A 109,751-nucleotide genomic window follows, 5' to 3' on the forward strand; every position below is an offset into this window, starting at 1 on the left:
ACGCCGATCCAGGCGGCGGCGTGCGCGGCGCTGAACGGGCCGCAGGACATCGTCGAGCAGAACCGCAAACTCTATCATCGCCGCCGTGATGTGCTGGTCGAGAGTTTCGGCCGCGCGGGGTGGGACATTCCCAAACCCGCCGCCTCCATGTTCGCCTGGGCGCCCTTGCCGCCGGCGCTGAAGCATCTGGGCAGTCTGGAGTTTTCCAAGCAGTTGCTGACCCACGCCAAGGTCGCGGTCGCGGCGGGCGTCGGCTATGGCGAGAACGGCGAGGGCTTCGTGCGTATCGCCATGGTCGAGAACGAGCAGCGCATCCGCCAGGCCGCGCGCAACATCAAATCCTATCTGAAATCGCAGGGCGTCAATGTGCCGCCCAGCCGGGAAGACTGACTATGCCGTCTGGACTGATCGCGCTGCTGGACGACGTCGCCGGCATCGCAAAGCTGGCGGCCGCGTCGCTGGATGACGTGGGCGCGGCGGCCGGCAAGGCCTCGACCAAAGCCGCCGGCGTGGTGGTGGACGATGCGGCGGTGACGCCGCGCTATGTCATGGGCCTGTCGCCCAGCCGCGAGCTCCCGATCATCGGCAAGATCGCCCTGGGGTCGTTCCGCAACAAGCTGATCTTCATCCTGCCGGCGGCCCTGTTGCTGAGCGCCTTCGCGCCCTGGGCCATCACGCCGATCCTGATGTGCGGCGGGACATACCTGTGTTTCGAGGGGGCGGAGAAGCTGCTGGAGGCCCTGGGCCACGGCGGGCACGAGGACGCGGCGCCGATCATCGGCGATGCGGCGGCGCTGGAGAAGACCACGGTGGCGGGGGCGGTGCGGACAGACCTGATCCTGTCGGGCGAGATCATGGCCATCGCCCTGGCCGATGTGGCGTCGCAGCCCATCCTGACCCAGGCGGCCGTGCTGGCGGTGGTCGGGATCGCCATGACGGTGGTCGTTTATGGCGCGGTCGGTTTGATCGTGAAGATGGACGACATCGGCCTGCATCTGGCCCAGCGGCCGAACGGCGGCGTGCGCGCCCTGGGTCGTGGCCTGGTCAAGGGCATGCCGGTGGTGATGAGCGCCCTGTCCGTGATCGGCACGGCGGCCATGCTGTGGGTCGGCGGCGGCATTCTGCTGCACGGTTCCCATACGCTGGGGCTGCACTGGCCGGCCGAGCCGCTGGAGCATCTGGCGCAAGGCGTCGGCGCGGTGTTCGGACCCTTGGGCGGCGTCATGGGCTGGCTGACGACGGCGGTGGCCTCGGCCGTGATCGGGCTGATCGTCGGCGGGGTGGTGGTGCTGGTCCTGCATCAGGTCGCGCGCCTGCGCTCCAAGGAATCGCACTAGGAGCGAGCCAGGCTGTCACGCGGGCGCCATCCGCGACAGCTAGAGGCCGCACGGCTGTTGTTGGAGTTGTTCATGTCCCTGTCGCGTCACGCCGCCGCCGCGTGTCTGGGCGCCTTGTCGATCGCGGGCGCCGCCTGTGCGGGCGCGCCGGTCGCCCAGCCGGCGGTTCAGGGGGCCGCGCCTCAGGCATCGGCTGCGGCCCTGACGCCCAAACTGATCGTGACCATCGTAGTCGATCAGTTCAGCGCCAACCTCTTCAACCAGTATCGCAGCCGCTATACCAGCGGCCTGCGCCGGCTGGCCGACCAGGGACTGGTGTCGATCAACGGCTATCAGACCCACGGTCTGACCGAGACCTGCCCCGGCCACTCCACGGTTCTGACCGGCATGCATCCTGCTGAGACCGGCATCCCCGCCAACGACTGGATCGACGGCAAGACCGGCAAGGAGGTCTATTGCCTGGCCGCGCCGCAGAACCATCTGGCGCACGGGCGTGACGACACCGACAATGGGCCGGTGGGACCGGATCAGCTGCGCGCGACGACGCTGGGCGACTGGCTGAAGGCCATCAGTCCCGACAGCAAGGTCATGGCGGTGTCGGGCAAGGATCGCGGGGCGATCAATCTGGCCGGTCATCAGGGGCAGGCCTTTTGGTTCACTGACGGGTTTGGACTGACCACATATGTCGAGCCGGGTCAGACGGCCGAGGCGAAGCTGGTGCCGATCGCGGCGTTCAACCGCGATTTCAACGCCTGGACGGCGGCGACGCCGACAGCCTGGGACTATCAGAACGCGGACTGCCGGGCGCTGGTGGGGGAGTGGACCATTCGCGGCCAGACGTTCCATTCGGTGCTGCCGCCGGCGGGGCTGAAGTTCGACACCTCGCCGCTACTGGACGAGCAGACGCTGAAGGCGGCGGCATATCTGCTGGACAGCCAGAAGCTGGGGCAGGGCACGTCAACCGACATGCTGGGCGTCAGCCTGTCGGCCACCGACCGGATTGGCCATATGTACGGCACTCAAGGGCCGGAGATGTGCGAGCAAATGCACCGGCTGGATACGGCGCTGGGCGCATTCCTGGACAAGCTGGCCCAGATTCCGGGCGGCGCGCTGGTCGTGCTGACGGCCGACCACGGCGGTTCGGACTTCGTCGAGAGGCTGCATGAGCATGGCTATCCGCAGGCGCACCGCGCCGACACCGATGCGATCAAGGGCGTCAACGCCGCGCTGAAGGCGCGCTTCAATCTGGATGCCGATCCGCTGCAGTCCGGCGGAAGCGGCTGGATGGTCGCCGATGCGGATCACAGGTCGCTGCCCGATCCGTTGCGGACACAGGTGGCGGAGGCGGCGGTCGAGATGCTGCGCGCCCTGCCGGACGTGGCTTTCGCCGAGACGCGCGACCGGCTGCTGGCAGAGCCTCTGCCGGACAGCCGTCAGCCGGAGATGATGACGGTGCGCGAGCGGATGCGGTTGTCGACCGTCGCGGAGCGATCGCCCGATATCCAGTTCGCCTGGACCCAGAACACCACCTCGGGCGGCCGCGTCGGCTCGACCCTGGCCGGACACGGCACGCCGTGGGAATATGACCGGCGCGTGCCGATCATCTTCTGGTGGCCAGGCGCAAAAGCCGAGGAGCGGTTCCTGCCGATCCGGACCGTCGATATCGCCCCGACCCTCGCCCATGTGATCGGCGTCGCCGCGCCGCAGGTGGAGGGCCGGTGCATCGATCTGAACGGGTTTGCCGTGGCGGCTTGCGGGGCGGCGGCCAGATAAACTCCTGTTTCCGGCCGTCAACTCGTGTTTCCTGAGGGGAAGGCGGCCTTACGCAGCGCGGGTTTCGTTGGCAGAAGAGGGCGAAATCGCCCAGGCGGCCCCGTTTTGCCGTCCGAGAGAGCCAACAGGAAACGTCATGAACCGAGCCCGTCGCGCGCGCATCGTCGCCACCCTGGGACCCGCCAGCCGTGCGCCCAGCACCGTCAAGGCGCTGGCCCAGGCGGGGGTGGACGTCTTCCGCCTGAACTTCAGCCACGGTTCGCATGAGGATCACGCCGCCGCGTTGAAGGCGGTGCGCGGCGCCGAAATGGCCCTGCAGCGTCCGCTGGGCGTGTTGGCCGACCTTCAAGGGCCCAAGCTGCGTTTGGGCCGGTTTAAGGACGTCGAGATCTCGGTCAAGCCGGGCCACACCATGCGTTTCGATCTGGACCCGACGCCCGGCGACGAGACGCGGGTGCAGATGCCGCATCCCGAAATCTTCAAGGCGCTGCGCAAAGGCATGCTGTTGCTTCTGGACGACGGCCGGGTGCGGCTGCGTGTGGGCGAGCGAACTGACGAGTGGGCCGATGTGACGGTTGAGAGCGGCTCGAAGCTGTCGGACCGCAAGGGCGTGGCGGTGCCGGAGGCGGTGATCCCGGTCTCGGCCCTGACGCCGAAAGATCGTGAAGACTTGGCCTTCGCCCTGCGGATGGGCGTGGACTGGGTGGCGCTCAGCTTCGTGCAGAAGCCCGAGGACATGGCCGAGCTGAAGCGGATCGTGAATGGTCAGGCGGCCTGCCTCGCCAAGATCGAGAAGCCGGCGGCGCTGGCCGATCTGGAAGCCATCCTGGACTATTGCGACGGGGTGATGGTGGCGCGCGGCGATCTGGGCGTCGAGCTGGATCCCGAGGATGTGCCTGTGGCGCAAAAGCAGATCGTGCGCGCGGCCCGCAATCGCGGGGTGCCGGTGATCGTGGCGACCCAGATGCTGGAATCCATGACCAGCGCCCCGGCCCCGACCCGCGCCGAGGCGACTGATGTGGCCAATGCGGTCTATGAGGGTGCGGACGCCCTGATGCTGTCGGCCGAAACGGCGTCGGGCGACTATCCGCTGGAATCCGTGGGTATCATGAGCCGGATCATCGAGCGGGTCGAACGCGATCCGATGTGGCCCAGCCTGATGGGCGCCGAGCACGCCGGCATGGACGAGCATGATGTGGACGCCCTGGTCGGGGCGGCGCGCATGGCGGCGAATGCGCCCTCGACCGGCTGTCTGGTGGTGTTCACGACCTTGGGCGGCACGGCGCGGCGGATGGCGCGCGAACGGCCGCTGAAGCCGATCCTGGTGCTGACGCCTAATCCCAACACCGCGCGCCGGCTGGCCCTGGTCTGGGGGCTGGAGCCGCGTCTGGGCGAGCAGCCGGACTCGCTGGAGGCCGTGACGGACGACGCCGTCAACAGCGCGGTCAAATATGGTCTGGCCGAGCCGGGCCAGCGCATCCTGATCCTGGCGGGCACGCCGTTCGGGGCGCCGGGCGCGGCCAATCTGCTGCGACTGGCCCACGCGCCAGCGGCGACGTCGAAGGGCCGCAAGAAGAGCTAGAGAGCGATCTCGCGCCCCTCGGCCGCGCTGCGCAGTCCGGCGTCGATAATCCGCATGACGACCAGGGCCTGATCCGCCGTCACCGGCGGCGGGCCTTCCCCGCGAATGGCGTCGCGCATGGCGGCGTAGAAGGCGGGATAGTCGCCGCGCTCCGGCGTCGGAGTGGTGCGGACGGTCTCGCCCTCGATCTGTTTCGTCAGGACGCCGGGCGACGGGTCCAGGCCCCAGTCGGCGTCGCCGGGACGCAGTCCCGCCTTGGACTGGCCCTCCTGGGCGTCGAGGCCGTGCTTGATGAAGCTGCCGCCCGTGCCGTGGACGACGTAGCGCAGGCTGGATTCGGCCGCGAGGTGGCTCATGTTCAGGATGACCCGCAGCCGGTCGTAGCGCAGCAGGACGTGGGCGTAGTCGATGGCGGTCGCGCCCTGGCGCTGGGCCTGCAGATCGGCGTAGACGCCCAGCGGCGGGCCGAACAGCTGCACCGCCTGATCGATCAGGTGCGGCCCCAGATCGGCCCAGACGCCGCCGTCCCGCTTGTCCTTCCAGCGGTCGGTCACGGTCGGGCGGAAACGGTCGTAGTGGCTTTCGAACACGGCGATCTCGCCCAGCTCGCCCTCGGCGATCAGGCGGCGCAGGGTCAGGAAGTCGGCGTCCCAACGACGGTTCTGGAAGACGCTGAACACGCCGCGCGATGCGGCCGCGACGGCGGCGACCGCCTCGGCATCGGCGAGCGTCACCGCAAAGGGCTTGTCCACCACCACCGACTTGCCGGCCTTCAGCGCCGCGATCGACTGTTCGGCGTGCAGGGCGTCGGGGGTGGCGACGACGATCAGACGGATGTCGTCGCGGGCGAGCGCCGCGTTCAGGTCGGGCAGGACCTCGACATCGGGCAGGTCGGCGTGAACCGCGTCAGGGCGCGATGAGACCACCGCCGCCAGGCTCAAGCCCGGCGTGGCCTCGATCAACGGCGCGTGGAAGGTCTGGCCCGCCAGGCCGTAGCCGACGACGGCGACGCCGATGGGAGGATGTGAGGTCATGTCAATGCGGCCAGCGTTCCGTGAGGACCTCCGCCTTACCATCTCTGACGCGGACTTCCATGGCGGGCTCGGCCGGCTGGCCGACGGCGAACAGTTCGTAGATCACGCTGCCGTCCATCTGACGGCTTTCGATGATGCGTTCGGGGGCGAAGGCGCCGGTCGCGGCGCGGGCGGTGGCCTGGACGGCCTGGGGCATGTCGGCGAAGGCGACGTCGCGTTGGATTTCCACAACCTCGAACCGGTCGCCGGTCTGCTGGATGTCCAGTTCGACCTCGGACCCGTCCGGCCGGGCGCCTTCGACGTCGTAATAGACGCGGCCCTCGCGTTCCTTTCGTTCGACCTCGGCGACGGTCATGCCCGACACGGTCTGCTGGACAAGCGCCGTCAGGGCGGGGGGCAGGTCGGCAGGCGACACGTCGGAGATCTGGGTTTCAGGGCCGGGCGGCAGGGCCGTCGGCGCGGCGTCGGCCTTGTCTTCTTGCGGGGGTGAACAGGCGCCCAGCACGGCGGCTGCGGCGATGGCGAAAAGAGCGTGCTTCATCGGTCGTTCCTCCCGCGCCTTGCGCGCTTGTGCGATCAGGAAGAGGAGGCTGGTAACCGGTGTCAAGTCCTGCGCGTCCGTGGCGACGGCTTGTCGCGGCGCGAGGCCTGAGGGCTCTACGGTCGGTCGAAGCGCGGTCCATCCAGCACATAGGGCACCACGCCGCGCTCGTTCTCGGGCACGTGCAGGGCGCGATCCAAGGGCGGGAAGGCGCGCTGGGTGCAGTCGGTGCGCTCGCAGATGCGGCAGCTGACGCCGATCCGGGCGGCGGGGCCGTTCAGGTCCAGACCGGCGGCATAGACCAGGGACCCGGCGTGCTCGACCTCGCACCCCAGGGACAGGGCGTAGCGGCGGTCGTTGGCGAGGTAGGAGCCGCTGGGCTTGGACACGCTGCGGGCGATGGAGATGTAGCGCGAGCCGTCGGGCATTTCGGCCAGTTGCACCCCGATCCGGTCGGGCGTGGCGAAGGCTTCGTGCACGTTCCACAGGGGGCAGGCGCCGCCGAAGCGGGCGAACTGGAAGCGGGTGGCGCTGTGGCGTTTGGTGATGTTGCCGGCCATGTCGACTCGGGCGAAATAGAAGGGCACGCCGCGCCAGCCGGGCCGTTGCAGGGTCGAGAGCCGGTGGCAGACCTGTTCGAAACTGACCTGGAACCGGGTGCGCAGGCGGTCGATGTCGTGCTTCTCGGCCCGCGCCGCCTCCAGGAAGGCGCGGTAGGGCAACAGCAGCGCGCCCGCCGCATAGTTGGCCAGGCCGACACGGGCCACGTCGCGCGCGGCCTGGGTGCGGAAGGCCGCCTGGTCCAGCTCGGTCTCGATCAGGTCGCGGAAGGACAGCAGGGCCAACTGGTGCGCCAGCTGGAACGACCGGGTCGCCCCCGGCTGCCAGGCGTCCAGGCTCAGGATCCGGCTGGCGGGATCATAGCGGCGCAGGGCCTCTTGCCCCGCGACATAGACCGTCCGCACGCCGTGCCGGTCGGCCAGCAGGGTCTCCAGCGCCCGTTCGATCGGGCCGTCCTGCGGGATGTCGGCGGCCAGGGCCTCGGCCGCCGTGTCCAGACTGTCGACGTAGTTGTCGCGGTAATGGAAGAAGTCGCGGACCTCCTCATAGGGCAGCAGTGCGACGCGGGCGCCCAGCTCGTCGCGGCCCAGGGTGTCGTCCAGCGCCTTCACCCGCTCGTCCAGCTGGCGGAAGGCCTGGTGCAGGGCCAGGAACTGATGGGCCAGGCGCGGGGTGTTGGCGACAACCTGTTTCAGCTCGGCCGCCGTCGGGGGTTCGGCCCCGCCGCTGACCGGACCGGCGATGTCGGTGGTGGCCTCGCGCAGGTCGGCGATCAGGCGGGCGTCGCCCTCCAGATCGAACAGGCTGGCGTCGATATGGAAGGCGCGGGTCAGGGCGATCAGGACGCGCGCCGTCGCCGGCCGCTGATTGGTCTCGATCTGCGACAGATAGGAGGGCGACAGGCCCAGACGTTCGGCGCAGGCCTCCAGCGTCCAGCCGCGCGCCTCGCGCAGCTTGCGCAGTTTGGCGCCCAGGAAAAGCTTCTCAGCCATTCGCAAGTTTGCAGTTCATCGTCGCCGCCTTTGCAAGTCCGCGCAGTTCCGCACCTTTTGCAAAGTTGCGTTTGCCATTTTGCGATGAAGGCGCCACGCCTTGCCGTTCGAACAAGAGGCCGAAACCGATCATGACTCAAGCCATCCTTGAAGAACTGGAGCGCCGCCGCGCCGCCGCCAAACTGGGCGGTGGGGAAAAGCGTATCGCCGCCCAGCACGCCAAGGGCAAGCTGACGGCGCGCGAACGCATCGACGTGCTGTTGGACGAGGGCTCCTTCGAGGAGACCGACATGTTCGTGGAGCACCGCAGCCACGACTTCGGCATGCAGGACCAGCGCATCCCCGGCGACGGGGTGGTGACCGGGCGCGGCACCATCGGCGGACGGCTGGTCTATGTCTTCTCCAAGGACTTCACGGTCTTCGGCGGCAGCCTGTCGGGCGCCCATGCGGCCAAGATCGTCAAGTTGCAGAAGATGGCCCTGACGACCGGCGCGCCGATCATCGGCCTGTTCGACGCCGGCGGCGCGCGGATTCAGGAAGGCGTGGAAAGTCTGGCGGGTTACGCCGACATCTTCCTGCAGAATACGCTCGCCAGCGGCGTCATTCCCCAGATCAGCGTGATCATGGGGCCGTGCGCGGGCGGCGATGTCTATTCACCGGCCATCACCGACTTCATCTTCATGGTGAAGGACACGTCCTACATGTATGTGACCGGCCCCGATGTGGTGAAGACTGTCACCAACGAGGTGGTCAGCCACGAGGATCTGGGCGGCGCCCGCGTCCACGCCGGCAAGTCCGGCGTGGCGGACGGGGCGTTCGAGAACGATCTGGAGGCTTTATCGGAGGTGCGCCGCCTGATCGGCTTCCTGCCGCTGTCGAACCGCGAAAAGCCGCCGGTGCGCGAGAGCTATGATGAGCCCGAGCGGGACGAGCCGAGCCTGGACACCCTGATCCCGGCCAATCCGAACCAGCCCTATGACATGAAGGAGCTGATCCTGAAGGTGGTCGATGAGGCCGACTTCTTCGAGATCGGGGCCGACTTCGCCAGGAACATCATCTGCGGCTTCGGCCGGCTGGACGGCCAGACGGTCGGGATCGTCGCCAACCAGCCCCAGGTGCTGGCGGGCGTGCTGGACATCGATTCAAGCCGCAAGGCCGCGCGGTTCGTGCGCTTCTGCGACGCCTTCGACATTCCGCTGGTGACGCTGGTGGACGTGCCGGGCTTCATGCCGGGGACCAAGCAGGAGTACGGCGCCCTGATCAAACACGGGGCCAAGCTGCTGTTCGCCTATGCCGAGGCGACGGTGCCGAAACTGACCCTGATCACGCGCAAGGCCTATGGCGGCGCCTATGACGTGATGAGCTCCAAACACCTGCGCGGCGACGTCAACTACGCCTGGCCCACCGCCGAGATCGCGGTCATGGGCGCCAAGGGCGCGGTCGAGATCATCTTCCGCAAGGAGGCCGGCGATCCCGAGGCCCTGGCCGCGCGCGAGGCGGAGTACAAGGACCGGTTCGCCAATCCGTTCGTGGCGGCGGGCCTGGGCTATATCGACGACGTCATCATGCCGCACGGGACGCGGCGGCGGCTGGTGAAGGCCCTGCGGACGCTGAAGAACAAGGTCCAGGAGAACCCCTGGAAGAAGCACGACAATATTCCGCTGTGATGGGGACCGTCTCAAATACTGCGCTGTCCAAAGAGGAGTGGAAAACTCGATTGGCGCAGCGGCAGTCACCGAAATCCCTAACCAAGTTGGTGGGCGATCTCAGTGAGGCCATGGGCGATTACTTTGTAACCGACAATACTATGACGTGGGCACGAGAAGCTCATGTCTCCGCCCGGTTCGCCTCTGCTATCGGCGCTACCTCGTATGGATTGATGATCGTCCTGACCTGGGGGTCCAAATGTCGGACTCCGTGGATAGGTTTTACGAAGTCACGGAGGTGATCGAACCTGGACGACGTCGTAACGACGAATATCGGGAAGATCGCGTTCGCAAAAGCGCCGGTGAAGAAGTTCTGCGCACCTACCAACCTGACAACGTCTCATCGACGCGCTCTGCACTCCACCATGCTGCAGACAAGAAGGCCAAAAAGATTGGAAATTACGGAACCAACGGGTGCGGGCTAGTCATCTATCTAAATACCGATTTGATGGTTTTCGACGAGGTGGCGGACGAACTCGAAGCAAACCTTCTCGGTGATACCGAAGTTGCTGGCAGCGTCTTCAACGACGTTTGGGTTCTATGGTCCGACCGCCTTTATCATGTTTGGAGCGGCGGAAACGCTGTTCCGCTTTCGCCCAAACTGGGCGTTTGACGCCCGTAGGAAGCCCCATGTTCTCCAAAATTCTCATCGCCAACCGTGGCGAGATCGCGGTTCGGATCATCAAGACCTGCCGCCGCATGGGCATCAAAACCGTGCAGGTCTATTCGGAGGCTGACGCCGGGTCGTTGGCGGTCGAGATGGCCGACGAGGCGGTGCTGATCGGGCCGGCGCCGGCGGCGCAGTCCTATCTGCTGGCGGACAAGATCGTCGAGGCGGTGCGCCAGACGGGGGCGCAGGCCGTGCATCCGGGCTTTGGGTTCCTGAGCGAGAACGCCGGGTTTGCGCGGCGGCTGAGGGACGAGGGGATCGCCTTCATCGGGCCAAACCCCGAGGCCATCGAGGCCATGGGCGACAAGATCAGCTCCAAGAAGCTGGCGGCCGAGGCGGGGGTTTCGACCGTGCCGGGCCATATGGGGCTGATCGAGACGCCGGACGAGGCGGTGAAGATCGCCAACGAGATCGGCTATCCGATCATGATCAAAGCCTCGGCCGGCGGCGGCGGCAAGGGCATCCGCGTGGCCCACTCGGACGCCGACATGGCCGAGGGGTTCGCGGCGGTGAAGGCAGAGGCGCTGAACGCGTTCGGCGACGACCGGGTCTTCCTGGAGAAGTTCATCGTCGATCCGCGCCACATCGAGATTCAGGTGCTGGGCGACAAGCACGGCCATGTGGTCCATCTGTTCGAGCGCGAATGCTCGATCCAGCGCCGCAACCAGAAGGTCATAGAGGAGGCGCCGAGCCCCTTGCTGGACGAGGCCACCCGCGCCGCCATGGGGGCGCAGGCCGTCGCCCTGGCCCAGGCCGTCAACTATGACTCGGCCGGTACGGTCGAGTTCGTCGCGGGGCAAGACAAGAGCTTCTACTTCCTGGAGATGAACACCCGGCTGCAGGTCGAGCATCCGGTGACGGAGCTGATCACGGGCGTCGATCTGGTCGAGCAGATGATCCGTTCGGCCTGGGGCGAGGAACTGGCCTTCGAACAGAAGGACCTGAAGATCGACGGCTGGGCGATCGAGAGCCGGATCTACGCCGAGGATCCGTATCGGGGCTTCCTGCCGTCCATCGGCCGGCTGGTTCGCTATGAGCAGCCGGAGGAAGGCGATCAGAGGGACTATACGGTCAGGAACGATTCCGGCGTCCGCGAGGGCGACGAGATCAGCATGTTCTACGACCCCATGATCGCCAAACTGTGCGCCTGGGGCGAGACGCGCGAGGCGGCGGTCGAGGGCATGGCCCGCGCGCTGGAGGACACCCACCTGTCGGGCCTGGGGCATAATGTGCCCTTCCTGGCGGCGGTGATGGACCAGGACCGGTTCAAGTCGGGCAATCTGTCGACCAGCTATATCAAGGACGAATTCCCGGACGGCTTTAACGGCCTGCGCCCGACGGTGGAGCAGGAACACATCCTGATCGCCTCGGCCCTGGCCATGCACGAGGTCATCGCCGAACAGGACGGCGACCCGTCGGACCGCACCGACTGGATCGTGATGATCGACAAGACGCCGCACGGCGTCGGCCTGTCCTATGACGAGGACGAGGAGATGATCCTGACCCTGACGGGCGGGGGCGACATCCGACTGTCGGACATCGACTGGCGGCCCGGCCTGGCCCAGTTCAAGGCCGATCTGGATGGCGAGCCCTTCACCGCCGAGGTCAAGCGCGTCGCCGACGGCTTCGACATCCGCCACCGCGCGGCCAAAGCGCGGGTTCGGGTGCTGCGGCCCCATGTCGCCGAACTGTATGCGCGCCTGCCGGAGAAGGTTGCGGCGGACACCTCCAAGATGGTGCTGTCGCCGATGCCGGGTCTGGTGGTCTCGATCCCGGTGGTCGTGGGCCAGGAGGTCAAGACCGGCGAGACGGTGGCCATCATCGAGGCCATGAAGATGCAGAACATTCTGAAGGCCGAACGCGACGGGGTGGTGAAGGCCGTCGGTGCCAAGGACGGCGATCCCGTCGCGGCGGACGACGTGCTGGTGGAGTTCGGTTGATGACGGGCTTTCCCGCGCCCACGCCGCTGGAATGGCGCGAGGCGGCCCAGAAGGCGCTGAAGGATCGACCGATCGAGTCGCTGATGCATCTCGATGCCGATCAACTTGTGACGCGGCCGTTGTATGCGGGCGCGACGGGCGTGCAGCCGATCTTCGCCCCGCGTCCGTCCGACTCCGAAGGCCGGGCCTGGGATCTGCGGACGCTGGTGGAGGGCGACGATGCCGAAGCGGTCAACGCCGCCGTCCTGACCGATCTGGAGAACGGCGCGGCGTCGGTGGTGCTGAAGGGGCGGGTTCTGGCGGATTCCGCCCCGCTCAGCCGGGCGCTGGAAGGCGTGGCGCTGGAGCTGGCGCCGGTCGCGCTGGATGCAGGGATCGACGGGCCGGATGCGGCCAATGCGCTGGCGGTCGTCGCCAAGGGCTCGCCGCGCGCCCAACTGCGGTTTCATATGGACCCGGTGTCAGCCTTCGCCGAGGCGGGCGGCGCGCGGCGTTCGGTGGAAGAGCATCTGAGCCTGGCGGCCAATACGGCGGCGCGCCATGCGGGGGCCTATCCCGAAGCGACCTTTTTCATGGCCAGCGGCCGGGTCGCACACGAGGCGGGCGGTTCGGCGGCGCAGGAGCTGGCCTTTGCGGCGTCCAGCGTCGTGGCCCATGCGAAGGCGGCGGTGGAGGCCGGGATGTCGGTCGAGGCGGCTTTGCGCGGCACGGTCGTCGGTCTGTCGGTCGATGCGGAATATTTCGACAGCCTGGCCAAGGTTCGGGCCATGCGGCTGATCTGGGCCAGCCTGACGAAGGCGTCCGACGTGGATGTTCCGGCGGTTATCGAAGCGCGCTCGTCGCGGCGGATGCTGTCGGCGCGCGATCCCTGGCCCAATCTGCTGCGGCTGACGGCGGCCGGCTTCGCCGGCGCGGTCGGGGGGGCGGACGTGGTGGTGCTGGACGGCTTCACCCGCGCCTCCGGAACGTCGGACGCCTTCGCCCGGCGTCAGGCGAGGAACACCCAACTGGTGCTGATGGAAGAGGCCAATCTGGGCCGGGTCGACGATCCGGCCGCAGGCTCCTGGTATCTGGACGCCCGCACGCGCGATCTGGCCGAGGCCGGCTGGGCCGAGTTCCAGATGATCGAGGCCGAGGGTGGTTTGGTCGAGGCCCTGAAGGGCTCGGTCATCCAGCCGCGTATCGCCCGCGCCCGCGCGGTCCGCGAGGCCGCGCTGACGAACGGCGCGGCGCAGATCATCGGCGTGACCAAATATGTGGACGCGGACGTGCGGCCAGCGCCGGTCGAGGCGGGCGATGAGGCGGCCGTGGCGGTCGAACGAGCCTGCGAGCCACTAAGGCCGATCCGGTTTGCCGCAGCCTTCGAGGAGGCGGCTCAATGAATTTCCCCGACTTCAGCAAGATCGCCCTGAACCTCGATGCGACGGGGCAGGGGCCGACGCGCGATCCTTGGCTGACGCCCGAGGGGCTGACGGTCAAGACCGCCTATGGTTCCGACAGCACGGACGCGCTGGATCATCCGCATGGCCTGCCGGGGTTCGCGCCGTTCGTGCGCGGTCCGTATCCGACCATGTATGCGGGCAATCCGTGGACCATCCGGCAATACGCCGGCTTCTCGACCGCCGAGGAGTCCAACGCCTTCTACCGCCGCAATCTGGCGGCCGGTCAAAAGGGGCTGAGCATCGCCTTCGACCTGGCGACGCACCGGGGCTATGACAGCGACCACCCGCGGGTGAAGGGCGACGTCGGCATGGCGGGCGTGGCCATCGACAGCATCTATGACATGCGGACCCTGTTCGACGGGATCCCGCTGGACCAGATGTCGGTCTCGATGACGATGAACGGGGCGGTGCTGCCGATCCTGGCCCTCTATGTCGTCGCGGCGGAAGAACAGGGCGTGCCGCACGCCAAGCTGACCGGGACCATTCAGAACGACATTCTGAAGGAGTTCATGGTCCGCAACACCTACATCTATCCGCCCGAGCCCTCGATGCGGATCATCGCGGACATCTTCGCCTGGACGGCGCAGGAGACGCCGAAGTTCAACTCGATCTCGATCAGCGGCTATCACATGCAGGAGGCGGGAGCCTCGGCGGATATCGAGCTGGCCTATACGCTGGCGGACGGGATCGAATATCTGCGGGCGGGCGTCGCGGCGGGCATGCCGATCGACCGGTTCGCGCCGCGCCTGAGCTTCTTCTGGGCCATCGGCATGAACTACTTCATGGAGGTGGCCAAGATGCGGGCCGGCCGCCTGCTGTGGGCCGAGGCGGTGCGCAAGGAAGGCGGGGTCGATCCCAAGTCGCTGTCCTTACGCGCCCACTGCCAGACATCGGGCTGGTCGCTGGCGGCGCAGGACGTGTTCAACAATGTGCCGCGCACCATGGTCGAGGCCATGGCGGCGGCGGGCGGCCAGACGCAGAGCCTGCACACCAACGCCTTGGACGAGGCCCTTGCGCTTCCAACCGATTTCTCGGCCCGGATCGCGCGCAACACCCAGATCCTGCTGCAGCAGGAGACGGGGCTGACGCGGGTCATCGACCCCTGGGGCGGCAGTTTCTATGTCGAACGGCTGACCCACGAACTGGCCGAACGGGCGCGCGCCCATATGGCCGAGGTCGAGGCCCTGGGCGGCATGGCCAAGGCGATCGAAGCCGGCATCCCCAAGCTGCGGATCGAAGAGTCCGCCGCCAAGACCCAGGCCCGGATCGACACTGGCCAGCAAACGGTGGTCGGGGTGAACAAATATCTGAACCCTGTCGTCGACGACATTCCGATGCTGAAAGTCGACAATGCGGCGGTGCTGGCGGCCCAGATTGACAAATTGAAGCGCCTGCGCGCCGAGCGAGATCAGGCGGCGACCGATGCGGCGCTGAACGCCCTGACCGAGGGCGCGCGCGGGAATGCCAACCTGCTGGAACTGGCGGTTCAGGCGGCCCGCGCCAAGGCGACGGTGGGCGAAATCTCCGACGCGCTGGAGGCCGCCTTCGGCCGCCACGTGGCGACGGTCCAGACCGTGTCGGGCGTATACGCCAAGGAGGCGGGGACCGACGCCCGCTTCGCCCGCGCCCGCGAGATGGTTGCGACCTTCGTCGAAAACGACGGCGGCCCACCGCGCATTCTGATCGCGAAGCTGGGCCAGGACGGGCACGACCGGGGCCAGAAGGTCGTCGCGACCGGATACGGCGATCTGGGCTTCGACGTCACAGCCGGCAGCCTGTTCCAGACGCCGTCCGAGGCCGCTCAGGAAGCGGTCGAGAAGGGCGTTCACGCGGTCGGCGCATCATCGCTGGCGGCAGGGCACCTGACCCTGGTGCCGGAGCTGAAGGCCGAGTTGGAGAAACTGGGCCGGCCCGACATCATGATCGTGGTCGGGGGGGTGATCCCGCCGTCCGACGTCCAACCCCTGCTGGATATGGGCGCGGCCGCCGTCTATCCGCCCGGTTCGGCCATCGCTGATACGGCGGTCGACCTGATCGAGAAGCTCAACCAGCGTCTGGGTTACGCCCAGCCCGCTCCTGACAAGGACAAGTCATGATCGGCGCCCTGAACCACGTCGGCGTCGCCACGCCGTCCATCGCCGACTCGATCAAACTGTATCGCGACATCCTGGGCGCGACGAAGATCGGCGAGCCGTTCGACCTGCCGGCGCAGGGGGTGAAGGTGTGTTTTGTGGATACGCCGACGGCTCAGATCGAGCTGATCGAACCCTATGACGAGACCAGCCCCATCGTCGGCTTCCTGGCCAAGAATCCAAAGGGTGGACAGCATCACGTCTGTTTCGAGGTCGCCGACATTCACGCCGCCGTCGCCGAGATGCGCGCCAAGGGGGTGACGATCCTGGGGACTGGCGAGCCGCGTATCGGGGCGCATGGGACGCCGGTCGTCTTTCTGCATCCGCGCGACATGGGCGGCGTGTTGATCGAGCTGATGGAGACGCCAAAAGCGGGGCATTAAGCGGAGCCTTTGGTCAGGTTGGGCCGTTGAAGCCGAAACCAGAGGACATGACATGATGTCGCACCGCCTGACCGCATTTGTCGCCATCGCGGCTCTGACCGCCGCCGCAGCCTGCTCTCGCACCGAGCCGGAACAGCCCGCCGCGCCGGTCGAGCCGGCGGCCGCCCCTGCATCAGATGCGCCCTCGGTCGGCTATGCCTGCGAAAGCGGTGCGACGCTTCAGGTCCAGTATGTCGACAGCGACAATGCCAAGCTGACCCATCAGAATCAAACCTATGCGATGCGTTCGGTGCAGGCCGCCAGCGGCGCGCGCTATGTCGGCGGCGGCGTGGAATGGTGGACGGCGACCCGCGATGGGCAGGAGAGCGGCACGCTGAGCCGACTGGGTCCGGACGGCACAACCGGTGTCGCGGTGCTGGAGCGTTGCTCGCGGCCGATCCCCGGGGCTGACGTGACGCCTGGACCGTTGCCGACGCCAAGTCAGACGCCGACCGAGGCGGCCGGCGGGGTCTTGCCCGCTGCGCTGCCCTGCAAGGGGCCGCAACTGACGCTGGCGGCGGGCGATGGCGATGCGGGCGCGGGAAATCGGGTCAGCAACTTCAGTCTGCAGAATATCGGAACCCAGGCCTGCAGCCTGACCGGCTATCCGACAGTGACCTTGCAGGACGCGCGGGGACGCACCCTGTCGTCCATTCGCGCCGAACAGAGCCCTGGAAGTTATTTCCGCCAAGGCCAGGCTCCGACGCCGGTCCAACTGGCGCCCCGGGCCAAGGCCTATTTCGAAATGGCCTGGAGCGTCGTGCCCAATGAAGCCATGCAAAAGACGTGTCCCGACGCGGCGACGATAAAGGTCACGGCGCCCAGCGATACGGCCGCCGTCAGCCTACCGTTCTCGTTCAGCCCCTGCGGCGGTCGCATCCGCGTCAGTCCGATCCGGGCCGAGGCCAACCCGGCGCCGGCGACCTGAGGCGGGTGGAAACTGATTGAAAATCGGCGTAGGTCGCGGCCCATGACCCAGAGCTTCTACGACCGCGTCGCCGGCGAACTGTCCGAGATCGACGCCCAGGGCCTCACCAAGCCCGAACGCATCATCGCCTCGCGCCAAGGGCCTGTGATCCAGGTCGCCGGACGCGACGTGCTGAACTTCTGCGCCAACAACTACCTCGGTCTGGCCGGCGACGAACGCGTCACCCAGGCCGGGATCGCGGCGCAGCAGAAGTGGGGCGCGGGCACCGCCTCGGTCCGCTTCATCTGCGGCACCCTGGAGATCCACAAGGAGCTTGAGGCCGCCATCGCAGGCTATCTCGGCTTCGAGGACGCCATCCTGTTCGCCGCCGCCTTCGACGCCAACGGCGGCCTGTTCGAACCCCTGCTGGGCGAGAACGACGCCATCGTCTCCGACAGCCTTAACCATGCGTCAATCATTGACGGCGTGCGGCTGTGCAAGGCCAAACGCTATCGGTTCGCCAACTCCGACATGGACGAGTTGGAAAGCCGGCTGAAGGAAGCCCGAGCCGCCGGCGCCCGCGACATCATCATCGCCACCGACGGCGCCTTCTCGATGGACGGCTATATCGCCAAACTGGATCAGATCCGAGCGCTGGCCGACAAATACGACGCCCTGATCATGGTGGACGACTGCCACGCGACGGGCTTCCTGGGTCCGCAGGGCAAGGGCTCCTTCGCCCACCACGGGGTCGAAGTCGATTTCGTCACCGGCACCTTCGGCAAGGCCCTGGGCGGCGCCATGGGCGGCTTCATCTGCGCGAAGAAGTCTGTGGTCGAACTGCTGAAACAGCGGGCGCGGCCCTATCTGTTCTCCAACGCCCTGGCGCCGGCGGTCTGTGGATCCAGCCTGGAAGCCATCCGCATCGCGCAAGGTGCCGAGGGCGATGCGTTGCGCACCCGCCTGTCGGCCAACGCCCATCGCTATCGCGGGGCCATGTCGGACGCAGGCTTCACCCTGCTGGACGGCGAGCATCCGATCATCCCGGTCATGCTGGGCGACGCCAAGCTGGCGCAGGATTTCGCGGCGCGGGCGCTGGAGCTGGGCGTCTATGTGATCGGGTTCAGCTTCCCGGTGGTTCCGCGCGGCCAGGCTCGCATCCGCACACAGATGTCGGCGGCGCATAGCTTCGATCAGATCGACCGGACGGTTGAAGTGTTCACCCAGGCGGGACGGGAACTGGGCGTCATTTAGCCCTTCTCGCGCGCCATCAACGAAGACCAGGCGGCGAGTAGGCGTGGGGCCTCAGCCGCGGGTTTCGGGATGAACCCGGAGCCGTGATTTCAGGGAGTTGAGACTATGACCGACACGATGAAGGCCCTGGCCAAAACCGCGCCCGGCGTCGGCCTGGAACTGATCGACGCGCCGATCCCCGAGGCGGGACCGGAGGATGTGCTGATCCGTGTGCATCGCACGGCGGTCTGCGGCACCGACATCCACATCTGGAACTGGGACGAGTGGTCCCAGAAGAACGTGCCGACGCCGATGATCACCGGCCACGAATTCGCCGGCGAGATCGTCGCCATCGGCAAGGATGTCGACCGCCCGCTGAAGATCGGTCAACGCGTCTCGGCCGAGGGCCACGTCATCGACCTGAACTCCGAAGCGGCCCGCGCCGGACATTTCCACCTGGACCCCAAGACGCGCGGCATTGGCGTGAACCGCCAGGGCGCCTTCGCCGAGTTCGTCGTGGCGCCGGCCTTCAACGTGATCGAACTGCCGGATGACGTCCCCTATGAGATCGGCTCGATCCTGGATCCGTTCGGGAATGCGGTTCACACGGCGCAGCAGTTCGACCTGCTGGGCGAGGATGTGCTGGTCACCGGCGCAGGACCCATCGGCATGATGGCCGCGGCCGTGGCGCGTCACGCGGGCGCGCGAACTGTGGTCCTGACCGACATCAACGACTTCCGGTTGGAGCTGGCGCAGAAGGTGGCGCCGGGCGTGCGAACCTTGAACACGACCAAGGAAGACATTCACGACGTCATGAAGGAGTTAGGCCTGAAGGTCGGCTTCGACGTCGCGCTGGAGATGTCGGGTTCGCCCATCGCCTTCAAACAGTGCGTCGACACCCTGATCATGGGCGGCGGCATGGCGCTGCTGGGCATTCCCGGCAAGCCGATGGAGACGGACTGGGGCGCGATCATTCTGAAGGCCCTGACCATCAAGGGCGTCTATGGCCGCGAGATGTTCACCACCTGGCGCAAGATGCTGGGCCTGCTGAAAGCCGGCCTGGACCTCAGCCCGCTGATCACTCACCGCCTCGGCTACGCCGACTACCGCGAAGGCTTCGAAGCCATGAAGTCGGGCCAGTCAGGCAAGGTCGTGCTGGACTGGGACAAGGTCGCCTAAGAGACGAGGACCGCTGATCAGACAGCCAGCAGCTGTTTGATCAGCGCCTTTTCGAACCCTTTGGTCTCCGACCCCGGCAAGGCCTTGCCGATTTCGCCGCTTTCGAACAGGGCGAAGACCTTGGGGTGGACATAAGACGCGCGGCAGACGGTGGGGGTGTTGCCCAAGAGGCCTGAGACCGCCTTGACGCAGACGGTGATCTTTCGCTTGGCGTCGGTGGGCGAGGTCGGGGCCTCGGTGTCGCGCAGCGCCCGCGCCGCCGACACTGTGCCGGCCCAGGTGCGGAAGTCCTTGGCCGAGAACTGCTCGCCCATCGCCTCTCGGATGTAGGCGTTCACGTCGTCGGAATCGACCGGGCACAGCGTCCCGTCGGCCGCGCGGTATTTGAACAGTTGCTGGCCGGGCAGGCCTTCCAGCTGCCGCACGACCTTGGCCAGGCGCCGGTCTTTGACGCTGACGCTGTGGTCCTTGCCGCTCTTGCCGCGAAACTCGAACGTCAGGGCCGCGCCGTCCACATCGATGTGGCGCTTGTGCAGGGTCGTCAGGCCGTAGCTGCGGTTCTGTTTGGCGTAGATGGAGTTGCCGACCCGGATCAGGGTGATCTCCAGCAGGCGCACGGCGGTGGCCAGCACCTTGTCGCGACAGACGCCGCGAAGAGTCAGGTCGTGTTCGACCTTCTCGCGCAGTTTCGGCAGGTTGCGCGAGAAGGCCGGCAGCTTGTCGAACTTGTTCTCGGAGCGGGCCGTGCTCCAGTCGTTGTGATAGCGATATTGTTTGCGGCCCTTCACGTCCCGGCCGGTGGCCTGGATATGGCCGTTGGCCTTGGGACAGATCCAGACGTCGGTCCAGGCGGGCGGAATGGCCAGGGCGCGGATGCGGGCCAGGGTCTTGGCGTCCGTCACGGTCTTGCCCTTGGCGTCGCGATACGACCAGCCCTTGCCGGCGCGGCGGCGCGTCAGGCCCGCGAACTCGTCGCTGCAATAGCTGAGGCCTTCGGGGACTTCGGCGGCGATGTCGAAGGCGTGCGATCCGTCGGCCATCAGCCGTTCGCCTTTTCAAGGCGGTCATGCAGCCGTTTGATCCAGCGCTCGGCCGGATCGCCGCCCCACAGCAGCCAGGCGATATAGCCGGCCGAAGGATCGGTGCGGCTGCCCCAACCCTTGCCGTCCTTGTCGACGGTGTGGCGGGCGAAATAGCTGTAGATGTCCTTGATGTCCTTGTCCGAGACGGGCTTCTGATCCGCCAACTGGTGGGCGCGGCGTACGCCGACCTCGGTGCCGCCCCGGTCGTGCTTGTCGCGCAGGTCGAGACCCCGCTTGGCCTGGGTCGCGACGCCCTTGGGCGGCTTGCGTTGCGCGTCGGTGAGGGTGGTTTTGGCGGCCATCGCATCTTTCCGTACAAGGACTTAGGCCGAACGCCGTGTCTGGCGCGCGAGTTCCGCTTGACCGCGCGGGCCGGGCGCGGGACGAGGCGGCATGAACTATCGCCACAGCTTTCACGCCGGAAACTTCGCCGACCTGGTCAAGCACGCCCTGGTGCTGTGGCTGGTGAAGGCGCGGCAGGCGTCGGGGCCGCTGACGGTGTTCGACACCCATGCGGGGGCGGGGCTGTATGATCTGACGGGGGATGGCGCGCGGTCGAAGGAGGCCGAGGCCGGCGTGGCGCGGCTGATGTCCGCCGACGGGCGGACGCCGCTGATGGATGCGTTGGCGGCCGAGGTCGCGGCGCTGAATCCTGAGGGCGGGTCGCGGTTCTATCCGGGGTCGCCGTTGCTGATCGCGGACGCGCTGACGCCTGGCGGTCGGTATGTCGGGTTCGAGCTGAACCCGCCGGTGCGGGCCATGCTGGCCGAGGCGCTGACGGGGCGCGCGAACGCCGAGGCGCGCGAGGGCGACGGCTATGCGGCGGTGGCGGCGGAGGCGGCGAAGGTAAGCGGGCCGCTGGTGCTGATCGACCCGCCTTTCGAAAAGCCCGACGACTATATCCGCTCGGCCGAGACCGCGATTTCGGTGGTGAAGCGCGATCCGACGGCGACGGTGGCCATCTGGACGCCGCTGAAGGATCTGGAGACCTTCGACGGCTTCATCCGGCGGCTGCAGGGCAAGGCGGGGCCGACCCTGGTCGCCGAGGCGCGGCTGAGGCCGCTGACCAATCCGATGAAGATGAACGGCTGCGCCATGGTGGTGGTCAATCCGCCGGCGGGCGCGGAAGCGGCCGCGACCGAGATCTGCGGCTGGATCGCGGGGGCGCTCGGCGAAGCGGGCGGACGGGCCGAGGTCTGGACCTTCTGACCGCAGTCACTAGGTTGATCGCATGACGCGCATCGCCATTCTGGAAACCGGACACCCGCCGGAGCATCTGAAGGACGATTTCGACGACTATCCAGCGCGGTTTCGGGCCCTGCTGGGCGAGGGCGTGCCGACGACGCGGTTCGACGTGCAGTCGGGGCAACTGCCCGAGGATCCGTCGGTCTTCCAGGGGGCCATCGTCACGGGGTCGGCGGCGGGGGTCTATGACGACCTGCCGTGGATCCCGCAGCTGATCGATTGGCTGAGGGCGGCGCGAGGGCGGACGCGGCTGGTCGGCATTTGTTTTGGGCATCAGGCGCTGGCCCATGCGTTCGGCGGGGTGGTCGAGAAATCGCCCAAGGGCTGGGGCGTGGGGCTGCACCGCTATGACGTGCGCGAGGATGCGCCGTGGATGCATCCGCGTGCGCGGACGATCGCCATTCCCGTGTCGCACCAGGATCAGGTCGTCGCGGTTTCGGATGATGCGCGGGTGATCGCGTCCAGCGGCTTCACGCCCTACGCCGGCCTGGCCTGGGGCGACGATGCGATCTCGTTTCAGTGCCACCCGGAGTTTCAGCCTGACTATGCGGCGGCCCTGATCGAGGGACGGCGCGGGGCGCGCATCCCGCATGATGTGGCGGATCAGGCGATCGACAGTCTGAAGCGGCCCAACGACCGGGCCGTGCTGACCGCCTGGATCCGCGCCTTCCTGCTGCTTACCCCGCCGCCGGTCGAGGATGACGGCAGCGGGATCTAGAGACCCAGCAGCCGTATCAGCGCCAGCGCCAGCACGACCAGGGCGCCTAGCGAGAGGATGACGGCGGCGACGACGCGGCCGCCGGCGCGGGCGACAGCGCGAATGTCGGTCTGCAGGCCCAGAGCGGCCATTGCGACGATGGTCAGCAGGCCTGAGGCGGCGGCCATGGGGGCGAGGGCGATCTGCGGGATCAGATCAAACGAGCGCAGGGCGATCATTACGAGGAAGCCGACGATGAACCACGGCAGCAGGCGGTGCAGGCCAGGCTTGGCCGCCGTCGGCGCGCGGTCGCGGAAGATCAGCGAAAGCGCGAGGATGACCGGCCCCAGCATCAGCACCCGCACCAGCTTGACCACCGTGCCGGTCTGGGTGGCGACTGCGCCGAACGGTGCGGCGGCGGCCAGGACCTGCGGCACGGCATAGACGGTCAGGCCGGCCAGGGCGCCGTATTGCAGACCGTTCAAATGGATCAGCCCGCCCAGCAAGGGCAGCGCCAGGACAACGATCACGCCCAGCACGGCGGTGAAGGCGATGGAGGCGGCGACCTCTTCTCCATCCGCGTCAATAACGGGCGCAACGGCGGCGATGGCGGAGTTGCCGCAAATGGCGTTCCCGCAGGCGACCAACAGGGCCATGCGCGGGTTCAGGCCCAAGGCGCGACCGACGCCGAAACCGACGATGATGGCGAGCGCGACCAGGGCGAAGATGCCCAGGACGAAGCCGGCCCCCAACGACGACAGGGTGGCGGCGCTGACCGAGGCGCCGAGCAACACCACCGCGACCTCAAGCAGCATCTTGGCCGAGAAGTCGATCCCGGCCTTGAACCGCGCATCGGGCGTCCAGGCGGTGCGAACGGCGGCGCCCAGCAGGATGGCTAGCACCAGCGGCTCCAGCCAGACATGGCCGATCACGTCGCGCTCGATGCTGGTCAGACCGATGGCGGCCAGAGTCACCAGCAGGCACAGCATGACGCCCGGCCGGATCGTGCGCCCGAACGCCGTCACCGACGCCAAAGTGGGCGCGTGGAAGGGGGCGGGCAGGGCGGCGGACTTCATCGTCAAGCCTGATGCGCCTGCCCTCGACGGCGGTCCAACGTATAGTTATGGTCGTTTCAATCCGATTTGGAGATCAATCGTGACCTTGGAACGCCTGCGCATCTTCGTCGCCGTGGCTGAGCGTGACCACGTGACGGCGGCGGCAAGAGCGCTGAACCTGACACAGTCGGCGGTGTCGAATGCTCTGGCAGCTCTGGAAGCCGAGCATGACGTGCGGCTGTTCGATCGGGTTGGTCGGGGCGTGGTGCTGAACGAGACCGGCCGCGCCTTCCTGCCCGAGGCCAAGGCAGTGCTGGCGCGAGCGGCGGCGGCCGAGGCGGCGCTGGCGGACATGAGCGCTCTGCGGCGCGGGCGTCTGGCGGTGTTCGCGAGCCAGACCATCGCCAGCTACTGGCTGCCGCGCCGGCTGGTGGATTTCCACACGGCCTATCCCGGCGTCGAACTCGCCGTCGAGATCGGAAACACGCGCGAGGCGGCGCAGGCCGTGTTGAGCGGCGCTGCCGAGATCGGCCTGGTCGAGGGGGCCGTGGACGAGCCGGCCCTGTCGCAGGTTCAGGTGGGGTCGGATCGGCTGGCCGTGCTGGTGACGCCGGACCATCCATGGGCGACGCGACGTCGGCTGGAGGCGAAGGATCTGGCGGGCCAGCCGTGGGTGTTGCGCGAAGTCGGATCCGGCACACGATCGACGCTGGAGGCAGCGGTGCGGGACATGGGGGTCGATCCCGCGACCCTGTCGGTATCGATGACCCTGCCGTCGAACGAAGCCGTACTGGCGGCGGCCGAGGCGGGGGCGGGAGCCACGGCCCTGTCGGAAAGCGTGGCCTATGCGTCGGTGGCGGCCGGGCGGCTGGTGACGGCGCCCTTCACCCTGCCCGAGCGGCCATTCCGCCTGTTACGACACCGCGAACGGTATCGCAGCCGGGCCGGCGACGTGTTTGTCGAGGCGATGGGCTAGGGCCACTTCACCACCGGCGGCATGGACGACAGGATCGAGTCGACGTTGCCGCCCATCTTCAGTCCGAACATGGTGCCGCGGTCGTAGAGCAGGTTGAACTCGACATAGCGGCCCCGGCGGATCAGCTGTTCCTCGCTCTCCTCGGCCGTCCAGGGCTCGGCCATGCGGCCGGCGACGATGCGGGGATAGACGTCCAGGAAGGCCAGGCCGATGTCGCGGGTGAAGGCGAAGTCTCGGTCATAGTCGCCGCTGTCGTGATGATCGTAGAAGACGCCGCCGGTGCCGCGCGGCTCCTTGCGGTGGGGCAGATAGAAATACTCGTCGCACCAGGCCTTGTATTTGGCGTGCCAGGTCGGGTCATGGGCGTCGCAGGCGGCCTGCATGGCCGCGTGGAAGGCGACGGTGTCGGGGTGATCCTGACGACGATCCGCCATCAGCACGGGCGTCAGGTCGCCGCCGCCGCCGAACCAGCTCTTGGTCGTGGCGATGAAGCGGGTGTTCATATGCACCGCCGGCACGCGCGGGCTGACCGGGTGGCAGATCAGGCTGATCCCCGTGGCGAAGAATCGGGGATCGACGTCGGCGCCGGGCACATTCTTGGCGTAGTCCGCGGGAAAGGCGCCATGCACCGTCGAGACGTGGACGCCGACCTTTTCGAACAGGCGGCCGTGCATCATGCCCATGACGCCGCCGCCGCCCTCGGGCCGTTCCCATGGGGTGCGGACGAAGCGACCGGGCTCGCCGGGGAACAGGTCGGCGGGGGCGGCATCCTCCAGCGCTTCGAAGGCGGCATGGATGCGGTCGCGCAGATGTTCGAACCAGGCGCGGGTCTCGACCTTCTTCAGGTCGAGCGGATCGGAGAAGACGGCGTCGCTCATGGCGCGCTTGAACCACGTCGCGGCGTCGGCGTCATCCGGACAGGTTGTCATAGAAGGAATCGCAGGCGCTAATGGCCGCCTGCCGTTTTCAGGAAGCCCGCCCATGATCCGTCGTTTTCTCTTCGTCACTGTCGCCGCCCTTGCCTTGGCGGGAGCGGCCCAGGCTCAGGATGCAGACGAGGCGCGGGTGCTGGGCATCCTGAAGACGACGCCGCTGATCGACGGGCACAACGACCTGCCATGGGCGCTGCGACAGCAATATGGAAACGATGTCTACGCCGTTGATCTGACCAAGAATCTGGCGGCGTCCACCAAGCTGCACACCGACATCGCAAGATTGCGGGCCGGCGGCGTCGGCGGTCAGTTCTGGTCGGTCTATGTGCCTGCCAGCCTGACGCCGCGCGAGGCGGTCGAAGAGACCTTCGAACAGATCGACACGGCCAAGCGGATCATCGCCGCCCATCCCGAGACCTTTGGCGTGGCCGAGACCGCCGACGAGGTGGACGCCGTGTTCGCGTCTGGTCGGATCGCCAGCCTGATCGGGATGGAGGGCGGTTATTCGATCAACGATTCGCTGGCCCTGTTGCGCGAATTCTATCGGGCCGGCGCCCGCTACATGACCCTGACCCACTCAAAGACCACGACCTGGGCAGACAGCGCGACGGACGCGCCGAAGTGGGGCGGCTTGAGCCCGTTCGGCGAGGAGGTGGTCAAGGAGATGAACCGGCTGGGCATGATGGTGGACCTGAGCCACGTGTCCGAGGAGACGATGTTGGACTCCATGCGGGTCTCGGATGCGCCGGTGATCTTTTCACATTCGTCGGCGCGGGCGGTGACGGATCATCCCCGCAATGTGCCGGATCGGGTGCTGCGGATAATGCCCCAGGACGGCGGGATCGTGATGATCAATCTTGCGCCGGGCTTCGTGTCCGAGGCGGTGCGGGCGTGGAACGGCGCCAAGGCCGGCGAGGAGGCCCGGCTCAAGACCCTGAACCCCGGCGATCCCGGCGCGGTGGAGGCCGGGCTGACGGCCTGGACAACCGCCAATCCGACGCCTCAGGCGACCCTGGCCGACGTCGTGGCGCATATCCAGCATGTGCGCGAGGTGGCGGGCATCGACCATGTGGGGCTGGGCGCCGACTTCGACGGCATCGGCAGCCTGCCCGAAGGCATGGGCGGGGTGGACGCCTATCCGCGCATTCTCGCAGCCCTGATGCAGGCCGGCTGGACCGAGGCGGACATCCGCAAGATCGCCGGCGAGAACCTGCTGCGGGTCATGCGGTCGGTCGAGGCCGTCGCGGCGTCAAAGTCCGGCGAACGCCCGTCGATGGCGCGGCTGGAGTCTTAAGCGGGAGCCATGTGCGCCTGCATGACGCGGGCGAGGTCGCGTTCGATATCGTCGGCGCTATGTTGGGGCGTCACTTCGAGATAGGCGACGCCAGCGCGTTGGAGCGCAGCCTTCTTTACGGCGTCCCGGGCGTAGGCCGTGCCCTGATAGTGACCCTCGCCTCGCTATTCGATGGCCGCCAAGGGCCAGCCGCTGTTGGATATGACTAAGATATCGACGCGCTTGCTGTTGATGGCGCGAAAGGCGTCGTCGTCAGGTGATCGCAGAATTTCGCCAAGGCAAACCTGCGCCATCACTCGCCCCTTGATGTCGAGCCGCTTCATGGCCCGTTCGGCGGCATAGAAGACCGAGGCCTCTGCGCGGGACATCAGAGGTCGAGCCTGGAAAGCAGCGCCCATCACCGTGTCGAGTTGGCTCGTCGCGACTTGCGGCCGCATGGCGATTTTGACGCCAGGCCTGAATTTGGCGATGGCTGAACGACGTGCTGCACGTCGCTTGCCTCGCTTGCGACTGAGTTCCCAGCCGCCGACGATCACGAGAAAGACGATGATCGCCACCAGGGTCGGAGCCGTGTCCATCATGATCTGCATCCTCGTCTAATCTTCGAGATGTCTGCCTATCAATGCAGGATTGTGGGGGCCTTAGCAGACGAGGTAAACGCCGCTCACCCGATCCCGCCCGTCTGGCGCAGGCCTTCCCACAGGGCGATGCCGGCGGTGACGGACAGGTTCAGCGAGCGGGCCTGGGGGCGCAGCGGCACGACGACACGGGCGTCGGCGGCGGCGTGGACATAGTCGGGGGCGCCCGCGCTCTCCTTGCCGAACAGAAGCACGTCGTCGGGCTGGAAGACGAAGTCGGGCAGGGGCGTGGCGCCCTTGGTCGTAAGCAGCACCAGCCGCCCGGCCGGACGATCCGCCTGGAAGGCCTCCCAGTCGGCGTAGCGGGTCATGTGCGACAGGGGGCCGTAGTCGAGGGCCGCGCGCTTCATGGCGCGGTCGTCGAAACGGAAGCCCGTCGGCTCGATCACATGCAGATCGACGCCGAAACAGGCTGACAATCGGATGCAGGCTCCGACGTTCTGAGGAATGTCCGGTTGAAAAAGGGCGAGACGCATTCTAAGGCCTGACATACGCGCGGCGAGGGGGTTTGTCGCGGTCTGTTTGCGAGCGTTTCGCAAGAAACGTCAGCAGCTTGCGTCCAAACCGGCGCAAGTCACGGGCCGTCGGGGATTCCCGGCGTCTTTTGTTGGTTCGTGCCGTGGCTGGGGACGCCCTTGGGGGTCTTCTGCGGCGTTCGAGAGGTGGAAACGTGGCCGAATCGGTCGTGCATACGGAAGACGGTCACAGCCCTGAGGGCGGTGATCCCAATCGTCGGGACTTTATCTATATCGCGGCGGGCGCCGCAGCGGTCGGTGCGGGCGCCATGATCGCCTGGCCGCTGATCAACCAGATGAATCCGGCGGCCGATACGCTGGCGCTGGCGTCGATCGAGTTCGACCTGACCAAGGTTCAGGAAGGCCAGCAGGTCGTCATCAAATGGCAGGGCAAGCCGGTGTTCGTGCGTTACCGCACCCCGGCAGAGCTGCAGAAGGTGATCGCGGACGATAACGCCCCGGACCTGAAGCAGCCCCAGACCGACGCCGAGCGCACCAAGCCGGGTCACGAGAAATATCTGGTCGTCATCGGTTCGTGCACGCACCTGGGTTGCGTGCCGACCTTCGGCGCGGGCGATTACGGCGGCTGGTTCTGCCCCTGCCACGGCTCGCACTACGACGCCTCCGGCCGCATTCGTAAGGGGCCGGCGCCTCTGAACCTGGTGGTGCCGGAATACGATTATCTGTCCGACACCCGCGTCAAGATCGGCTGAGGACCAAGGGGGAATCATGAGCGATCACGAGAGCACCTACGTCCCGAAGACGGGCGTCGAGAAGTGGCTGGACACCCGGCTGCCGATCATCCGTTTCGGCGCGGACTACATGTCCCTGCCGACGCCGCGGAACCTGAACTACTGGTGGACCTTCGGCGGCATCCTGGCCCTGTGCCTGATGACGCAGATCGTCACCGGCATCGTCCTGGCCATGCACTATACGCCTAACGTCGATCTGGCCTTCGCCTCGGTCGAGCGCATCATGCGCGACGTCAACGGCGGTTGGCTCATCCGCTACGTCCACGCCAACGGCGCGTCGATGTTCTTCATCGCCGTCTACCTGCACATGCTGCGCGGCCTTTACTACGGCTCGTACAAGGCGCCGCGCGAGATGATCTGGATCATCGGCTGCGTGATCTTCTTCCTGATGATCGCCACCGCCTTCCTGGGCTACGTCCTGCCGTGGGGCCAGATGTCGTTCTGGGGCGCTGAGGTCATCACCAACCTGATCGGCGCCATTCCGGTGCTGGGTGAGCCGATCCTGATCTGGCTGCGCGGCGGCCCGGCGATCGACAATGCGACGCTGAACCGCTTCTTCTCGCTGCACTATCTGCTGCCGTTCGCCATCCTGGGCTGCGTCGTGCTGCACCTTTGGGCGCTGCACTCGGCCGGTCAGAACAACCCGGTCGGCATCCTGATCCCGAAGGATCGGGAGAAGAAGGACACGCTGCCCTTCCACCCGTATTTCACGGTCAAGGACGGCTTTGCGATCATCCTGTTCCTGATCCTGTTCGCCATTTTCGTCTTCTATCAGCCGAACGCGCTGGGCCACGCCGACAACTATATCCCGGCCAACCCGCTGCAGACGCCGGCGCACATCGTACCCGAGTGGTACATGCTGCCCTTCTACGCGATCCTGCGCGCCATCCCGGACAAGTTCGGCGGCGTGGTAGCGATGTTCAGCGCCATCGGCGTGCTGTTCGTCTTGCCCTGGCTGGATACGTCCAAGGTGCGCTCGATGCGCTATCGCCCGACGATGCGGACCTTCTTCATCATCTTCCTGGTGGTGGGCGTGGGCCTGGGCTGGTGCGGTGGTCAGCTGCCTGACGCGCCGGTGATCGGGTCGTTCAAGACCTTCACCCTGATCGACGGCGACCTGAACTCCTACCTTTGGCTGACGCGGGTCTTCACCCTCTATTACTTCGTCTTCTTCCTGATCATCATGCCGTTGGTCGGGTTGAAGGAGCAGCCGCTGCCGATCCCGGCGACGATCTCCGAGCCGGTCCTGACCGGCGCCGGCGCCGTCGAGCACAAGGTCTGAAAATCATGACGATTGGAATGAAGACCGTGTCGTTCAAGACGATCATCACCTCGGCCGCGATTGCGCTGGGTCTGTTGAGCGCCGCCGCTCCCGCTATGGCGGCGGGCGCTGCGGCCCATCCGCGCTCGGGCGGGTTCAGCTTCGAAGGGCCGTTCGGCACCTATGACCAGGGCCAGCTGCAACGCGGCTATAAGGTCTATCACGAGGTCTGCGCCGCCTGTCACAGCATGAACCTGATGCACTATCGGAACCTGGGCGACCGTCATGGGCCGTTCTGGAATCCGAAGTACCCGAACCCGAACGACAATCCCGTCGTGAAGGCTCTGGCCAAGGAAAATCAGGTCGGCGACATCGACAGCGAGACCGGCGAGGCGATCCAGCGTGACGCCACGCCCGCCGACAAGTTCCGCGCCCCCTATCCGAACGCTACGGCGGCGGCGGCGGGCAACGGTGGCGCTGCGCCGCCGGACCTATCGGTCATGGCCAAGGCCCGTCACGACGGCGCCAACTACATCTATTCTCTGCTGTCGGGCTACAAGGCCGCGCCGGCCGGCCTGCAGATCCGCGAGGGTCAGCATTACAACCCCTATATGGCCGGCGACCTGACGCCGTTCTGGACAGGCGACCACAAGGACGTTCCGCCCGGCGGCTTCATCGCCATGCCGCCGCCGCTTCAAAACGGTCAGGTGACCTATGACGACGGCTCGCCCCAGACGGTCGATCAATACGCCAAGGACGTCGCGGCCTTCATCGCCTGGACGTCCGAGCCGAAGATGGTCGAGCGCAAGCAGGCCGGTCTGGGCGTGATGATTTATCTGCTGCTTTTCGCCGGCATCACCTATGTCGCCTACCGCCGCATCTGGAAGGGCGTCGCCCACTAAGGGCATCGCCGCCGGATCGAAATCGTAAGCCCGCCAAGGTTCGCCTCGGCGGGCTTTTTCGTTTGCGGATCATGTTTGGTACGGCCCGAAGCCGTTGTGTGCACTGTCTGAAGTTGATTTTCATCGCCTTGAGGTGGCGCGTGTTTGCAACCTGTGTCTAAATCGCTGACGAACTTCGTGAGGTGACAATCCTTACAATTGCTCTCGGCTTGGCGATGACAGTTTCCGGCGCGCAGCAAACCGCCACACCGACGTCCTCGAATTCGCAGGTCATCTACGCAGTCGGCGGCCTCGCGCGTTTCGAAGACAACGACAGTCGCCTGATTGTCGAAAACGAGCGGCGTGATCAAATCCAGCGTTGGCGGCAGGTGGTCATCAACCAGCGCTTCGAGCTGGCTGACAAACTCGACCGTTTGATCGCCAGCGGCGATTGCGAAGCTGCGAGGAATCTGGCCGTCCGTGGTCGTTATGCCGATATTCGCGAGGCCGTGACAAAAACCTGCGACGCTCGTGAGAGCCCCGTTGCACGCTAACGGAAGGCTCGTTTGTGTCGACAGCTGGATGATCGCCCCCTAGGGTCGCGTATCGTTTTCGGCTGTGGGGCCTTCAGTTCATGCGTCTTGTCTCTTCTTTCGCCGCCGTTCTGTTGGCGAGCGCCGCTTTATCCGCCTGCGCGACGGCGTCCAATCCCGCTGCGGTCCACACCATGCCAACCTTCGATTCGGCGCGCATCTCGCAGGATATCAAGACGCTATCGGACGACAGCTTCGAGGGCAGGGGCATCGCCACCCCGGCCGAGGAAAAGGTCATCCGCTATCTGAGCGAAGGCTACGCCGCCGCCGGGTTCGAGCCGGGCGGGCCGAACGGCCAGTGGACGCAGGACGTGATCCTGAACCGCTTCACCCAGTCCAATGTGCGGGCCTCGCTGAAGCTGGCTGACTGGATCCTGCCGATGACGCAAGGGCGCGAGGTCGCCATCTCGACCCGCCGCCCGGCTGAACACGTCAGCCTGAAGGACGCCCCGCTGGTCTTCGTCGGCTATGGCATCAATGCGCCCGAGCGGCAGTGGAACGACTTCAAGGGCCAGGACCTGCGAGGCAAGATCCTGGTCGTGCTGGTCAATGACGCCGACTTCGAAGAGCCAGCGCTGAACACCTTCGGCGGTAAGGCCATGACCTATTACGGCCGCTGGACCTACAAATACGAAGAGGCGGCCAAACAGGGCGCGGCGGGCGTGCTGATCGTGCACGAGACGGCGCCGGCGTCTTACGGCTGGCAGACGGTCGCCAACTCCTGGGGCGTGTCGCAGTTCGACATCCTGCGCCAGAATGCGGCGGCCGAGCGCGTGCCGATGGAGGGCTGGATCCAGCGTGACGTGGCGGTCGATCTGTTCCGCCGCGCGGGTCTGGATTTCGAAGCGCTGAAGGTCCAGGCGCGCAGCCGTGACTTCCAGCCCGTCGCCTTGCCCGGCGCATCCTTCTCGACGGAGTTCGACGTGGCCACCAATCAGGTCACCAGCCACAACGTCATCGCCCGCCTGCCGGGCGCGACCCATCCGGACGAGACGATCCTCTATACCGCCCACTGGGATCATATCGGCATGGGCGAGCCGGATGCGACCGGCGACCGCATCTTCAACGGGGCGGTGGACAACGCCTCGGGCACGGCGGGTCTGCTGGAGCTGGCGCGCATGTTCGGCGGCGCGCCGCGCACCGAACGCTCGATCGTGATGATCAGCTTCACCGGCGAGGAAAGCGGCCTGCTGGGTTCGGAATACTATGCGGTGAACCCGGTCTATCCGCTGGCCAAGACGGTGGGCGGGTTCAACATGGACTCGATGAACGTCTATGGCCGCGTCACGGGCCTGGGCGTCACCGGATATGGTCAGTCGGACTTCGACGAACGTCTAGCGGCGGCGGTCCAGCCGCAAGGGCGATCGCTGGTCCCGGATTACGAGAATGCGGCCGGCACCTATTACCGTTCGGACCACTTCCCGCTGGCCAAGCGTGGCGTGCCGATGGCCTACGCCGGCAGCCGAGGCGAATTCCGCGACGAACCGATCGCCGCGCGCGAGGCGGCGCGGTCGGAATACGGCGCCAAACGCTATCACCAGGCGGCCGATGAATGGTCGCCCGATTGGGACTACAGCGGCATGATCGAGGATCTGACCGTTTTCTATGATGTCGGTCGCGCCCTGGCGAATGGTCGCGACTGGCCGCAGTGGAAGTCGGGTTCGGAGTTCGCGCCGGTGCGCGCGACGACGGCGTCCGAACGCCGCTAGTCTTCTTACAAATAGAGATGGGGCGGGGAGGAATCTCCGCCCCTTTGCCATTCCGCCTATAGAGTAAGTTCAATGATCCATCGCCGTTCACCCCTGGTCGCCCTTGCGGCCCTCGCGCTCGCCGCCTGCGCGACGACGCCGGTCGCATCGCCGGGGCCCAAGCTGGACTCCTTCGCCGTCGCCTCGGCTGCGACGCCTCAGTTCAGCGCCCAGCGTCTGTCGGACCACATCAAATATCTGGCTTCGGACGAGTTGGAGGGACGGTTCCCCGGCCTGGTCGGCGAGGGTCTGACCCTGGCCTATCTGCAGGCGCAGTATGAGGCGATGGGGCTGGAGCCGGGCGGGCGCGACGGATCATGGTTGCAGCCCGTCGATCTGGTGCGCTTCACGCCCGAGCGGGCGCCGACGGCGTCCTGGACCGGGGCGGACGGCGTATCGCATCCGCTGGTCTCGGGGACGGACATGACCCTGCGGGCCGGGTCGGCGGAAGCGGTCGTGACGGCCGAGGCGCCGCTGGTCTTCGCCGGTTACGGCATTTCGGGGCCGACCTGGGACGACTATGGCAATGCGGACCTGACCGGCAAGGTCGTGGTCATTCTGCGCGGCCAGCCGACGGTGATGGGCGAGGATCCCAACTTCTACGGCTCGACCACGCACAAGACCCAAGAGGCGCTGAAGCGGGGAGCCGTGGGCGTCATCACGCTTCAGGACCAGGACAACCGCTGGCGCCGCGCCGTGGGCGGAGCGACCCGTCCGCAGATGACGGTCAAGGGCGCGCAGGACCCGCGGTTCAGCGGATCCATCAACATGGCCACGGCGACAGCGATCGGCGGCGCGCCCCTGGAAGCCGCCGTCGAGCGGGCGAAGACGACCGCCTTGGGGCGCGTTCTGGATCTGGGCGCGCGCCTAAGCGTCGATATCGCGGAGACCACCGAGGTCATCCACTCCAACAACCTGCTGGCCAAGATCCCCGGCACCGAGCGGCCTGACGAATACGTCTTCTATTCCGCCCACTGGGATCACGTCGGCAAGGCCCGGACGCCCAATGCCGAGGGCGACGACATCTTCAACGGCGCCTGGGACAATGCGTCGGGGACGGCCGGTCTGATCGAGATGGCGCGGTCGTTCAAGGCTGGACCGGCGCCGAAGCGCACCGTGGTCTTCCTGCACGTCACGGCCGAGGAGCAGGGGCTGCTGGGGTCGGAGGCCTACGCGGCCGATCCGGTCTATCCGCTGGCCAAGACGGCGGCCGACATCAACATCGACATGCTGCCCTTTACGCCCGCGACGCGCGACGTGGCGGTGTTCGGCGTCGGCAAGTCCGAGCTGGAGGATATCCTGGGCCGGTTCGCCGCCGTGCAGGGGCGGGTGGTGACGGGCGACGGCTATCCAGAGGAAGGCTTCTACTACCGCTCCGACCACTTCAACTTCGCGGCCGGCGGGGTGCCGGCCCTGATGCCGTGGACGGGCCGCGATTTCGTCGAGGGCGGGATCGAGGCGGGCAAGCCCTATTACGAGGGCGCGATGGCCAAATATTATCACAAGCTGACCGACGAATGGCGGGCCGACTATGACTTTACGGCCGCCTTACAGAACCTGGACCTGCTGTATCGGCTGGGTCTGACGGTGGCCGACAGCGAAAGCTGGCCTGCGTGGAAGCCGACGGCCGAGTTCAACGCCATCCGCGACCGTACGGCGGACCAGAGGCGCTAAGCCTCAGGCGGCGCCGAACGGATAGGGGCTGACGGACTTGGACCAGTCATCGACCGCCAGCGGGCGGTCGATGGGAGCGGCGGCGCGTTCGGCGCAGGGGTGACGGTGACACAGGCGGCAGGCCGGGCCGATGGGCGTGACGTCGGGGTTCTGCAGGTCGACGCCGTGGGCGTAGGCTAAGCGATGCGCATGACGCAGTTCGCAGCCCAGGCCGACGGCCAGGTCGTGCCGCTCGCCATAGCCGTCGTGGCCTTGCCGCTCGACCGTGCGGGCGAAGGTGAACCAGCGGCCGCCATCTGGAGTCTCGATGATCTGGGTGACGATGCGGCCGGGCGTGCGGAAGGCCGAATGCAGCCGCCAGCGCGGGCAGGCACCGCCGAAACGTGAGAAGGGAAAGGCGCCCGCCGCATAGCGTTTGGAGATGTTGCCCGCCTGATCGACACGCATCAGGAAAAAGGGAACGCCGCGCGCCGTGGGGCGCGACAGAGTGGTCAGGCGGTGCGCGGCCTGTTCATAGCTGACGCCGAACCGGGCCTGGACCCGGGCCAGGTCATAGCGGGTTTCCTCCGCCGCCCGCTGGAAGGCGGCGTAGGGCATAAGAGTTGCGGCGGCGAGGGTGTTGGTCAGGGCGACCTTCAGCAGGGATCGCGTGGGCCCGTCCGGGGCGTTCGCGGCCTCGGCCAGCGCGTTGAGCGCCGGCCCTTGCTCGGCCAAGGCCAGTTGATAGGCGATGGCGAAGGCGCGCGAGGACGGCCCCAGGGTTTCCGATAGCAGCAGACGGCGGCGGTGCAGGTCGTAGCGACGGGTCCATTCCACCATGACCTCGGCCGGCAGGGTGCGGACGCCTAGATCGTGCTTGGCCGCCAGCCGATGACGGGCGGCGGGTTCGAAGCCGTCGGCGTGGGCAGGCGCCTCGGCGGACAGGGCGTCGGACAGGGCCTCCCCCATCTGGTCCAGTTCGGAGAAATGGTTGCCGCGCGACTGGATGTATTCGCGCACCCATTCGGCCGGGCTGGTCTCGATCAGGCTCTCGCCCGTCTCGGCGGCGGCGCGGGCGCGCGTGCGACCGTCGTCGAAGGCCTGATAGAGGCGCAGCAGGGCGTCGGCGACGCCGGGCGCCTCTTCCAGCAGTTGCACCAGTTCATGGCGGGGCGCGGACAAACCCTTGAACAGGGGATCGGTCAGGATTTCCGTGAGACGCGCCTCGTCCGCCGCGCCACCCTGGTTCAGCGCGCGCAGATCGACGTCATAGGTGTCCGCCAGTCGCAGCAGGAGCTGGGCCGAGACCGGGCGCTGGTTACGCTCTATGTGATTGAGATAGCTTGGAGAAACGTCCAGATCGGCGGCCATGGCGGTCTGGGTCAGGCCCAGATCGCGCCGCAGTCGCTTGAGCCGGGCGCCCAGAAACAGCTTGCGGTCAGCGGCGGCGTTCATCGCTGCATGATGTCACAACACGACTAACCAAGCAAAGTCATATTGTGACAAGATGACTTCGTTGATGGGGTTCGGTCTGTATCAGTTTTGACCGTTGCGTGTTCTTGTCTCCGAGACGGCGGCTGCGGCCGCGCCCTTCAGAGACCGAGTTCGACCATGACCACTTTCGCCGATCTGGTGCCTTCGCCCGCCGGCCGTTTCGACGGCATCGAGCGCCCCTACACGCCTGAAGACGTCCTGCGCCTGCGCGGCTCGGTGCCGATCACCCATACGCTGGCCGAGCGCGGGGCCAACAGCCTATGGCAGTTGCTGCATGATGAACCCTTCATCAATGCGCTGGGCGCCGTCACCGGAAACCAGGCCATGCAGATGGTCCGCGCGGGTCTGAAGGCTATCTATCTGTCGGGCTGGCAAGTTGCGGCCGACGCCAATACGGCCGGCGCCATGTACCCGGACCAGTCGCTGTACCCGGCCAATGCCGCGCCGGAACTGTGCCGCCGCATCAACCGCACCCTGCAACGCGCCGATCAGATCGAGCATGCCGAGGGCGGCGCCAAGCGTGACTGGTTCGTTCCCATCGTCGCCGACGCGGAAGCCGGTTTCGGCGGGCCGCTGAACAGCTTCGAGATCATGAAGGCCTTCATCGAGGCGGGCGCGGCCGGCGTCCACTTCGAGGACCAGCTGGCGTCCGAGAAGAAATGCGGGCATCTGGGCGGCAAGGTTCTGATCCCGACCCAGGCGCATGAGAGAAATCTGGTCGCGGCGCGTCTGGCTGCCGACGTCATGGGCACACCGACCATCACGGTCGCGCGCACGGACGCGGAAAGCGCCCAGCTGATCACCTCCGACATCGACGAGCGGGACCAGCCCTTCATCGATCGCGACAACCGCACGCCTGAGGGCTTTTTCCGCCTGAAGGAGGGCACGGGTCTGGACCACTGCATCGCGCGCGGTCTGTCCTACGCCAATATCGCCGACCTGCTGTGGTGGGAAACGAGCCATCCGGATCTGGACGACGCCAAGAAGTTCGCGGAAGCCATCCAGAAGGCCCATCCGGGCAAGCTGATGGCCTACAACTGCTCCCCGTCCTTCAACTGGAAGGCCAAGCTTGACGACGCCACTATCGCAAAGTTCCAGCGCGAGTTGGGCGCCATGGGCTACAAGTTCCAGTTCGTGACCCTGGCCGGCTTCCACAGCCTGAACAACTCGATGTTCGAGCTGGCGGACGGTTATCGCGATCGCGGCATGGCGGCCTATTCCGAGCTGCAACAGCGCGAGTTCGCCAACGAGGCGATCGGCTACACCGCTACGCGTCACCAGCGCGAAGTCGGCACCGGCTATTTCGACCAGGTCGCCACGGTCATCTCCAACGGCACGTCCTCGACGACGGCGCTGAAGGACTCGACCGAGACCGCCCAGTTCACCCACGCGGCTTAAACCGGAAAGGAACCCGCAAATGGAACCGCTGACCCGAACCGAAGCCATCATCGACTTCTGCTTGGCGCCCCTGGCGCTCGACACCGGCACGGAGGCCGAACGTGAAGTGCGTCGGCGTATGACTCACGTCCTGCGGACTTATCAGGCCAAGACCGCGACGCCCGTCGCCGTGGACTTCTCGTCCATGCCGTCACAAGTCATCAACGAAGCGGCGCACGGTTACGAATAGGCCGATCGCCCAAGAAAAAGGCCCGCTCCGATCACTCGGAGCGGGCCTTGCTCTGTTTGAGGTGTCGCTTAGCGCGACGGCGTCGTGTTCAGCGATTGGGTGGTCGCAACCGCCGGGGTCGGCACGGGCGTCGCTTGCGGGACGGTGACCGAGATGGGCGTACGCGCCGGCGCAGCGCCGGTTTCCTGCGGATCGCCGACGACGATGGTGGTGATCTGCGTCGCCTCGGTGGTGCAGGTCGCCAGGTCGCGGGTGATGTGACGGCCCAGGCAGAAGATGTCTTCGTAGCTGGGGCGCGAGGCGGCCAGGCACTGGAACAGCATCAGCTTGGACATATCCATGCAGAACTCGCTGTTCGGCTCGTGCGTCAGAGCCTCGGTGTTGACCCGCGCCTCGTCGCCGCCTGCGCCCAAAGCGCCCAGAGCCGCGATGGCCAGAGAGCGTACGACGGCGGGGGTGTAGGGCGGGCCCTTGCGCGAAGGCTCCAGTCCCAAGCCCGTGCCGCTGTTGGCGGCGGCGAAGAGGCGGCTCGATTCCTCCGGCGACGGCAGCATCTTGACGGCAGACAGAGTCTTTGCGCTTTCCAGTCGCACTTCGCGGTTCGGAATGGGCGTGATGGCCCAGCGGCGCCGGGGATCGCTGCGGCCCTGGATGGTGTAGGCGTCCTGCTCGATCGCCTCGGCGATGGCGCGCATGGCGATGGCGTCCTTGCCGACCGTCGCCGAGATCAGGCCGGCGGCGGCGTCGGCGCCGGGCAGGGTGGCGGCGTAGGCCGGATCGGCGACGATCTGAGCGACCATGCGCTGACGCTGCGCCGGATCGATCGCATACTGCTGCACGCCGGCAACAAACTCGGGCGACTGCAGGGCGATGATGGCGCCGTAAGCGATCAGGCCGCGCGACAGCTGGTCGGCGTCATAGGCCGAACCCTTGCGCAGGGCGGCCTGAATCGATTCCGCGTCGGGGAAGCCGCCCGGCTGGATCGTCTGGGCTTCGCGCAGGAAGGCGACGTAGATGGCGGCGGCGTCCGCCACGCCCTGATTCAGGGACACGGGGGGCGGCTTGCGGGCGGCCAGTTCCGCCGCCAGACGCTGGGCTTCCAGCTCGGCCTTCGAGGGTCCGCTCTCGCAACTGGCGAGCAGGATGGCGGCGGCGAGGGCGGCGGCCGACAGACCGCGGCTCAGTAGGGCCGTTTTCATGGAGACTTCCTCAGGCGAATACGCGCGCAAAAAGCGCCAATACTGTTGGCGCTTATAAGGCGGGCCTTATGGTTATCCGAAGGTTAAAGCGCGGTTTCTAACGACCTACTGATATCGCACTATTTTTTCCGGCGAGCGTCCGACTTCCGGGTTAATCGTCGCCACAAGTCGGACGCGATCACAGCGGATTGCACCCCGTGAAAACAGCTGATCGGACAGCAGAACGCCCCGGCGTCATTATCCGCCGGGGCGTTCGTCGCATCACAGCGGGCGCGGCGGGAACAAGACCGCGCGCCGCTGGGCGAACCGGATTAGCTGAAGGCGGCGGCCGCGACGGTGACGTTGCCGGACTTCGGCGCGGCCGTGACGGTCAGGACGCGGAAGGCGGTCCCGCCGGCGGCGACCAGGTGGATCACGTCTCCGGCGAACAGATAGCCGCGCACGTCATTGAAATAGCCGGCGGCGACGGCGGTCGCGACGCTGTCGGCCCCGGCGTCATAGTGCCAGATCTGGCGGCTGGCGGCCGCGCCGGTGACGGAGTTGAGGTTGCTGACCTTCGACAGCTGGTTCTTGTTCAGGGCCATGGGGCGCTCTCCTGCGGAACGACCGCCACCATGGCGATCTGATCATCAGGCTACGGCCGGCACGATAGCGGCAACGCGGGCAAATGTTCCCCTTGCGTTCACGTTCACCCGGGCGCACACCGCGCGCCGGTCGGTGGCGCGGCCGAGGCGAAGACATGAGCAGGGACAACTGGACGCCGGAGCGTCTGACGCCGCGCGATGTCGTGGTGGATCCGCAGATCGTCGTCAGCGCCAACTGCTCGGGATGTCGCTATATCGTCGAGGTGAACGTGTGGCGGATTGGCGCGCGGCTGGCGGACGAGCCTTTGCAGACCATGCGCTTTCGGTGTCGTCGCTGCGGCGCCTACGCCGCCTCGATCGAGGTCAGCCGCCGGAATATGAGCCAGGGCGAAAAGCTGCTGACCATCCCGCTCAAGCCCCGATGCTGGGACGAGGGCCACGACGCCAAGCAGCACGCCGCTTTGGCGCGGCTCAAAGGACGCGCCGGAAAGCAGTCCTTGAATACCGACTGATTCGGTCCCCATGCTTGCAACTCAAAGGAGACGGCAATGCGTATCAAGGTTCTGATCCCGAACGATGACGGCAGCGATGGCGGGTCCTGGACGCTTCAGGATGTCGATAAGGCTCCGATGATCGGCGACGTCCTGCTTTATGAGGGAGGGTTTGCCCGACTGATCACCTTCGTCGTCGAGGGCGGCAATGATCCTGACGGTGCGGACTTCGTCTGTCGGGCGGCGCCTGGGACGGGGACCGTGATCAAAGGCCGAAACGTCACCTTCTGATGTTCGGTGCGCCCTGCATCGGCATGGCCGTTGCGGTCACGCTGCGGCCGATTTGGTCCGGCTTCGACGCGGCCAGCATCATAGCTCTCGCAAGCGTCGTCGTGGCTGTATGCTCGTTGGCCGTCGCGGTCTGGGCCGGGCACGAACAACGAACTGCGTCACGGACGATGATCCTCGATGCACGACTGGAAGCCTATCTAGGACGCTACAGCGCTCTGGAAGCTCGGCTGCGCGGCGGCATTAATCAGAGCCGAGACAACTACAATAGGCTATCACTTCATAAACGCACGCAGCTGCAGTTGGTTTTCGCTAGTCTTATCTCGGTGCTCGACAGCTTGGATCAACTTCGAGAACATGATCGTTTCCAGACGTGGCAGGGCTATCTGAAATATTTTCCTGGACCACTGCTCGACGATCGATTTGATCAACTCTGCTATGCACAGAGGATCAGAACGCGAGTAGCTATTAAAGCCGCAATAGCGGCGGCGATCGTCAAGGATGAGAATGCTATCAGTGTTAGGAACACGCCTCGCCCGTGTGGAACAGGATTAGGCGGCTGAGTTGGTCGAACAGGTCGCCCCGGCTCTTGGCCAGGCGGCGGATGCCGGCGCGCCAATCGGCCGGGATCATGGCGCCGCCGTCGGTCGGCAAGCCCGGCGTGGCGACGGGACAGCGCAGCAGCTCGGCCGGCGGCGTCTCGCGCACTGTGCGCACCACGACCTCGGGTGGCGGCGCGACGGCTGGCGGCTTAGCGCAAGCCAGCAAGGTCGTTGACAGCAGCAGCCCAGTCGCCGCCAACACGATCATCTTTGACTGCCGCATCGGCCGCCTCCATTCGGGTGAGGGCGTCGGTCGCCCGTTTGGCATAGACGGCCGCCAGGGCCGCATCCGCCGCTTGCTTGCCTTCGCGGCGTTCGAGGTCGGCCAACATGGCGTCCAGCGAACCGGACTGAACCTTGTCCTGATAGTCGACCAACTCGGCGACACGCTTGTTGCACAGGCGGCCCCAATCCTTCTGGCGCGAGCCTTCGGGCTGGAACGGCACATTGACCGTGGCGCAGATCTCGCGCGCCTGAGATAGCAGCAGGGCGCGGTCGGCCTTGGCCTTCTCCAACCAGAAGTAGACAGTCGCCGCCCCGATCAGCAGGACCAGCAGCGTCAGGAACCGACGGTTGGCGCGAAAAAGGGCTATGGCTGTCAGCATCAGGGAAACCGCTTCCGATCCAGCTCGAAGTGCGGGCCGTCCTTCAGCGTCTTCCAGTCGCCGCCCCACACGATGGGCGAACCCCGCTCCAGAGCGGCTTGCTTGAAGGCGGCGGCGATCCGGCCATAGAGCGGCCAGTCCCAGCGCACCGAGCCGCCGACCAGCGCCACAACGTCCACGGCGTGGCCGGTCAGGTGACGGCTGTTCATCGTCTGCGTCGCCTTGGCGGCGAACAGCTCCTTTTGCCGGGTCACGCTGCGCAGACCTTCGGTAATCTTGAAGTCCACGGGCGTCAGCTCGATGGCGCGCTCGATGATGGCGACCAGCTCGGGATGCACACCAACCAGGCGCGCACGGCTGGCCTTTGACAGGTTGAACGCCATGTCAGCCTTCTCCTTCAGTATTTGGGGGAACCGGCGCGGCGCCGCGACGCGGAACCCAGCTGCCGAGATTGGTGAAGGCCGCCTTCAGCCCGCCGGCCGCCCCGGCGATGAAGGCCTCGCGCAGGGGCTTGTAGGCCTTGAAGGCCAGCGTCCCGACGACGAAGCCGACGGCGTTGATCAGGGGCAGGGGCCAGTGGAAGACATGGCCGGCGGCCGGGACCAGGAAGGCGGCGAAGGTCACGCCCACGGTCCATTGCGCCAGGCGGTCGCGCCAGCCCAGGCCGGGTTCCCACATCTGGCCGATGGCCGCGCCAACGGCCCCCGGCACGAACGGCTCAAGCCAGTGACGCAGGCCGTCCAGAAGCTCGATCAGGGCAGGCTTCCAGTGCATCAGGCGGTCTCGTAATCGAAGTGGATGCACAGGGCAGCGTTGCTCGCCCAAGCGGTCGTCCCGTCTGCGAACTGCACCGTCATGGATGTGCCGCCCGCCGGAATGACCCCCGTCAGCGCCTTGTCGGTGACGCCGTTTTCCAGACCCGAGACGGCGAACCTCTGGCCCGCCGCCGTATAGGGCAGGGCGATGATGATAGGGCCGCTCGCGGATCCGATGTTGCTGATGTTGACCACCACGTCGCCGCGCGCGCGTCGCCCGTCGCGGATCACCCGTCCGGTCACGACGCCCAAGGCCCCGAATGCGCCGCTCGCCGGCGACGGCGTGGGCGAGAACGAGACCGCCGCCGCCTTCGGATATTGGCTGGACAGCTCTTTCGTCATGCCGGGCGGCAGGCGGCCTTCCGAACATTCCCAGACGATGTCGTTGGCGCCGCCGGTGAACCCGGTCGCGCTCGACAGATCGGTGCCCGCGCGGACGATGCCGCTGGACCCATAGATACGGGCGGCGCCGGTCAGGGCGTTTCCGACCACTTCGATGTCGAACCGATTGGCGTTCTCGATGTCGAGCGGCTTGACCACATTGGTGATCTGGCCCGTCCCCAGTTTGCACCGGGTGCGGAAATGGGTGTTATTGCCGCGCGACCGGATCGCCGCGCCGCCGTGGCCGCCCTCCCAATAGCTGCCGTTGTCGTCGATGAAGGCCAGGGCGTGCGCCGTGCCGTCCATATCAAGGCCGACGCCGCTAGGCCCCATCTGCAAGGCCTCGCAGCGATCCAGCTTCAGCCACAGGGTGTCGCGCACGCGCACGCCATAATGCGCGCCCGTGAAGCCCGGCCGCATGCCGATCAACGACACGTCCTGGATGTGCATCCCTTCGGCGTGGGCGACGCCCGTCGACGCGTCGCTGCTGATGTCGATGCCGCCGCCGAAGCCGTTGGCGACGACGTGCTGGATCCAGCAATCGACCCCGCCCGAGAGGACCTGCAGGACATAGTCGCAGTTCAGGCTGAAGACGTTGCGGATCTTGACGCCATAGGCCTCTTCGATGGCCAGCAGCTGGCGCACGCCCACGCCGAACAGCCCGTCGATGGCGATGGGCAGCTCGCTGATGACGGTCTGCGACGTTCGCATGGCGAAGCCGTCGTCCAGCAGGCCGTTCGGATCGGTGATGAAGAAGTTCGAGACCTTCAGCAGCGACGACTTGAGGTCGAACAAGGCGCCGCCTTCCGCCAGAGGCGAGGCCGGCTGGAACCCCGCGCTCTCGCCCTGGGCCATGATCTCGACCGGCACGGCCCCGTCGATCATGTCGTTGATCGCCACCGGATCGATCCGATACGGCCCATCGCGCCAGGCCGGAACCAGCACCTTGCCGCCCGCCGCGCCAAAGTCCGCGATGGCCTCGCCGAAAGCGTCGGTGTCACGCGTCACGTCATCGCCGCGCGCGCCGTAGTCGGACAACAGCACCGTGTCGATGCCCCGGTCGCGCAGGTCGCGCTCAAACGCGCCCAGGCGGCGACGAAACTTCACATTCCCGGACTGGTCTGCGCCGATGTTGGAGCGCAGCGCGGCGAGGCGCGCGGGGTCCGCATTGCCGCCGTCCAGGCTCAGCTTGTCCAGCGCCTGGAAATCCTGCGGTCGCGTGACGACCCTCGGTCCGTCCGGGCCGATGGTCAGGAACCGCTCGCCCAACTCGGGCGCCCAGGGGATTTCCGCGTCAGCCGCGCCTATGCCGAGAGGTAGGCTTAGTGACCGTTTCGCGTCGCGCGCGCGTTCCTGCAGCTGAGCTTGAAGAGCGACGGCGTCGTCTTCCAGCGTTGCGCTGCGAATGGCGCCGTTGGGCGTGTGCTGGCGCGGACGTTCGGGCCGAAGGTCGGAATAGACCCAGTATTCATCGCCGGCCCGCGCAGCCACCGCCAGCCGACAGGTGAAACCCACGGCGCTGGCGTCCACAGGCGATACGTCAGGGCTGACCAGTAAGGTCGCCACGCCGTTGCGCAGGCGGCGAACGCGAACCGCACCCGCGTCGATCAGCGGAAAGTCCGCCGGGAAATCGGTCTGCCCTGCGACGGCGATGAAGGGACCGGCGATGCGGTCGTTTTCGGGCAATGCGGCCATGACCCGACTTTGCCGCCGGGGCAGGGACCGCAACGCGGTTCGACGCTACTCCTGCCGCCCGCCCATATTGGATAGATCCGGCGCACGGTCCGGGGCGTTTGACCCTTGCGGCCACCACTGGCCCTGGCCGGTCTCCTTCTCCATCCGCCGCGCCCGGCGCTGGAAGGCTTCTTCAGCCTCGGGATCCAGCGCCCGCTGCAGATTGTCGGCGACCAGGCGGCTGAACGCCGCTCGGCTCCACCACAGGCTGGACAGGGGGTTGTAGTTGGCGATGGCCTTGGCGCCCTCACGGCCCGCATTGGTCCCGGCCGCCGCCTCGCCCAGATCTTCGCCGTCCAGCAGGCTGTTGGTCAGCTCCAGAGCATTCCCGCCGGTAAGACCCCAGGCGTCGCTGGCCAACTGGCCCACAGGCCCGAACGCCGCCACCGGCGCCGTCTTTCCGTTCCGCGCCTGGGCGGCATAGAAGAAATCGCCCGCCATCCCCAGGCCGCCGCCCTGCGCCAGGGCCGCGCCCCAGAACTTGGGATCGTCCATCGGGCGGGGATCGTTGCCCTTGGCCATCTCCCGCAGCTGGATGTTGATCGCCCCGCCCACGGTCATGAAGGCCACGGCGCCGGCCGCCATGCCCGCCAGGTTGGCGAAGGCGTTGCCGCCCATCGCCCGCGCCTGCAGGGCCATCTCCTGCGCATACAGGCTGGTCAGGGTGGCGGTGAACCCCTTGAACATCGACGTGGACCGCTGCAGCTCGCCCCAGAAACTGCCCGGCCGCGCCGTGATCCACATGGCCCGCGTCTCCAGCGTCGTCTCGGGCGACACCAGCCGGGTCTCCATGTCGATGGCTTCCGCCAGACGCAGCCCCAGCTCGGGCTGGGCGATGTCCTCGGGCTTCAGGAAGGTGGCGCCCGGTCGCGGTTCGAACACCGGCGCCGCACGCATGATCGTCCAGTCCGCCTCGGTGAAGCCGCGCGCGTCCAGCCAGCGCGCCAGCGTCTGGTCGCGCTTGTCGCCCTTGGCCAGATCCGCCAGCGATCGATCCTTGGCGTCATGCAGCGCCCCCATCAGCTCAAACCGGAACGACCGCTTGCGCGCCGCCACCAGGCCGGTCAGCCCCTGCAGGCGGATCGTCGCCGCCGGCAGACGCCGGGCGAAGGCGTTCAGCTTGCCTTCCGCCTTGGCCCCCACGGTCATTAGACGCAGATTGTCGTGGCTCCCGCGAACGAAGCCGTCCGTGGCCTGTTCGATGATGAAGCCGGTCCGCCGGGCGATGGCCCGCTCGGCAGGGTCCGCCAGCAGACGCACCAGCTCGCCCATGTCGCCGTTCCGTGACAGGCCGGTGAAGCCGCGCGCCATCCGCCCGAACACGACGCCCGAACCGATCTCGCCCAGGACCGCGCTCCCCAGCATGGTGCCGGTCAAGGTGCTGCGGATCCCGCCGCCGACGTTGGACAGGCCAGGGTTGACCGGCATGTTCAGATCGCCCGTGAAATGGGCCATCATCCGCTCGGCCTCGCCCACCATCCCCTCGGCGCGCGCCTTGGCGCCCTCGACGCCGTTCAGCTCCTCCAGCGCCGCCTCGCGACGGGCGAAGGCTGCCAGCCATTCGAACTGGTGTCGCGGGTTCGGCCCCAGGATCTGCATCTGGGCCACGTCGCGGGCCATGTCGTCCAGATGCCCCATCATGGCCTGGAAGGCGTCGCCCTCGCCAAACTTGCGCTGATAGGTCATCCAGGCGTCGGCCGATTGGAAGGTCAGGAACCGCTGTTCGGCCCGCTGCGCCGCCAGCGCGCCCTTGCCGATCCGCTCGCCGGGCGCGCCCTTGTTGGCCCCGCCGCTGCCGATGGTTTCCCACACCTCGCCAAGAACCGCCGCCAACCGCTTGTCGGTGAACGGTTGTTTGGTGACGCTGTCGATCATCTTGGTGCGGTCCAGCAGGGGCGTGATCGCCGCGACCCACTGATCCTTGCCCGCCCGCCGCACCGCGAGCGGATCGTGCATCTGCGGCAGGCCCCAGCCGTCCAGCTTGCCGATGGCGCCGCCGGCGGCGTTGAACATGTGGCGCGCAGTCTCGGCCGTGCCGTCCCACGCCTGCGCCAGGGCCTTGGCGGCCTGGTCGCCGGTGTCCTCGCCGAACGCCTCGCGCACGACGTTGTCCATGTGCGCGCGACCGGGCGCGTCGAAGCCCGTCTTGGTTTCGAACTTTTCGATCAGGTCGGCCATCATGGCGTCGAACTTGCCGCGCACCGCCCGATACCGCCCCTCCACGCTGGCGCCCGGCGCGCCCGACAGGCCCGGCCGGTTTTCCACCAGCCGTTTCAGCGCCATGGCCGCGACCGCCCCCTTGGAATAGGGCTTGCCCTTCTCCGGCGGCGTTCCGCCCTGAACCCAGCCACCCCTCGGCGGCTTGCCGGATCCGTCGCCGCCGCCCAACGCGACGACGCCGGTATAGCCGCGCCGTTCCTTCAGCCCCGCCATCGTCTCCAGCGCCGCGCGCCGCGTCCGCACTGACAGCTGGCGACGCCGGCGCGCCTCGATGGCCTCGGCCTCCAGCTTGCGCATGGCGGCCTCGCCCGCCGCCCGGTCCGCATCCACCGGCCCCAGCGTCTCCGACGCGACCGAATAGGCGTCTTCATAGGTCGCCGTGGCCAGGTCGGCCGTCTCCTTGTCGATCTCGCCGTTGGCCAGCGCCTCGACGATACAGCCCCGAAACTCGGCCATCAGCTTCCTCCCGGCGCACAGCGCCGCAACACATCGGCCGCCTGCTGGGCGCGCGGCGGTTCATCCAGATCGTCGAATAGGCCGGCGGGGCGAGCTTCGGCCTGCATCCGTCCGAGGTCCTCTTGCAAGTCCACAAGCTGGCGCTCCGCACTAGCGAGGGTGGCTTCTCGCTTGGCCAACTGAGCGGCGGTTGCGTCAATCTGCGCCTGGGCTTCGGAAGAGATACCTGCGCGCGCAGGTGTGACTTCTCGCAGCTCGATCTGCTCATGAGGCCGGAGGTAGATTTTCACCTCGTGCGCGGCGCGATTGGTCTTCAGGCCACCGATGTGCCGCATGCCACCGAAGCCGGCCGCCTGGATCAGATCGGTGAATGCCGAAAACAGCTCTTGGACGTCGTCCTTGCTGAAGTCGAACTCCTGCCCCGAAGCTCTGTATTCGTCCATGACTTGGCGCAGGTTGGCGCGGCCGCCGTGTTCAGCAACGGCTTCGCTCAACGCGAACTGGTCATAGTCATGGCTCGCGTCGGTGATCCCGAGGAATTCTCTCCACTCGGCCTCTGTTCGATCTTCCTCCATGTCGAAAAAGCGCACGGGTTCACGCTCGCGGACTTCATAGACCTTGGCCGTCGCGCGCTTGCGGCCATAGCCGGAGGCGATGTCAGTGGCGTCCGTCGTGTAGAACGTCTCCCAACCGCCATAGATGTTGTCGGGATTGTAGTAGCCTTCGCTAAGGTCGCCGATTTCGCTGCGAGCGCCATGGAACTGCACCCCTTGGCCGCGCGTGTCAGCGAGCGGCCGGCTAGCGTCAGCCTGAGCCTTTAGGTCTTCAAGCGCGGCGCGGTCCGCCTCGACAGCAGCTCTTTCACCTTCGACGAAGGCTCTGGCCTCGGCTTCGGTGCGGGCGGCGAAATCCAGTCGGTCTTCGGTGGGCGGGCCATCGGCTTCGATCCTAGCATCTTCCGGCTTTGGTTCCAGTTGGCCGCGCTGGCCAGACCCAGCCATGTCGTCGAACAGGCCCGCGCTCTCCAGCGCCTGTTCCGCCGGCGGGCTGGGGTTCAGCACCTCGGCGCGCTCGACGTCCAGGCGCTCGCCCGCCGCCACGGCCGCGCGGATGCGCTGCACCAGGCCCTTGGCGGCCGCGCCCGGCGTCGTCTCGCCCTTGGTCACGGCGGCGGCCGCCTGGGCGAAGGCCTCGCCCATCTCGCCGGAACGCAGCGCCAGGCGCGACACCAGCTCCGACGCCGCCCGATCCACCGCCAGCCGCCGCTCGTTGTCCGACCGCGCCAGGATGTTGCCCCCGGCCTCGATGGCCTCGGCGTTTCGCACCAGGGCGGCGTTCAGCTTCTCGTCCCGACGCAGGGCGCCCATCACCGCCTCGCGGATCCGGCCGCGCGCGATCACCGTGCTTTCGCGCGGCAGGCCGCCGAACAGATCCATCTGCCGCCCTTCGGACTTGATGAAGTCGTCGAGCAGCCCTTCCTGCACCAGCGCCCGCGCGCCCTCGACCGACTTCGGCTCGCCGCGCCGGATCAGTTCGACCAGGTCGCCGTGCAGCTCCGGCCGGTCCCCCGCCTGTTCGCCGATCACGGCGGCGTAGCGTTCGGGGATCACCTTGTTCACCACGGCCCGGAAACCGTCGTCCGACAGGCTGGCCAGCTGGCGCGCCTGGTGGATGAAGTCGCCGGTGATCGGCAGGCTGCGATCCCGCATCGCGCCGGGCGCCTCGCGGAACAGCTTGGCCGCGTCCATGATCGCGCCCGAGCCTTCGCGGATGTTCTTCAGCGCCGCGACCACGCGCACCTCGCGGTCGGTCCAGCCGTCGCGCGCCCGGAACAGATAGCCGTCCAGCTGCGCGTCTTCCCAGCCCTGTTCCGCCAGCCGACGCGCCAGCCCCCGGCGCTGGTGGCCGTCCGCGACGATCATACGGCCGTCCAGATCCTCGAACAGGATCGCCTTGCCCGACGCCGTCGCGTCCCAGCGCTCGACGCCCTTCAGCCGATTGGTCACCCCGTCGGCGTCACCCTCGGCCTTGTATTGGAACCGGGCGGCGTCCGCCTCGACGGTCATCGGATCGAACCGTCCGGCATAAATGGTCCGGCCCTGATATTCGGCGGCCTCCAGCACGCCCGCCGGGGCAGGCGGCGAACCACGTTGCGAAACGGCAACGGATGGCAACACCTGACCACCAGACTGATTTGCAAACAGATCCTCCAGCCCCTGCTCCGGCTGCACGCGGGGCAGGGGACCGCCTGTCGCCAGGGCCGCGCGCGCGGCGTCGAAGTCGTCGGCCGCCGGGCCGATGGCCGCCTCGTCGTCCAGCAGACGGTCCAGCGCGTTCCCCAGCCCGCGCGCCTCTGGATCCGCTGCGCCAGAGGGCAGGCGCGCCCGGAGCTGGCGCACGCCCGCCTTGCCGAGATCGCCCAGCACCTCGAAGCCCGCCCCGGCGGTCGCCGCGAACGTCACGTCCATGGCCGCCTCGCGCGCCGTATAGTCCGGCCCGCCGAAGCGTTCGGCGTCGATGGCCCGGCCGGGGGCCTGCGTCAGCTCCACGCCCGCGTTCGCCGCCCCCTGCATGGCCATGCGGGTCAGCAGGGGCCGACCGGCCCCGGCGCCGCCCGTGGCGACCGTGGCCACGACGTTCACAGGATCGCCGAACGCCGCGACCGTCCCGCCGGCGAACCCGCCGATCATGCCGCCGGCGCCCAGCTCGCCCGCCGCCTGCGCGCGCTGGCGCACCTGGCGCAGCTCAGCGTCCTTCGTCTTCCACAGCGCCTCGCGCGTCGGCACGGCCGACAGGGCGGGGTATTGCGCCCGCAAGGCGTCAATTCGCGCCTCGTAGTCATCGATCGATGGGTCGCCCAGCAACAGCCGATAGGGCGCGTCCAGCGTATTCGACACGACCCGCGAGACAGTGTTCAGCAGGCCGTCGCCTTCGTCCCCGACCTCCAGCCCGGTCAGCTCGGCCGACGGCCGCAGGCGCTGCCCTGTCAGCCGCTCGATCTCGCGGTGACGCCGCCACAGGTCGCCGGTCCATTCGGCCTCGCGCCAGCCGCCCGTGCTGTTGCGCCATTGGTCCTCGGCCGAGGCTTTGAAGCTGCGGCCGGCCGCATCCCAGAACGGGACCGGCGCGGCGATGGCCGGGGCGACATCGTCGGTCTGACGCGGCTGGTCGCGCCGCACGCTGCGAAAACGAATGCTCATCGGCGCGGCCGGATCAGGTCGGGCATGGCGCGACGCAGGGCCGCGTGGCGCTCGTCCGTGTCGATGTCGAACTCCCACGGCCGGCCCTGCCGGTTCGGCACGGGCCGCCCGGTGCGCGGGTTGATCAGCCGATACTGGCCGTCCGGCTGGGCCTGCAGTTGCATCCGCGCCAGGCCGCTGACCGGGATCGGCTGGCCGTTGTCGAACACCGGCCCCCAGTTGCCCGCCACGGCCGCCCGCGACACCCACGTCAGCACCTCGTCCATGGCGTCCTGGCGCACCCATGACGGCAACAAGGTCTGCGCCCCGTTCACATCGGCCGCGCCGCCGTAGAACTTGCCGTTGTAGGGGTTCCGCCCCAGCGCGCTCTGGACATAGTGTTCCGCCGGACGCTGCTGGCCGCGCGCCGCATCCGCCGTCGCTGCCGCCCGCGCCGTCGCCAGCACCGGCCCCGCCAGGTCCGGCATGGTGCGATAGGCGCTGGCCACCGTGCGCTGCACGTCCTCCAGCCCTTCGCCGCTCTCGAACTTGGGCGGCGCCGCGCCTTCGGCCATCAGCCGTCGGCCTTCGGTCGCCTGGGCCGCGAAGGCCCGCGCGCCGGCATCCAGCGCCAGGGACGCCATGTGCAAATCCGCCGACGCCTGGCCGGGATTGCGGCCGACTTCACCCAAAACTTGCCGGGCATCATCCTCGCCCAGCTCGCTGACCAGATTTTTCGTGAACGTCATCACCGACGCCGGGTCCGACATCAGGCGCGCCTTGATCGTGTCTTCCTGCGCCTCGGAGAGAATACGTGGCGCGATCTGGAACTGGCGCGCCATTTCACGTCCGGCGGCGGCTTGCGCGCGGATGCCAGCGCCCCATCCGGGCGCACCTTCGAACATGGCGCTGGGATCGACTTCGCTGACAGGCGGAAGGCCAACCCTGGAGCCTTTCTGCACGGCGAACCCGATGGGGTCGGATCTGAAGCCATCCAGAGAGCGCACTGCCGTGCGGTGGCGCTGAAGCGCGCCCCTGACCTTGCCCTGACGGTTGCTCCAACCCCGCAGATCGTCACCGTATCGGCCAGGGTTACGGCGCGCGAGGTTCTCGAAGTGCTCGCGCTCCAGCCGAAGGAACCGCTCCGGATCGCCGCCAGCCTTCGCCAGGAACTCCCGCGCCTTGCCGACACCGCTAACGACCGCTGCCGCGCCGGCGACAATCTGCATCTCCGCGCTCAGAGGGCCTAGCGGGTCGAGATATTCCCGTTTGTAGATTGCGTAGGCTTCAGCTCGGTCGATACGACCATCGAGCCATGCGGCCGGATGGCTTTTCTCGGTGATCCCCCACTGCGCACGGCCCCTGCCGTTGTCGTCGGCGACGAACCCCGAACCTTCCAAATCATCCATGATGAAGTCGATGACATCGAAGGCCGCGCCGCCAACCACACCCGAACCACTCTCGGCGGCCCTCCTCAACTCGGCAGGCGTCACGTCGAAACCATGAGCCAGGCCAAACTCGGCCTCCGCGATCAAACCCAGATCACCGGATGCCAAAGCCTGCGCTCGCACTTCGGCAGGGTCAATTTCGCCACCATATTCAGCGGCCTTAAAGAGCTGGCGAGTGCGCTGGGCGGCTGCGTCGCGAGCTGCATTTTCTCCCGACACGGCGCTGGCCACATCGGCGTCCAGCCGATTGGTCAGCCGATCCATGTCCTGCGCCGACAACCCGGCAAAGGCCTTGTCACCCGCCGCCCAGCGCTCGCGCACCTGACCGGCGAAGGCCTGTTTGGACGCGGCATCCGGGGCGCGTTCCATCGCGCGGGCGATCCAGCTTGTGCGCGCATTGGCTTGGGCGGCGTCGAACAGCCGCCCCATCTCTTCCGGCGACACGGCGTTGGCCCGCGTCGGATCGGCGGCGAACTCGACGCCGTTCAGGGTGAAGGCCTCGCGCGGGCCGAACCGTGACAGGCTGGACGCGAACTCCGTCAGGCTGGCGCCCACCAGGGCTGATCCCTGATCGTCGAACCCGGCGCTGGCGATGCTCTGCCCCAGCAGCGTTTCGCTGGACGACAGGGCCGTGACGAAGGCCCCGCGCGCCGTCTGCACGCGGCGCCGTTCCTCGCCCTCGCGCACGTCGCGCAGGGCCGCCCCGTCCGTCAGGGTGCGGAACCGATCAAAGGCGACGTCCAGCTGCGCATCGCCGGTCGGGGCGAAGGCCGCACGCGCCGCTGTGACGGCCTCGGCGAACCCGGCGACATTGTCGGGGTGGTCGATCTTGGCCTTGCTGACGGCGTCCAGATAGGCGGTCTGCCGCTCCGCGCCCCGCTTCTCCCGCACCACGGCGTTATACGCCTGATCGTCGATCCCCTGGCCGGGACGGATCCGCGCCTCGATCCCGCTTTCGTTCTCGGCATTGATGGCGCGCGCGGCGTCGCTCTCGCCCTCGCGGGTCCACGCCCGCTCGGCCATGCCTTTCAGAGTGCGGCCGAACCCCTCGGCCGCCGCGCCCACGGCCCCGGCGACGCCGGCGGCCGGCGCGCCGATGTCGGCGCCGATCAGATTGTCGCTGGTCCGGCGTCCGAAATCGCCGGTCGGAAACGGACCCGCCATCAGCCGAACGCCGCCTGACCCAGATCGAGGCCCAGCTTCAGCACCGATCCGAAGCGGGCGTTCTTGGCGGCCTCACGCAGGCCCAGCGCCCGCGCCTGACGCAGGCGCGCATTCGCCTCCGCGCTGTTGCGGATGATGCCGCGCTCGCGGTCGGCATCGTCGCGGGCGGCGTTTCGCGCCGCGATCACGCTGCCGGATCCGGCGTCGATCCCCATGGCGCTCGCCGCGACCAGCTGCTGGCCGACCAGCTTGTTGTATTCGTCGTCGATGGCCGTGACGCGCTCGCTGGCCTGGATGAACTCCTGGCGCCCGGCCATCTGTTCGTCGCGGGCCGATTGATCCAGCGACGCCGCCTGCTGGCGCGCGCCCGCGAACTCCATGATCGACCCCAGCGCCGACAGGCCTCGGCTGGCCCCGCCCAGCGTCTTGCCGCTGAAGGCCGTCGAACTCGACTTGCCCGCCGAGGCCGACGCGGCCTTGCCCGCGAACGCCATAACCGCCTTCATTCTCGCCTCCATCAGCTCTGGACGGTGACGACGACCTCCCGGATCTCCAGCGGCCCCGGCCGTTCCTGAACCCAGTCAATCTGGGCGTCATTCTGAAAGCCGGGGACGGGGTAGAGGCGCGTCCATCCCTCGAACGCATCCTCGCCCGGACCATGGTCCAGCAACGCGGGCGTCTCGCCGCCGCGACGCTTCAACGCCAGCGGCCACATCCGCTTGCCCGTCATCCCGGTTTTCAGATTGGCCGTCGGCCCCAGGCGCATGGCGATTTCGCCGGACCGCGCGTGCATCGACGCCCCGCCGCGCGGATCCTGCTGCAGAACCAGGGGCAGGCATCGCCCGCGCGGGACGAACAGCAATCCGGCCTCGGCGCTGCGCTGCGCTGGATAGGGCAGGGCGATCCGGCCGCCGGTCACGACCACGTCGCCGGCGTCGGCCCCGTCCACATAGGCCACGACCGTTCGCCCCTCCAGATGCCCCAGGCCGGTGATCTCTTCGCACGGCCGGTCCACTCGCACCGCTGCGTCCAGCAAGCAGGCTTCATCCAGCACCTCCAGACGGTGCCGCACGCCGCCGCCGGAGGTGCGACGCGTGCAGACATACAGATCGCCCGCCAGCTCGCCACCGGCCTCGGTGAACGCGCCGTCGGTCGTCCATTCGTTGAACCCCAGCACGTCCTGCTTCATGCGGGCCACCATGGCCGCCGCCGTCCCGTCCGCCTTCACCCACAGCGCCAAGTGCGGCTCGGTCGCGGATCGGCCCTTCTTCATGCCCCCCGCCACCACGCCCTTGACCAGGTGCGAGGCGTAGTCCGACAGCGGATCGTCCTCATAACCCGGCTCGGCCGTGTCCGTGCTCAGGATCGCGCGGCTGATCGTATCGCCGCCCGCCTGGACGAACAGCGCCAGCCCGTCCATTTCCAAAATCGGTGTGCCGGGCGCGGCGCCCGAACAGCCGGTGCGCGGAAACGCCGGCGGGGGCGTGATCGGGCTGGACGCGCAGAAGAAGTGGGCCGACCGCCCGAACGCCTGCAGGTGACGCCCGGCGAAGAGTGCCAGGATGGGGGTCGATTGATCGGTCGCCAGATCGACACTGATCCCCTTGTCCGCCTCGCCGCCCTCGATGTTCAGGTCGAAGAAGAACCCCGACCGGCTGGCCATGATGGTCTGCGGCCGAGAGCGCGGAGCCGCCAGCCACAGACGACTATCGAAGAACACACCGGCCGCCGGCCAGCCGCGCGTCGCGCTGATCACCGGCTCGCCGCCCGGTTTGCCTTGTGTCACCGTCGCCGTGCGCACAATGCCTTTGGTCGAAATCAGCACGGCCGCCACCAGCTCGCCCACGTCGTCGGCGCGGTTGACGCCCTGATAGGCGATCCGCAGCGTCTTGTCGGCCGGGCTGGAAACCGTCACGCCATTGGCCCCGACGTTCGACAGGGCGTTCATCGCCGCCTGCACCGAGGCCGCCAGCGTCGCCATGTTCGAACTGTAGGCGATGCTGTTCGTCGTCTTCGCCTCCAGCGTCAGGTTGAATGTCTCGCCCGGCTCCATGTCGGTGAAGGACAGCTGCTGCACCTCGTTGACGCCGCCCGCGCGCGTGCCGTCGTAGTCAAACAGCGGCACATTCTCGAACGCCTGCGGACGGCTGTCCCACTCGCTGTGCGCGCCCTGGCGAGCGATGCGATAGGGCGGCACATCGACATGGAAGGCCAGCAGTGTGTCCAGCATCTGGGCGCGTTTGACGTCCAGCAGCTGCTGGGCCGTATAGGGCGACCGCACCGACGCCACCCGTTCGCCTCGGCGATAGACCTCCACATTGCCTTCTGTGGCGATCAGACCGTATCGCTGTTCGGCCGTATCGAAATCAAAGCTCCAGCGCTTATGCGGCGACAGCTCGGCCGTCTCGCGCCGCGCCTCGATCTTGGTCAGGCGCACGACGCCGGTCTCGAAATCGTCAGCGCCCAGCTTCACGATCCGCCATTTCTGGGCGGTGATCGGTCGGCCGGGCGGCATGGCCAGCCGCCGGGTGCGCAGGATCGAACCGACATCGCACCGGGCGACAGTGACCCACCCGCCGCCACTGGCCTGATATTGCAGGGCCAGCGCCTGGGAGGCCGTGACCGGAATGCTCATGGGACGACCTCTTCATAGCGCTCGATAGGTTTCCATGGGTATTGCGGCGGGACCGGGTCGGGCAGGGGCGGAAGCTCGCCACCGCCGCCGCCGCCGCCGCTGGACGTCGTCACGACGAAATCGACCAGGTCGAACATGGAGATCGTGGTCGGCGCGCCGAGGTCGATCTCCAGCACCACATAGCCGTCCGTCGCCCCGACCGGCGTCGTCGTCTCCAGACCAACGCCGCCCAGCACATCGGCGACCGTCCCGCCGTTGGGGGCCGTCAGCATCGCCGCCGTGATCGGCACGGCCTCCAGCCGATTGCGGATCAGATCGATGTGGCGGAACCCTCCACGACGCCGCAGCGGCCCCTCGGCCGTCGTCATCATGTTGACGCACAGCGCCACCGACGAGGCATAGGCCTTCAGGTCGCGGCGGCCGATGGCCTTCGGCGACAGGGCGCCGCCGTTGAAGTTGGACTGTCTCAGGACTTCCTGCGGCATCTCAGCCCCCGTTCGACAGGCTGAAGCCGGTGAACCCGAAGCGACCGAACCCCCAGCCGCCGCGCGCCTCGACCAACGGCCCGGCATCCACACCGCCGACCAGCTGGCGCTGCGGCGCCATGCGGGCGTCCTCGTTGCGCGCCTGCGCGTAAAGCCCGCCTTCGCCCTGCTCGCCGGGCGTTCCCCACGCTTCCTGGCGCAGCTCGCGACCCTTGGTGGTCAGCTGGCAGAAATCGGCCACATCCGCCGCAAAGGCGGTGATCACCAGCTGACGGAACCAGCTCGGCCAGTCCGCCTCGGTCACGGTGCGGGTGTATTCGCCGAACAGCGGCGACTGATCCGACCAGAAGGCCCCGCCGCTATCCAGCACATAGGGCGCCGTCCGCGCGCGCTGCGGATCCGCCGCGTCCCGCCAGGCGTGGACCGCCCCCGCCAGATCGGCCGGACGGGCGTATTTGTAGGCGCACGGCTTGGGATCGCCCTCCGGCACAGCCACCTGGGCGAACAGGGCGACCTGGTTGGCGAAGGTCCAGCGATACTTCCCCAGCACGAAGGCCCTCTTGTGCGGATAGTTGTCCTGGCAGAACGCCCCCAGAGGGCTGTCCTCTCCCAGGGCGTCGATCCGGTCGCCCGCCACGCGGTCGATGGCCAGATTGCAAATCGTCAGGTCGGTGAAGCTCATGGCGCGCCCGAAAGAAAAGGCCCGCGCCCGTAAGGACGCGGGCCACAGTTGGCTCAGGGAGAAACGAAAGGTCAGGCGACCGTGCGCATCGGGGTGGGTTCGCGGAACAGGTTGAAGTTCTTCTTCGTCTTGATCCGCTTGATGCCGCGCGCATTCCGGGCGGCGGCGCCCACCTGCAGCCAGTAACCGATGATGTCGGTCAGGGCGGGGCCGTCGCGCTCGTCGATCTTGGTCAGCTTGTCGTTGTAACCGCTGACCAGGGCCGACTTGGCATAGACCATGATGTCGACGCCCGCGCCGTCGGCCGATTGCGCCAGCCGCTCCGAGCGCTTCCAGTTCAGGTCGTTCCACGGCATGTTGCCGCGCACGTCGTTGCTGGCCATGTAGGGATCCAGCGACATCTGCACCTTGTTGCGGAACGGCAGAACGATGGTCACCTCCTCGCCCTCGAACGCCTCGTCCTCGCCAAGCGCCGCGATGGCCTCGGCGACCAGATCGAGGTCGGCCGGCGTGTCGTAATCACCGAACGTCTCGACGGCTTCGAAGCCGGCCGCGCCGATCTCCTTAACGCCCGTGGTGGCGGCCGTATTGAGCGCGCGGATGATGCAGTCGTCCTCGGCGCGGGCGATGGCCGATGCGGCCTGCTTGCCGTATTCGGTCGCCGTGGCGATGGTATATTTGTGGGCGTTGGGATCCCACAGGCCGAAGGCGATGAACTTGGGCGAGGCCTGCACCTCGATGAAGTCCTGCGCCACGTTGGCCAGCGCCAGGCGGGCGAACTGCGGGCTGTCATAGGCCTCGGCGACGCCCATGCGCGGGAAATAGATCTTGTCGCCAATGAACGAACCTCCACCAGCGACCGTGTCGCCGAGGCGCGACGTGTTCTGCTGATACTGATTGTGGACGGTGTTCTCGAACTTGGGAGTGAACCACTCCTTGACGTTCTGGGTCATCGCTCTCTCCGAAAATATCCGGCGAGGGCCGCCGGGCTGCTGTGACGATCATCACGCTAAGCCCGGCGGTTTGGTCGCAACGCGGTTACGCCTTGCCCCCGAAAGCGGCCGCCCATTTCAGGTCGGCGTCTCGGGTGAAACGGCGATCCTTGCCGTATTTCGGATCCTCGGCCAGGCGCTTGGCCTCTTCCTTGGCCGCGTCGGCAGGATCGCCGCCGCCAGGCGCAGCGGGTTGGTTGGTCGGGGTGGTCATCATCTTCCTCATGTATTCGACCATCCGAATGCCGGCGGCCGTGGGCGTTAGGGACATCAACTCCCCGAACATTTCATCGTCGAAGCCGTCGCCGCGCGCCTTCAGCGCCTCGGCGAACACCTCGACCTCGCGGCGGCGACCAGCGGCGTTCTCGCCCAGCTTGGCCGCCTCGGCCGCCGGATCCAGACCGGCGTCGAACAGGCCGGCCTTGGCCATCTCGGCGGCCGCCTCCAGCGCATCGTCCATCCAGCCCTGGGGCTTGCCCTTCTCGGCCGCGTATTTGGCCAGGCCCGCCACCAGGGGATCATCCTCGCCCAGCCCGAGAGCTTCGCGCGAGGCGTCGTCCAGGTTCACCTGATAGGCGTCGGGCTTTTCGTGGACGGTCGCGCGCGCGGCCGCCGCGACCTCTTCCGGCGTCGGCTCGGGCTTTTCCGGTTCAGGGGCGGGCGGATCGGCGGGCTTATCGTCCGGCGATGAGACCGGCGGCGTCCCATTCTCCGGCGTCGGAGAACCGTTCGTCGGCGGCGTCGCCGGTTCCGGCGCGGGGGGCGCTCCAGCCGGCGGCGTCGGGGTCGGCGGGGTGATCGGATCGGTCATCGGTCTTGTTCCTCAGATTGGCTTCGTGAAGGTCGAGATAGCGGACCAGGCCCGCGAAAATGCTGTCCTGCCCCTGTCGCAGCTGGGCGTAGGCCTGGCTCGGACCGGCGGGCAGGGAGTGATCGACGGGCGGCCGCAGCACCGTCATGCGGGCGAACACCATCAACCGACGCCGCCCGGCCTCGCCGGTGAAGGCTTCCGCCAGCAGGCGGGCATCCTCGGCCATGACGCTGTCCGTCAGCCGCGCCTCGTCCGAAACGTAGGACCCGCCACGCACCCAGGCGCAGACCTCGTCCAGCAGATCCGTCATGCGACCAGGCTCAACTGCGGCTGACCGCCCTGCGGCGCTTCCGGCGCGGGCATCCCGGCGCCCTGCGCGGCCGCCTCGCCCATGGCGCCCAGCAGCTTGTCGCGGTCTGCGGCCTCGCGGTTGACCCACGACGGCACGGCCATCATGGGCGCCAGCCGGTGCAGATCCTCGACCTTGGCGATGGCCGTCAGCAGCTCCTGGCCGCCGATGGACTTCAGCAGCTCCAGATAGCGCACCGTGCTTTCGACATCGGTCAGGGTCTGCGAGCGGGCCAGCGGGCCGGTGATCTTCACCTGCAGCACTAGCTGGTCGATCTTCAGCGCCTCGAAGTCCATGCCGGGGATCTTCTTCTTGTCGCAGATGTCCAGCACCCGGCTGACGATGTTCGGCACGTATTCGTAGTTCAGGCTCCCGAAGGCCGACCCGGTATCGAATGCGAAATCGCGCATTCGTTCGACGATCTCGGTCGGCGACCGCACGGCGGCGCTCTCGGGGGGCAACTGGCGAGACAGGGTGTGCTGGGCGATGGACTGGCGCACATCCTGAAGCGCCAGTTGCGCCAGATCCACGCGGCCGTTCATCTCCAGCGGCTGGATCGACGACCCCATGGGTCCGCCGGTCCGCGCCACCCGGATCAGGGCGTGCGGCGCGATCCGCAGGGTGTCGGGGTTCACGACGCCGTCGTGGGACACCATCAAGGGCGGCGCCAGGGCATAGGCGGCCGCCTTCAGGATCATCTCGACCGCCTTGTTGGCCGTCATGATGTCCGGCAGGGTCAGCATCAGCGGACCGATCCCCCACGGGCTGTCGGGCGTCGTCCACCAGCGGAAGACGTTCCACGGGTTGGTCCGGTTGATCCCTTCCCAAACCGTCTCGCCGGGCTGGGCCTGCTCGCAGCAGACGACGACATAGCGCCAGGCGCGGACGTCGTGGTCGTAATAGCTGGCCTGCAGCAGCTGCACGGCGTCGCGCGACCCCGCCAGGATCTTGGTCCGCACAGCCTCGGGCCATTTGGCGTCAGGCCATAGCCGCGCCAGTTGCCAGGCGGGATAGGCCCGGCGCCAATAGACGTTGTCGATCCGGCCGCTGGGGCCTTCCTCGATCCCCAACTGCCAGGGCGGGACCGCGCTCCAGCGCATGATCTCGTTGTCGTCGCCCTCCAGCCCCAGCAGGGCGCCGGTGCCGACGCCCAGATCCGCGTAGCTTTCCTTGGACGCCTTGTGGAAACCGCTCGCGTCCAGCACCCGCTGGGACACGGTCGTGGCGAAGTCCAGCTTGCGGTTGACCGCCTCGCGCTGATCCTCGGCGACCAGAGGCCCGGCCTCCAGCTGATACCAGCGCTGCGACGGCGGCGTCACGTCAGCCTGGACCCGGCCGGGGAACTTGTGCGCCCCGTGCAGGCCCGAGGCGTCGAACAGCCCTTCGAAAATAGAACCCGACTTGGCGCGGGGGTGCCGCCACGGCATGGCGTATTGCAGCGTCCGCTCGATATAGGGCTGCATCGACTTGCGGGTGTTTTCCGCCGCCGTCGCCCGCTCGTTGATGTCCTTGACCGACCAGGCCATCAGCCGCCCAGCGTCGGCGCGAGGCCGCCTTCGTTGCCCTGCCACGTCAGCTGGCGACGACCGGCGCCGCGCATCAGACGACCCGATGCGGCCCGCTCGGCGCGCACCTTCTGGGCCTCTTCCTCGGCCGTCCGCGCCTGCAGCGCCTGGGTCTTCTCCGCATTGATCTGCGCCCACTTCTGGTCGCGCGTGCGTCCGCCGAAGAACGACTTAACCCTGCCGGCCATGCGGTGAACCTCCAAAGCGACGCGTGAAGACATCGACGGGGCCGCCGGGCGTCGCTTCCTCGCCGGTCCGTTCGAAGCCCAACCATGTCGCCATGCGCGCCCCCGCAACGCGGTCCCGGCGCGGCGAGGTGAACCGGACGAAGGCGCGCACCTCGACCGGCGCCACGGCGGCCGCCATCGCCACCATGGCGTCCTCGACCTGATCCAGGGCCGTTCGGAACCGACGCCGAAACGCCGGACCGACCGCCAGCCACGCCTCGACATGATCGGCCTCGGGCCACAGCCCCGCGACGCAGACCAGCAGCCCGTCCGCGTCGCGGAAGGTCAGCGCCGGCCCCTCCGACACCTGGCGCGCCATCTGCCCGAACCGCAGCCGCGTGAACCGCGCCTTGCCGCGCATGTCGTCCAGGGCCTCCAGCAGATCGAACGCCGAAGCCTCGATCACCGTCAGCTGTCCCACGGCGACCAATCCGACGAATAAGACGCCCCGCGCCCGCCCGTCTGCGGCATCAGCACTCCGCCCGGCGAGGCCGCCCACCCGTCGCCCGGCCCGCCGCCATAGGTGGACTTCGGCCGGTGCTGATCGAACGCTTGGCCCGCGACGACGCCTGCACGCCCTTGATCGCCCAGCATGGCGTATTGCAGGGCTTCCTTGGCGTGGGACGAGTTCGACTTCTGGACCCGCAGGCGCTTGGCCGGGGCCTTGGGATCGCGGGGTTCCCAGCGATAGTCGCCCGCGAAGCCGCGACGCAGCCAGCGGCAGGACGGATTGATCACCAGATCCGGCTTCCCGTCATGCACGTTCAGCCGGTTCATCACCGTGCGGACGGCCTCGTGCCGGATCCCCAGCTCATTCGACGGCGCGGGCTGGACGGGGATCTTCAGCTGGCTGCAGACCATTTCGATGTCGGCGTATTCGCCCATCTCGCGGTCGGCGCCATAGAAGGCCGCCGGGTCGCCCCAGGCGATGCTGATCCGGTTGCGACTGAACCGGGGATGCAGGGCGTCCCCCAGCGCCTGGGAGAACCGCTTCGGCCCTACGCCATGCAGGATGCGGCGGCCGCGCGGATCCATCGGATCGGTCAGCACCACCTCGGCATAGACGACGCGCCGCCCCGACCGCGTCCGACCGCAGATCACGGCCGCCGGCGTCCCGCCGCCATCGATCCCCAGGAACAGCTCGTCGCCCGGCTCCGGCTCCAGCTCGACCGGCGAGAACAGCCGATCCAGATCCACCTCGCCGAACACGGGATCGCCCGCGACCGACGCGCCCCACTGATTGCGGATCATCCGCCGGATATACCACTCAGGCTGGCCTCGGGCGGCGACCTCGTAATAGTCGTCGTCCAGGTTCGCCAAGTTCTCGGCGTCTGGATTGGTGATGTAGGGCGGCCCGCCCGGCAGGATGCCCGGCGGCTGGTCGAAGAAGCCGACGCCGTTTTCTTCGTGAGTGCCGGCCTGATCGACGCACAGATCGTAGAGGGGATGATCGCTGTCGGGCTTGTTGAACGTCACCCAGACGCCGCGCGAGACACGAGTATCTTTCCGGCCTGCGCGCTTCACACGCCCCGCCAGGTAGCTGATCGCTTCGAACGGCGTCGTGTCCGCCTCGTCGATATAGGCGCCGTTCAGCTCCCAGCCGCGACACGTCGCCTCGACGGTGTGTGTCCCCAGCGCTCGCCATTCGACCCGCAGGCGGCAGAGGCCGCCCCCGGGCGTGCCATCCACGAAGGGGGCGGGGAACTCCAGCTCATGCACCGCCGGCCGGTCATCCGACCCGGTGTAGTGACCAAAGGTCTTCGGCACCCAGTCGAGCCAGGTCTTCATCGTCGTAGCGTAGAGGTTGCGGTAGTTGTCCCGCAGCACGCCGACGACCGCCGTCCGGACCCCTTGGCTGTCCGGCTTCTGCGTCATGGCCGTGAAGAACGGCTCGGCGACGCCCGCACCCACCGTCTTGCCAGACCCGATTGGGCCTGCCATCAAGCGGGTGAAGCGACGGCTCTCGTGGAACGCCTTCAGCTTCGGCCCGCCGGGAATGAACGTCCTGGCGTCGAACACCCTACACACTCTCCAGACCCGCACCCGGACCCGGATGCTTGAGTGAAGGTTCGGCGACCCGCCAAAACGGCAACGCCGAATAGTGCGGGAACGCACGGCCATAAGGGGTTGCCGACGCGGCTTGGGGGGAGGCCCCCCGCCTGGGCGGCCCGTCCGATAACGTCCAGTTACCCAAAAAGGTGTTGAGGATCAGTCCTCTAGGTCGTCGTCCGACTTCTCACGTCCGACTTGACCCAGCCTGACCGCCATCCCGCCGCCCACGGAAATCTCCGGAGCCTCCCCGCGCGCGGGACTGGAGACCCCTGTTTGCGGCCCGTTCAGCGTGACGCCGCCGAAGTTGAGGGTGAGCGCCGCGCCGCCCTCGACCTGCACCGCCTGGGGCAGTTTCTGGGCGACGTAGGGCGCGACGGCTTCGGCCATGCGGAGCTGCAGCTTGACAATGTCCAGCAGCGTGTCGCTGTCCGGCTGGGCGATCCCGATAGCCTTGGCGAAGTCGGCCGGCGACATGGAGTAGGCCTCCATCATCACTGACAGCGGGTGGCGGTGCTGGGTCAGCAGCCAGGCGGTCACGGCCTCGGTGCGCCGGTTCTTCGATCCCTTGGGCCGCCCAGGCTTGCGCGCCGATGGCAGGGCGGCCGCCAGCGGCGACGGCGCGGTCAGATTGCCCGTCTCGCACGGCTCCAACTCTTCGAACAGACCGGCCTGGACGACTTCGGCCATGTCGGCCTCGCCCTGCACCGCCTGATCTAGAGCCGCTGAAACGCCGCCGGACATATCACCCTCGTTGTTTATTGGCGCTCAGCATCGACCAGGGCGACCGGTCGCAACGCCCCAACCTGTTACCTCTGTTACGGCGTCGCGGCCGATCCCGGTAACAGCGCAAAACCAAGCCACGCCTGCCTTAGAGGGAAATGTTACCCCTGTTACCGATGTTACAGCCTATTCAGCATCGCGCGGGCGCGCGCGCACGAGCGACACGTTGCAACGCGCACGAGCGCGCGTGTGTAGAGGCTGGGGCCGGTAACATCGGTAACTTGGGTAACACCGGCGCAAGCTGCTGAAATCGTTCAGCTAATCTGTTACCGCTCGACATCGTAACACCGGTAACACCGGTAACAACGAAGCGGCTGGGCCGTCGTGACGCCATCCTTCCCCCGGACCCGCTGGATAATCAACCCTCGCGCCCGGATAAATCTTGCGGAGAAAATCGTCAGGCTTCGTCGGCGTCACCGTGATCAATCCACATAAGGGGTCCGGGTGGTGGTGGTGGTGGAGAGAATAGGGGCGAACAGTGGCCAATCCTGGCCTGTCGCGGCCGCCTGCGCCCGCCCACGGGTCCGGGGCCAAAGGTCAGTGATCAGGGGTCGGGCGCGCACCACTCGTCTGCGGCTCGCTGCGCCCGACACTCTGGAAGAGGATTAGGGGCGTCGCCTGGTCGGCGACGCAGCAAGGCCCCGGCGCTGCGCGCGCCAGGGCCTTGTCATTTCATGCCTCGCCCGCCTTCGGCGCGCTCAGGGGTGCGGGGTCAGGCGGCGCGCCTTACGTCGGTCACCGCCTCGCCGTCGCCCGGCCGGTCGATGATGCGATCCAGCGCCAGCAGCGAGCATTTGGACAGGCGGCCGTCCACGCGCTGCGGTCCGTAATCGGCGACATCGGGCGGCGCGAACTGCAGGGCGGTCGCCCAGCCGCCGGAAACGGCCCCGACGCCCATCGACCACAGCGACCGCTCGAACAGCTTGGCCACCTCGATATGGTTCGACGGCACGGCCAGGCACAGCTTGCCCGCCAGGACGCCCGTCGTCGGCCGACACAAACCCAGCCCCGCCGTGGACAACCGATCCCGCGCCGCCATCGGCGTGATCTCGTCGTGTTCATCCTTCGGCCGCTCGTCCAGCACGGCCGTCAGGAACTCTCCGACCGATCGATAGCGATATTGCCGCCAGGCGTCGGGCTGGCTCTGCAGCAGCCGGTCGATGCACTTCTCCCAGTTGGCCCGGTCATCCTGCGTCTCGGCCATCGTCGCGCGCGGCAGGTGCTTGGCCAGCGGATCGATGTCCTTGGCCAGCGGCACGCCGTCGTTCAGCACCAGGTGCGCGGCCGCCAGCAGCGTGCCGAAGGTGTCGGCCGCCCGGCTGTCATGCCCGTGCGTCAGCAGCACCCCGCGCCAGGCCGTCAGCACGTCCGGCCAGTTGGCCCACTGATCCACGATCCGCCGCAACAGATGCCGCCCCAGCTCGTCGCCCAGCGCCTCCGACAGCTCTGGCGCCTTGGCCTTGGCGTCGGTCAGCTTCTGCAGCATCGGCATGGCCAGGCGGCTCAGCTCGGCGGGCTTCATGGGTGGGGGGTTGATACCGGTGAACCCGAACGTCCCGCGCGCCTGATAGTTGGTCGGAACCCCGTCGGCCCCGCCGCGCACCACGTTCTTGCCGTCCGAGGCATAGCGCGCCAGGCGCATGACCGAGGCCGCCCGCGCATCCGACGCGCTCTCGCCCTCCTGTTCGAACTCGTCCGCCCAAACGCCGATGGCCGCCAGCCCCAGCGATTGATAGATCCCCGGCCCCGACGGGTCCGCCAGGTCCATCAGCCGGTCGCCCAGCACCGCCTTGATCAGCGCCAGCAGCGACGACTTGCCCGACGCCTTGTCCCCGATGGGATAGATGGCAGGCCGCCACTTCAGCGCCGCCCCCATGAACACGCACACGACGTAACCCAGCACCAGATAGGGGTCGAGGTCCGCCCGCTTCCAGTTCCACGTCCGCATGGCCGACAACAGCCACCGCGCCGGGATCTTGGACGGATCCTCGCCCTCCAGCTGGCCGGCGTCGAAGAACAGGGCCGCCAGATCGTCGCTGAACGTCTCCGACGCCGCCGGCGGCGACAGATCTACGTCCCGTGCATAGACGTGGCCCTCATATTCGCCCAGCTCATGCTCTTCGCCGCCGATCCACAGCCGCGATCCCAGGTGCAGGACGAACACCCCTTTCTCGGTGCGCCACGCGCCTCGGCCGCGCACCTTGCGCATCGGGTCGAACATGCCGGTCCCGCCGACGATCCGCCCGCACGCCCCGATCAGGTGGCGTCGCACGTCCTCGTATTTGATCCGCAGCTCGCCGTTCGACGACTGCTTGCCGTAGAAGCTCCAGAGATAGCCCAGGGCCGACCCGAACAGATTGTCGATCTCCCCCTGCTGCGACAGCTTGGTGGCGCTCAGCTCCACGAACTCGTCGTTGGGATCCATGAAATACAGGACCGACTTCTTCTTCCCCAGCGGCCGCACCGGCATGAACGGCGGCAGGCCCAGATCGTCGGGCGCCCAGGTGAACCCCTGCATCACGCGCGCGGCTTCCTCGGCCGCCTTGGCCTTGGCTCCGCGATCCTTCGGAATTGTGACGTCCAGAAGCGCCCGCCGCGCGGCCGCATAGGCCTCGTCGGCCCCCATGGGCGGGATGGATCCGTGCGTGAACGCCTGATCCTCGGCCGCTTCGCCGGCGGCCGCCGCGTCCTCGTCTTCCTCCACGGGTTCGGGATCCATCACCGGCTTGGCCGGCTCCACTCCGTCAAGGCGCGCCATGGCCCGTTCGTGTTTCTTGGCGGCGTCCTGCCGCGCGGCCTGACGGGCCGCCTTCCTGGCTTCGGGCGTCATACGCGGTCACTCACGAAAGGATGGTCTGGCCCATAGGCCGATAGGATCTCGCGACGCTCGATGCCGGCCGCCACGCCGCGCTCAATGGCGCACACCTCGGCGACGGACTTCCCCAGCATCAGGTTGGATCGGGCGCGGCGAGAACCGAGATTGCACAGCGCATAGTTCAGCGTGTGCCGCACCGGCGGCGGCAGGGCGTCAAACTCGTCCCAAAGGAACAGATTGCGGCCGCGTCGGCGGTTGGTGCCAGGGTTCAGGCGGGCGGTCATTTTGCGGGCAGAGCTTCCGAGAGAGCAGCCTTAATTCGGTCCGCCAGCACTTCCCACGCCGCGACACCCTTAGCGCGACGCGTGACCTTCGCCTCGTCGAGTTCGATCTCTAGATCGATGTCGTCGAACGCCCGCAACAACGCCTCGCCGGCATCGCGCCAACGCGCATTCGCGCCTAGAACGGCACACAGGGCATTGATGATTGCGGCCGCCAGCATCCCCGGCCGGTTGTTCTCGGTCTCGGTGACGCACATCAGGGCCGTGACCAACGTGTCGCGACCATACGCACGGAACCCAGCCGCGATGGCCCCGAGCGCCAATGTCTGGCCCGGCTTCATCCGAACGACCGACACCGGATAACGCAGGATCTCGACCGAGGCCGCCTCGCAGGCCTCGCGGATGGCCTTGGCGTCCTCGTCTCCGGCCATCAAGGCGGCATGCTGAACCGCCAGGGCGTGGATCCGCGTGACCTGACCGTTGATCGCTTTGAACGCCGCCGCTTGTTCGAGCGCGTCTGCAATAATCACTTGTGCCGGGACGGTGTCGAAACCTCGCAGCGCCGCCGCAGTCGCCCGGTGCTGGCCATCGATGACGGCGAACTTCCCGCCGGCGACAGGCGCGACGATCAACGGCGCAAACTTGGACCATTGGAAGCTGGACGCGATGGCCCTGACGTTTTTGGCCCCAGCGCCATAGATCGGGCGCTGATACCGATCATCGACGACCAGGTCATCGATCTTCAGCCATTGCAGCATGGGCGCGGCTCCACACGACGGCGTCTCAGCCGGCGCGGAGAAGCCCTCGGTGGAAATCGAACGGTAGTCGCTCATGAACGCACTCCCCTGATCATGTCGTTGAAGTCCTTGAACCCGCGCTCGGGCCAGCTTTCGAAGAAGGGCAGGGACCGCGCCTCGGCCTTGGCCTGCAGCTCGGCGACCTTTTTGGTCACGCCCGCCATCACCTTGCGGTTCGGATCCCGGTCGCGGATCGCCACCACGGCCCGCGCGCTGGGCGGCGGTTCGATGTGGGCGAAGTTGGCGCTGGCCCCGACGGCCGACACCCGCCATTCGGGCGTCAACAGCGCGACGGTGAAGGCGTCCTCGACCCCTTCGGCGAAGGCGTTCTCGTCAGTCAGGCCCTTCTTGACCGCCTCGCGCGGCGACAGGCCGGTTTCCCCGCGGCTGATCGGGATGAACGCGCCGTGCCAGCCCTTCGGCCAGATCTTCTTCGTCGCCATCGCCGGGTCCGGGACGCGCAGCTTCGACGACCCGTCCGGCTCCAGAAAGATGCGATGCACCGCCCCGAACGACCCGTCCTCGAACAGCATCGCTGAAATCAGGCACGGCACGGTCCGGTCCGTCTCGACGTGCCGCATCCCCGGATGCGACCGCACCGCCCACGGAATCCGCGCCAGCTGATCCAGCGCGATCCCCCGCGCCTCGGTCAGGTATCGCCACCCCGCCGTCCCCGGCTCCAGCGGCTGGGCGCCCAGGAACATCGCCTGACACCGGCGCCGATCCTTGTCCCTGTTGGCCAGGGCCATCCCCTCGGCCCGCTCGGTCGCGATCTCCATCGCTTCCTTGGCCTGACGCAGCTTCTTGGCGTGCGCCGGGTCCATGTGCCGGTGATCGCCGATCCCCAGGAACCGCTTGGCCCAGATCAGCGCCTCGCGCTGGCTGACCCGGTCCACCCGGCCGAAATGGATATAGGCCACCAGGTCCAGCGCGTCGCCGAACTCGCCCGTGGCGTATTCGTCCCACTTGCCCTGGCGCGCCCCCGACAGGTTGATGACGAAGGATCCGGGGTTCTTGTCGTTGCGCGTCGGATTGCGCGGCACCAGCGCGCCCTGGACCACATGGCCCCTCAAACCCAGCGAGGCGCACAGGCTCTGGATCTGACTGGCCAGCAGGGCGCTGATCTCGCGCACGCTGATTTCGGGCGGCCGCCCCTGAATGTTCGGGGCGTTCACCAGATCCGCCCTTCCGTGTCGAGCCTGTCCAACAGGGACACGCTGCTGTCCGAAAACAGTGGTGCGTCGAGCGAACGCTCGCGCGCCGGGGGCATCAACCGATTGCGCGTTGCTCGGGCGATCTTGTAGGCGGCGCTGACATCATCGCAGACGCCCTCCAATATCAGCACGATGACGTCGCTAATCAGATCCTCTCTTTCGTGGCTTTCCAACCAGCGAGGCACAGCATCAAAAGCTTTGCGGTAGAGAGCATTGGAGAACGGCCGCGTGATGGGCGGCGCTGACGTTGGGGCGCGCCCGAACGAATGACCAATGCGGGATCGCCGCGTTCCTATCGCCGAAGCCGATCGATGTGGAAGTAAATCCACCGCTTCGAGGAAAGTCTTAGAGCTTTTAAGTCTGGCGTCTTCAGCAGGCGTCCATGGCTCGCCGAGGCGACACCTTTTTCTCACGGCGGCGTCATACTCCCCCTTCGAAAGCCAGCCAGACGCTTGCAACAGCCACACCATCGTGGCTGTTCGCCGTTTGCCGCCCGGACCGACCAGCGACCACTGCACAGTGCCATCTTTCCGCAGCAGGCAGGATCTGGGCTTGCCTGAAAGTGAGGAGAGAACTGCGCCACTTTTAGACACAAGGACCCACCAGCCCGGAACCGGTTTAAGGGCCTCGCAGTATGCCATTGGATCAAAGCCGCTCATGCTTCACCCGCCAGCTGACCGACAAATCGCCGCTCGGCGTCCCACAGGGCCGGATCGGCTTCCTTGATCCGCCGGGCGCGACCGCGCTCCATCACCTTGCCGGCCTCGGCCTCTTCGACATCGTCGCCGTCGCGCGCCCGCAGGTAGCGTTCGGCCGCATTGTCCACGGCCTGGCGCGTCACCCCCATCAGGCCCGCCACCGTCTCGCTGTTGACCCGGCCGACATTGACGGCCAGCGCCATGGCCCATGACCGGGCGCTCTGTTCCGGGGTCGGGGATCCGCCGGCCCCGCCGCGCGCCGCGCCGATGATGGCTCCAACGGTCAGGCCTCGTTCGGACGCCACGAACCGCATCGCGGCCGTGATCAGCCCCAGGTCCAGCAGATCCATCGTCCGGCCGTCCGGCGCGGCATGATCGCGCGCCGACTTCACCTTGGCCGTCGCGCCATCGAACCCGGACTTGATTGCGAACCGCGCCCGCGCCCGGTCCATCCACTCGCGCTCACGCTCGGCCTTGATCCAGCCCGCCAGATCCGGCCGGATCTCTTCGGCCGGCACGCCGGACGCCAGCGCCGCCTTGAACACCAGCTCGCGCGGAACCTTGCGCCACCGCGATACGCACGACGCCGGCCGGCCCACGCCGCGCGCCAGGGGACGAACCCCCCGCGCGCCGTCGATGGCCAGCACCAGCCCGGCCTCGCGGCCCTTCGATCCTTCAGTCGCCCCCCGCATGGTGTCAGACGCCCCCGATGTCGCGGCGCTGCATCCACGGATGCTCGGGCAGATCCAGCGCGGCCTGGATCGGTGGCGGCGCGACGGCCGAAACCGGCTCGCTGGGCGGCGAGACATGGCCGAACAACCGCCGGATCATCATCCCCAGCTTGACCAGGGCGTCGCCCGCCAGCTGCTGATCCACCCCGCCGGGGCTGGTCGCAAAGGCCACGCACCCCCAGCGGAACGATAGGCACAGGCTCATGGCCGCCGGCTCGGTCGAGGGCGGCGTGGCGCTGACCATCCGACCGGCCGCCAGTTTCAGCGTCTCGCGGCGCTTCGTCGTCGGATCCGCCACGGCCGCCATCGCCGCATTGGCCAGCCCCAGCCAGCGCTCCCGGTTCATGTCCACGACGCGGCTCATGCTGCGGCTCTCACGCGGGTCCGCTGCTGCGGCCGTTCCACCAGCATTCGCACGGCGACCAGATCGACGCCGAGGCGGCGCATCTGACTGTCCCAGACGTTCGAAGAGCGCGATCCGACCAGCAGATGGCGCGGATTGCAGCAGGCGTGATTATGGCACAGGTGCCGGATCACCGGCCCCCGGTTGCCGACGCCCCAATAGCCTGTGTGTAGATAGTAGGCGACGCGGTGCGCCCCGGTCGCGACCGAGAAGCCCGCGCGACGCACACGCGTCATTCCATACCCTTGCGGGCTCAGGCCGCCGATCCAGAGCCAGCAGGCCCAAGGTCCGCCCGATCTATCGACGAGGTCGTGGAAGTCTGGCGATGGCGTCACGGCCTGTGGCTGGCGTTGGCGGAGCCGTACATGCAGGAGCCGTGCTGCGATTAGGTCGTCAGCCATTTGAACACGAGCATCTAGGGGCAAGGGCTTCATCCGCCGACCCCGATCAAATCGGACGCGGAAAGCTCAACCTTCATCTCGGACGCCAACGAAAGCACAGTCGGCAAATGCCGCGACGGGATGCGTCCGCCCCCGCTCGTCTCCCACTTCCAGACAGCGTTCGTGGTCAGGTCGCAGGCATAGGCGATCCTCTTTGCGGACAGGAGGCGCATGGCGCGCCCGGCGGGTGTTTCGATTTTCAGTGTGGCCATATTGTGGAAAATCCATATGGACGTTATTTCCACGTCTATGCCTCAAGTGCTTCGGCAAGTTCGTCAACGACGTGGAGTGGAATTCTTTTCCACAATCCACAGCATGGAACTGTCAGACATACCCGACCGCCTTCGCCTGCTGCGTCGCAGCCAGGCTGACCTTGCACGCAAGCTCGACCTCGACCCCTCGTCGCTGACCAAGACGATCAAGGGGACGCGCCGGGTGCAGCCCGCCGAGGTCATCGAGATCGAGAAGTATTTCGGCGAGAAGCTGTCGATCAGTGTCACCGAGGCCGCGCCGCAGGCTCCTAGACGCCGGGCGACCCCGACGAAGATCCCGGTTTATGGCTACGCTGCAGCTGGGGACGGCGAGCGGATCGCCTATGCAGACAGTCAGGTGATCGATTACCTTGATCCGCCGCCGTTCTGGCGCGGCGGCGACGACCTGGCCTACGTTCGCCTAGTCGGCGAGAGCATGGAGCCGCGATACTTCTCAGGCGAGATCGTGCCTGTGCGGCTCAACCTCCCGCCCGCGAAAGGGCAGGACTGCCTGATTGAATTCGACGACAACACCGCCATGGTGAAGACCTATCAGGGTCAGCGGGACGGCCGCGTGTTCGCCGAGCAATACAACGAGCGCAAGGGTCTAGACTTCGCTGCGACGAGCGTTCGGGCGCTCCATACCATCTGGAAGCCGGGGATGATCTAGCAGTATCCGCTAGACAGACAGACCTGCGCATTAGGCCACAGCGTCCACCACGCCGCCGCCGTCAAAACGATAAGCGCCAGCACGACGGCGGTGTTGATCGGCCTGAGTATGCGCGATGGCGAAGCGTCATCGTCGCCCTCCAGTCGCGCAGCGACAACTTTGCCAACGACGCGGGCCACGACAAAGCCCAGGAAGCCGGCGCCCGCGACCATCAAGACGATGGATAGAAAACTTGGGTTTCGCCCAGGCCAGTCCAGATGACCAGCAGCCCAAATCGGCCACGCAGCTAAGGCTGCCAGACAGGCCAGACCAACGACCCATAAGCGCTCGCCAAGCGATGCGGTCAGGCCGAAACGCCTAGAAGCGAAGGTGAGCGGCAGCGCCTCAATGAACAGATAAGCTGCGCCGAGCGCGCCGCTGAAAATGCCCCAAGGCAGATAAACCTCCATACGTCACCTCCACGCTCAGCTTAGTGGGCGGGACGTGCACAGGGCCACAGATTTAACGTCCACGATCTATGGATGTTGACATGGACGCAAAATCATCCATCCATATCTTCCACACTTTCACGTGGGAGGGCCGGATGGCCGACGTTCATACCCTCGACTTCACCAGCGCTAGGTCGCAATCGCCGCGACGGCCGAACAGCGACGACGACGCCCGCGCGGTCCGCATTGATCTCACCGAGACCGACATGGACGCCTGGCGCAACGTCGTCGTCTTCGGATCGGGCGCCCGATACGCCTACACGCCGGATCCCGAAGTCACGCCGCCGGTTGAGCCGATGGCCGCCCTGCCGGCCGACGCCCCGTCGCCCATCGTCTGGCATCGCCAGCCGGATCGGATCGTTCAGACCGTCCGCCTGTGCCTGATCGCCGCCGCCGTCGTGCTGGCCTTCGCCCAGATCGACGCCTGGATGTCGGCGTGAGCCTGGTCGTCGCCACCCGCCACGGCCGCCTGTCGGCCGAGGAAATCTCCGGCGCCTGCCGCGACGCGGGCCTGCCGGGCTGGCGCGCCGTGATCCGCAAGGCCGAGACGGGCGACTACGTCTGCGCCCTGCGCACCCCCGACTACTGCGTCGTGCGCCAGACCGGCCGGATCGTCATCCGCTACGGCCGCGACTCCCCCGATGCCTTCGCCCGCGCGGTCACGGCCGCCCAGCGCACCCTTCCACCCACCCGTCACTAATCGGAGATCCCACGTGACCGCCAAGTCCAAACGCACCCACCCGCTCGACCGCGACGGCGACGGCGATCCGGGCGGCTCGCTGCCCGGCAACCAGACCGCGCCCATGGCCTGGACCCGCGACGACCAACGCCTGATCGCCAAGCTGCAGCTGGCGCAGGTGACGCTGGATCCGGCCTTTACCGATGCGGGCCTTGCCGATGAAGTCGCGGGCTGGAGCGACGAGACAGCCCAGCAGGTCGAGGCCTTCGCTGACGCCATGACGGCTGACGGCCGCTATCAGGACGAAGCCGGGGACGAGCGGAACGCTGACGGTTCTCCCATCGAACTGCCGCCCATCCTCTCTCGCGCGCTGATCGGCGAGACGGATCAGACCGCTGGCGACACCTTCGACGCCGAACAGGTCGCGGCCGCCAAAACGGCCGGGGAGGGCGCCGTGATAGCCGAAGAGGGCGAAACCGTCGCGGATCCCACCACGGCGACGGCCCCTCTGGATGACGGCCTGGTCAACATCCCGACCGACACGGCCCCGGTCGCCGTGCGCCTGCATGAGCTGCGGATCCTCGTCACGGCCCGCCGTCTCTACAAGTCGCCCGAGGGTTACAGCTCCAACTACGGCCCGCCCTACATCGACCAGGCCACCGTCGACGCCTGGATCGCGGCCGGCCTGGCCGAAGATGTCCCGACCGCCGGCAACATGGGCGGCGTCCGCGTCACCTCCGAAGGCCGCTCAGCCCTGTACCGCGCCCCGACCGACGAGGCCGCGTGATGATCGCCGCCCTGATCATCGGCGCCTATGCCTGCGCGGCCGCCATCGACCTCGCCACGTCGATCAGGGCGGCCGAACCGGCCGACCTCGGCCCTGCCTATGTCTGCATCGCCCTGTCGAACGCCATCTGCTGGCCGCTCGGCATCATCGGCGACGTGCTGCAGGCCAGGGTGGATCGCCGCTAATGGCCGCCGCCCGCATGTCCGTGGTCGAGATCTCGGTGACGGTCGAGATCGACGGCCGCAACTTCACGACCCAGATCGCTGGGTCCTATGACGCCCTGCGATCGGTCGAGGCCGCGCGCGGCGTCGGCCGCCAGATCGGCGAGCAGCTGGGCGAATGCCTGGCCCTGCGGATCCAGCACGGCGGCCCCATTTCGCGAGCCGCCGCATGATCGCCCCCGACGCCCTCGATCTGCACGGCGTCGCTGTGCTGCTGGGCGTCTCCTACAGCCAGCTGCAGCGCACCTGGCGCACCATCGACGGCTTCCCGCCACCCTATCTGGGCGGCGGGAAGGGCGAGCGCCCCCGCTGGGCGCGCCAGGCCGTCATCGACTTCATGCATGGCCGCCGCTGGGCCGCGACCGAGGCCCCGCCCGTCGCCCTGTCGGCCGCCAAGGCCCCCGCGAACGACCCCGTGCGTCGGCCGGCCCCCGACACCGTCGCGGCCCTGCTCTTTGCAGCAGGGGGCTAGGTATGGATGACGACGCTCAACGGTGGCTGGCTAAGGTCGGCATGCCACTCGGTCGCTTGGCCGGGGTAAAGCTTGCCCGCCGACCCGACGGGAGCGCCTCGCCGAAGACGGTATTCGGCGGCCGTGACGCAGCGCTGCAAATCGCCAGGGATCGAATAGGTGATAATCGCAAAAATCCGCCACCCTTTGTCCGGCATAGGGGTGTTGGATCCAAGAACCATCGGTTGCTCGTCGAAGCCCTGATTGCCAGGGAACAACGCCGAGGCGTCCGCGCGGAGGCTTTCACTCAGCTGAGCAGCATCGCTAAGGTTGGTCCGCTCGTCGATCACATGATGCACGCGGGTCAGGACACGCAAGGCAGGCGTCTTCCCAATATTTCGCCAGTTCCACCGAAAGGTGAACTCCAAGACGCCATCTTGGAGAAGCACCGTCATGCTGTCCAAGTGGTGTTCAATCCACGCCCGCTCACTGATCAGCGACATACGGGCTGCGACAGCAGCCGCGTCAGCCCCTTTTGCAGCCGCCTTCACCGCGTCTCGGTTGCTCCGCAGCTGCAGGTAGATAAAAATCAGGCCGATGGCATTTACAGCTATCGCCAGCCAAGCCGCCCAGGCACTTGCTTGGGCGTGTCCGGCCGCCGCCTGGGTCGCCCGGAGCGTATCGACTGCAATCTGATCCATTCAGCTCTTTCCGGCGCAACTGCTAATCGGTAACGAATTCTCGCCATGACCCGCAAGCCCGCCGCCCCGTCCAACCTCCGAAACGGCCTGAAATGGCGTGACGGCCGACCGCGCTGGGAACCGTCGCCCGCCAACCGCGCCTGCGGCTTCGCCGGCATGGATCTGCGCGACCATGCCGGGGGCTGGATGGATCGCGGCGCGGCGACGACGGCCGCCGATGCGCGCACCCTGTGGGCGCGCCTGGTGCGCGAAGCCATGCGCGACGACGGGGAGGGGTCAAAGGCCCGTTCCATGCTGGCCGCCGCCCTCGAACGCCTGCCGCCGGTCCCGGTCGAGGTCGAGGCCCGCCACCGCCGCGCCCTGGTCGCGGATCTGATCGAGCGCGCCCGCGCCGTCATCGAAAGCCGCGAGCCGGATCTGTTGCCCGAGGGGGCCGCGCCGCGCACCGGCGCCGCCATGGTCGAGGGTTTCTTCGCCGACGCCCAGGCGCTGAAACGCATCTCCACCGCCAGCCAGCGCGCCTATCGCGTCCACTCCCGCAAGTTCATTCAGCGGTTCGGGACGCGCCGTGTGGACACCATCACCCTGCCGCAGATGCGCGCCTGGTATCTGGATCTGCAGTCCGAGGTTTCCACCGCCACCGCCAACGCGGCCGTCGGCGCGGCCGGGGCCTTCTTCCGATGGGCCATGTGGCAGGATCCGCAATGGATCGTGGCCAGCCCGGCTGTCGGGGTCGGCCGCCAAAAATCGGCCGGTCGCCGCGTCTTCTGGACGGTCGAGGAAGAACGCGACTTCGTCGCCTGGTGCGACGCCAACGGCTTCGTCGATGTGGCCGACGCCGCCACCGCCTGCCTCTGGACCGGCTCGCGCCAGGTCGATGTCGCCAAGGCGGCCGTCCACGAGCTGGAAGGGCCCACCTGGCGCTATGTCCCGCAGAAGACCGAGCGCAAGGGTCAGGAGGCCCTGGCGGGCATTCTGGAGCCTTTGGCTGTGCGGGTCGCCCGTCGCCGGGCCGAGGCCGACGCCGCGCCGCTGCGTCACCTGAACGCCACGCCCTATCTGTGGGACTATCGGATGAACCGCCGGCACACATCCGACACCATCGGAACACGCTTCCGCGAGGCGCGCCGCGCCGCCGTCGCCGCCGGGGCCATGCCGCGATCTTTCCTGGACAAGACGCTGCAGGACACCCGCGACACTTGCGTCACCCGTTTGGCGGCCGCCGACGTGTCCCTGGACCGCATCGCGTCATGGGGCGGCTGGGCCGTCGATACGGCCAAGAACATCCTGCGCGAACATTATCTCAGCCTGATGGACGCCAGCGCCCTGGACAGCGCCTCCAAGCTGCACGCCTGGGCTAGATCCCAGGGCGTCGCCCTCACCGCCGCCTAGAACATCCGTGAACGCAAGTCGGACGTCCGACTTGCGTCAAAGTCGGAAACACGCCGAAAAGTCGGACGCCACCCAGGCGGCGCGGGCATCAGCGGCCCTTCGATTAACCGACCCCGCTATCCGAAGGTTAATCGAACAGTTTCGATACCGATTCTTCGTTCGCGATCCGTCGGATAGCCTCTCCGACCAGCGGGGCCACGGAAACCGCTCGAATTTTCGGGCAGTTCAAAACTTCGTGGGGTTGCTCGATGGAGTTGGTGATCACCAGCTCCTTCAGCGGGCCGTCGGTGATGCGCTGGACGGCGGGGCCGGACAGAACGCCGTGGCTGATGTAGGCCGAAACCTCGGTCGCGCCCTGGTCGATCAGGGCCTTGGCGGCGTTGACCAGGGTGCCGCCCGAATCGACGATGTCGTCGAACAGGATGCAGCGGCGGCCCTCAACGTCGCCGATGATGTTCATGACCTCGCTCTCGCCGGCCTTGGGCCGGCGCTTGTCGACGATGGCGAGATCGGCGTCCAGGCGGCTGGCCAGCGCGCGGGCGCGCACCACGCCGCCGACGTCGGGCGAGACGATCATCAGGTCGTCACCGCGAGCGTAGTTTTCCTTGATGTCCTGCGCCAGTACGGGGGTCGCGACCAGGTTATCGGTCGGAATGTCGAAGAAGCCTTGGATCTGACCGGCGTGCAGATCCATCGTCAGGACGCGGTCGGCGCCGGCGCGGGTGATCAGATTGGCCACCAGTTTGGCCGAGATCGGCGTGCGGCCGCCGGTCTTACGATCCTGACGCGCATAACCGAAATAGGGAATGACCGCCGTGATCCGTTTCGCCGATGCCCGCACCAGGGCGTCGGTGATGATCAGCAGCTCCATCAGGTTGTCGTTGGCCGGATAGGAGGTCGACTGCAGGATGAAGACGTCCTCGCCGCGGACGTTTTCCTCGATGATGGCGAAGACCTCGTTGTCGGCGAACCGCTTGACCTGGGCCTTGGTCAGGGGCGCATCCAGGTGGTCGGCGATCGCCTGGGACAGTGCGCGGTTGGAGTTGCCTGAGAGCAGCTTCATCGGCCGGTCATCCTTTCGCCGTCATCCGCCCCCCATGAACGGCGGTCGGTTGGCGCGCTCTTTACCAGTGGAGCCGGGCAGGGCAAGTCGTATGCTGAGTTTTCCTCGGCATGGCGCGGCTCGGTTGCGGGTGCTAGAGGTCGCCGCGTTGGTTTCCGGGGAACGGCTTCAGAGCCGTCCTTCACACGTCATGGGGTCGTCCTTGTCCGCTTCTAAGTTCCGTTCCGGCATAGTGCTGATGGCCGCGGCGCTCGCCGCAGTGACGATTTCAGGCTGCTCGGGCACCAAGCGTCCCAAGCTGGCCTATGAGGAACGTCCGGTCGAGGCGCTCTACAACACCGGCTATGATCGGCTGCAGCAGCGCCGCTGGTCCGACGCTGTGGACTATTTCCAGGAAGTCGAGCGCCAGCACCCCTATTCGGACTGGGCGCGTCGTTCGATCCTGATGCAGATCTACGCCTACTATCAGAACAACGCCTATGCCGACGCCATCGCGGCGGCCGACCGGTTCATCCAGCTGTTCCCCGGCAATCCGTCGGCGTCCTACGCCTTCTACATGAAGGCGGTCTGCAATTTCGAGCAGATCACCGACGTCGGTCGTGACCAGGGTTACGCCACCGCCGCCCTGGCCGGGCTGAAGGATGTCTCGCGCCGCTATCCGGGCACGCCTTATGCGTCCGACGCCGCCGTCAAGATCGACATGGTCAATGACCAGCTGGCCGGCAAGGAAATGAACATCGGCCGCTACTATCAGCGCGCCAACCAGCCGCTGGCAGCCCTGAACCGTTACAAGGCCGTGATCGCCAACCCGGACTTCCAGCGCACCTCGCACACGCCCGAAGCCCTGTATCGCCTGGTCGAGGTCAATCTTCAGCTGGGTCTGAAGGAAGAGGCGACGCGTAACGGAGCCGTGCTGGGCTACAACTATCCGGGCAGCCCCTGGTATGCCGAGGCCTATGCGCTGCTGACCGAAAACGGCCAGACGCCGGACAAGGCGCCCGAGGGCAAGCGCGAGAGCTGGCTTCAGCGGATCATTCCGGGCTGATCACGCGACGGCTTGTGCAATCCGGCGGGGATCGGGATTCTGTCGGTCATGATTCGTTCCGCCGGCGCCTGATGCGATGCTGACCGCCCTTTCCATTCGTGACGTCGTCCTGGTGGACGTGCTCGATCTCGAGGTCGAGAATGGCCTGACCGTGCTGACCGGCGAAACCGGAGCCGGCAAGTCGATCATCCTGGACGCGCTTGGCCTGGCGCTTGGAGGGCGCGGCGACGCGGGTCTGGTGCGCAATGGCGCGAAACAGGCCGTGGCCACCGCCGTCTTCTCCGCCCCCGACGATCCCGATCTGCTGGCCCTGATCGCCGACAAGGGATTCGATGTGCAGCCGGGGGAGGATTTGATCCTTCGCCGCGTCTTGGGCGCCGACGGTCGCAGCCGCGCCTATGTCAACGATCAGCCGGCAGGCGTGACGGCCGTGCGCGAGATCGGAGCGGCTCTGGTCGAGGTGCACGGCCAGCATGAGACGGTGGGCCTGCTGGATTGGCGAACGCACCGCGCGTCGCTGGACGCTTATGGCGGACTGCAGCCTCAGTTGTCGGCGGTCGCGTCGGCCTCCGCCAAGCTGAAGGCCGCCGAGGCGAAATCGGCCGAGCTGAAGGCGCAGGCGGCGGACGCCGTTGCGCGGCGCGAAGAGATCAGCCTGAACCTCTCTGAACTGGATGCGCTGGATCCGCGCGCCGATGAAGAGACGGAACTGGCAGGCGAACGCGCCCTGCTGGGCGCAGCCGAAAAGGCCATCGCCGATCTGGGCGACGCGCGCACCCAGCTTGGCGGCGACAAGCTGAGCCAGAAGCTGGGCGCGGCGCTAAGGGCCGTCGAACATGCGCGTCAGCGAGCCGGGCAGGCGGGCGCCGAGGGCGATCATCCGGTCATCGTCAAACTGTCGGCCGCCGTGGAGGCGATCGACCGCACCATGGTCGAGGCGGCGGAAGCCCTCGCCGCCGTGGACGCCGCCGCCGACGCCTTCGATTATGAGCCCGGCCGTCTGGACAAGGCCGAAGAGCGTCTGTTCGCGCTGCGCGCCGCCGCCCGCAAGCTGCACACCACCGTCGACGCCCTGCCGGCCCTGCGCATTCGCCTGCGCGAGCAGCTTCGACTGATCGAGGATGGCGAGGAGGCGCTGACAAACGCCGGGCGCGAGGCGGCCGAGGCGGCGGAAGCCTATGATCTGGCGGCCACCTTCCTAACCTCAGCGCGGGAAGCCGCCGCCGAGCGTCTGACCGCCGCCGTCATGGGAGAACTGGGTCCGCTGAAGCTCGAGCGCGCGCGGTTCCGCGTGGCTCTGGAGCCGATCGAGGGCCGACGCGGGCCGGACGGCGTCGAGACGGTGCGCTTCCAGATCGCCACCAACGCCGGAACCGACTTCGGCCCGCTGGACGCCATCGCTTCAGGCGGCGAACTGGCGCGTTTCGCCTTGGCGATGAAGGCCGCCCTGGCGAGCCGCGAGGACATGCGCCAGCCCGTGATGATCTTCGACGAGGTCGATCAGGGCGTCGGCGGCGCAGTGGCGGAGGCCGTCGGCTCGCGCCTGAAACGCTTGTCGAACGGGGCCCAGGTCCTGGTCGTGACCCACAGTCCGCAAGTCGCCGCGCGCGGCCATGCCCACTGGAAGGTGATGAAGGCCGACCGCGACGGCCTGACCACCACCACCGTCGTCGCCCTGGACGATCAACGTCGCCAGGAGGAGATCGCCCGCATGCTGTCCGGCGCCGAGATCACCGACGAAGCCCGCGCAGCCGCGCGGGCATTGATCGGCTGACTGAACTTTTAGGCGCCCAGGATCCAGCCTTCTTCCTGCTCGACCTGGGCGATCAGCTCGGGCGAGGCGTCCTTGGGCGGGGCGAAGGCCTTGGCCAGGTCGCCGGCCTCGTCCATGCGGGCGAGGGCCTCGGCGGTGGAGCGGACCTGGGCCTGGTCCTTGAACTCGCCGGGCTGAGGCTTGGTTTCGTGCATCGACGGCCAGACCTCGACCACCAGGGCCGACAAGGGTGCCACGTCCTCGGGCGTCAGCGCGCGCCAGCCGGTGCCGAAGGGCCAGACGGCGCCTGACGGGCCGAGGCTTTCCAGCAGTCGCCGCACAGCTGGGATGCCGACCAGGGTCTGGCCGCCTACGGCGCCGGCGCCGTGCATCTGCCACACGCTCTTGGGCTGAAGCCGGCCCTTGCGAGCCGCGTTTTCGGTGGCGCGGAACTCGGGGATGTCGGCGCCCGAGCCTGCGGGCGGTTTGGTCGTGGTCAGCCAGCGCTGGGCCTGTTTGGCCGGCGCACCCCACAGTGGCCAGGCCTCGTCGGTCATCAACCGGTTCATCTTGGCCGCGACCTGATAGCGGTTGTTGGTGTTGTCGGCCTTGTCCACGATGTTGGAGGCGATGAACTTCCACATGGCTTGCCACGGGGTTCCGTCCAGCTTCACCCGCGCGGCCGTGCCGACGGGATAGCCGAAGTTGAAGTCCAGCCCGACCAGCACCCGGTCGCCGCGCTTTCTGTGGTCCGCCAGGATCGAGGCCAGCAGGGCTTCGCCCTCTGCGCGCGTCGCGACATTGTGCGTCTCGGTATAGAGGCGAAAACGCACGTCGCGTTTGGCCACGCCGATCCACAGCGAGGTGTCGCCGAGCTTCTTGGTTTCGGCGGCGGTCCAGTCAGCGACGATATAGGCGTCGAAAAGGCGGGCCAAGGCGGCCTCCTGATAAAGGCGTGTCAGTTAGGAGTGAGCCGGGCTTCTAACGCCGCATCGCGGCGACTGAAAGGCCCATGCGGCGCCTCAGCCCTTCAGCAGGGCCTCCAGATGCGACAGCCAGCGGCGACCGAGACGAAGGGCCTCGCCCGGCGAGCCGGTCTGGACGGGCAGGGCGGCATCCCAAAGGGCCAGCTCGAACTCAGGGTGTCGGGCGTCGGCGAACATCAGCCGCAGCACCACCTGCTCGGCGTCGGGGGCCAGCACGTCCAGGGACTTGCGCGCCTCGCCTCGGCGGATGCGGGCGACGACGTGGCCGTCGACGATGATCTCGCCCCCCTCCACCTCATCGAAGGCATAGACCAGGCCGTGGGCGCCGTTGGCCCACAGCACGACGACCTGTTCGACGTCGAAGTTCAGGGCGCAGGCGCGACCTTCGCCCGGCGAGAGGGCCTCGACCTCTGGCGCGGCGCCCAAGGTCTTGAGCATGGCGCGGTGCAGGCGGCGTGGCGGCTCCATCCACCACGACAGCGCGAGGGCCAAGGTCGTCAGCAGGGCCGCCGCGAGGGCGATCAGCAGCACCACCCGCAAGACGTCGGCCATCGGCGTCAGGCCTCTAGATCAATGTCGACAACCACGGGAACGTGGTCGCTGGGTTTTTCCATGTCCCGCGCGTCGCGGTGGGTCTCGATCCCCCTGAACCGGTCGGCGGCCTGGGGCGACAGAAGCGCGAAGTCGATGCGGATGCCATGGTCCCGCTGCCAGGCGCCGGCCTGATAGTCCCAGAAGGTGTAGGTGCCAGCCGGTTCGCCGCCGATCTCGTGCGCATCGGCCAGGCCCAGGTTCTTGAGCGCGCGGAAAGCCTGGCGGCTCTGGGGCTGGAACAGGGCGTCGTCGGTCCAGGCGGTCGGGTTCTTGGCGTCCTCCGCTTCGGGAATGACGTTGTAGTCGCCGCACAGGGCCAGCGGCTCCTCGAACGCCAACAGGTCTTGGGCATGGCGGTTCAACCGATCGAACCAGGCCAGTTTGTAGTCGAACTTCTCGGTTCCGATCGGATTGCCGTTCGGCAGATAGAGGGCGCCGACGCGAATGGGCCGGGGCGCCTCGACCAGGGCCTCGATATAGCGCGCCTGCTCGTCAGTCTCGTCGCCGGGCAGGCCGCGTCGGATGTCGGACAGCGGATATTTCGACAGCAGGGCGACGCCGTTGTAGCTCTTCTGCCCGTGGGTCTCGACATTGTAGCCCAGGCTCTCGAACGCCTCGCGCGGGAACTTCTCGTCCACGCATTTGATCTCCTGGAAACAGGCGACGTCGGGGGCGGCCTGCTCCAGCCACGCCAGCACGGTGGGCAGGCGGGCGTTGACGGAGTTTACGTTCCAGGTGGCGATGCGCATGACGGCGACGCTAGGCTGCGTCTCGGTTTTGGAAAAGAGGGCGCAAAAGAAAAGGGCCGCCGGATCGCTCCGACGGCCCTTCGATCAGTCTTTTGGCTGGCTTAGAGGCGACCGCCGGCGGGCGCCGCAGCAGCGGCAGGCGCTGTTGTCAGCTTGCAGCCCCCGCCGATCCGCTGGGCGGTGGCGCAAGGGTAGATTTGCTGAACCGCGTTTTCGGCATTCACGCGCGCGATGACGCCATCGGCCCCTTCACACTTGGCTTCATAGAACATGCCGTTTGCGTTCTGCCCCATCAGACGGGCTTCGACGACGTTGCAGGATGCGGCTTCCGAGCCAGCGAGGAGCGTTTTCATGAAGGTGGCGTTTTCGGCCGTGGTCGTGAATTCGCAGGCGCCGTTCTCGGCCAGGACTTGAAGGCACGGCGTCTTGCTCCAAACGCCGGCGTCTTGCCTGATCCAGAAGCCCGGACCGTCGGAGCACCCGATTTCGTAGACGACAACACCGCCGTTTGACTGTCCCAGCACCTTTGTCTGATCGACCGCACAAGGAACGCCGGCCTGTTGGGCGTATTCGCGCAGGAACTTGTCGGTGTCGGTGTTGGCGGCGATCGTGCATTGCAAGCCGACATCGGCGGCGGGATCGCGTTCACGTACCACGCGCGCCGAATAGGCGAGTGCGATGCAGCTGGTCGCGGACGGCGGCGTCTTGGATTCAAGGATGAACCCAGGACCCGTAGCGCAGGCGACTTCATACACTGACGTCTTGTCGGCGGTTTGGCCAAGCAGTTTGGCTTCGCTGACCTGACAGTTGGTGCTGGCCAGGGTGGCTTGTTGCTGCGCGGCCGCCAGAATCTCTTCCGCCGTGGGCGGTGCGGGCTGACGCTCGCGTCGCGGTTGGTTGTTGCTTGGGCGTTGAACACGCGACGGTGTCACTCGTTCGCTGGGGGCTTCGATCCCATTTCGAGATCCTGCAGGCCCATACCCCGATGAGGGCGTCGTTTGAGCAAAGGCAGATACGGAAATCGCGCTGAAAACGAGCGCTGTCGCTGCGGCGAATATTCGAGCTTTCATATCGACACCCAGATTTGTCACTACCGACTACGTGACGGCGTATTCACACGCGGTCAAGGCGAGTGTGGACGACGACCGAGGACACGGGCTAAGTATCTGCGCGTTTCGATTGGAGACTGACTTGGCTGATGGGACGGCACCGACGACGGCCGTGAAGGATGGGCGGGGGCTGACCTATCCGTTCGACGCCGTGCCCAGCGCGGGCGAGGCGACCGAGGTCGCGTCCGGCGTGCTGTGGCTGCGGTTCGCCCTGCCGTTTCAGCTGGACCATGTGAATGTCTATGCGATCCGGGACGGCGACGGCTGGGTCGTCGTCGATACGGGTTTGAAGACATCGGCGACCATCAGCGCATGGGAGACGGTGCTGCATGGCGCGTTGGGCGGTCGTCCGGTGACGCGGCTGATCTGCACCCATATGCATCCCGATCATATCGGCTTGGCGGGCTGGCTTTGTGAGCGGTCGGGCGCGCCGCTGCTGATGTCGCGACTGGAGTATGTGACCGCGCGGATGCTGATAGCGGAGGAGGCGGGCGACGCGCCTGCGGACGGCGAACGCTACTACCGCGCCGCAGGCTGGAGCGATGAGCAGATCGCGCGCTGGCGGGCCGACTACGGCGGGTTCGGCAAGGGCATGGAAACGATGCCGCGCAGCTATCTGCGACTGTCCGACGGCGACAGCCTTCAGATCGACGGCGACGACTGGAGTGTGGTCGTCGGGTCGGGCCATAGCCCGGAGCACGTCTGCCTGTGGCGGCGGTCGGACGACGTCTTCATCGCCGGGGATCAGATCCTGCCGCGCATTTCGTCCAATGTTTCGGTCTGGCCGACGGAGCCCCAAGCCGATCCGCTGGGCGACTGGATGGACTCGCTGGACAGGCTGAGGGCGCTGTTGCCGGAGGGCGCATTCGTCCTGCCGGCGCATGGCGAGCCTTTCTACGGCGTCCACGCACGGCTCGACGCGCTGAAGCGGGGGCACGAGGTCGCGCTGAAACGGCTTGAGCGGACGTTGCGTCAACCGTCTAGGGTGATCGACGGCTTCTCCGCCGTCTTCGGTCGAGTGGTCGGGGACAGGGTGCTGGGTATGGCCACAGGCGAGGCTCAGGCGCACCTGAACTATCTGGAAAGACGCGGCCGCGCGGCGCGGACGCGAGACGAGTGCGGCGTCGACTGGTGGAGCGCCGTCGCACAGGATGAGGAAACGACGTGAGCGAACATATCCGAAGCGAAATGGTCGACGGCGTCCTGACCGTCACCCTGGACCGGGCCGACAAGAAGAACGCCATCACCCAGGCCATGTATTCGGCCCTGGCCGAGGCGACGGAGCGGGCGCGCACCGACGATGCGGTGCGGGTGCTGCTGCTGCGCGCGGAGGGCGACAGCTTCTCGGCCGGCAATGACATCCAAGACTTCATCGCACTGGGCTCGCAAGGGGCGGGGCCGGGCGACATGCCTGTGTTTCGTTTCCTGAAGGCGCTGGCGGACCTGGACAAGCCAGCTGTGGCGGCGGTGAAGGGGCGGGCGGTCGGGATCGGTCTGACCATGCTGCTGCACTGCGATCTGGTGGTGGTCGCCGAGGACGCGTTGCTGTCGGTGCCCTTCGTCAATCTGGCCCTGGCGCCGGAGGCGGCGTCCAGCCTGCTGTTGCCGGCCGTGATCGGTCATCAGCGGGCCTTCGAACTGTTTGCGCTGGGCGAGCCGCTGGATGGCCGGACGGCCTTGGCCTGGGGGATCGCCAATCGCGCGGTCCCGGCCGATCAGGTCGAGGCGACGGCGGCGGAGCTGGCGGCCAAGGTGGCGGCCCGTGCGCCCAACTCCATCCGCAAGACCAAACGGCTGATGCGTGACGCCGAAGGCATTTGGGCGCTGATGCAGCGCGAGGGCGAAGCCTTCGGTTCGCAGATGAAGAGCCCCGAAGCGATGGAGGCCTTCATGGCGTTTACGCAGAAGCGGGCGCCGGACTTTTCGAAGGCGGGTTAAGCGGTCGTCACAAGGCCTTGCCTTGATTTGGCGCAGCTTTGCTTCTAGGTGCGCGCGCCGATGACGCACGCCCTTTCCATATCTCCGGCCGTAAGCCGTATCGAAGGCGAGACCCCGGCCGACGCCGACGGCGTGGAGGCTCTGGTTATGGCCGCCTTCGGGCCGGGACGGTTCGCCAAGACCGCCGAGCGCCTGCGTGAAGGTTCGCAGCCAAGTGCGGGCTTTGTCGTGAAGCGCGACGGGGAAGTGGTGGGCTCGGTACGACTGTGGCCGGTCGTGGTTGGAGACACCTCGGCGCTGTTTTTGGGACCGATCGCCGTGCACGCCGGCCGCCGAAGCGACGGTCTGGGCGCCGAACTGGTTCAGGCGTGCGTGGATCAGGCACGGGCGCTGGACGTTGGCGGCGTGCTGTTGGTTGGGGATGCGGCCTATTTCGAGCGGTTCGGATTCGCCCCTGCGCCTGAGGCGATCCTGCCCGGACCTGTGGATCGTCGCCGTGTTCTGTGGCTGGCGACCGGGGTGGATCAGGTTTCGGGTTCGGTTCGCATCGGCTGACCCTTTCCCGCACGGTTCGCGGGGCCTAAGTCAGATGGATGGATAATCCCAGGTCAGGACTGAACGCCGTCGCCGAGGCGGCCAAACAGGCGCCCGGCAAGGGGCTGCCGCCGGTCCATCTGTGGCATCCCGAGCATTGCGGCGACATCGATATCGTTATCCGGGCGGACGGCGTCTGGATGCACGAAGGCTCGCCGATTGGCCGCAACGAATTGGTGCGGCTGTTCTCAACCGTGCTGAGGAAGGACTCGGACGGCTATCACCTGGTCACGCCGGTCGAAAAGCTGAAGATCAGCGTCGAGGATTTGCCGTTCCGGGCTGTCGCGATGCGGCGGGAGGGCGGCGACGCCCTGATTTTCACCACCGATGTCGGTGATGAGGTGAGGGCCAGCGAAGCCGATCCTATCGTCGTTGAAACCGATGCGACGACGGGCGAGCCGGCGCCGCGCATCCATGTGCGCCGCGATCTGTGGGCGCGCATCGCGCGGTCGGTCTTCTATGAAATGGTCGAAATGGCTCAAGAGGTCGACGGACGCCTGGTCGTTCGGTCGGGCGGCCAGGTCTTCTCGCTGGGCGCGGTGACGTGAGCCTGGAGACCTTGAAAACCCGGCTAGTCGATCGGTTGGCGCCGATCGAGACGTGGCGGCCTGAACTGGTTGCGGCGCGGTCCGACTTCGACCTGAACCCGCAAGCGACACGGACGGCCAAGGAACTTCGGCCGGCGGCGGTGCTGATCCCCATCGTGGCGCGGCCTGAAGGGGCGACGGTGCTGCTGACGCGGCGCGCGGACACCCTGGCGCGGCACACGGGGCAGATCGCCTTCCCGGGCGGGCGGCTGGACCCCGGCGAGACCGCAGTTCAGGCGGCGCTGCGCGAGGCGGACGAGGAGGTGGCGCTGGACCCTGCCGCGGTCGAGGTGCTGGGCCTGTCGGACGCCTATGAGACGGGGACCGGCTTTCTGGTGACGCCGGTGATCGGCTGGCTGGGCGAGGCTCCGGTTACGACGCCGTCGCCAGACGAGGTCGCCGAGGTGTTCGAGACGCCGTGGGACTTTCTGATGGACGCCGCCAATCATCGTCGAGACTTCTACGACATGGACGAGGGGCTGCGACGCTGGTTCTGGGCCATGCCCTGGGGCGAGCGCTACATCTGGGGCGTGACGGCGGGGATCCTGAAGGCTCTCCACGTCAGACTGTACGGGGACGAGGCTGCGCCAGAAGCGGCGGCCGACGAGGACGCGGCATGAGCGTCTCTGTGAAGGGACAGCCTTGGCTGGAAAGCCAGGCGACGCGCGCGGTGATGCGGGCGCTGGAAGCGGCGGGCGGTGTGGGCTGCGCGCGGTTCGTGGGCGGCTGCGTGAGGAATAGTCTGTTGGGCCAGCCGGTCGACGACATCGACATCGCCACGCGCCTGCGGCCCGAACAGACCATCACGGCGCTGAAGGCGGCAGGGCTGAAGGCCGTGCCGACGGGCGTCGAGCACGGAACGGTGACGGGCGTGTCGGAGCGGCGTCCCTATGAGATCACGACCCTGCGTCGCGATGTGGAGACGGACGGGCGCCGCGCGGTGGTCGCCTTCACCGAGGACTGGGCCGAGGACGCGGCGCGCCGGGATTTCCGGCTGAACGCGCTTTACGCCGATGCGGCAGGGACGGTGTTCGATCCGACCGGCGGCGGGTTGGAGGATGCGGCGGCGGGACGCATCGTTTTTGTCGGCGAGGCGGAGACGCGCATCCGCGAGGACTACCTACGCATCCTGCGCTTCTTCCGGTTCTACGCCTGGTACGGGCGGGGAGAGCCGGACGCGGTCGGGCTGGCGGCGTGCGCGGCGCTCAAGGGCGGCATGGCGCAGCTGTCGGCCGAGCGGGTGTCCAAGGAGGTGTTGAAACTGCTGGCGGCGCCTGACCCGCGTGCGGCGGTGCGGGCGATGGCCGAGACCGGCGTGCTGGCCCAGGTGCTGCCGCAAGCGCAGCCGCTGGCGCAGTTCGAGGCGATGTGTGAGCTGGCCGACGATCCGGTGATGCGGTTGTCGGCCTTGCTGCCCCCAGATGCTGCGGGCGTGACGGAGATCGCGGGTGGTCTGAGATTGTCGAACGCAGTGCGAGATCGGTTGGCGGCGGCGGTGGCGGACGGTCCTGCCGTTTCGCCGACGATGAGCGACGCCGAGGCGCGGGCGGCGATCTACAGGTCGGGACGCAGGGCGTTCGAAGATCGGCTGATGCGGGCTGAAGCGGTCGGCGGGGGCGATGGCGCGCGGCTGCGGGCGCTGACCGCCGATTGGACCCCGCCCAAGATGCCGGTCGGAGGGCGAGATCTGGCGCGTCTGGGCCTGGCGCCAGGGCCGGAGACGGGACGGGTGTTGAAGGCGTTCGAGGACGGTTGGGTCGCAGACGATTTCCCTGCCCAGGGTCATGACGCGCGGCTGAGGGCGCTTATCGCGGCGAACGGGCGCGGGTGAACTCGGTGATGACGGGGCGGTGGTCGGATCCCGTCGGCTCGCCCAGGCGGCGCGTGAGCAAGGCCAGATCCGGCGAGCGATAGACCTGATCGATGGTGATGCCGGCGAAGGCGGGGATCTGGCTGGGCCAGGTGCCGGGCCAGCCGGGCGCAGGAATCAGGCCCAGGTCGGACTGGATTTGTTTGCCGATGCGGGCGCTGGAGACGCTGTTGAAATCTCCGGCGGCGATGACGGGATGCTCTGGCGCGGCCTTCATCCGCTCTGCCAAGGTCGTGACCTGGCTGATCTGGCCCCACTGATACTGATAGGGCCAGGGCCGGGTCAGGTGGACGCCGAAGACGTTGATCGGGCCGATGGGCGTCTGAACCGTCGCGCCAACGGCGCTGAGGCCGTCGGGACGTTCGGCCAGGCGTTGCAGGATCGGATAGCGCGAGGCGATGATCGAGCGCGCGTGGTCGCCGGCGCGCGCCTGGCCGATCAGAACGCGATGGGGATAGTCCGGCAGCAACTGGTCCAGCCGCGACGCCGGGGTCTGCCCCAACTCGACCAGCACCAGGATGTCGGCGTCGGCGGCCGCGATGGACCGGCGCATGGCTGCGACATCAGTGTTGAACACATACAGATTGGCCGAATAGACCCGTACGATCGGCTGGTCGGGAACCGGCGCGCCCTTCGTCGGTGTCCATTGCGGCCAGACCGACAGGGCCAGCACCACGCACGCCAGTCCACCGACGATCGAGGCCGGCCATAGGCGAAAGAGCAGACAGACCACGGTCACGCCGACGGCCGCCAGCAGCATCGGCGACGTGAACTGGGCCAGGATGTCGACCCAGCGATGGCCGATCCCGCTGAGGGCCGCCACGCCGAACGCCGCCAGCCCCAGCAACAGTGCGCTTGCCGTCACATTCGCCGCCAGCTTGATCAGGGTCATCGAAGACGTATCTCTCGGATTGAACGCGAAGCGTCGCGCCGCGTTAAGGCGACGCTTTGGAGGGCGAAAATGGCCAGACGGTCGATCCGGGATATCGAGAACATCTGGTCCAATGTCGAGGGCGTAAAGAAGCTGTCCGACCGCGTGATCGGCATCGGGCCGTTCGGTCTGGGGCTGGACGCCATGCTGACTTGGGTGCCGGTGGTCGGCACGGTCTATACGGTCGGAACCGGCGGCTGGCTGATGCTGCAGGCCGTGCGGGCCAAGGCGACGCCGGCGACACTGGCGCGGATGGGGGCCTATATGGCCATCGACACGGCGACCGGCACGGTGCCCCTCGCGGGCGACATCATGGACACCTTTTTCCCCGGCCAACTGATGGCGGCGCGGGCGCTGCAGAAGCACATCGAAAGCACCCACTGGGTCGAGGACACCGAGGCCAATGCGCGCGCCAGCGGCGACCACGAGATGCACGAGGCGCGGGTGCAAAACGACCAGACGCTGAAGCGGATCGTCTATCTGCACGATTGAGATGCGCTGGCTGAGGCGGCCTAGCCATCGTTTTCTCCGCAACGAATCTGCCTGAAATCAAGGACCTGATCCAAATGACCGCCCGTCTTCCGGCCTGAGGAAGGGCTGCGCCCAGACTGATCTCCACGACAACGGAGAGAAGAATGAGCGACGATTTCAGCGCGCGTCTAAACCTGCCCTATCTGGCGGCGGGGCAGATGCAGAAGCATGTGACCCTGAATACGGCCCTGACTCGGCTGGACGCCCTGTTGCAGACGGCGGTGGTCAGTCGCACGACGGTCATCCAGCCGGCCGATGCGTCGGATGGCGATCTCTATATCCTGCCGCAAGAGGCCGAAGGCGCAGCCTGGGCCGGGCGGGCGGCCGGCGCCCTGATGCGGTTCGAGCGCGGCGGCTGGACCGTCGTGACGACGCCGGACGGCATGATCGCCGGCGTCCTGGATGAAGGCGTCGTGGTGGTGCGGGCCGATGAGGGCTGGATCACGCTGGGGCAGCGACTGGGCGAGGTGCAGGGCCTAACGCGGCTGGGTCTCGGGACGACCGCCGACGACGCCAATCCCCTGGCGGCCAAGATCAACGCCGCCCTGTTCACGGCGCGCGGCGAGGAGGAAGGTGGCGACGGCGACCTGCGCCTGACGCTGAACAAGACGACGGCGAGCGATGTCCTGTCGCTGCTGTTTGAGAGCGGCTACGCCGCCCGCGCAGAGCTGGGTCTGATCGGCGACGACGACCTGAGCCTCAAGGCCTGCGATGACGCCGGAACATGGCGAGCAGTGTGGCGCGTGGATCGCGGGACGGGGCGCATCGCCTTCGATCAGGGGGCTGTCCGGCACGAAACGACGCTGTTCACCAGCGATGACGACTATGCCCTGCCGGCTTGGGCGCGCTGGGTGGAGGCGACGTGCGTGGGCGGCGGAGGCGGCGGGGGCGCAGGATTGGCGGGTCCGGCTGGTGCGTCGCGTATTGGCGGCGGCGGAGGCGGCGCCGGTGGACTGAGCTTCGGGCGATGGTCGGCTGAAGATCTGGACGGCGTCCTGACGATCACGGTCGGCGCCGGCGGGATCGGCGGCGTTTCTGGCGGCGATAGTGAGGTCGCGACGGGTGACACGGTCCTGTTGCGCGCGACGGGCGGGACCGCAGGCGGCTCAGGCGCCGGTGGGGCAGGCGGGATCGGCCTGCGCCTCGCCAATCCCGGCGGCAGCTCTTCGACAACCGCGACGGCGGCGACGGGCGCAGAAACCCTTTGCTCGGACGGCCCGGGCGGCGGCGGGGCAGGGGGCGGTCTGAGCGCGGCCGGTGTCGCCTATGCCGGAGGCGCGGGCGGCGTGGGCGGCTGGTCGGGCCTTCGCGCGGCCGGCGGCGTCGCGGGCGCTGCGGGACAGGCCTCGCCCAAGCCGCTCTTGTCGATCGTCGGCGGCGGCGGCGGGGGTGGCGATGCGTCAGGGAGTGGAGCCGGTTCCCCCGGCGCCCCCGGCGCCCTGTTCGGGGCCGGGGGCGGGGGAGGCGGCGCGGGCCTAAGCGTCGGCGGCCAGGGCGGCTCGGGCGCTTCGGGCGCGGTTCTAATCACGGTCGTCGGATGAGCCGGCGCGCACATCCGGCTGAGCCAGTCGAGGTGCTGGAGGCCGAGGCGTGGGAAGCGCCCGACAGCCTCAGCGACGGGGAATGGCGCGCCCAGTCCGGCTGGGACGGCCGCTGCGCCGTCGAAACCTATGACGAGGAGGACGAACGATGACCCGACACAAACAGAGGGCGATCCCCTTGGCGGAGGGGCGGTGGCTGTTTCGTCGCCTCTACGCCTTCGCCGTCAGCGCGGGACTGTGGGTGCTGTTGATGCGCACGGTCGGGCGGATGCCGGCTGAGACGCTGCCTAGGATCACGGACGGGCTGATGGGACTGCTGGCCCTGATCCTGGTGCTCTATCTGGTGGCGCCGACCGCCCAGCAGTTGATCACCCTGATCGCCACCGCAAGGCTGCGGATCGACGGAGGCCGACCATGAGCTTTCGTCTGTCCAGCCGGTCGCGCGCGCGGCTGATCGGCGTGCAGCCGGCCCTGATTGCGGTGGTCGAGGCGGCCTTCACCCGCACGCCGGTGGACTTCATGATCACCGAGGGGCTGCGCACGGCCGAACGTCAGGCCGCGCTGATCAAGGCGGGCGCCAGCCGCACGACGCGCTCGCGCCATCTGACGGGCCATGCCGTCGATGTCGCCGCCCTGGTCGAAGGGCAGGTGCGATGGGACTGGCCCCTGTATCGCCGGATCGCCGAGGCGTTCAAGGCGGCGGCGCTCGACCTGAAGACGCCGCTGATCTGGGGCGGGGACTGGAAGACGCTGCGGGACGGTCCGCATTTCGAGCTGGATCGAAAGGCCTTTCCATGAGCGCCGGATCGATACTGCGGGCGCTAACGCCGCTCGGCTGGCTGGCGGCCGCTGGGACAGCGCTGGCGCTGGGGTTCGTGCTGCTCGGCGGGCTCGGCTTTCGCTGGGACCCGTTGAACCTGCAGCACAAGCGTCTGGAGGCCGCCCGCACTCAGGTGCGGGATGCGACTGCCGTGGCGGCGGCGCAGGCTGACGCCCGACGCATCGAAGCCGAAGGCGCCGCGGCTCAGGCCCGGCGCGTCGATCACTATCACCACATGACGGGGGCGGCTGACCGGGCGACCACGGCCGCCGTCGCCCAGGCCAGGAGCGCCGACGATGCCGATCAACCCTTGGAGAACCGCCGTGCTGATCGCCTGCGCGACCATGACGGCGAACTGTGCCGCATCGCCCCCGATCTCGCCGGTTGCGCCGGCGCGACTGGTCTTGCCGGAGGCGGCGACACGGCCGTGCGTGCTGGCCACCCTGCCGGCTGAACCGACGGCCGGCGATCTGGACGCAGCCTATCTTCTGCGCGGCGCCCAGATCGTGGCTTGCGACGGGGCGCGGCGGTTGGCGGTCGAGACCCTGTTGGCCGAACGCGCGATGCAGGACGCGCAGGTGCGACGCCGCGACTGACGCCCTGCAAAAACGACTCGGCAACTTCTGCCGCCTGGTGTGCAGGCTTGCCGGGTCGTTTCGCAAACCGCCGGGATAAGGCCAATGAAATCAGTGTCGGCGTCTGGCCGGCATCGCTTTTTGGACTGGCCCCGCCCTTGCTCTCCTAGAGACCGAGCAAAACGCTCCTGACGCTAAAATGGCGTCGGACATCACACGAAGTGAACAGGAAGCCAAAATGGCTACGAGCATCAATACGAACTACGGCGCCGCTGTCGCGCTGCAAAACCTCAATGCGACCAACGCTATGTTGGAGCGCACGCAAAACCGTGTCTCGACGGGCCTGAAAGTGGGCTCGGCCAAGGACAACGGCGCGATCTACGCCATCGCGACGACCCAGCGCGCCAACATGGGCGCCATGGATGCGGTTCGGAATTCACTTCAGCGCGGACAGTCGATCGTCGATGTGGCCCTGGCCGCAGGCGACACCATCACCGCCGCCCTGGAAGAGATGAAGTCGCTGGCCGTCAGCATCCAATCCTCGGTCGCCGGCTCGGCTTCGGAAATATCATACCTGGCTGATTTCAATGCCTTGGGCAAGGAAATCGATGCTGCTCTGAAGGGCGCGACCTTCGATGGCGTGAACCTGTGGAACACCACCACGGCCACCAATATCACCACCAACGTCAGCGGCGGCACCTACCAGATCGGCTTCGGCACGGTGGACAAGGCTGCGGCCGCCCCGATCACGGCCGTCTCGGCGGGTGGTGCCGGCCGAACTGGGGCCACGACCACTATCGTCGATGCGGCCATCGCTGAGATCACCGCTGACCTGGCCACGATCGGAACCCAGTCCAAGTCGGTCGGGCGTCAACTGACCTTCGTTAACAAGCTGCAGGACGCGACCGAGGCCGGCATCGGCAACCTGGTCGATGCAGACCTGGCCAAGGAAAGCGCCAAGCTGACCGCCTTGCAAACCAAGCAGCAACTCGGCGTGCAGGCGCTGTCGATCGCAAACCAGAGCAGCTCGATCCTGCTGAGCCTGTTCCGCAACTAAGCATGCCACTGGGCTGAACGCTTCGCCTTTCGACGTGTGGTCACCACGCGCAGGCGCAGACCAACTCGACGTGCACCCGGCAAATCTTGCCTAATGCACGAAAAAGCCCGGCAAGAGTTGCCGGGCCGGAAGGAGGGTGAATCAAAGGTAAACCCATAAAATCAGTTAGTTGTGGGCTTTTGCACGGATCAGGAATGGCCCGGCAATTGCTTCTTACTTACCGAGCAAAAAGCTCCTGGCGGCAAAACGACGCCGGAAATCACTGAAGTGAACAAGGAAGGCCAGAAATGCCCAGCATCAACACGAACTACGGCGCTGCAGTCGCCCTGCAGAGCTTGAACAAAACCAACGCCCAGCTGGAAACCACCCAAAACCGGATCAATACCGGCATGAAGGTGTCTTCAGCCAAGGACAACGGTGCGATTTTCGCCATCGCCACCCAGCAGCGCGCCAACGCGGGTGCTCAAGATGCGGTTCGCAACTCCTTGCAGCGTGCCCAATCAATCGTTGATGTAGCTTTGGCTGCCGGCGATACAATCACGTCCGCTTTGGAAGAGCAGAAGGCGCTGGCGGTCAACATCGCCTCATCAACTGGTTCGGCGCAGGCGGCCTATCTCGCGGACTATAACGCATTGGGAACCGAAATCGCGAGCGCCTTGGCGGGTGCAAGCTTCGACGGCGCGAACCTGTTCGCGGCGACAAGTGCGACAGGAGCGATTACGGCGCAGACTGCGCCTGGATCGACCTTCACGCTAAAAGCCGCGAGCACGGCCGCGACGACCGTGGCGACAACGACGGCGGCTGCCACCGGCGACGCTGCAACGCTCTCGGCGACTGTGGACGGGGCCATCACGGCTTTCACTGCGGTGCTGGCGGATTTTGGCACCAAGTCAAAATCACTGGGACGCAGCATCACCTTCGTCAACAAGCTGCAAGACGCGATGGAGGCGGGTGTTGGCAACTTGGTCGACGCTGACTTGGCAAAAGAGAGCGCACGACTGACGGCTTTGCAAACCAAGCAACAGCTGGGTGTGCAAGCGCTGTCGATCGCCAACCAAGGCAGCTCGATCCTGCTGAGCCTATTCCGTTAAGGCCCTTGGCCCGATCGCTAAGGCGGTCGGGCCAAGGCCGCATCTGATCGGTCGTCGGTTCCCGGCGCCCGGACCTGAGCAAAATGCTCACCCCGGCAAAACGCCAGGGGATCTCACGAAGTGAAAAGGAGGGCCAGAAATGCCCAGCATCAACACGAACTACGGCGCTGCAGTCGCCCTGCAGAGCCTGAACAAGACCAACGCTCAGTTGGAGACGACCCAGACCCGGATCAGCACGGGTCTGAAAGTCTCCTCGGCCAAGGACAATGGCGCGATCTTCGCCATCGCCACCCAGCAGCGCGCCAACGCCGCCTCGCAAGACGCGGTTCGCAACTCGCTGCAACGCGGTCAGTCGATCGTCGACGTGGCCCTGGCGGCCGGCGACACCATCACCTCCGCCCTGGAAGAGATGAAGTCGCTGGCGGTTAACATCGCCTCATCCACGGGCGCGGCGAAGACGGCCTATGAGGCCGACTTCACCGCATTAGGCAAGGAAATCAACGACGCGATCGCCGGCGCCAGCTTTGACGGGGTGAACCTGTTGAACACGGCCGCAGGCACGACCACCGACGTTCAGACGGGTTCGGGCACTTATCGCCTGGGCACCGCCACGGCGGTCAGCGCGAACACCCAACTGGCGATGTTCACGGCGGCGACGCCGACCGTTGCAAACTACACCACCGCGAACGTCGATCTGGCGATCGCGGGCGTGACCAGCACCCTGGCCACCCTGGGCACTCAGTCCAAGTCGGTCGGGCGTCAGATCACCTTCGTCAACAAGCTCCAGGATGCAATGGAAGCTGGCGTGGGCAATCTGGTGGACGCCGATCTGGCCAAGGAAAGCGCACGACTGACCGCCCTGCAAACCAAGCAACAGCTGGGCGTGCAGGCGCTGTCGATCGCCAACCAGGGCAGCTCGATCCTGCTGAGCCTCTTCCGCTAAGGCCCGGAGACCTCGCCGTCACGGCGGCGGGGTCGAGGCCTTGAACCCCGAGCAAAACGCTCACCCCGGCAAAACGCCGGGGCTCTCACGAAGTGAAAAGGAGGGCTAGAAATGCCCAGCATCAATACGAACTACGGCGCCGCAGTCGCTCTGCAGAGCCTGAACAAGACCAGCCAACAGCTGGACACGACCCAAAACCGGATCAGCACCGGGATGAAGGTGTCGTCGGCGAAGGACAACGGTGCGATCTTCGCGATCGCCACGTCGCAACGCGCCAACGCCACCTCGCAGGACGCCGTTCGCGCCGGCCTGCAACGCACCCAGTCGATCACCGACGTGGCTCTGGCCGCCGGCGATTCCGTCACTTCCGCTCTGGAAGAGATGAAGTCGCTCGCCGTCAACATCGCCTCATCGACCGGCGCGGCGCAGACGGCCTATCTGGCCGACTACAACGCTCTGGGTTTGGAAGTCGCCTCCGCGATCTCCGGCGCGACCTTCGATGGCGTGAACAGCCTGACGACTCTGGGTTCGAACGCGGCGATCACCGCCGTCAACACCGGCAGCATCACGGCCACCAACGCCACCACGGCGAACGTCGATGCCGCCATCGCGGCGACGACGACCGCCCTGGCGACGCTGGGCACCCAGTCCAAGTCGCTGGGCCGTCAGATCACCTTCGTCAACAAGCTTCAAGACGCTCTTGAAGCCGGCGTGGGCAATCTGGTGGACGCCGATCTGGCCAAGGAAAGCGCCAAGCTGACCGCCCTGCAAACCAAGCAGCAGCTGGGCGTGCAGGCGTTGTCGATCGCCAACCAGGGCAGCTCGATCCTGCTGGGCCTGTTCCGATAAGACGCGCGGCCGGAGCGGTTTCGCGACCGCTCCGGCTGATCGTTCGTTTCTCTAGAGGGCGCGGGACGACCTGCGTGTGGAGCCATGACAGACAATGTCGCGAGATCAGTAAGCGTACCCCAGATTAGTCCCGTCCTGCCGGTCGCCGTACAGCCTACGACGCCGGCGCCGGCGGCCAAAAACGACAACCACGACGCCAGCCGCTTTCGACTGACCATCGAGGCCATGGGTGACAACCGCTTCGTTTACAAGGTCCGGGACCGGGTGACAGGGGAGGTGATCCGCCAGTTGCCGCGCGAGGACGTCGAGAAGCTGAACAGCGACCCAACCTATCGCGGAGGCCGTCTGGTCAATACCGCCGTCTGACCACAGGCAAGGGCTCCAACTCTTTGACGCCGCCGGCTTGCCGGGCGGCGCAATCATGGTTTCCGACGCATTAACCATGTGATTACGACTCATGGTTAATCCTGTAGCCCACAGAACGTCCGGGGGCTTGAAGCCATGACCACCAGCATCCACACCAACACCTCGGCGATGATCGCCCTGCAGAATCTAAATCGCACCAACGACCAGTTGGCGGCGACGCAGAGCCGGGTGAACACGGGGCTGAAGGTTCAGGGGGCGCGCGACAACGCCGCGGTCTGGGCGGTGGCGCAAGGTCAGCGCGCCGACCGGGGATCGCTCGAAGCCGTCACCACCAGCCTGAACCGCGCGACGTCCATCGCCGACGTGTCGCTGGCGGCCGGCGAGCAGATCTCGGACATTCTTCTGGAGTTGAAGCAGAAGGCGACCGCAGCGGCGGACCCGAGCGCCAGCACCGCCACACGCACCTCCTACAACGATGAGTTCCAGGCGCTGTTGAGCTCAATCGACTCGTTCGCCAACAACGCCATCTTCGACGGCGCCAACATCCTGGACGGTTCGGCGACGACGACACTGAACTTCCTGGCCAGCGCCGACGGCGCAGAAACCATCGCGCTGGATCGTCAGGACCTGACCGTCGCCGGTCTGTCGCTGACCGGCACGACACTGACCAGCCAGGCCAACGCCACGACGGCCCTTGCCGCCGTTAACGCCGCCATCGCCACCAGCAGTGCGCGTCTGGCCGAACTGGGCGCTCAGTCCAAGCAGATCGAGCGCCACACCACCTATGTCGGCAAGCTGTCGGACGCGCTGGAAGCCGGCATCGGCAATCTGGTGGATGCAGACCTGGCCAAGGAAAGCGCTCGCCTTCAGGCCCTGCAGGTCCAGCAGCAGCTCGGTGTTCAGGCCCTGTCGATCGCCAACCAGGCGCCGCAGGTGATCCTGTCGCTGTTCAAGGGCTGATCCGACAGCTTAACGGTTCCTTATCGACGCCCGTCGCACGATAGGGTCGGAGCCGTCTGAATGATCAACAACAGCTATCTGCTGGGTCTTTTCGGAACGACGACGGGGACGTCGTCGTCTGGCGCCACCTCGACCGCCAGCGCGGCTGTTAAAGCCAAGAAGACCCAACCGACGGCCCCCTGGTCGTCCACGGCGACACCGGCGAAGGCCAGCGACCTGGTTCGTGCGGCCTTGGGCGGCCGTCGCCTGATCGACGAGGGCAATGTCAGCCTGGATCTGGCTGGCGCCTCCACCGACTACCGCAAGATGTTCGCCCTGTATCAGGGCCTGAACACGCTGGGCGCCTTGGCCGACCGTGCTGGCGTCAAAGGGCTGAGCGCGTCGGAAGCGGCCCTGGTGTCCAAGCGCTTCGGCGAAGGCCTGGCCGAATTGTCGACCTATCTGAGCACCGCCAGTTTCGAAGACATGCGGTTGGTGCAGGGCGTGGCCCAGACTTCGGTCAAGAGCACCTATGCGCTGGAACGGGCGCCGACCAGTTTCGTCACCGCCCCCATCCACGACGGCGACCCCACCGCCTCGGTCAAGGCGTTCGAGGGCGACGTGAAGTTCTCCGTGACCGTCAAGACGGCGGCCGGGGAGCAGGCGATCGCCATGGACCTGTCCGAGATGGGTGCGACCGATCGGTCGTTGGCCAATGTCACCGCCTATATGAACGGCAAGCTGGAGGACGTGGGCGTCGCGACACGCATCAGCGCTCAGTTGATTCCCGCCGAGCCGAAGACGGTCAAGAGCGGGACCAAGACCATCACCCTGCCGGCCGGACCGGATCAGTGGGCGTTGAGGTTCAATGGCGGGACCGGCGAAGCTATCAGCTTTCAGGCCGTCGACACCTCCGACGCCGTCTATGTGACGCAAGGGGTCGGCAAGACCGGCACGGCGGGCCAACTGCTGAAGTTCCAGGCCGACGGCGGCGCGGCGCCGGCCGCTCAGCAGGGCGTGGACGATCCGTTCTGGGTCGAGGGCAGGGTGGGGCACGCCAACCTGCCCGACGGGGTCGCCGCGGTTAAGGCCAGCGCCGTGGCGCCCGATGGTTCCGTCTGGGTCGTCGCCGAACTGACGGCGGGCGACGCCAGTCAACCGATCAAGGGCGCGCGCGATGTCGCCCTGATGAAATATGACTCCGCCGGCAATCTGATGCAGACCAAGCTGCTCGGCGCCGCCTCCAGCGCCAACGGCTTCTCCCTCGCCATCGACGATGAAGGCCGGGTCGCCCTGGCCGGATCGGTGACCGGGGCGCTGGAACCTGGCAAGAGCGGCGACAACGCGTCCGTGGCCGACAGTTTCGTCTCTGTCTTCGACAGTTCAGGCCAGGAACTGTGGACCCAGCGTCGCGGGGCCAAGGCGGCCGATGAGGCGACCGAAGTTCGCTTCGGCGCCGACGGCATGGTCTATGTCGCCGGTCGCTCGAAATCGGCCATGCCGGGCAATGCGGCCCTGGGCGGCTGGGATTCCTATCTTCAGGCTTTCCAGGAAAAGCCGATAAAGATCAACGGCCCGGACGTGGGCGTGAACGTCGCGACCGTGCAGTTCGGCACCAGCGGCGACGATTCCGTTCAGGCCATGACGGTGTCAGGAAACGACCTCTACACGGCCGGCGTCGAGAACGGGAAGGCGGTCGTGCGCCGCTTCACCCTGGACGCCGACGGCGTACCGAGCCTGGCCTCGACGCGTGACCTTGGCTACGCCAGCGGCGCGATCGCCGGCATATCGGTCGAGAACGGCAAGGTGGTTGTGACCGGTCATACCGAAAACACCGCCCTCGATGTCGCCACGGTGACCAACGCCCATGCCGGCGGCAGCGACGTCTTCATCGCCACCTTGTCGACCGACCTTCAGGCCTCGGCCAGCGATCGGATGACCTATTTCGGCGGGGCGGGCGCGGACACCGCCGCCGACGTCGCCATCAAGGACGGCAAAGTCTGGATCACCGGCACCAACCGGGCGGAAGGCGCCGGCAAGGACGACCCCACGTCCGGCTATCTGGCCCAGATCGATCTGGCCACAGGCCAGGTCCAATCGAACCGAACCTGGCGCGCGGACGGCGATCAGGCCAAGCCGACCAGCTTGAGCATCGCAGCGGGCGGGGCCAGCGTGCTAGACCGCCTCGGCCTGCCCCAGGGCCAGATCATGCAGGCGGATTCCAAGCTGCTAACCGTCGCCACCTCATCCCGCGCCGGCGATCAGTTTTCGATCAGCCCTGCGGCCGGCGGCCGCGCCGTCAGCGTGACCATCGACGCCAGGGACACGCTGGAAAGCCTGGCCAAGAAGATCAACGCCGCCTCTGGCCGCCAGTTGGAAGCCAAGGTCATCACCGACCTGAAGGCCAAACCCATCGTCCAGCGCCTGGAAATCAAGACGGCGGCCAATAAGGACGGCGCGGTCATCTCCGCCGGAGCGATCGGCAAGGACGCCCTGGGCGCGCTGGGCCTGACGCCTGGCTTCGTCGGTCCGGTGAAGCCGGACAAGGACGCGATCAAGACCTATGGGCTGAACCTGTCGAACAAGCTGAGCCTGAACGATCCCGCCGCGATCAAGGCGGCGATCGAATCGCTGGCCCAGGCGATGACGGCGGTCCGGTCCTCCTACCGCTCCCTCGCGCCCTCGACTGGCGGCATAACCAACACCCAGACCGGCAACGGCTCCTCGACCGCCTATCAGCAGACGCAACTGGCGAACTATCAGGCCGCGCTCAGCCGCCTGACGGCCTGATAGGGGTCGTGACGGGTCAAGGCGGTTGACGCCCGAGGCCGGGTCGGAGTTATTGACCTCCTCATCCGCGAAAGCCCGTTCATGGCCCTTCCGAAAGACAACCGCGTCATCCTGTTGGTCGGCGCCGGCGTGGCGATCGTCATCGCCGTCGTGCTCGCCCTGATCTTCACGGGCGGCGGCGACAAGACGACCGAAGCGCCGCCGGCGTCCAAGGGCGGGCTGGTGGTCAACCTCGCCGAGGCGCCCACGCTGGAGCCGACACGGGAACTGCGCTGCTTCGTCGATGGTCAGTTCGTCGGCATGGCGACCCTGGCGCTCTGCGCCCAGCGCAATGGCCTGGCGACGGACGCGCTGGACGTCGGGCTGGACGCCACGGGCGCCTTGGCCGCCGCCCCGACCGCCGCCTTCGCCCCGCCGCCCGAACTTCCCGCAGTGGAGATGGCCCAGACCCCGCCGCCGGCCTCCGTCGAACAGCCGCCTGCGCCGCGTCCCACGCCCGTGGCCAGCGGCAGCCCCTGCCTGCGTCATACCGGCTCAGACTGGCGCACTCTGTCGCCGAACATGAGCCTGAACGCCTGCGTTCAGGCGCTTTACGCCGGAACCTGCGTCGGGCCGGGCGACGCCCAATACGGCCGCTGGGGCGATACGACCCTGCGTCTGGTGCCGCGTCGGGTGGAACAGTCCAATGACAACAACCGTTTCCGGACCCTGGCCGAACAGGATCGCAACTGCCAATTCACGGGAATGAACTGATGCGTTTCGTCGCCCTCGCCGCCATCGCCGGGACCGCTCTGCTGGGCGCCTGCTCCAACGAACCCAAATATGAGTTCGCCGAAGGGGCCTGCTACTTCGTGGCGACGCCGGACAATGCGCCGCCGCGCCTGCAGAAAATCGCCGACAACCAGCCCCAGCTCGAACAATGCGCCGCGCGGTTGGAAGAGATGCGCCTTCGCTTCCTGCGCATGGGCGGTTCGAACCAGGAAATCGCCGGCGCCTATCAAGGGCGGTTCATCTTCGTCGACCGCGAAGGGGTCAAGATCGGCAAGAGCCTGACCGGCAGCCGCTTCTTCGCCATGGCCCGCACAGGCGACGGTCGTCTGGCCATCCCCGGCGCCATCCAGCGCGACGAGACGGGTCGTCCCATCGCCATCGCCGCCGACCCTGCCGCCAAGTAGGGCTTGCGCGAAAAGAACAAAGGTGGAACATTTCGTTAATGATCCACCGTTTTGGCGGGTCGGATGTCAAAAGCGGCTGGCGGTAACGTGCTGCTGCGGTCAGACATCGGACTGAATTGACGGGGCGGGCGAAGTCGTCGCCGCCTCACACGAAAAGGAAGTTTCAATGGCGGGCAGCGTCAACAAGGTCATTCTGGTCGGCAATCTGGGTCGCGATCCCGAGATCCGCTCCATGCCCAACGGCGACCGCATCGCCAACCTGTCCATCGCCACCTCGGAAACCTGGCGCGACAAGTCCTCGGGCGAGCGCAAGGAAAAGACCGAATGGCACCGGGTCGTCATCTTCAACGACAACATCGTCAAGGTCGTCGAGAACTATGTGAAGAAGGGCTCGACCGTCTACATCGAGGGCGCGCTCCAGACCCGCAAATGGACCGACCAGCAGGGCGTCGAGAAATATTCGACCGAGATCGTCGTCAGCCGCTTCAAGGGTGAGCTGACCATGCTGGGCGGCCGTTCGGAAGGCGGCTCGTCGGGCGGTGGTTACGGCGGCGGCGGCGGTCGTGGCGATGACGACTATTCCTCGGGCTTCTCCACCGGCGGCGCCAACAAGCCGAGCGGCCCCAAGGAAAGCTACGATCTGAACGACGACATCCCGTTCTAAGACTGAGTGCCTGACTTGGCGATCGTTGCCAGCGGTCGCCAAGCCGGATTTCTGAGCGGAAACCTGAGGTCATCCAAAGTGAGCCGACGCGGCGGGCGCGCCGTGCCATAGGGCGGTCATGACCGACGTCCGTTCCGAAGTTGCGCCTGCGCCGGCGCACCTGCCCAAGAGGCCTCACGCTCTCACCGGGCTGGAGATCGCCGCCATCGTGGCGATTATCGTGGTGTGGGGCGTCAACAACGCCGGGGCCAAGCTGGCGACGCAGGAGTTGTCGCCGCTGCTGGTCGGCGCCATCCGGTTCGGCATCGCCACCGCCTGTCTGATCGCCTTCGTTCGGCCGCCGTTCCCGGACTGGAAGAGCCTGATGCTGATCGTCATCATCGGCGGGCCGATCCAGTATGGTCTGGCCTACACGGCCTACTGGCTGGCGACAGACGTCAGCCCGGTGACCGTGGCCAACCAGCTTTGGATCCCCTTCACCACCCTGTTCGCCTTCCTGATTCTGGGCGAGCGTCTGTCCAAGGCGGCCTTGGTCGGTATGGGCGTGGCCTTCGTCGGCGTGGCCTGGATGACGCTGGACGCTCATGCGCTGCAGGACTGGAAGGCCATTGTGGTCGCCATCGCGGCGGGCGCCGCCTGGGGCGTGACCACGGTGGTCGCGCGCCGCACCACCTCCATCCCCCCGCTGAAGATGCAGGGTCTGCTGGCGCTGGGCGCCTTTCCGGTCATGGCCTTCGGCTCGGCGGTGTTCGAGCATGGCCAGTGGGAGGCGGTGAAGCGCGCCACGCCCATGGTCTGGGCCTCGTTGCTGTGGGCGGGCGTGGTGTCGTCCGTGCTGGCGACCACCCTGCTATTTTGGTTGGTCCAGCGGCGCGAGGCGGGCCGGGTAACGCCCTATCTGCTCGTCACGCCGGTGGTGTCGATGTTCATCGGCTGGAGCTTTATGGGCGACATCCTGACGCCGCAGATTCTGACGGGATCGGCCATCACCATGGGCGGGGTGGCCCTTGTGGCCCTGGCCGAACGGGGCTTGCGCGCCGGCGCCGCCAAGGCTTGATCTGCTCCTGATCGTTTCAGGAGCCCGCCATGCACCACGCCCCCCTCGACGCCGACCACGTCTCCCGCCGCTGGCTGGGCAAGGCGAAGCACGATCTTGCGGCGAACGAAGCCGTGGTCGTTCAGAGCGCCGCCGATCGTCGCCCTGTGTCCGAAGACATCAACGAGACCTTTGACGACCGTCAGACCTTCGGCGAGCGGCTGGCCGATCGGGTTGCGGCCTTCGGCGGTTCATGGCCCTTCATCATCGCGTTCGGCGTCTTCCTGGCGATCTGGACCGGGCTGAACCTGCTGCTGCGTAAGGAAGCCTTCGACCCCTATCCCTTCATCTTCCTGAACCTGGTCCTGTCGATGCTGGCGGCGATTCAGGCGCCGGTCATCATGATGAGCCAGAACCGCCAGGCGTCAAAGGATCGGCTGGACGCGGGCAATGACTATCAGGTCAATCTGAAGGCCGAGATTGAGATCATGGCCCTGCTGGAAAAGGTCGAACATATGACCGCCCGGCAGGAGGAGCAGACCGAACTGATCCGCCGTCTGATCGCACAAAAAGAGACCCGCTGAACGCTGTCCAGCGGGTCATCGTCCGTATCTTAGAAAGGCTTAGCTTGCGCTGAGCGCCGCGCAGGCCACTCGGTCGCCGGCGCCGCCGATGGGCTGGGTCGAATGGTCGTCGGGGTTGGCATGGATGATGATGGCCGAGCCGTCGGCGTCCCACAGCCATTGGCCGGGGCCTTCGGACGAGATCCGGGCGCGGGTCGTGAACAGTTCGGCGTTCACCTTGCCGTCCGCACCGGCCCAGACGTTGGGCAGGTCGCCGTCGTCCGGCCCGGCGGCGTTCAGCAGGCCGTGCGGAGCCTTGGGCTCGCCGTGGTTGATGTGGGCGCCGGACGAGGTGAAGGGGGCGGCGCATTCGCCGGTCGCATGGATGTGGATGCCGTGCCAGCCGGGCGTCAGGCCCGAGGCTTCGATCTTCATCAGCAGGCCGGTCGGCCCCTGACGCAGGTCGACGCGGCCGATGTTGGCGCCGGAGGCGTTGATCAGAACGGCTTGTCCCGTCGCGCCGACGGGCGCGCGTTCGACGGCCGCCTGGGGCGCGTTTCCGGTCGCAGCGCAGGCGGTGGTCAGGGCCAAGGGGGAGGCGAGGAGAAGGGCGGCGGCGAGGCGAGGGGCGCGCATGTCGAAAGTCCTTTCAGAGACGGGCTTTCACGGCGACGTCGCTTTGCCACCGAGGCCCTGGAATGCTAGAAATCGTCACAGCGGATCACGTTCCGATTCCGGCCGCATAAAGCCACGCTTCATTGACCGACGACAGCTACGAAAACGCCGCATCTCCGATCGTTCCGGGAGGCGGCGGCTCCGACATTTCCACGATCACGATCGAGGACGAACTGAAGCGTTCGTACCTCGACTACGCCATGAGCGTGATCGTCTCGCGCGCGCTTCCCGACGCCCGGGACGGGCTGAAACCGGTTCACCGTCGCATCCTGTATTCGATGCACGACCTGAACATGACGCCCGAGCGCAGCTATTCGAAATGCGCCCGCGTCGTCGGTGACGTGCTGGGCCGGTTCCACCCCCACGGCGACGCCTCGGTCTATATGGCCTTGGTGCGGATGGCGCAGCCCTTCTCGATGGGGCTGATGCTGGTCGACGGCCAAGGCAACTTCGGTTCGGTCGACGGCGATATGCCCGCCTCGATGCGTTACACCGAAGCCCGGATGGCCCCGGCCGCCGTCGCCCTGATGGCCGACATCGACAAGGACACGGTCGATTTCCAGCCGAACTACGACGAGAAGGAGCTGGAGCCGGTCGTTCTGCCGAGCCGGATTCCCAATCTGCTGGTCAACGGCGCGGGCGGCATCGCCGTCGGCATGGCGACCAACATTCCGCCGCACAATCTGGGCGAGGTCGTCGATGCGGCCCTGGCCCTGCTGGATGATCCGAACGTCACCGACGACGCCTTGCTGGACATCGTGCCCGGTCCGGACTTCCCGACCGGCGGCGAGATCATGGGCCGCACCGCGCCGCGCAACGCCCTGCGCGACGGTCGCGGCTCGGTCGTCGTGCGCGGCCGCGCCTCGGTGGAGGAAATCCGCAAGGACCGCGAGGCCATCGTCGTCACCGAACTGCCCTATCAGGTCAACAAACAGACCCTGATCGAGCGCATCGCCGAAATGGTGCGCGAAAAGCGGCTGGAAGGCATTTCTGACGTTCGCGACGAATCCGATCGTCAGGGCATGCGGATCGTGATCGAGCTGAAGCGCGACGCGTCCGGCGACGTGATCCTGAACCAGCTGTGGCGCTATACCGCCATGCAGAGCTCGTTCGGCGTCAACATGCTGGCGCTGAACCACGGCCGGCCCGAGCAGATGGGCCTGCGTCAGCTGCTGCAGATCTTCCTCGATTTCCGCGAGGAAGTCGTCGTCCGCCGCGTCAAGTTCGAGCTGAACAAGGCCCGTGATCGCGGCCACGTCCTGGTCGGTCTGGCCGTCGCCGTCGCCAATATCGACGAGGTGATCCACATCATCCGCTCGTCGGCCGATCCGACCGAGGCGCGCGAGCGTCTGCAGGCCAAGGCCTGGCCCGTCGGCGACATGATGGCCCTGGTCGAACTGATCGCCGATCCGCGCACCGTCATCGTCGAGGGCGACAAGATCCGTCTGACCGACGAACAGGCCCGCGCCATCCTGGCCCTGACCCTGTCGCGTCTGACCGGCCTGGGCCGCGACGACATCTTCGGCGAGGCGCATGGCCTGGCCGACACCATTCAGGGCCACCTGACCATCCTGTCGGACCGCAAGAACGTCCTGGCCATTATCCGCGACGATCTGATCGACGTGAAGGATCGGTTCGCCGTTCCGCGCCGCACCTTGATCGGGGAAGGCGACGGGGAGATGGAGGATGAAGACCTGATCCCGCGCGAGGACATGGTCGTCACCGTCACCCACGGCGGCTACGTCAAGCGTGTGGCGCTGAACGCCTATCGGACCCAGCATCGCGGCGGCAAGGGCCGCAGCGGCATGTCGATGAAGGACGAGGACGCCATCACCGGCGTGTTCAGCGCCTCGACCCACACGCCGGTCCTGTTCTTCGCCACGAACGGCAAGGCCTACAAGCTGAAGACCTGGCGTCTGCCGCTGGGCAATCCACAGTCGCGCGGCAAGGCCTTCGTCAATCTGCTGCCCATCGAGCCGGGCGACAGCATCATGAATGTCCTGCCCCTGCCCGAGGACGAAACGACCTGGGGCGACTACGACATCATGTTCGCCACCAGCTCGGGCGACGTGCGGCGCAACAAGCTGTCGGACTTCGCCACGGTAAACCGCGCAGGCAAGATCGCCATGAAGCTGGAAGGCTCTGACCGCATGGTCGGCGTCGGCCTGTGCACGGCCGACGACGACGTGCTGCTGACCACGGCGCTGGGCCGCGCGATCCGGTTCAAGGCCGATGACGTGCGCGTCTTCAAGGGACGGGATTCGACCGGCGTCCGGGGCGTGCGCCTGCAGGACGGCGACGAGGTCATCTCCATGGCCATCCTGGGCCGCGTCGACGCCACGCCGGAGGAACGCGCCGCCTACGTCAAACACGCCAACGCCATGCGCAAGGCCCTGGCGGGTGCGGATGCGGAAGAGGATGCCGCGGCTCCGGTCGAGGCTGAAGAGGAAGTCGCGGATGCGGCTCTGACCGTGGAGCGGATCGCCGAACTGGGCGCCGCCGAACAGTTCATCCTGACGGTCACTGAGACCGGCTTCGGCAAGCGATCCTCGGCCTACGAGTATCGCCGTACGGGTCGTGGCGGCCAGGGTCTGACGGCCCACGGGCTGGGCGGTCGCGCCGGCACGCGTCTGGCGGCGGCCTTCCCGGTCGAGGAGACGGACGACCTTCTGCTGGTCACCTCGGGCGGTCAGATGATCCGCACGCGCATCGATCAGGTCCGCATCGTCGGCCGCTCCAGCCAGGGCGTCACCATCTTCCGCACCGGCAAGGACGAAAAGGTCGTCTCGGTCGAACGCCTGCCGGAAAGCGGCGGGGCGGATGATGCGGATGTCGGCGGAGAAGACGGCGGCGAGGCCTGATCCGCCTCCGCGCAGCGGGGAAGGGGAGGTTCGTTTGAGCGCGACGATTCTGATCGACGGCCTTCCCGCCACGCCTGACGACCTGGCCCATCAGGCCTTGGTGAACTACGGCGCCTATACCTCCTTCCGCGTCGAGAACGGCGCCACGCGTGGGCTCGATCTCCACCTTGCCCGTATGGAGCAGGCCGCCGTCGAACTGTTCGGCGAAAGCCCCGGCGAGGTTGAGTTCCGGCGTCTGATGGCGCTGGTCGTCGCCGGGCGTGACGCCTGCTGGCTGCGCGTCAGCCTGTTCTCGCCCGACATCGGTCATCGCGACCCGACCTACGTCGGCCGGCCCAAGGTGATGACCGTGGTCTCACCGCCCCCGCCGCCGCTGGCGAGCAGCGTGCGGGTCACCGCGGTGCACTATGAGCGCGAGGCGCCGCATCTGAAGCATCTCGCCACCTTCGGCCTGATACGCGCGCGCCGCGCCGCGTGCGCCGCCGGGTTCGACGACGCCCTATTTGTCGGTGGGGCAGGGCAGGTCACCGAAGGCACACTGTGGAACATCGGCTTTGTCCAGGGCGACCGGATCGTCTGGCCCCAGGCCCCGATGCTGGCGGGCGTAACCCAGGCCTTGATTACGCGCGGGCTGCCCCAGGTGGGGCTGACCAGTGAAACGCGGCCGATCCGTCTCGACGAGATCGGCGCCTTCGACGGCGCTTTCCTGTGCAACAGCGCCACGCCCGTCTGTCCGATCACCGCCATCGGCGACGTCACATTCGCCAACGATCCAGTCCTGCTCGCCAAAATCGAAGCGGCCTGGGCCGCCCAGCCTCTGCAACTCATCGCGGGGCGAAGCGATGACGAAGGCGTCAGCCGGCTAGGCCGCTGATTTCGCACCTGCTAAACGACGCTGACGCCACGCGACAGGCCGGGGAGACACGCATGCGCATCGGACTTTATCCGGGCACCTTCGACCCGGTGACGAACGGGCACACCGACATCATCAAGCGCGCGCTGAAGTTGGTGGACCGACTGGTCATCGGCGTGGCCCAGAACGACGACAAGGGGCCGCTGTTCTCGACTGCCGAACGGGTCGAGATGCTGAAGGCCGAGATGGCGCCGCTCGGCGGCGACATCGTGGTCCAGCCTTTCTCGACCCTGCTGATGCATTTCGCCGAAGAGCTGGACGCCAGCGTCATCATCCGGGGTCTGCGCGCCGTCGCCGACTTTGAATACGAGTTCCAGATGACGGCCATGAACCAGCGCCTCAATCAGGACATCGAGACCGTATTCCTGATGGCCGATCCGCGCCATCAGGCGATCGCCTCGCGGCTCGTCAAGGAGATCGCCCGGCTGGACGGCGCGATCGACAGTTTCGTCAGCCCCGCCATCGCCGAGCGCGTGCGGGCCAAGG

The 109,751-nt window shown here is 67.2% G+C and carries 115 protein-coding genes and 1 pseudogene (2 of these 116 cut by a window edge); 66 read left to right on the plus strand and 50 right to left on the minus strand.

The annotated features are described in order from the left end of the window. From HNP47_RS00235 to pyk, 4 genes are all read left to right on the plus strand, one after another. On the plus strand, positions 1 to 390 hold the end of the coding sequence (locus tag HNP47_RS00235; RefSeq protein WP_184277396.1) for an LL-diaminopimelate aminotransferase. The gene continues 819 nt to the left of window position 1, outside the view; 390 of the gene's 1,209 nt are visible here — the last part of the coding sequence; its start codon lies off the left edge, out of view; it ends in the stop codon at positions 388 to 390. A 2-nt stretch (positions 391 to 392) separates the two neighbouring features. Then, positions 393 to 1,337 carry a DUF808 domain-containing protein gene (locus HNP47_RS00240; RefSeq protein WP_184277398.1) on the plus strand — a complete coding sequence of 315 codons (945 nt, stop codon included), beginning with the start codon at positions 393 to 395 and terminating at the stop codon, positions 1,335 to 1,337. 72 nt (positions 1,338 to 1,409) lie between these two features. Further along, positions 1,410 to 3,110, plus strand: a complete 1,701-nt coding sequence (locus tag HNP47_RS00245) for an alkaline phosphatase family protein (RefSeq protein ID WP_184277400.1) — start codon at positions 1,410 to 1,412, stop codon at positions 3,108 to 3,110. A 136-nt stretch (positions 3,111 to 3,246) separates the two neighbouring features. Next, positions 3,247 to 4,692: a pyruvate kinase gene (gene pyk, locus HNP47_RS00250; protein WP_055753148.1), complete on the plus strand. Its 1,446-nt coding sequence runs from the start codon at positions 3,247 to 3,249 to the stop codon at positions 4,690 to 4,692. On the opposite strand, the gene HNP47_RS00255 is transcribed toward pyk, so the two are convergent. The 4 genes from HNP47_RS00255 to HNP47_RS00270 form a co-directional block, all read right to left on the minus strand. Then, positions 4,689 to 5,726, minus strand: coding sequence for an oxidoreductase (locus HNP47_RS00255; RefSeq protein WP_184277402.1), 1,038 nt, complete (start codon positions 5,724 to 5,726; stop codon positions 4,689 to 4,691). The two genes, pyk and HNP47_RS00255, sit on opposite strands and share 4 nt — an antisense overlap. A gap of 1 nt (position 5,727) precedes the next feature. Further along, positions 5,728 to 6,267 (minus strand): hypothetical protein, encoded by a 540-nt coding sequence (locus tag HNP47_RS00260; RefSeq protein WP_260394558.1) that lies wholly within the window; start codon positions 6,265 to 6,267, stop codon positions 5,728 to 5,730. A 116-nt stretch (positions 6,268 to 6,383) separates the two neighbouring features. Continuing rightward, entirely contained in the window at positions 6,384 to 7,820 is a 1,437-nt protein-coding gene (locus HNP47_RS00265; RefSeq protein ID WP_184277404.1) for a short-chain fatty acyl-CoA regulator family protein, read from the minus strand. After that, complete coding sequence (locus HNP47_RS00270) at positions 7,813 to 7,953, minus strand: hypothetical protein (RefSeq protein ID WP_156355832.1); 141 nt, start codon at positions 7,951 to 7,953, stop codon at positions 7,813 to 7,815. The genes HNP47_RS00265 and HNP47_RS00270 overlap by 8 nt, the downstream gene beginning before the upstream one ends. Here HNP47_RS00270 and HNP47_RS00275 point away from each other — a divergent pair. The 9 genes from HNP47_RS00275 (at position 7,952) to tdh (ending at position 19,451) form a co-directional block, all read left to right on the plus strand. Further along, positions 7,952 to 9,487, plus strand: coding sequence for an acyl-CoA carboxylase subunit beta (locus tag HNP47_RS00275; RefSeq protein ID WP_137722102.1), 1,536 nt, complete (start codon positions 7,952 to 7,954; stop codon positions 9,485 to 9,487). The two genes, HNP47_RS00270 and HNP47_RS00275, sit on opposite strands and share 2 nt — an antisense overlap. Before the next feature lie 238 nt (positions 9,488 to 9,725). Continuing rightward, complete coding sequence (locus HNP47_RS00280; protein WP_184277406.1) at positions 9,726 to 10,139, plus strand: hypothetical protein; 414 nt, start codon at positions 9,726 to 9,728, stop codon at positions 10,137 to 10,139. 17 nt (positions 10,140 to 10,156) lie between these two features. After that, positions 10,157 to 12,136 (plus strand): acetyl/propionyl/methylcrotonyl-CoA carboxylase subunit alpha, encoded by a 1,980-nt coding sequence (locus HNP47_RS00285; RefSeq protein WP_184277408.1) that lies wholly within the window; start codon positions 10,157 to 10,159, stop codon positions 12,134 to 12,136. Continuing rightward, positions 12,136 to 13,518 carry a methylmalonyl-CoA mutase family protein gene (locus HNP47_RS00290; RefSeq protein WP_184277410.1) on the plus strand — a complete coding sequence of 461 codons (1,383 nt, stop codon included), beginning with the start codon at positions 12,136 to 12,138 and terminating at the stop codon, positions 13,516 to 13,518. Before HNP47_RS00285 ends, HNP47_RS00290 begins: the two co-directional genes overlap by 1 nt. Continuing rightward, complete coding sequence (gene scpA, locus HNP47_RS00295) at positions 13,515 to 15,674, plus strand: methylmalonyl-CoA mutase (RefSeq protein WP_184277412.1); 2,160 nt, start codon at positions 13,515 to 13,517, stop codon at positions 15,672 to 15,674. Before HNP47_RS00290 ends, scpA begins: the two co-directional genes overlap by 4 nt. Continuing rightward, positions 15,671 to 16,093 carry a methylmalonyl-CoA epimerase gene (mce, locus tag HNP47_RS00300; protein WP_184277414.1) on the plus strand — a complete coding sequence of 141 codons (423 nt, stop codon included), beginning with the start codon at positions 15,671 to 15,673 and terminating at the stop codon, positions 16,091 to 16,093. The genes scpA and mce overlap by 4 nt, the downstream gene beginning before the upstream one ends. A gap of 52 nt (positions 16,094 to 16,145) precedes the next feature. Continuing rightward, on the plus strand, positions 16,146 to 17,060 hold the full coding sequence (locus tag HNP47_RS00305) for a DUF4232 domain-containing protein (protein ID WP_184277416.1): 915 nt from the start codon (positions 16,146 to 16,148) through the stop codon (positions 17,058 to 17,060). A 42-nt stretch (positions 17,061 to 17,102) separates the two neighbouring features. Next, positions 17,103 to 18,293, plus strand: coding sequence for a glycine C-acetyltransferase (locus HNP47_RS00310; protein WP_184277418.1), 1,191 nt, complete (start codon positions 17,103 to 17,105; stop codon positions 18,291 to 18,293). Between the two features lie 117 nt (positions 18,294 to 18,410). Next, complete coding sequence (gene tdh / locus HNP47_RS00315) at positions 18,411 to 19,451, plus strand: L-threonine 3-dehydrogenase (RefSeq protein ID WP_409360144.1); 1,041 nt, start codon at positions 18,411 to 18,413, stop codon at positions 19,449 to 19,451. A gap of 17 nt (positions 19,452 to 19,468) precedes the next feature. On the opposite strand, the gene HNP47_RS00320 is transcribed toward tdh, so the two are convergent. Next, complete coding sequence (locus tag HNP47_RS00320) at positions 19,469 to 20,491, minus strand: DNA topoisomerase IB (RefSeq protein ID WP_184277422.1); 1,023 nt, start codon at positions 20,489 to 20,491, stop codon at positions 19,469 to 19,471. Next, positions 20,491 to 20,835, minus strand: coding sequence for a hypothetical protein (locus tag HNP47_RS00325; RefSeq protein ID WP_066550731.1), 345 nt, complete (start codon positions 20,833 to 20,835; stop codon positions 20,491 to 20,493). Before HNP47_RS00325 ends, HNP47_RS00320 begins: the two co-directional genes overlap by 1 nt. A 91-nt stretch (positions 20,836 to 20,926) precedes the next feature. Between HNP47_RS00325 and rlmJ the strand changes: the two genes are divergently transcribed. Both rlmJ and HNP47_RS00335 read left to right on the plus strand, forming a co-directional pair. Next, positions 20,927 to 21,742, plus strand: a complete 816-nt coding sequence (gene rlmJ / locus HNP47_RS00330) for a 23S rRNA (adenine(2030)-N(6))-methyltransferase RlmJ (protein ID WP_184277424.1) — start codon at positions 20,927 to 20,929, stop codon at positions 21,740 to 21,742. A 22-nt stretch (positions 21,743 to 21,764) separates the two neighbouring features. After that, on the plus strand, positions 21,765 to 22,496 hold the full coding sequence (locus tag HNP47_RS00335; protein ID WP_184277426.1) for a glutamine amidotransferase-related protein: 732 nt from the start codon (positions 21,765 to 21,767) through the stop codon (positions 22,494 to 22,496). On the opposite strand, the gene HNP47_RS00340 is transcribed toward HNP47_RS00335, so the two are convergent. Beyond that, the gene (locus HNP47_RS00340; RefSeq protein WP_184279053.1) at positions 22,493 to 23,551 is read right to left on the minus strand and encodes a YeiH family protein; all 1,059 of its coding nucleotides are present in this window, start codon (positions 23,549 to 23,551) and stop codon (positions 22,493 to 22,495) included. The two genes, HNP47_RS00335 and HNP47_RS00340, sit on opposite strands and share 4 nt — an antisense overlap. A 79-nt stretch (positions 23,552 to 23,630) precedes the next feature. On the opposite strand from HNP47_RS00340, the gene HNP47_RS00345 reads away from it, so the two are divergent. After that, positions 23,631 to 24,506, plus strand: a complete 876-nt coding sequence (locus HNP47_RS00345) for a LysR family transcriptional regulator (protein ID WP_184277428.1) — start codon at positions 23,631 to 23,633, stop codon at positions 24,504 to 24,506. Here the strand turns inward: HNP47_RS00345 and hemF are convergent. Beyond that, on the minus strand, positions 24,503 to 25,384 hold the full coding sequence (hemF, locus tag HNP47_RS00350; RefSeq protein WP_184279054.1) for an oxygen-dependent coproporphyrinogen oxidase: 882 nt from the start codon (positions 25,382 to 25,384) through the stop codon (positions 24,503 to 24,505). The two genes, HNP47_RS00345 and hemF, sit on opposite strands and share 4 nt — an antisense overlap. A 103-nt stretch (positions 25,385 to 25,487) precedes the next feature. Here hemF and HNP47_RS00355 point away from each other — a divergent pair, with 103 nt between their 5' ends. Further along, a complete protein-coding gene (locus HNP47_RS00355) occupies positions 25,488 to 26,732 on the plus strand; it encodes a dipeptidase (protein WP_184277430.1) in 1,245 nt (414 codons plus the stop codon). Here the strand turns inward: HNP47_RS00355 and HNP47_RS16480 are convergent. Together HNP47_RS16480 and HNP47_RS00370 are read right to left on the minus strand one after the other, a co-directional pair. Further along, positions 26,729 to 27,322 (minus strand): annotated as a pseudogene (locus HNP47_RS16480) (DUF2726 domain-containing protein). The gene HNP47_RS00355 and the pseudogene HNP47_RS16480 overlap by 4 nt on opposite strands. A gap of 74 nt (positions 27,323 to 27,396) precedes the next feature. Continuing rightward, positions 27,397 to 27,846: a tRNA (cytidine(34)-2'-O)-methyltransferase gene (locus HNP47_RS00370; RefSeq protein ID WP_184277434.1), complete on the minus strand. Its 450-nt coding sequence runs from the start codon at positions 27,844 to 27,846 to the stop codon at positions 27,397 to 27,399. Between the two features lie 194 nt (positions 27,847 to 28,040). On the opposite strand from HNP47_RS00370, the gene petA reads away from it, so the two are divergent. The 6 genes from petA to HNP47_RS00400 all read left to right on the plus strand — a co-directional run bounded on the left by petA (position 28,041) and on the right by HNP47_RS00400 (position 34,794). Further along, a complete protein-coding gene (gene petA / locus HNP47_RS00375; protein ID WP_039245599.1) occupies positions 28,041 to 28,598 on the plus strand; it encodes a ubiquinol-cytochrome c reductase iron-sulfur subunit in 558 nt (185 codons plus the stop codon). A gap of 16 nt (positions 28,599 to 28,614) precedes the next feature. Further along, on the plus strand, positions 28,615 to 29,919 hold the full coding sequence (locus HNP47_RS00380; RefSeq protein WP_039245598.1) for a cytochrome b N-terminal domain-containing protein: 1,305 nt from the start codon (positions 28,615 to 28,617) through the stop codon (positions 29,917 to 29,919). Positions 29,920 to 29,924: 5 nt separating this feature from the next. After that, the gene (locus HNP47_RS00385; RefSeq protein WP_228763776.1) at positions 29,925 to 30,800 is read left to right on the plus strand and encodes a cytochrome c1; all 876 of its coding nucleotides are present in this window, start codon (positions 29,925 to 29,927) and stop codon (positions 30,798 to 30,800) included. Positions 30,801 to 31,009: 209 nt separating this feature from the next. Then, positions 31,010 to 31,333 carry a hypothetical protein gene (locus HNP47_RS00390; RefSeq protein ID WP_184277436.1) on the plus strand — a complete coding sequence of 108 codons (324 nt, stop codon included), beginning with the start codon at positions 31,010 to 31,012 and terminating at the stop codon, positions 31,331 to 31,333. An 80-nt stretch (positions 31,334 to 31,413) separates the two neighbouring features. Next, on the plus strand, positions 31,414 to 33,081 hold the full coding sequence (locus tag HNP47_RS00395; RefSeq protein WP_184277438.1) for a M28 family metallopeptidase: 1,668 nt from the start codon (positions 31,414 to 31,416) through the stop codon (positions 33,079 to 33,081). A gap of 72 nt (positions 33,082 to 33,153) precedes the next feature. Continuing rightward, positions 33,154 to 34,794 (plus strand): M28 family peptidase, encoded by a 1,641-nt coding sequence (locus HNP47_RS00400; RefSeq protein WP_184277440.1) that lies wholly within the window; start codon positions 33,154 to 33,156, stop codon positions 34,792 to 34,794. A 3-nt stretch (positions 34,795 to 34,797) separates the two neighbouring features. On the opposite strand, the gene HNP47_RS00405 is transcribed toward HNP47_RS00400, so the two are convergent. Further along, positions 34,798 to 36,228, minus strand: coding sequence for a short-chain fatty acyl-CoA regulator family protein (locus tag HNP47_RS00405; protein ID WP_184277442.1), 1,431 nt, complete (start codon positions 36,226 to 36,228; stop codon positions 34,798 to 34,800). A gap of 156 nt (positions 36,229 to 36,384) precedes the next feature. Between HNP47_RS00405 and aceA the strand changes: the two genes are divergently transcribed. After that, positions 36,385 to 37,665 carry an isocitrate lyase gene (gene aceA, locus HNP47_RS00410; protein WP_184277444.1) on the plus strand — a complete coding sequence of 427 codons (1,281 nt, stop codon included), beginning with the start codon at positions 36,385 to 36,387 and terminating at the stop codon, positions 37,663 to 37,665. Positions 37,666 to 37,684: 19 nt separating this feature from the next. After that, positions 37,685 to 37,894 carry a hypothetical protein gene (locus HNP47_RS00415; protein ID WP_066550777.1) on the plus strand — a complete coding sequence of 70 codons (210 nt, stop codon included), beginning with the start codon at positions 37,685 to 37,687 and terminating at the stop codon, positions 37,892 to 37,894. A 68-nt stretch (positions 37,895 to 37,962) separates the two neighbouring features. Here the strand turns inward: HNP47_RS00415 and HNP47_RS00420 are convergent, their stop codons facing one another. Together HNP47_RS00420 and HNP47_RS00425 are read right to left on the minus strand one after the other, a co-directional pair. Further along, entirely contained in the window at positions 37,963 to 39,093 is a 1,131-nt protein-coding gene (locus HNP47_RS00420) for a hypothetical protein (RefSeq protein ID WP_184277446.1), read from the minus strand. Positions 39,094 to 39,404: 311 nt separating this feature from the next. After that, positions 39,405 to 39,677 (minus strand): hypothetical protein, encoded by a 273-nt coding sequence (locus HNP47_RS00425; protein WP_184277448.1) that lies wholly within the window; start codon positions 39,675 to 39,677, stop codon positions 39,405 to 39,407. A gap of 155 nt (positions 39,678 to 39,832) precedes the next feature. On the opposite strand from HNP47_RS00425, the gene HNP47_RS00430 reads away from it, so the two are divergent. Genes HNP47_RS00430 through HNP47_RS00440 form a run of 3 tightly spaced genes read left to right on the plus strand, consistent with a single transcriptional unit; the run spans position 39,833 to position 41,019 of the window. Beyond that, positions 39,833 to 40,189, plus strand: a complete 357-nt coding sequence (locus HNP47_RS00430; RefSeq protein ID WP_184277450.1) for a hypothetical protein — start codon at positions 39,833 to 39,835, stop codon at positions 40,187 to 40,189. Positions 40,190 to 40,225: 36 nt separating this feature from the next. Next, on the plus strand, positions 40,226 to 40,459 hold the full coding sequence (locus tag HNP47_RS00435; protein ID WP_184277452.1) for a hypothetical protein: 234 nt from the start codon (positions 40,226 to 40,228) through the stop codon (positions 40,457 to 40,459). Continuing rightward, positions 40,459 to 41,019 carry a hypothetical protein gene (locus HNP47_RS00440; RefSeq protein WP_184277454.1) on the plus strand — a complete coding sequence of 187 codons (561 nt, stop codon included), beginning with the start codon at positions 40,459 to 40,461 and terminating at the stop codon, positions 41,017 to 41,019. The genes HNP47_RS00435 and HNP47_RS00440 overlap by 1 nt, the downstream gene beginning before the upstream one ends. Here the strand turns inward: HNP47_RS00440 and HNP47_RS00445 are convergent. The 28 genes from HNP47_RS00445 to HNP47_RS00580 form a co-directional block, all read right to left on the minus strand. Further along, positions 40,976 to 41,281: a hypothetical protein gene (locus HNP47_RS00445; protein ID WP_184277456.1), complete on the minus strand. Its 306-nt coding sequence runs from the start codon at positions 41,279 to 41,281 to the stop codon at positions 40,976 to 40,978. The genes HNP47_RS00440 and HNP47_RS00445 overlap by 44 nt on opposite strands. Next, positions 41,208 to 41,663, minus strand: a complete 456-nt coding sequence (locus HNP47_RS00450) for a hypothetical protein (protein ID WP_184277458.1) — start codon at positions 41,661 to 41,663, stop codon at positions 41,208 to 41,210. The genes HNP47_RS00445 and HNP47_RS00450 overlap by 74 nt, the downstream gene beginning before the upstream one ends. Continuing rightward, positions 41,663 to 42,046 (minus strand): M15 family metallopeptidase, encoded by a 384-nt coding sequence (locus tag HNP47_RS00455; protein ID WP_184277460.1) that lies wholly within the window; start codon positions 42,044 to 42,046, stop codon positions 41,663 to 41,665. Before HNP47_RS00455 ends, HNP47_RS00450 begins: the two co-directional genes overlap by 1 nt. A gap of 1 nt (position 42,047) precedes the next feature. After that, positions 42,048 to 42,437 (minus strand): hypothetical protein, encoded by a 390-nt coding sequence (locus HNP47_RS00460; protein ID WP_184277462.1) that lies wholly within the window; start codon positions 42,435 to 42,437, stop codon positions 42,048 to 42,050. After that, a complete protein-coding gene (locus HNP47_RS00465) occupies positions 42,437 to 44,554 on the minus strand; it encodes a hypothetical protein (RefSeq protein ID WP_184277464.1) in 2,118 nt (705 codons plus the stop codon). The genes HNP47_RS00460 and HNP47_RS00465 overlap by 1 nt, the downstream gene beginning before the upstream one ends. A gap of 45 nt (positions 44,555 to 44,599) precedes the next feature. Beyond that, positions 44,600 to 47,269: a hypothetical protein gene (locus HNP47_RS00470; RefSeq protein WP_184277466.1), complete on the minus strand. Its 2,670-nt coding sequence runs from the start codon at positions 47,267 to 47,269 to the stop codon at positions 44,600 to 44,602. Next, the gene (locus HNP47_RS00475) at positions 47,269 to 50,469 is read right to left on the minus strand and encodes a hypothetical protein (RefSeq protein ID WP_184277468.1); all 3,201 of its coding nucleotides are present in this window, start codon (positions 50,467 to 50,469) and stop codon (positions 47,269 to 47,271) included. Before HNP47_RS00475 ends, HNP47_RS00470 begins: the two co-directional genes overlap by 1 nt. Further along, positions 50,466 to 53,060, minus strand: a complete 2,595-nt coding sequence (locus HNP47_RS00480; protein WP_184277470.1) for a hypothetical protein — start codon at positions 53,058 to 53,060, stop codon at positions 50,466 to 50,468. Before HNP47_RS00480 ends, HNP47_RS00475 begins: the two co-directional genes overlap by 4 nt. Then, entirely contained in the window at positions 53,060 to 53,566 is a 507-nt protein-coding gene (locus HNP47_RS00485; RefSeq protein WP_184277472.1) for a hypothetical protein, read from the minus strand. Before HNP47_RS00485 ends, HNP47_RS00480 begins: the two co-directional genes overlap by 1 nt. Before the next feature lie 11 nt (positions 53,567 to 53,577). Next, positions 53,578 to 55,695 (minus strand): hypothetical protein, encoded by a 2,118-nt coding sequence (locus HNP47_RS00490; protein WP_184277474.1) that lies wholly within the window; start codon positions 55,693 to 55,695, stop codon positions 53,578 to 53,580. Continuing rightward, entirely contained in the window at positions 55,692 to 56,180 is a 489-nt protein-coding gene (locus HNP47_RS00495; RefSeq protein ID WP_184277476.1) for a hypothetical protein, read from the minus strand. Before HNP47_RS00495 ends, HNP47_RS00490 begins: the two co-directional genes overlap by 4 nt. 1 nt (position 56,181) lies before the next feature. Beyond that, entirely contained in the window at positions 56,182 to 56,862 is a 681-nt protein-coding gene (locus HNP47_RS00500; RefSeq protein WP_184277478.1) for a hypothetical protein, read from the minus strand. Positions 56,863 to 56,933: 71 nt separating this feature from the next. After that, complete coding sequence (locus HNP47_RS00505; RefSeq protein ID WP_184277480.1) at positions 56,934 to 57,815, minus strand: phage capsid protein; 882 nt, start codon at positions 57,813 to 57,815, stop codon at positions 56,934 to 56,936. An 85-nt stretch (positions 57,816 to 57,900) separates the two neighbouring features. After that, positions 57,901 to 58,665 carry a hypothetical protein gene (locus HNP47_RS00510; protein ID WP_184277482.1) on the minus strand — a complete coding sequence of 255 codons (765 nt, stop codon included), beginning with the start codon at positions 58,663 to 58,665 and terminating at the stop codon, positions 57,901 to 57,903. A 306-nt stretch (positions 58,666 to 58,971) separates the two neighbouring features. Then, entirely contained in the window at positions 58,972 to 60,540 is a 1,569-nt protein-coding gene (locus HNP47_RS00515) for a portal protein (protein ID WP_184277484.1), read from the minus strand. Further along, the gene (locus HNP47_RS00520) at positions 60,540 to 60,767 is read right to left on the minus strand and encodes a hypothetical protein (protein WP_184277486.1); all 228 of its coding nucleotides are present in this window, start codon (positions 60,765 to 60,767) and stop codon (positions 60,540 to 60,542) included. The genes HNP47_RS00515 and HNP47_RS00520 overlap by 1 nt, the downstream gene beginning before the upstream one ends. Then, positions 60,751 to 61,227: a hypothetical protein gene (locus HNP47_RS00525; RefSeq protein ID WP_184277488.1), complete on the minus strand. Its 477-nt coding sequence runs from the start codon at positions 61,225 to 61,227 to the stop codon at positions 60,751 to 60,753. Before HNP47_RS00525 ends, HNP47_RS00520 begins: the two co-directional genes overlap by 17 nt. Then, entirely contained in the window at positions 61,215 to 62,825 is a 1,611-nt protein-coding gene (locus HNP47_RS00530; RefSeq protein ID WP_184277490.1) for a hypothetical protein, read from the minus strand. Before HNP47_RS00530 ends, HNP47_RS00525 begins: the two co-directional genes overlap by 13 nt. 189 nt (positions 62,826 to 63,014) lie before the next feature. Continuing rightward, positions 63,015 to 63,599 carry a hypothetical protein gene (locus tag HNP47_RS00535; protein ID WP_184277492.1) on the minus strand — a complete coding sequence of 195 codons (585 nt, stop codon included), beginning with the start codon at positions 63,597 to 63,599 and terminating at the stop codon, positions 63,015 to 63,017. Between the two features lie 751 nt (positions 63,600 to 64,350). Then, a complete protein-coding gene (locus HNP47_RS00540) occupies positions 64,351 to 66,468 on the minus strand; it encodes a hypothetical protein (RefSeq protein WP_184277494.1) in 2,118 nt (705 codons plus the stop codon). Further along, a complete protein-coding gene (locus tag HNP47_RS00545) occupies positions 66,465 to 66,737 on the minus strand; it encodes a hypothetical protein (RefSeq protein WP_184277496.1) in 273 nt (90 codons plus the stop codon). The genes HNP47_RS00540 and HNP47_RS00545 overlap by 4 nt, the downstream gene beginning before the upstream one ends. Beyond that, positions 66,734 to 67,567, minus strand: a complete 834-nt coding sequence (locus tag HNP47_RS00550) for a ParB N-terminal domain-containing protein (RefSeq protein ID WP_184277498.1) — start codon at positions 67,565 to 67,567, stop codon at positions 66,734 to 66,736. The genes HNP47_RS00545 and HNP47_RS00550 overlap by 4 nt, the downstream gene beginning before the upstream one ends. Continuing rightward, positions 67,564 to 68,706 (minus strand): hypothetical protein, encoded by a 1,143-nt coding sequence (locus HNP47_RS00555; RefSeq protein ID WP_184277500.1) that lies wholly within the window; start codon positions 68,704 to 68,706, stop codon positions 67,564 to 67,566. The genes HNP47_RS00550 and HNP47_RS00555 overlap by 4 nt, the downstream gene beginning before the upstream one ends. Further along, the gene (locus HNP47_RS00560) at positions 68,703 to 69,263 is read right to left on the minus strand and encodes a hypothetical protein (protein WP_184277502.1); all 561 of its coding nucleotides are present in this window, start codon (positions 69,261 to 69,263) and stop codon (positions 68,703 to 68,705) included. Before HNP47_RS00560 ends, HNP47_RS00555 begins: the two co-directional genes overlap by 4 nt. 137 nt (positions 69,264 to 69,400) lie before the next feature. Then, on the minus strand, positions 69,401 to 70,135 hold the full coding sequence (locus HNP47_RS00565) for a hypothetical protein (RefSeq protein WP_184277504.1): 735 nt from the start codon (positions 70,133 to 70,135) through the stop codon (positions 69,401 to 69,403). Positions 70,136 to 70,139: 4 nt separating this feature from the next. Beyond that, positions 70,140 to 70,538: a hypothetical protein gene (locus tag HNP47_RS00570; RefSeq protein ID WP_184277506.1), complete on the minus strand. Its 399-nt coding sequence runs from the start codon at positions 70,536 to 70,538 to the stop codon at positions 70,140 to 70,142. Continuing rightward, the gene (locus tag HNP47_RS00575; RefSeq protein WP_184277508.1) at positions 70,535 to 70,813 is read right to left on the minus strand and encodes an HNH endonuclease; all 279 of its coding nucleotides are present in this window, start codon (positions 70,811 to 70,813) and stop codon (positions 70,535 to 70,537) included. The genes HNP47_RS00570 and HNP47_RS00575 overlap by 4 nt, the downstream gene beginning before the upstream one ends. A gap of 194 nt (positions 70,814 to 71,007) precedes the next feature. Next, positions 71,008 to 71,229 (minus strand): hypothetical protein, encoded by a 222-nt coding sequence (locus HNP47_RS00580; protein ID WP_184277510.1) that lies wholly within the window; start codon positions 71,227 to 71,229, stop codon positions 71,008 to 71,010. 103 nt (positions 71,230 to 71,332) lie between these two features. Between HNP47_RS00580 and HNP47_RS00585 the strand changes: the two genes are divergently transcribed. Then, complete coding sequence (locus HNP47_RS00585; RefSeq protein WP_260394559.1) at positions 71,333 to 71,938, plus strand: S24 family peptidase; 606 nt, start codon at positions 71,333 to 71,335, stop codon at positions 71,936 to 71,938. Here the strand turns inward: HNP47_RS00585 and HNP47_RS00590 are convergent. Continuing rightward, positions 71,935 to 72,387 (minus strand): hypothetical protein, encoded by a 453-nt coding sequence (locus HNP47_RS00590; protein WP_184277513.1) that lies wholly within the window; start codon positions 72,385 to 72,387, stop codon positions 71,935 to 71,937. The genes HNP47_RS00585 and HNP47_RS00590 overlap by 4 nt on opposite strands. Before the next feature lie 134 nt (positions 72,388 to 72,521). Here HNP47_RS00590 and HNP47_RS00595 point away from each other — a divergent pair, with 134 nt between their 5' ends. The 6 genes from HNP47_RS00595 to HNP47_RS00620 are packed head-to-tail and all read left to right on the plus strand — an operon-like array spanning position 72,522 to position 74,585. Continuing rightward, the gene (locus HNP47_RS00595; RefSeq protein ID WP_184277515.1) at positions 72,522 to 72,866 is read left to right on the plus strand and encodes a hypothetical protein; all 345 of its coding nucleotides are present in this window, start codon (positions 72,522 to 72,524) and stop codon (positions 72,864 to 72,866) included. Beyond that, positions 72,863 to 73,126, plus strand: a complete 264-nt coding sequence (locus HNP47_RS00600; RefSeq protein WP_184277517.1) for a hypothetical protein — start codon at positions 72,863 to 72,865, stop codon at positions 73,124 to 73,126. Before HNP47_RS00595 ends, HNP47_RS00600 begins: the two co-directional genes overlap by 4 nt. Positions 73,127 to 73,139: 13 nt before the next feature. After that, positions 73,140 to 73,892, plus strand: coding sequence for a hypothetical protein (locus HNP47_RS00605; RefSeq protein ID WP_184277519.1), 753 nt, complete (start codon positions 73,140 to 73,142; stop codon positions 73,890 to 73,892). Further along, positions 73,892 to 74,077 (plus strand): hypothetical protein, encoded by a 186-nt coding sequence (locus HNP47_RS00610; protein WP_184277521.1) that lies wholly within the window; start codon positions 73,892 to 73,894, stop codon positions 74,075 to 74,077. The genes HNP47_RS00605 and HNP47_RS00610 overlap by 1 nt, the downstream gene beginning before the upstream one ends. Then, complete coding sequence (locus tag HNP47_RS00615) at positions 74,077 to 74,286, plus strand: hypothetical protein (RefSeq protein ID WP_184277523.1); 210 nt, start codon at positions 74,077 to 74,079, stop codon at positions 74,284 to 74,286. The genes HNP47_RS00610 and HNP47_RS00615 overlap by 1 nt, the downstream gene beginning before the upstream one ends. Further along, positions 74,283 to 74,585: a hypothetical protein gene (locus tag HNP47_RS00620; RefSeq protein ID WP_184277525.1), complete on the plus strand. Its 303-nt coding sequence runs from the start codon at positions 74,283 to 74,285 to the stop codon at positions 74,583 to 74,585. Before HNP47_RS00615 ends, HNP47_RS00620 begins: the two co-directional genes overlap by 4 nt. Here the strand turns inward: HNP47_RS00620 and HNP47_RS00625 are convergent. Next, on the minus strand, positions 74,582 to 75,265 hold the full coding sequence (locus HNP47_RS00625; RefSeq protein WP_184277527.1) for a hypothetical protein: 684 nt from the start codon (positions 75,263 to 75,265) through the stop codon (positions 74,582 to 74,584). The genes HNP47_RS00620 and HNP47_RS00625 overlap by 4 nt on opposite strands. 45 nt (positions 75,266 to 75,310) lie before the next feature. Between HNP47_RS00625 and HNP47_RS00630 the strand changes: the two genes are divergently transcribed. Next, positions 75,311 to 76,657, plus strand: a complete 1,347-nt coding sequence (locus HNP47_RS00630) for a site-specific integrase (RefSeq protein ID WP_184277529.1) — start codon at positions 75,311 to 75,313, stop codon at positions 76,655 to 76,657. Positions 76,658 to 76,784: 127 nt separating this feature from the next. Here HNP47_RS00630 and HNP47_RS00635 read toward each other — a convergent pair whose 3' ends face one another. Beyond that, on the minus strand, positions 76,785 to 77,720 hold the full coding sequence (locus tag HNP47_RS00635) for a ribose-phosphate pyrophosphokinase (protein ID WP_184277531.1): 936 nt from the start codon (positions 77,718 to 77,720) through the stop codon (positions 76,785 to 76,787). 190 nt (positions 77,721 to 77,910) lie between these two features. Between HNP47_RS00635 and HNP47_RS00640 the strand changes: the two genes are divergently transcribed. Beyond that, the gene (locus HNP47_RS00640; protein ID WP_184279056.1) at positions 77,911 to 78,765 is read left to right on the plus strand and encodes an outer membrane protein assembly factor BamD; all 855 of its coding nucleotides are present in this window, start codon (positions 77,911 to 77,913) and stop codon (positions 78,763 to 78,765) included. Positions 78,766 to 78,841: 76 nt separating this feature from the next. Continuing rightward, positions 78,842 to 80,539, plus strand: coding sequence for a DNA repair protein RecN (gene recN / locus HNP47_RS00645; protein ID WP_184277533.1), 1,698 nt, complete (start codon positions 78,842 to 78,844; stop codon positions 80,537 to 80,539). Positions 80,540 to 80,547: 8 nt separating this feature from the next. Here the strand turns inward: recN and HNP47_RS00650 are convergent, their stop codons facing one another. The 4 genes from HNP47_RS00650 to HNP47_RS00665 form a co-directional block, all read right to left on the minus strand. Further along, positions 80,548 to 81,453 (minus strand): cobalamin biosynthesis protein CbiG, encoded by a 906-nt coding sequence (locus tag HNP47_RS00650; RefSeq protein ID WP_184277535.1) that lies wholly within the window; start codon positions 81,451 to 81,453, stop codon positions 80,548 to 80,550. A gap of 87 nt (positions 81,454 to 81,540) precedes the next feature. After that, the gene (locus HNP47_RS00655; RefSeq protein WP_055753176.1) at positions 81,541 to 82,056 is read right to left on the minus strand and encodes a hypothetical protein; all 516 of its coding nucleotides are present in this window, start codon (positions 82,054 to 82,056) and stop codon (positions 81,541 to 81,543) included. A 5-nt stretch (positions 82,057 to 82,061) separates the two neighbouring features. Further along, on the minus strand, positions 82,062 to 82,847 hold the full coding sequence (gene xth / locus HNP47_RS00660) for an exodeoxyribonuclease III (protein WP_184277537.1): 786 nt from the start codon (positions 82,845 to 82,847) through the stop codon (positions 82,062 to 82,064). A 101-nt stretch (positions 82,848 to 82,948) separates the two neighbouring features. After that, a complete protein-coding gene (locus HNP47_RS00665; RefSeq protein ID WP_311769992.1) occupies positions 82,949 to 83,938 on the minus strand; it encodes a hypothetical protein in 990 nt (329 codons plus the stop codon). 100 nt (positions 83,939 to 84,038) lie between these two features. Here HNP47_RS00665 and HNP47_RS00670 point away from each other — a divergent pair, with 100 nt between their 5' ends. The 6 genes from HNP47_RS00670 to HNP47_RS00695 are packed head-to-tail and all read left to right on the plus strand — an operon-like array spanning position 84,039 to position 88,906. After that, positions 84,039 to 85,124, plus strand: a complete 1,086-nt coding sequence (locus HNP47_RS00670; RefSeq protein WP_184277539.1) for an MBL fold metallo-hydrolase — start codon at positions 84,039 to 84,041, stop codon at positions 85,122 to 85,124. After that, on the plus strand, positions 85,121 to 85,894 hold the full coding sequence (locus HNP47_RS00675; protein WP_184277541.1) for an enoyl-CoA hydratase: 774 nt from the start codon (positions 85,121 to 85,123) through the stop codon (positions 85,892 to 85,894). Before HNP47_RS00670 ends, HNP47_RS00675 begins: the two co-directional genes overlap by 4 nt. 60 nt (positions 85,895 to 85,954) lie before the next feature. Continuing rightward, positions 85,955 to 86,449 (plus strand): GNAT family N-acetyltransferase, encoded by a 495-nt coding sequence (locus tag HNP47_RS00680; protein WP_184277543.1) that lies wholly within the window; start codon positions 85,955 to 85,957, stop codon positions 86,447 to 86,449. 38 nt (positions 86,450 to 86,487) lie between these two features. Continuing rightward, the gene (locus tag HNP47_RS00685; protein ID WP_184277545.1) at positions 86,488 to 87,036 is read left to right on the plus strand and encodes a DUF1285 domain-containing protein; all 549 of its coding nucleotides are present in this window, start codon (positions 86,488 to 86,490) and stop codon (positions 87,034 to 87,036) included. Beyond that, entirely contained in the window at positions 87,033 to 87,695 is a 663-nt protein-coding gene (locus HNP47_RS00690) for a CoA pyrophosphatase (RefSeq protein WP_184277547.1), read from the plus strand. Before HNP47_RS00685 ends, HNP47_RS00690 begins: the two co-directional genes overlap by 4 nt. Then, positions 87,692 to 88,906: a CCA tRNA nucleotidyltransferase gene (locus HNP47_RS00695; RefSeq protein WP_184277549.1), complete on the plus strand. Its 1,215-nt coding sequence runs from the start codon at positions 87,692 to 87,694 to the stop codon at positions 88,904 to 88,906. Before HNP47_RS00690 ends, HNP47_RS00695 begins: the two co-directional genes overlap by 4 nt. Here HNP47_RS00695 and HNP47_RS00700 read toward each other — a convergent pair. Further along, positions 88,881 to 89,837 (minus strand): endonuclease/exonuclease/phosphatase family protein, encoded by a 957-nt coding sequence (locus tag HNP47_RS00700; RefSeq protein WP_184277551.1) that lies wholly within the window; start codon positions 89,835 to 89,837, stop codon positions 88,881 to 88,883. The two genes, HNP47_RS00695 and HNP47_RS00700, sit on opposite strands and share 26 nt — an antisense overlap. A gap of 69 nt (positions 89,838 to 89,906) precedes the next feature. Between HNP47_RS00700 and HNP47_RS00705 the strand changes: the two genes are divergently transcribed. The 19 genes from HNP47_RS00705 to HNP47_RS00795 all read left to right on the plus strand — a co-directional run bounded on the left by HNP47_RS00705 (position 89,907) and on the right by HNP47_RS00795 (position 104,837). Further along, positions 89,907 to 90,368: a DUF4112 domain-containing protein gene (locus HNP47_RS00705; RefSeq protein WP_184277553.1), complete on the plus strand. Its 462-nt coding sequence runs from the start codon at positions 89,907 to 89,909 to the stop codon at positions 90,366 to 90,368. Between the two features lie 143 nt (positions 90,369 to 90,511). Continuing rightward, positions 90,512 to 91,948 carry a DUF2793 domain-containing protein gene (locus HNP47_RS16485; RefSeq protein ID WP_184277555.1) on the plus strand — a complete coding sequence of 479 codons (1,437 nt, stop codon included), beginning with the start codon at positions 90,512 to 90,514 and terminating at the stop codon, positions 91,946 to 91,948. After that, positions 91,945 to 92,100: a hypothetical protein gene (locus HNP47_RS00715; protein WP_184277557.1), complete on the plus strand. Its 156-nt coding sequence runs from the start codon at positions 91,945 to 91,947 to the stop codon at positions 92,098 to 92,100. Before HNP47_RS16485 ends, HNP47_RS00715 begins: the two co-directional genes overlap by 4 nt. Beyond that, on the plus strand, positions 92,097 to 92,366 hold the full coding sequence (locus HNP47_RS00720; protein ID WP_184277559.1) for a hypothetical protein: 270 nt from the start codon (positions 92,097 to 92,099) through the stop codon (positions 92,364 to 92,366). The genes HNP47_RS00715 and HNP47_RS00720 overlap by 4 nt, the downstream gene beginning before the upstream one ends. Next, positions 92,363 to 92,746, plus strand: a complete 384-nt coding sequence (locus HNP47_RS00725) for a M15 family metallopeptidase (protein WP_184277561.1) — start codon at positions 92,363 to 92,365, stop codon at positions 92,744 to 92,746. Before HNP47_RS00720 ends, HNP47_RS00725 begins: the two co-directional genes overlap by 4 nt. Further along, positions 92,743 to 93,222 (plus strand): hypothetical protein, encoded by a 480-nt coding sequence (locus tag HNP47_RS00730; protein WP_184277563.1) that lies wholly within the window; start codon positions 92,743 to 92,745, stop codon positions 93,220 to 93,222. Before HNP47_RS00725 ends, HNP47_RS00730 begins: the two co-directional genes overlap by 4 nt. Next, a complete protein-coding gene (locus HNP47_RS00735) occupies positions 93,200 to 93,364 on the plus strand; it encodes a hypothetical protein (RefSeq protein WP_221415054.1) in 165 nt (54 codons plus the stop codon). Before HNP47_RS00730 ends, HNP47_RS00735 begins: the two co-directional genes overlap by 23 nt. 217 nt (positions 93,365 to 93,581) lie before the next feature. Beyond that, positions 93,582 to 94,400: a flagellin gene (locus tag HNP47_RS00740; protein WP_184277567.1), complete on the plus strand. Its 819-nt coding sequence runs from the start codon at positions 93,582 to 93,584 to the stop codon at positions 94,398 to 94,400. Between the two features lie 287 nt (positions 94,401 to 94,687). Then, a complete protein-coding gene (locus HNP47_RS00745) occupies positions 94,688 to 95,491 on the plus strand; it encodes a flagellin (protein WP_184277569.1) in 804 nt (267 codons plus the stop codon). Between the two features lie 139 nt (positions 95,492 to 95,630). Beyond that, complete coding sequence (locus tag HNP47_RS00750) at positions 95,631 to 96,434, plus strand: flagellin (protein ID WP_184277571.1); 804 nt, start codon at positions 95,631 to 95,633, stop codon at positions 96,432 to 96,434. 111 nt (positions 96,435 to 96,545) lie between these two features. Further along, positions 96,546 to 97,283, plus strand: a complete 738-nt coding sequence (locus tag HNP47_RS00755; protein ID WP_184277573.1) for a flagellin — start codon at positions 96,546 to 96,548, stop codon at positions 97,281 to 97,283. 84 nt (positions 97,284 to 97,367) lie between these two features. Continuing rightward, the gene (locus HNP47_RS00760; RefSeq protein ID WP_184279156.1) at positions 97,368 to 97,649 is read left to right on the plus strand and encodes a hypothetical protein; all 282 of its coding nucleotides are present in this window, start codon (positions 97,368 to 97,370) and stop codon (positions 97,647 to 97,649) included. Between the two features lie 135 nt (positions 97,650 to 97,784). Further along, positions 97,785 to 98,609 (plus strand): flagellin, encoded by an 825-nt coding sequence (locus tag HNP47_RS00765; protein ID WP_184277575.1) that lies wholly within the window; start codon positions 97,785 to 97,787, stop codon positions 98,607 to 98,609. Between the two features lie 60 nt (positions 98,610 to 98,669). After that, the gene (locus HNP47_RS00770) at positions 98,670 to 101,378 is read left to right on the plus strand and encodes a transcriptional regulator (RefSeq protein WP_184277577.1); all 2,709 of its coding nucleotides are present in this window, start codon (positions 98,670 to 98,672) and stop codon (positions 101,376 to 101,378) included. 81 nt (positions 101,379 to 101,459) lie between these two features. Beyond that, entirely contained in the window at positions 101,460 to 102,131 is a 672-nt protein-coding gene (locus tag HNP47_RS00775; RefSeq protein WP_184277579.1) for a hypothetical protein, read from the plus strand. After that, positions 102,131 to 102,553, plus strand: a complete 423-nt coding sequence (locus tag HNP47_RS00780) for a hypothetical protein (protein ID WP_184277581.1) — start codon at positions 102,131 to 102,133, stop codon at positions 102,551 to 102,553. The genes HNP47_RS00775 and HNP47_RS00780 overlap by 1 nt, the downstream gene beginning before the upstream one ends. 166 nt (positions 102,554 to 102,719) lie before the next feature. Continuing rightward, positions 102,720 to 103,217, plus strand: coding sequence for a single-stranded DNA-binding protein (gene ssb, locus HNP47_RS00785; RefSeq protein ID WP_017504124.1), 498 nt, complete (start codon positions 102,720 to 102,722; stop codon positions 103,215 to 103,217). A 118-nt stretch (positions 103,218 to 103,335) separates the two neighbouring features. Beyond that, positions 103,336 to 104,274, plus strand: coding sequence for a DMT family transporter (locus tag HNP47_RS00790; protein WP_184277583.1), 939 nt, complete (start codon positions 103,336 to 103,338; stop codon positions 104,272 to 104,274). Positions 104,275 to 104,303: 29 nt separating this feature from the next. Beyond that, positions 104,304 to 104,837 carry a DUF1003 domain-containing protein gene (locus HNP47_RS00795; protein ID WP_184277585.1) on the plus strand — a complete coding sequence of 178 codons (534 nt, stop codon included), beginning with the start codon at positions 104,304 to 104,306 and terminating at the stop codon, positions 104,835 to 104,837. Positions 104,838 to 104,876: 39 nt separating this feature from the next. On the opposite strand, the gene HNP47_RS00800 is transcribed toward HNP47_RS00795, so the two are convergent. Next, positions 104,877 to 105,452: a superoxide dismutase family protein gene (locus HNP47_RS00800; RefSeq protein ID WP_184277586.1), complete on the minus strand. Its 576-nt coding sequence runs from the start codon at positions 105,450 to 105,452 to the stop codon at positions 104,877 to 104,879. A gap of 122 nt (positions 105,453 to 105,574) precedes the next feature. Here HNP47_RS00800 and gyrA point away from each other — a divergent pair, with 122 nt between their 5' ends. The 3 genes in view from gyrA to coaD are tightly spaced (at most 53 nt apart) and all read left to right on the plus strand, a layout consistent with a single transcriptional unit that may run on beyond the window. Next, positions 105,575 to 108,352, plus strand: coding sequence for a DNA gyrase subunit A (gyrA, locus tag HNP47_RS00805; protein WP_184277588.1), 2,778 nt, complete (start codon positions 105,575 to 105,577; stop codon positions 108,350 to 108,352). Between the two features lie 34 nt (positions 108,353 to 108,386). Next, positions 108,387 to 109,226, plus strand: coding sequence for an aminotransferase class IV (locus tag HNP47_RS00810; protein ID WP_184277590.1), 840 nt, complete (start codon positions 108,387 to 108,389; stop codon positions 109,224 to 109,226). A 53-nt stretch (positions 109,227 to 109,279) separates the two neighbouring features. After that, on the plus strand, positions 109,280 to 109,751 hold the 5' portion of the coding sequence (coaD, locus tag HNP47_RS00815; protein ID WP_017504115.1) for a pantetheine-phosphate adenylyltransferase. It continues 14 nt past the right edge of the window; only the first 472 of its 486 coding nucleotides appear in the window; its start codon is at positions 109,280 to 109,282; its stop codon lies off the right edge, out of view.

The sequence above is a fragment of the Brevundimonas vesicularis genome (assembly GCF_014204545.1).
Lineage (GTDB): Bacteria > Pseudomonadota > Alphaproteobacteria > Caulobacterales > Caulobacteraceae > Brevundimonas > Brevundimonas vesicularis_B.

Excerpts from the sequence above, each read along its gene's own strand:
- HNP47_RS00310 (WP_184277418.1), top strand. The coding sequence starts at position 17,103 with ATGACCCAGAGCTTCTACGACCGCGTCGCCGGCGAACTGTCCGAGATC.
- HNP47_RS00275 (WP_137722102.1), top strand. The coding sequence starts at position 7,952 with ATGACTCAAGCCATCCTTGAAGAACTGGAGCGCCGCCGCGCCGCCGCC.
- HNP47_RS00380 (WP_039245598.1), top strand. The coding sequence starts at position 28,615 with ATGAGCGATCACGAGAGCACCTACGTCCCGAAGACGGGCGTCGAGAAG.
- HNP47_RS00490 (WP_184277474.1), bottom strand. The coding sequence starts at position 55,695 with ATGAGCATTCCGGTCACGGCCTCCCAGGCGCTGGCCCTGCAATATCAG.
- HNP47_RS00450 (WP_184277458.1), bottom strand. The coding sequence starts at position 41,663 with ATGCTGACAGCCATAGCCCTTTTTCGCGCCAACCGTCGGTTCCTGACG.
- HNP47_RS00505 (WP_184277480.1), bottom strand. The coding sequence starts at position 57,815 with ATGACCCAGAACGTCAAGGAGTGGTTCACTCCCAAGTTCGAGAACACC.
- HNP47_RS00745 (WP_184277569.1), top strand. The coding sequence starts at position 94,688 with ATGCCCAGCATCAACACGAACTACGGCGCTGCAGTCGCCCTGCAGAGC.
- aceA (WP_184277444.1), top strand. The coding sequence starts at position 36,385 with ATGACCACTTTCGCCGATCTGGTGCCTTCGCCCGCCGGCCGTTTCGAC.
- HNP47_RS00495 (WP_184277476.1), bottom strand. The coding sequence starts at position 56,180 with ATGCCGCAGGAAGTCCTGAGACAGTCCAACTTCAACGGCGGCGCCCTG.
- HNP47_RS00570 (WP_184277506.1), bottom strand. The coding sequence starts at position 70,538 with ATGAGCCGCGTCGTGGACATGAACCGGGAGCGCTGGCTGGGGCTGGCC.
- HNP47_RS00590 (WP_184277513.1), bottom strand. The coding sequence starts at position 72,387 with ATGGAGGTTTATCTGCCTTGGGGCATTTTCAGCGGCGCGCTCGGCGCA.
- HNP47_RS00420 (WP_184277446.1), bottom strand. The coding sequence starts at position 39,093 with ATGAAAACGGCCCTACTGAGCCGCGGTCTGTCGGCCGCCGCCCTCGCC.
- HNP47_RS00445 (WP_184277456.1), bottom strand. The coding sequence starts at position 41,281 with ATGCGGCAGTCAAAGATGATCGTGTTGGCGGCGACTGGGCTGCTGCTG.
- HNP47_RS00355 (WP_184277430.1), top strand. The coding sequence starts at position 25,488 with ATGATCCGTCGTTTTCTCTTCGTCACTGTCGCCGCCCTTGCCTTGGCG.
- HNP47_RS00565 (WP_184277504.1), bottom strand. The coding sequence starts at position 70,135 with ATGCGGGGGGCGACTGAAGGATCGAAGGGCCGCGAGGCCGGGCTGGTG.
- HNP47_RS00740 (WP_184277567.1), top strand. The coding sequence starts at position 93,582 with ATGGCTACGAGCATCAATACGAACTACGGCGCCGCTGTCGCGCTGCAA.
- HNP47_RS00635 (WP_184277531.1), bottom strand. The coding sequence starts at position 77,720 with ATGAAGCTGCTCTCAGGCAACTCCAACCGCGCACTGTCCCAGGCGATC.
- HNP47_RS00485 (WP_184277472.1), bottom strand. The coding sequence starts at position 53,566 with ATGAAGGCGGTTATGGCGTTCGCGGGCAAGGCCGCGTCGGCCTCGGCG.
- HNP47_RS16485 (WP_184277555.1), top strand. The coding sequence starts at position 90,512 with ATGAGCGACGATTTCAGCGCGCGTCTAAACCTGCCCTATCTGGCGGCG.
- HNP47_RS00545 (WP_184277496.1), bottom strand. The coding sequence starts at position 66,737 with ATGACCGCCCGCCTGAACCCTGGCACCAACCGCCGACGCGGCCGCAAT.
- HNP47_RS00520 (WP_184277486.1), bottom strand. The coding sequence starts at position 60,767 with ATGGCCGGCAGGGTTAAGTCGTTCTTCGGCGGACGCACGCGCGACCAG.
- HNP47_RS00700 (WP_184277551.1), bottom strand. The coding sequence starts at position 89,837 with ATGACCCTGATCAAGCTGGCGGCGAATGTGACGGCAAGCGCACTGTTG.
- HNP47_RS00760 (WP_184279156.1), top strand. The coding sequence starts at position 97,368 with ATGACAGACAATGTCGCGAGATCAGTAAGCGTACCCCAGATTAGTCCC.
- HNP47_RS00405 (WP_184277442.1), bottom strand. The coding sequence starts at position 36,228 with ATGAACGCCGCCGCTGACCGCAAGCTGTTTCTGGGCGCCCGGCTCAAG.
- HNP47_RS00640 (WP_184279056.1), top strand. The coding sequence starts at position 77,911 with ATGGGGTCGTCCTTGTCCGCTTCTAAGTTCCGTTCCGGCATAGTGCTG.
- HNP47_RS00430 (WP_184277450.1), top strand. The coding sequence starts at position 39,833 with ATGAGCAGGGACAACTGGACGCCGGAGCGTCTGACGCCGCGCGATGTC.
- HNP47_RS00655 (WP_055753176.1), bottom strand. The coding sequence starts at position 82,056 with ATGGCCGACGTCTTGCGGGTGGTGCTGCTGATCGCCCTCGCGGCGGCC.
- HNP47_RS00685 (WP_184277545.1), top strand. The coding sequence starts at position 86,488 with ATGGATAATCCCAGGTCAGGACTGAACGCCGTCGCCGAGGCGGCCAAA.
- HNP47_RS00290 (WP_184277410.1), top strand. The coding sequence starts at position 12,136 with ATGACGGGCTTTCCCGCGCCCACGCCGCTGGAATGGCGCGAGGCGGCC.
- HNP47_RS00595 (WP_184277515.1), top strand. The coding sequence starts at position 72,522 with ATGGCCGACGTTCATACCCTCGACTTCACCAGCGCTAGGTCGCAATCG.
- HNP47_RS00285 (WP_184277408.1), top strand. The coding sequence starts at position 10,157 with ATGTTCTCCAAAATTCTCATCGCCAACCGTGGCGAGATCGCGGTTCGG.
- HNP47_RS00535 (WP_184277492.1), bottom strand. The coding sequence starts at position 63,599 with ATGTCCGGCGGCGTTTCAGCGGCTCTAGATCAGGCGGTGCAGGGCGAG.
- HNP47_RS00260 (WP_260394558.1), bottom strand. The coding sequence starts at position 6,267 with ATGAAGCACGCTCTTTTCGCCATCGCCGCAGCCGCCGTGCTGGGCGCC.
- HNP47_RS00440 (WP_184277454.1), top strand. The coding sequence starts at position 40,459 with ATGTTCGGTGCGCCCTGCATCGGCATGGCCGTTGCGGTCACGCTGCGG.
- scpA (WP_184277412.1), top strand. The coding sequence starts at position 13,515 with ATGAATTTCCCCGACTTCAGCAAGATCGCCCTGAACCTCGATGCGACG.
- HNP47_RS00240 (WP_184277398.1), top strand. The coding sequence starts at position 393 with ATGCCGTCTGGACTGATCGCGCTGCTGGACGACGTCGCCGGCATCGCA.
- pyk (WP_055753148.1), top strand. The coding sequence starts at position 3,247 with ATGAACCGAGCCCGTCGCGCGCGCATCGTCGCCACCCTGGGACCCGCC.
- HNP47_RS00715 (WP_184277557.1), top strand. The coding sequence starts at position 91,945 with ATGAGCCGGCGCGCACATCCGGCTGAGCCAGTCGAGGTGCTGGAGGCC.
- HNP47_RS00790 (WP_184277583.1), top strand. The coding sequence starts at position 103,336 with ATGACCGACGTCCGTTCCGAAGTTGCGCCTGCGCCGGCGCACCTGCCC.
- HNP47_RS00385 (WP_228763776.1), top strand. The coding sequence starts at position 29,925 with ATGACGATTGGAATGAAGACCGTGTCGTTCAAGACGATCATCACCTCG.
- HNP47_RS00395 (WP_184277438.1), top strand. The coding sequence starts at position 31,414 with ATGCGTCTTGTCTCTTCTTTCGCCGCCGTTCTGTTGGCGAGCGCCGCT.
- HNP47_RS00340 (WP_184279053.1), bottom strand. The coding sequence starts at position 23,551 with ATGAAGTCCGCCGCCCTGCCCGCCCCCTTCCACGCGCCCACTTTGGCG.
- HNP47_RS00550 (WP_184277498.1), bottom strand. The coding sequence starts at position 67,567 with ATGAGCGACTACCGTTCGATTTCCACCGAGGGCTTCTCCGCGCCGGCT.
- hemF (WP_184279054.1), bottom strand. The coding sequence starts at position 25,384 with ATGAGCGACGCCGTCTTCTCCGATCCGCTCGACCTGAAGAAGGTCGAG.
- ssb (WP_017504124.1), top strand. The coding sequence starts at position 102,720 with ATGGCGGGCAGCGTCAACAAGGTCATTCTGGTCGGCAATCTGGGTCGC.
- HNP47_RS00540 (WP_184277494.1), bottom strand. The coding sequence starts at position 66,468 with ATGACGCCCGAAGCCAGGAAGGCGGCCCGTCAGGCCGCGCGGCAGGAC.
- HNP47_RS00615 (WP_184277523.1), top strand. The coding sequence starts at position 74,077 with ATGGCCGCCGCCCGCATGTCCGTGGTCGAGATCTCGGTGACGGTCGAG.
- HNP47_RS00585 (WP_260394559.1), top strand. The coding sequence starts at position 71,333 with ATGGAACTGTCAGACATACCCGACCGCCTTCGCCTGCTGCGTCGCAGC.
- HNP47_RS00460 (WP_184277462.1), bottom strand. The coding sequence starts at position 42,437 with ATGCACTGGAAGCCTGCCCTGATCGAGCTTCTGGACGGCCTGCGTCAC.
- mce (WP_184277414.1), top strand. The coding sequence starts at position 15,671 with ATGATCGGCGCCCTGAACCACGTCGGCGTCGCCACGCCGTCCATCGCC.
- HNP47_RS00335 (WP_184277426.1), top strand. The coding sequence starts at position 21,765 with ATGACGCGCATCGCCATTCTGGAAACCGGACACCCGCCGGAGCATCTG.
- rlmJ (WP_184277424.1), top strand. The coding sequence starts at position 20,927 with ATGAACTATCGCCACAGCTTTCACGCCGGAAACTTCGCCGACCTGGTC.
- HNP47_RS00475 (WP_184277468.1), bottom strand. The coding sequence starts at position 50,469 with ATGAGCATTCGTTTTCGCAGCGTGCGGCGCGACCAGCCGCGTCAGACC.
- HNP47_RS00435 (WP_184277452.1), top strand. The coding sequence starts at position 40,226 with ATGCGTATCAAGGTTCTGATCCCGAACGATGACGGCAGCGATGGCGGG.
- HNP47_RS00705 (WP_184277553.1), top strand. The coding sequence starts at position 89,907 with ATGGCCAGACGGTCGATCCGGGATATCGAGAACATCTGGTCCAATGTC.
- HNP47_RS00320 (WP_184277422.1), bottom strand. The coding sequence starts at position 20,491 with ATGGCCGACGGATCGCACGCCTTCGACATCGCCGCCGAAGTCCCCGAA.
- HNP47_RS00325 (WP_066550731.1), bottom strand. The coding sequence starts at position 20,835 with ATGGCCGCCAAAACCACCCTCACCGACGCGCAACGCAAGCCGCCCAAG.
- HNP47_RS00620 (WP_184277525.1), top strand. The coding sequence starts at position 74,283 with ATGATCGCCCCCGACGCCCTCGATCTGCACGGCGTCGCTGTGCTGCTG.
- xth (WP_184277537.1), bottom strand. The coding sequence starts at position 82,847 with ATGCGCATCGCCACCTGGAACGTAAACTCCGTCAACGCCCGCCTGCCC.
- HNP47_RS00280 (WP_184277406.1), top strand. The coding sequence starts at position 9,726 with ATGTCGGACTCCGTGGATAGGTTTTACGAAGTCACGGAGGTGATCGAA.
- HNP47_RS00465 (WP_184277464.1), bottom strand. The coding sequence starts at position 44,554 with ATGGCCGCATTGCCCGAAAACGACCGCATCGCCGGTCCCTTCATCGCC.
- HNP47_RS00470 (WP_184277466.1), bottom strand. The coding sequence starts at position 47,269 with ATGGCCGAGTTTCGGGGCTGTATCGTCGAGGCGCTGGCCAACGGCGAG.
- HNP47_RS00780 (WP_184277581.1), top strand. The coding sequence starts at position 102,131 with ATGCGTTTCGTCGCCCTCGCCGCCATCGCCGGGACCGCTCTGCTGGGC.
- HNP47_RS00415 (WP_066550777.1), top strand. The coding sequence starts at position 37,685 with ATGGAACCGCTGACCCGAACCGAAGCCATCATCGACTTCTGCTTGGCG.
- HNP47_RS00510 (WP_184277482.1), bottom strand. The coding sequence starts at position 58,665 with ATGACCGATCCGATCACCCCGCCGACCCCGACGCCGCCGGCTGGAGCG.
- HNP47_RS00800 (WP_184277586.1), bottom strand. The coding sequence starts at position 105,452 with ATGCGCGCCCCTCGCCTCGCCGCCGCCCTTCTCCTCGCCTCCCCCTTG.
- HNP47_RS00680 (WP_184277543.1), top strand. The coding sequence starts at position 85,955 with ATGACGCACGCCCTTTCCATATCTCCGGCCGTAAGCCGTATCGAAGGC.
- HNP47_RS00770 (WP_184277577.1), top strand. The coding sequence starts at position 98,670 with ATGATCAACAACAGCTATCTGCTGGGTCTTTTCGGAACGACGACGGGG.
- HNP47_RS00575 (WP_184277508.1), bottom strand. The coding sequence starts at position 70,813 with ATGACGCGTGTGCGTCGCGCGGGCTTCTCGGTCGCGACCGGGGCGCAC.
- HNP47_RS00730 (WP_184277563.1), top strand. The coding sequence starts at position 92,743 with ATGAGCGCCGGATCGATACTGCGGGCGCTAACGCCGCTCGGCTGGCTG.
- HNP47_RS00765 (WP_184277575.1), top strand. The coding sequence starts at position 97,785 with ATGACCACCAGCATCCACACCAACACCTCGGCGATGATCGCCCTGCAG.
- HNP47_RS00455 (WP_184277460.1), bottom strand. The coding sequence starts at position 42,046 with ATGGCGTTCAACCTGTCAAAGGCCAGCCGTGCGCGCCTGGTTGGTGTG.
- HNP47_RS00400 (WP_184277440.1), top strand. The coding sequence starts at position 33,154 with ATGATCCATCGCCGTTCACCCCTGGTCGCCCTTGCGGCCCTCGCGCTC.
- HNP47_RS00480 (WP_184277470.1), bottom strand. The coding sequence starts at position 53,060 with ATGGCGGGTCCGTTTCCGACCGGCGATTTCGGACGCCGGACCAGCGAC.
- HNP47_RS00255 (WP_184277402.1), bottom strand. The coding sequence starts at position 5,726 with ATGACCTCACATCCTCCCATCGGCGTCGCCGTCGTCGGCTACGGCCTG.
- tdh (WP_409360144.1), top strand. The coding sequence starts at position 18,411 with ATGAAGGCCCTGGCCAAAACCGCGCCCGGCGTCGGCCTGGAACTGATC.
- HNP47_RS00270 (WP_156355832.1), bottom strand. The coding sequence starts at position 7,953 with ATGATCGGTTTCGGCCTCTTGTTCGAACGGCAAGGCGTGGCGCCTTCA.
- HNP47_RS00720 (WP_184277559.1), top strand. The coding sequence starts at position 92,097 with ATGACCCGACACAAACAGAGGGCGATCCCCTTGGCGGAGGGGCGGTGG.
- HNP47_RS00750 (WP_184277571.1), top strand. The coding sequence starts at position 95,631 with ATGCCCAGCATCAACACGAACTACGGCGCTGCAGTCGCCCTGCAGAGC.
- HNP47_RS00695 (WP_184277549.1), top strand. The coding sequence starts at position 87,692 with ATGAGCGTCTCTGTGAAGGGACAGCCTTGGCTGGAAAGCCAGGCGACG.
- HNP47_RS00500 (WP_184277478.1), bottom strand. The coding sequence starts at position 56,862 with ATGAGCTTCACCGACCTGACGATTTGCAATCTGGCCATCGACCGCGTG.
- HNP47_RS00370 (WP_184277434.1), bottom strand. The coding sequence starts at position 27,846 with ATGCGTCTCGCCCTTTTTCAACCGGACATTCCTCAGAACGTCGGAGCC.
- HNP47_RS00580 (WP_184277510.1), bottom strand. The coding sequence starts at position 71,229 with ATGGCCACACTGAAAATCGAAACACCCGCCGGGCGCGCCATGCGCCTC.
- HNP47_RS00755 (WP_184277573.1), top strand. The coding sequence starts at position 96,546 with ATGCCCAGCATCAATACGAACTACGGCGCCGCAGTCGCTCTGCAGAGC.
- HNP47_RS00515 (WP_184277484.1), bottom strand. The coding sequence starts at position 60,540 with ATGGCCTGGTCGGTCAAGGACATCAACGAGCGGGCGACGGCGGCGGAA.
- HNP47_RS00625 (WP_184277527.1), bottom strand. The coding sequence starts at position 75,265 with ATGGATCAGATTGCAGTCGATACGCTCCGGGCGACCCAGGCGGCGGCC.
- HNP47_RS00610 (WP_184277521.1), top strand. The coding sequence starts at position 73,892 with ATGATCGCCGCCCTGATCATCGGCGCCTATGCCTGCGCGGCCGCCATC.
- recN (WP_184277533.1), top strand. The coding sequence starts at position 78,842 with ATGCTGACCGCCCTTTCCATTCGTGACGTCGTCCTGGTGGACGTGCTC.
- HNP47_RS00775 (WP_184277579.1), top strand. The coding sequence starts at position 101,460 with ATGGCCCTTCCGAAAGACAACCGCGTCATCCTGTTGGTCGGCGCCGGC.
- HNP47_RS00425 (WP_184277448.1), bottom strand. The coding sequence starts at position 39,677 with ATGGCCCTGAACAAGAACCAGCTGTCGAAGGTCAGCAACCTCAACTCC.
- HNP47_RS00630 (WP_184277529.1), top strand. The coding sequence starts at position 75,311 with ATGACCCGCAAGCCCGCCGCCCCGTCCAACCTCCGAAACGGCCTGAAA.
- HNP47_RS00245 (WP_184277400.1), top strand. The coding sequence starts at position 1,410 with ATGTCCCTGTCGCGTCACGCCGCCGCCGCGTGTCTGGGCGCCTTGTCG.
- HNP47_RS00265 (WP_184277404.1), bottom strand. The coding sequence starts at position 7,820 with ATGGCTGAGAAGCTTTTCCTGGGCGCCAAACTGCGCAAGCTGCGCGAG.
- HNP47_RS00725 (WP_184277561.1), top strand. The coding sequence starts at position 92,363 with ATGAGCTTTCGTCTGTCCAGCCGGTCGCGCGCGCGGCTGATCGGCGTG.
- HNP47_RS00795 (WP_184277585.1), top strand. The coding sequence starts at position 104,304 with ATGCACCACGCCCCCCTCGACGCCGACCACGTCTCCCGCCGCTGGCTG.
- HNP47_RS00305 (WP_184277416.1), top strand. The coding sequence starts at position 16,146 with ATGATGTCGCACCGCCTGACCGCATTTGTCGCCATCGCGGCTCTGACC.